We start from the raw sequence: 115,343 nt of genomic DNA on the forward strand, positions 1-115,343 counted from the left end.
CTTCTTGAATTCCTCTTCCTCAGTCTTCGCTGTACCAGTCATACCAGCCAGCTTGCGATACATCCGGAAATAGTTCTGGAAAGTAATTGTAGCGAGCGTCATGCTCTCATTTTGAACCTCGATGCCTTCCTTCGCTTCAATCGCCTGGTGCAATCCATCGCTATAACGACGGCCTTGCATAATCCGACCTGTGAATTCATCGACGATGAGCACTTCATCTTCGGTCACGACATAATCCACGTCACGACGCATAATGACATTCGCCTTCAGCGCTTGGGTAACATGGTGATTCAGCAAGATGTTACTATGATCATATAAATTCTCGATACCAAAAGCTTTTTCCGCCTTGGCAACCCCTTTTTCAGTAAGGGCTACGGCTTTTACTTTGATATCAACGGTGTAATCCTCTTCACGCTCCAGCTTCTTCACAAATCGATCAGCAAAATAGTAAAGCTCCGTCGACTTCTCAGCTTGTCCAGAAATGATCAGCGGAGTACGCGCCTCGTCAACTAAGATCGAGTCCACTTCGTCGATAATACAATAGTAAAGCGGACGTTGTACCATTTGCTCTTTGTAAAGGACCATATTGTCGCGCAAATAGTCAAAGCCGAACTCATTATTCGTACCATAAGTGATATCACAAGCGTAAGCAGCCTGTTTATCCTCATGCTCCATACCGTTCAGGTTAATGCCAACAGTCATACCAAGGAAGTTATAGATCTGCCCCATTTGCTCACTATCCCGTTGCGCCAAATAATCGTTGACCGTAACGACGTGCACGCCTTTACCTAGCAGTGCATTCAAATAAACCGGTAGGGTGCCGACCAGGGTCTTACCTTCACCGGTTTTCATCTCCGCGATTCTTCCTTCATGCAAAGCCATACCGCCGATCAACTGCACGTCATAGTGACGCAGGCCAAGCGTTCTCTTGGAAGCTTCTCTTACTGTAGCAAAAGCTTCTGGAAGCACTTCGTCCAGAGCCTCACCCTTCTCGATCCGTTCACGAAACTCTGCAGTCTTCCCTTGCAATTGCTCGTCAGATAAAGCTGCGAACTCGGGTTCCAATTTATTGATAATATCTACCGTCTTCATAAGACGTTTAACGTCACGTTCATTCGTGTCGCCAAAAATCTTCTTCACTAATCCCAGCATGATTTACCCCTTTCACGCATATACAGATGATTTGCCTAAATTGTAACAGTTTGTAATCAATGCCGCAACACACGACATCACCGTAGAACATCAGCAATTTGCTCCTATATGAATAAAGAGCCCTATCCGCTAAGCGGATAAAGGCTCGTTCCTTTTACTTCAATTGAAAGAATTACCATTTGCATTCCAACAATCGTCATGAATGGATACGAATTGCTAAAGCTACTCTTGCTCGATTAATCCATATTTGCCATCGTTCCGTCTGTATACCACATTGGTCTCATTCGTCTCAATGTTGGCAAATACGAAGAAATTGTGGCCTACCATATTCATTTGCAAAATAGCTTCTTCCACATCCATCGGTTTCAGATTGAACTTCTTCGTCCGGACGACTTCTAGCTCGTCTTCTTCTGCCTCACGAGCAGATCCGTTCACTGGACCTTCGACAAATAAATTCTTCAGACCGCTCTCCTGACGGAATTTACGGTTGATCTTCGTCTTATGCTTACGGATTTGGCGTTCCAGCTTGTCCACGACCCCATCGATCGATGCATACATATCATCGCTGCGATGTTCGGCACGGAGCACTACGCCGGTAAGAGGAATTGTGACTTCGACAACATGCAAGCCTCGTACAACACTCAGCGTTACACTACCACCCGTAGTCGGCGGTACATCGAAATACTTGTCAAGTCGGCTGAGCTTCTTATCTACGTATTCTCGCAAGGCTTCGGTCACTTCAATTTGTTGTCCTCGAATACTATAATTCATAGGGCACTCCTCCTTTGACTTTGCACCTTTATTATATCACACATATTAACCCAAAGTAAAAAATGTAAAAGGCAAGTTAATGGCGAATTCATGGACGGTTATGTATCGCAAGCCTCATTAATCTTCGCTCTGACCATCGCTTATATTCACGCGAGTTTACCCTATTAAGGACATTAAAAAAACCCTGGTTTCCCAGGGTCTGATTGCTAGCGAATCTTTAATTGTTAACCATCATACATTATATATGTAGGTCGGCTAGAATAATTGCCGGATGATTATAATTTGATTACGTTAGCCGCTTGTGGTCCACGAGCTCCGTCGACGATTTCGAATTCTACGGATTGGCCTTCTTCCAAAGTCTTGAAGCCTTCGGATTGAATAGCGGAGAAGTGTACGAATACATCTGTTCCTTCTTCAGTTTCGATGAAACCGTATCCCTTTTCTGCGTTAAACCATTTTACTTTACCTTGCATGCACTAACATTCCCTTCATTATCAAGTAAGAGTCGGTCCTTACGAACAAGCCCTCACTTTTGACTATACCACCCAAACTTAACCAGTGTCAATTACCAAAGAAAAGGTTTTACTGTAAATTAGTTGTAAAGGTTGACTATATTTTATTTTCAAAACACATTAAGTTATGAATCATTTCAAACTTATCTATCTAATACCGATATTATTATTATATTCAAAAATATGAGAAGGAGATTTTATTGGTGAATGACGAACTAGAAATCTATCAATTGATTGAACAAGAATTATTACTTATAGACGAATTTATAAATAACGGGTCCGGAGATGAAGCTTATCAAAAATATAAGAGTCTAGTAAACATCTTAGAAGGTACAGAACATAACAAAACCAATAACGAAACCAAAGCTAAGGTGTATATTTCATTTGCTTATTTTCTGTTTGCTGTAGCTGAATTTCAATCTTTCTTTGAGATGTTAATAAAAGCCCAAGAATATGGGCATTCAAGAGATGAGATAGAAAACTTTCTTATGGAAGCCTTTATTAAACCAAATTTAAGCGAGTTTAAAAAAATCTATGATGCTAACGTCAATTTCTTAATTTCAAATAAATATATTCACGTAGAGAATATTCCAAATTTCCAAGAGCTCCCCTTCTGGTTGCTCCCTACTGGAACTTTTAATGAATACTATATATACGACAAAAAACAAAAAGTAATACAAGAGAAAATATCATTATATAAATATCAACATATACCTTCCATTGCAACTGTAGATGCCTTTTCAGATTATTTGTTATACGAGGATTGGAATTGGTATAACGTTTTAACGTATACAAACGCCATCAGAAAAACTAATAAAAAAACCTATATCGTAATAAACACAATTGATAAATTTCTTTCATGCTTACAAGGTGCGTTATTAAATGACATTATAATATCTAACGTTATATTTTTCGATAATTGCACAGCACTACAAGATTATTTCATAAACACTAACATATATCTCCCAAGGAACTTTATTGACTTTGAAAATACAAACATAAGCAAGATACCTCAAAAAGTCATTAATGAAATCCATGAATTTCGGATCCACAAAGGGAATAGAAAAGGAGATCATGTATTACTTAGTATCTGTATTCCTAGTTATAATAGGGGAAACAGGGCATACCAAAATATTTTGCACCTTTTACAATCATATTATGATGAAGAAATAGAGTTTATTATTTCAAACAATGGAACACAAAATGATACAAAAGAGTACTATGATAAAATCAAGGAACTTAAAGATACAAGAGTAAAATATTTTGGGTTCGACACAAATGTGGGATTTTCAGTTAATTTATGTAAGGTTTGCGAGCTAGCAAGTGGCAAATTTATATTATTGTTAAGTGATGAAGACTTAGTAGATTTAACTGTATTACCTTCTATAATAAACAAATTAAACTCTTCAAAAACTGAGCTAGCTATATTGAAAACATCATCTACATCACAATATAGATTATCAGATATTCAAAGAAGCCGCGGGAAAGATGCTTTATTAGAATTCATGCTAACTTCAAATTATATGTCAGGACTTATATATAACAATAAAATACTTCAACAATTTGAAGGAGTTCAATACATCAAAGACAATCTAGATAATAGCGTATGTTTCTATTACCCTCATATGTATTGGGAGTTGTTATTATGTCAGTACGGAGATGTACAAACTACAAGCACTACTTTAATAATTGAAGGCAAGCCAGAAAAAACGGACATTGGAATTGATGAAAACGAAATGGATTGCCCAACCACAATACCTAATTATGCAAAAATTGAGAGTAGGATGGACCAACATAAAGACTTTACTTTCATTATTCGGGATCTCAAGGTCTGTTTACAGGATTCTAACCTCTTAAGACAAATGTATTTAAAACTTTGTTTCAAAACTCTATATTTGTCTACACTTTCTATTCAAGTATATTACAAAAAGGAGAATAGGGACTACAATCAACTAATGCAACTATTAGAGGAAGTGTGGGAATTGTGTTCAAATGAAAAATTCTATATACAAAATATAAGTAGTACAGATGCTAATTATAAGCACGATTCAAACATAATATCACAGTATTACCACCCTCTAAAAAATAATTTATAATATAGAGCCTAAATCAAATTGCACTTCCAATTCTTGGTTATATCTAAAAACTGGAGGTGCAATTCTAATTTCAACCTAGTTTTATTGATTCGGTAGTATCTGTAAATAAACTTACTCATCTACCTATCTTAAACTCATCAAAAGTAGTTCCAAGTTATCTATAATTTTACTGTATGATGAAAGTTAATCATCTACAAATTAAAGTCTCTTTTCTGTTTCCCGAGAGTTAATTTCAAATTAGTTAATTGTTTATAAGTTGAACAATTGTATTAATAGTACATTTCCTTGGACTGTCATACTTAACCCTATAAATGCTCTAAACGAGCAATTATTTATATGATGATTCCAGACAAATAGTAGTTTTTAGCCAAGATATAAACTTTATTACGAATGTCCTTCCATATTATCCCATCCTACTTCTTATTACAGATTTCAATCACATTGGTAAGAGAAAGTTGATGCTCTCTATCTTCAAGACATTTGATTAATTTATACAATTTCACATAATCATCCATTGTATCAATGGTTACGCTAACATCTGGTCTTCGTAACTCTAATTTATCTGGAATTATCTTTCCTAACTTGAATGTATCCTTATTATTTCGAATATAAGGTGTAACATGCTCCCGATCATACTCCTCAAAAGAAGACAAATATGCCTTTCCAAGAGCAGCATTCCTAATAATCTCTACTCCAGACCCGTAAGGTATTTGGTCGAAACATACATAATCTAAATCGTTCAATTTTAAATATTCAACACCACAGTCTATAAATAACGGTTCCGTGAAAGGATTGTCCGCGGTAACACGAACAATGATGTCCGCATTTGAAATCTGCATTGTATCGTAGTATCGCTTCAAAACATCTCCTAGGCTTCCTCTAAAAACCTTAACCCCCAGCTTATTACCCATAAGTTCAAGAAGATCATCCTCAGGCTCAGTTGATGTGGCAATCCATACTTCATCCACTACTTTTGAAAGTCTAACTTGATTTACAACTCTCTCGATTAGAGTCTTCCCATTAAGATCCTTCATAACTTTAGCTGGAAGACGTGTAGATGATAGTCTTGCTTGAATCACTGCCGCTACTTTTACCAAGCTGTCCACCCACCATCAACGCAAATATTTTGTCCAGTTATATAGCTTGAGGCATCTGAGGCTAGCATTACTAATATACCTTTAAGTTCATCGGCTTGTCCGATTCTGCCAAGTGCAGTTTTTCGACTAAGCTGTTTAATAAACTCATCGTTTTCTTGAACTTTTGGATTAGGGAATGGACCTGGTGATACTGAATTAGCACGTATTCCTCTTGTTCCATAATGACATGCCAAATATTTAGTAAATTGAATTATTGCAGCTTTACCAGCTCCATAATTGGCAGGGTTGTTTTGACCCGATGACCCATAAACTTCTGGGTTTGGTGAAACCACCCCATACATTGATCCAATATTTATAATGTTCCCTTGGCCATTTTCAAGCATATGAGGAAGAACTGCTTTAGTACATCGATGTACGGCGTTGATTGTACCATCTATCCCTTTAACCCATTCATCATCTGAGTACTCTTCAACTTCTCCCATCGAATAAAAATTTGCATTATTAATTAATACATCTACTATTTTATATGTTTTAATTATTTCCGAAATTGCCTTCTTTACTGATTCCGCATCAGATATATCTAGTTGGTAGCCCTGATGATTTCCTCCATATTTCTCAGACAATTTTTGAACAAGGTTGTTCACTTTATTGAGATCCCTGCTGGCAACAGCAATATTTGCCCCCATTGAAGCTAATCCTTCGCACATTGCAACTCCTAAATGCCCTGTTGCACCAGTTACTATAATCGTCTTATTACTAAGATCAAATAATGCATTCGTCACTTTTCATCGTCCCCATTTGCTCGGATTAATTATCTTTTCAGAAATACCGTCAAAAGATTGAAGAATTTCATCTATAATAGGTTGCTCGAGTGCTGGAAGCTTCATAGTTTCAATATTCTCAGCAAGTTGCTTCTTAGACTCACATCCAACTACTAAGCGACTAATTTCACGCAAATCTCTAACGAATAGAAGTCCTAATTGAGCAGGCAAAAGATTGACCTTTTTTGATAACTGTCCTAACAGTTTGAGTGGCTGTATAGCGCCACTTAAATGTTGAGGAAGTTCATCCGTAGTTAATGTAAATAATCCTTGCAAAAGAACGCTTCTCGCATGAACTTCTATTCCTTTATTATACAAAGCTTCTAGTAAGCCAGACTGTATTAACCTAAGATCAAATATATTAATAGGAACTTGAATTACATCAAGTTCCTCTATACTCAAAAATTGTACTACCTCTTCTGGAGTATAAACAGACACTCCAATTTTATTGACTAACTTTCGTTGTTTGAGTTCTTTTAAAGCCTCTATTGTCTTGCCATCATGTGACGTCATATTAATAGGAGCATGAAGCATGCAGTAATCCACTGAATTAAGGGATAATCTATTTAAAGATTCCTTAAGTTTGTTCTCAAGCACGTTATACATCTCATTTTGGCTATATACTTTATCTACTTCTATTTCACTAAGCTTAGTAGTTACTTGGAATGGTTTCCTTTCACAACTATCTTGTTCAGAGAGACTATCCTCTTTTAAGAAATCCCCAATGATAGCCTCACTTTCTCCATACCCAGCAGCAGTATCTAACATACTAATCCCGCTATTATTAGCTAGTTTAATTATTTCCAACGCTTCCTGTTTCATTGGCTTCCCAGATCGATTAGCAATTCCATATGCCATTCCAAGCTGAACAGTACCCAAGCTTAATTTCATAAGAAGACCCCATTCTTATTATTAACAGTCCGACAACAGGCTATAGAACAATGAGTTGTTCCATCTGCCACCAGACCAATGAGTATGACGGTGGCAACCATCCAGTTCAAATCCTAATCTAACAAAAAAATTCTGTTTCAAAATGTCGAAGTCATAAATTTCACTCCATAAACGATGTAAACCGAGCTCTTCAAAAGCATAAGAAATCATAATTCTAGCAGCATCATCCGCATACTTCTCATCAATATATAAATTGTCTTTACCAATGTATATTGAGAAATCCGCACTCTTGTTGATCCAGTCAATATAACAAAGTCCACTTGCCCCTAAAAGTTCTCCAGAGGATAGTTCTTCAATAGCAAACATGATTGTATTTTTATCCTTAAGGACAACCTTCTCAAACCAATCATTTTGGTTTGAAGTGCTCAACTCTCTATATTCACGAAAATAGCGTCTGAATTCCGGGATATTTCTCCAATTAAGGAGTTCACCCAAATCCTCTCTTTCAATTGCTCTTAGACCGGTATACAACCCTTTTAACATTTCAGTTCACCAAATCCGTTTCATATAAGGCATCGCCTTTTGATTTAGATTTACTTAACAGCTTGCCAATTACCTTGTGCGCATCGTAAGGTAGAATAGCCCCCACTGGTGCCGGACGTAAATATTCCAAATCTTCTTCGTTAATGACACTTCCTGATTCCATATGTTTATTAATACGAATGCACCTTCGTTGAATAATATACGTATCCTGTTCATTATCTTCTACGCGCTTCACACCATTGCCTAAAGCCGCTTCTAATTCGCGACTTCTCTCAACCATTTCACCCCATGTTTTTGGATTCATAGAGAAGGGATGATCCGGTCCCTTACGTGAATTATCATCTGTAAAATGCTTTTCTATAACTCTAGCTCCCAAAGCAATCGCCCCAAGAACTGTCGAATGGCCCGGTGTATGATCCGATAGTCCAAGCACCATTTGTGGATATCTAATTGCATATGTTTTAAGTACATTCAAATTAATATGTCTCAAATTTTCCAAACTTCCTGTATAGTTTGTATTACATTGCAGCAATACGAGTTGTTTATTAAAATTCAGTACGGCATCTACGGCACGTTCTACATCTACCATACTTGAAGCACCTGTGGCTAAAATAACTGGTTTTTCATTCTTGGCAATAAACTCAATGAAATCTGTCCAAGTAATATCTCCAGATCCAATCTTATAAGCAGGAATATACTGATCGAGCAATTTTACTGCCTCATAATCATAAGGGGTTGTCATAAAATCAATACCGGCCTCTTTAGCAGTCAAAGCCAGTTCTTCATTCCAATCCCTATTGCATTCAAAATACTTAAAAGTTTCAAACACACTTTTATCCCATGATGCCTGATGACTCATTTGACCCTGTAAATCTCGAAAACCATAATCACTAACTATTTGTTCTGCTTTAAAATGCTGGAATTTAGCAGCATCGGCTCCTCCTTCCTTAGCCAGCCATATCAGTTCTTTCGCTCTTGAAAGATCGCCATCATGATTTGCAGCTATATCTGCGATAAAATAAACGGGTTGGTCATGGGATATCTCTCTACCATTAATGACTACCTTATTTTCGTACTTCATGTTCCTGCCTCCTCAGATTCCAAATATAGTGCGTCTATAACTTGATCCATCTCAGGGAAATAATATCCGAGTAATTTTTCAGCTTTAGACACATCAAGTCCAAGACTGTCAGCTCTCTGAATGGTTGACATTTCATGAACACTACAATAAAGCGGGTTCTCTATTTGATATTCAAATCGATTCGCTAGGGCTTCAATAAAGTCCTTTTTGCTATGCACGCCTCGGCTAGCAATATTAAACACTCCATACACATTATTGAGATGAATAATATCAAATAATATCGTTGAAAATTGGCTTACCGCAATACTTGATGTATAAAAATCATAAAACAAACTCATCTGTTTCTTGTTTTTTAGACTATCAATAACCCATTCAATAAATGTAGGCGCCCCGAGTTTTCTTCTAAAACCTACAATATTCGTACGTACCACGAGGGCATATGGTGAAGTTAACGCAAACAATTCACCTGCATATTTACTTCTAGCATATTCATTAACAAGCTTTATTGTTGCAGTCTCTTGATGCAGATTATCTCCATCATTCGCATAATAATGATCTGTTGAAATCTGGATAAGATAAATCTTCCGTTCCAATGATATTCTGGATAAGATAGATGCCGGACGGGCATTAACGAGATACGCTTTTCCTGGATCATTTTCACATTCACTTAAATTAACTAGTGCCGCCGCGTTAATAATCACATCAGGAGAAACCTCATTGATGGCGGTTATAATATCGACAGGATTATTTACATCAACATTGATCTCTTCTCCATTTCTAGCAGCACCAAATAAAATATGTCCTCGTCGGATAGCCTCTTTCCTAATAGCCTGTCCTAACATGCCAGTAGCGCCAAATAAAAGGACCCTCATATTCCCTCCAAACTGTGCATCAGTTAAAAACAACTATATTAGTCCTGATGTTTCAATCCATTCTTTCGTTCTTCTCAAACCTTCATGCAATGATACTTTTGGCTCCCAATTCAACAATCTTTTTGCTTTTCTTGAATCACAAAGTAACTTCTGAATCTCACTCTGAGGATGGATATGTTTAATATGCTTGATTTTAGACTTGTCACCTACAATTTCAAATGCGAGATTATTTATAGATATATCTTGACCTAGACCAGCATTTACAATTTCACCGTCAACTGACGATGAGAATCCGGCAGCAACAACAAATCTGGCACAATCCTCGACATATAATAAATCACGGGTTTGAGTTCCTTCACCGTATATATTAAGAGCCTTTCCATTCAAGTGATTTTTCAGGAAAATTGCCACTACGCCGCCTTCTCCACCTGTCTTTTGAAAAGGACCATAAGTATTAAATGGACGGATAACAACTGTTGGCAAGCCATAAGCATGGTAGTAAGATAAAACCATATTTTCTGCTGCAATTTTAGCACCTGCATAAGGAGATGCTGGCTTAATTGGATGGTTTTCATTAATACCATTATTATCGTTACAACGGTCATATACCATACAGGTACTCATAAACACTACTTTTGTGTTATACCGACGACATTGTTCCAGTATATAAAAGGTACCTATAGTGTCATTATTGAATGTAGTTCTTGGATCATCTATAGAATCCTGTACATTAATTGAAGCAGCCAGGTGATAGCAAATGTCAAACTTATGCTCTTGAAACAAAACAGCTAAAATAGCCTCGTCGATTATCGATCCCTTAATAAACTGTATTAGTCCGGGATGGTCTTTAAATTCTTCTATGTTCACTTCTCTACCATTTGATAGATCGTCCAGTATCCATAATTGATGGCCATCCTCTAATAGTTGCTTAGCTACCCAACGACCAATAAAGCCAGCACCACCCGTTAATAAAATATTCATATTATCCTCCTTGATGAACTTATAGGTTATCGATTAAAGCTGACTTACTAATAACTTCAAATCAACCGCTTCCATTGGTTTATAACTATGTGAACTATAACTCTGTACTTTAGCAGGAACTGCATTCAAATAGTTTCTTTGTTCCATGAAGGAATTACGGATAATAAACATATTCTCTGTCTCCAAAGCACTTCTCGATTCTTCTTCCGTCATTAATTCCTCATACATTTTTTCACCTGGTCGCAAACCGATTTCTTCAATACAAATACTAGAAGGTTCTATACCTAACCTACTACATGATTGATCAATTACTATATTCGCAAGATCCATAAGTTGAATAATAGGCATCTTGAGCACAAAAATCTCTCCGCCCTGTGCTATTTGTATTGCTTTCAAAGTTAATTCCGTAGCCTGCTGTAAGCTCATCATAAAGCGAGTCATTTCTTTACTAGTAACTGTTATTTTTCTCTTCTCCTCAATTTGCCACTGGAACAAAGGTATGACAGAGCCTCTTGATCCCATTACATTACCAAACCGTACAGCAGCAAATCTTGTAGACTTAGAGCCTGCTTGATACTGCGCTGCAGCGATAAGTCGTTCTGCCATCAATTTCGATGCTCCATAAGTATTCGTCGGAGATATGGCCTTATCCGTACTCGTTAAGATAACTTTCTTAACATTACACGCCAGTGCAGCCTGAATCACATTCTGAGTACCTAACACATTTGTTTGTACCGCTTCAAAGGGATTATATTCACATGAAGGGACGTGCTTCATAGCTGCCGTATGGAATACATAGTCTATGTCTTGCATAGCTCGTTCCACCCGACGATAGTCACGTACGTCTCCTATTAAATAGCGAATATTTGTATATTCCTTGTACTCTTGCTGCAGCATAAATTGTTTATATTCATCTCTACTGAGAATTCTCACCACTTCAGGATTATCGAGCAAAATATATTTCAGTAAGCTCTGCCCAATTGTACCTGTTCCTCCTATTAAAAGGACCTTCTTCCCACGAAACCAGCCATTCATTCAAAAGCCTCCGAATTCAATCTACAAAATCCTATAGACGATAATTTAGTAAAAGTTTTATTTGAAATTATTTTCAAAGCTATCTAATCGATTAACAGCCTGAATCATAATCTCTCTTAATTCAGGACTAAAGCTTATCATTTCACCTACAAGATCTCCTAAATGTTGAACAATGAGTTCCGCTTTATTCATTGGATTATTAGCTTCCACAATCTGGGGTACAAGTTTTATGTAATGATTTATATGGTGAGATAATCCAAAAGAATAAAATACACTGAAAATATCCGTTGAAGTTATCCGTTGCCATAAATCATTGGTTTCTGACAAAAATTGATTAACTCGTTTGGTGTTGCGAAGTTTACAACTTTTGTTCAAATCATTTAATTTCCTAGTAAGTTCCCCCAGCTTTTTATCTAAATCATCTAACAGTCTAATAATATTATTTAACTTACCCTTTGTTCTTCTATATGCATCCATTTTATCAGGTAGTATTATATCTGAAAATTTATTGCTAATATTGAAGTCAGTATCGGGTTTTAATTCTATCTCAGGTAAAATATCTTCAATAGCAACCCATTCTGACCCTTCAATAACTGCTCCGCCTTTTGACGTATTAATTACCTTAACCCCAATTAAAATCAATATATTTATGATTTCCTCAATACTTCTAAGGGTCACCATCATCTTCTTTGAAGTTAAATTCAACCCACCATTTACATTTTTGACCTGCTGATCCGCATGGCTAATAGATTGCTGCCTAGAATCTTCAGTTATATGATTTACCCCAGGGCAATAAAATTTATTATTTGGATAGGACAGATCCTGTCCCATGAGTATAATTTCTTCGATGCCCATATAAGCTGCTGCTTGTAATGCAGTCCCTGTTACAGAAGCCGTGGAGAAAAAACTAGGTACTTGTGATGTTGGTAACACATATTCACTTACTTGATCATTAGACAGTATAGCGTAAATCATATTATTCTTGTATATATCTAGAATCTGATGATGGGTCTGAGTAATAAAAAGGAGTGGTGAGCAACTAGTATCAATATTTTCAAAAACATGGTAATTGGCAATGCCACCATCCATTGTAATTACTAAGTCCGGATCAATTCCATAATGCTGTAATGCTTGAACACTTGAACCTGCACAAATAATCAAACATTTATTCTTCAATTTGGTTAAATAATGCACATCCTCTTGTAATGAAGGGCCCGAACCAACAATAATGGCTTTTTCCCCTTTCCATATATCCTTAAAAGAACTAAAAGAAGGTGCTGTTATAGTATAAGGTAAATTAAACAAAATGTTCTGTATCCACTGCTTGTTAAAAGTGCTATGAGTTTGCTGATTTGAAGCCTCATTCAGCACTGCATTATAAATTTGTGTTTTTAATTCGGTTAATGTATTCGCATGTATTCTATGATATATCGGAGGTGCGATAACTGATATATTACCTAATAATTTTGTAGTTATATAATGAGCTAACTCTTTCAGTATTAATCTATCACTGCCTACGGCAACCATTTTGATCCGAGTATCCGAAAACATTGCTTTAATATCTTTAGAACGAATCATTTGGTTAAATATATTAATATCCGGTTCATATACAATGATCTGCTGCGCATCAGAGTGAGCTAATACTGCCTCCAAAAAATAACCCATACCGATTCCGAATACTAACACTTGCCCCGTTTTGAAATTATCACCTATAGTTGATAACCAATTAATTGCTTCCGACTTTGCGTTATATTTACTATGAAGATAAAATAAATTTTCTTCATCATATTTGATGTGTAAATTAACCTCATTATTCCTTGTATTTACTACTGTGTAATCCCCATTATCTATCTCACTAGAAACGATGTTTACAAGTTCTGGGTATCTTTCATTTAAATAACTTAAATTTTTTTCTAACAGACTCATGAAAGTTCACTCTTTTTCATTTTTTTTTGAATTTCTTGCATTAATGGTACTATCTCATATTGAATAATATCACCTATGGCAATATAGTCATCTCGTTGAACATTTTCATAAATTCCACTAATTATTTCATCCAACGAATCCATAGTGGTTAAATACTCAGGTTGAGAAATTCCGACTTCTTTATATAATATTCGATTAAATTCTAGTGCACTAACAATCCAGCTTAACCCATCTATAAATTGTGCGAATATATTATGTTGTTCTGCTTTAATTTCTCCAAAAAACTGAATGCTAGCATCTTGTCCAGCAGGTATGAATCGATCCAGATACTCAACTATAGATCGCTCAGTATCTTGGATACTTTCCCATTTAGACAGAGTGCATATATTTATCTCTTTTATTCGGTTAACATTTTCAATAATATACTGTTCATAACCATCATAATAAAGATTCCCATCCAATTCCACATATTGAATCAATTGCCGCTGTTGATAAATAGCCTCTGTTGCTTGTTTCCACCAGCCATCTAATTTTTCAATTGTATTATCTATAAATTGCTCTTGCTCCTGATTAATAGATACCTTCATAATTGATTCACACCCTTAATTAATATACCTAATATATCGGTATAATCCCTTGGTAATTGTATAGAAGCAAAGTAAAAAGGCCCCCGATTGGGAGCCTTTGAATAATGTTTTAATTAAATTATCCGAGTAATTTAAGAACGGATTGTGGAGCAGAGTTAGCTTGAGCCAACATTGCTGTACCTGCTTGCACCAAGATTTGGTTCTTCGTGAATGCAGTCATTTCTGTTGCCATGTCAGCGTCACGAATACGTGATTCGGAAGCGGACAGATTCTCTACCATTACGCCCAAGTTGTTAACTGTGTGCTCCAAACGGTTTTGGACCGCACCAAATGTAGCGCGTTGTTCGGAAACAGTTTCGATTGCCGCTTTAATTGCAGCAATTGCAGCATTTGCATTAGTAGCACCTGAACCCTCAACTGTAAGATCGCTCAACTTAAGACCAGCAATAGCAGAAGCACCACTAGTAGCAGCAGTATCAGCCGCACCAAGGTCACTAGGCGTCAAGGATTTTAAGCTAATAGAAATAGTAGTGTTAGCATCAGATCCAATTTGGAAATCAACCGATGCAGAATTATTAAGAAGATTAATGCCATTGAAGTTAACAGTACCTGCAATATTACTGATCTCTCCAACCAGCTCATTAACTTCCAATTGGATCTTAGCGCGGTCAGTCTTGTCATAAGTACCGTTCGCAGCTTGGTTAGCCAATGTGTTCAAGCGTTGCAGCATGGAGTGAACTTCTGTGAGCGCACCTTCAGCTGTTTGAATCAAGGAAATACCGTCTTGAGCGTTGCGTTGTGCTTGAGTCAAGCCGTTGATTTGGAAACGCATTTTCTCGGAGATTGCCAAACCAGCAGCGTCGTCAGCAGCGCGGTTGATACGGAAACCGGAAGACAATTTCTCCATTGTCTTACCCATTTGTGTGTTGTTGAAGTTCAGGTTGCGGTTAGCGTTCAACGCGCCAACGTTCGTGTTAATAAACATTCCCATTCTAATCATCCTCCATGATTGGTTTGTACTAGGCTACATCCTTGTGGCCTAATTATTATATCGGCAGAGAATGGTACAACTTTATACCTAAAACCCAAAAAAATTATTTTTTTTCGTCGAAGTATAAAGAGTTATGTCCTCTGCGATCGAAGCCATAATAAGCATTCATTAATAGCTTCTGTTCTTTAACATTCTTTAAGTTCCCACCGGCTTCACTGACTGAATCGTTTAATTCTCTCTCTGTCATCGATAGAACCATAGCAATTTGCTCCATTTTTTCTACTAGAGCTGCATCAGTATGATCAGGTATTCCGTACTCTTGGTTTGCCTGCTCAATTTGGGCACAGAGTACATCCCATTCTGCAGATAGACGATTAAAATCTTTCTCATGTTCTTCTGAATCAGTATTCGTAAACAGAGAGTACTGTTCTCTAGCACAAACCAGCAATTTGCTATAAAGCTCATGATGATTCATCGCATATAAAGAATTACCCAAGGCTAACTTCCTTTCCGATCTGCTCCCAGGCAGATTGTAATTCTCTCAATAGAACAATGACTTCTGTAACATTACTCTTTTCCTTATGCATATTGGCCTGCACCAGCCGGTCTATGATATAGAGATAAATATTCTTAAGATTCTGCGCCAGTTCCCCGCCTTCCCGTTCGTTCAAAGAAGTCATTAACTCATAGACAATATCCTGTGTCTTCTGAATATATTTGTTCGTATCTGCTACGTTTCCTTCTTCAATTGATTGTTCTGCCCGGATAGCAAATTGTACAGCACCGTTATAAAGCATTAGTGTAAGACGATGGGGAGAAGCGGTCTCATATTTATTCTTCTGATAGCTTTGATAAGCAGACATATTCTGTAAAGCCATGATCCTTCATCTCCCATTAAGATTTGGATTTTGTAAGGGAATTGAGCTGAGATGTCATCCAATTCTGTTCATTCTGTAATTTCGTTAAAGCCACTTCCATCGCTGTGAATTTCTTGTTCAGGGCTTCTTCCTTAAGAATTAATCTTGCATTCATATTTTCCATTTGATCATTAATAAAACTAATTTCGCTCTCGTAACCGTCCATTTTCATCTTTATTAAGCCGTTTACACTTGTCCAATCCTTCAGACGTTCCTTGGCAATTGTACCTAAGCCATTATCACCACGAAACAGTTCTTCAACTGCAGCAGAGTTTTCCGCCATTTTTTCTTTAAACAGCTCTTTATCGAAAGTAATTTTACCTGTCATAGTAGCAGCCGTAGTGGCGCCTTTATCAATTTCAATTCCGATTTGACTTAACAATTGGAAGCCTTCACCATTGTTCTTCGCCCCTACACCGCTAACAATGCCATATAATTCATTTTTCAAGTCTCTAAGAAGGGAATCGCCCTGTAAATTAGTCTTAAAGTCTTTATAATTCCCATCGGAGTCTTTTTCGTTCGTTATTTTTTTAGTGTTCTCTTTAATAATATCTATAATTTCATTATAAGCCTTAACAAAGGCATCGATTTTGGAAGCAATTTTATCAACGTCCTGCTTAACTTCTACATTTACTGTGGAGTCCTCTGCAAGCAATTGAAAGGTCATACCAGGAACTGCATCCTTAATTGTATTACTGGAACTGGTTATTTTCACTCCATTAATAGTTAACTCAGCATTTTGAGCGGATTGGCCTGCGTTCCCGTCTATTGTAAAGAGAGCAGAGCCTGCCCCTGTAACTGATGTTGTTATCTTATGATCCTCACCGGACTCTTTTGCAGTTAATACTAAGCTTTTCTTCCCCGGTTCCGTTTGAATCACAGAAGCTTGTACACCCGCGTCAGATTTGTTAATGGCCTTGGCAATTTCAGCCAGCGCCTCGTTGGTTGTTTTATCTTTAAGATCCAAGTCAGAGAACTTGATCTCTTTGCCGTTTACATCGATAATTGTATCCTTGTAAGTGTCAGTATCAAAGGAAGCATCTTTCCCATCGCTTCCAAGAACAGATATCGCATTCATCGCAACTACATGAGGCTTAGCCAACTTTGATACTTTAATCGTGTAGTTCCCACTAATGGCATTATCGCCTACAGTTACTGCCACTTTGGAAGGATCGGAACTTGTACCCCCGTTTATTTTAAAGGAGTCCAGATCCGACAAACTGGTAGCTGCATCTCTCAATGTCTTCAGCTTCAAATTGATATTGTTAAAGACTGATTTATTATTATCAATATTTGTTTTCTTGACTTGAAGGTTGTTATACGGGATTTTCTCGATGCTCATCAGTTTAGCAATTAGCGTATCCGTCTGCAAACCCGAAGCCAAACCAGGTATACTTACTCCCATCATTATCACTTGCCTTTCATTAAATTTTCTTATCCATGAACATTCCTATCATTTCTTTCATTTTCAAGGAGAGATCAATCAGAAACTCGGGTGGCAAACTCGAGACGACTTCCTTAGTCTCCATATCGATAATTTCCACATACAGCTGCGCTGCCTCATCATTGTATTTGAATTGCAACTGCTTGCCGGATGCAGCAATAGAATGATTCAGCTTTTTAACTTGTTCCTCGAGATCCTGTCTCTCCACATCCGTGAGTGCGTTGTGATCCAATTTCTGAGTTTGCATTCCTGTTGTCAGGGAATTCGAGCCCATACTTTCTTTTAATTTGGACTCACTTAAGCTCTTTACCATTGAATCATTTCCACGAATTTGGCTAATACTCATTTCAACCCCACCTAAACTTAAAATATCTTACAATTTAAAGTTTTTAAGCAAGCTAAGAATCTGCTCTGGTTGAATGACACTCGATTGCTCCTTCGCTGCTATATTCTCTGCGGCTATTCCCGCATAGAGCTCCTGTCTTAAAATCTGAATGTCCTTTGGCGCCACAAACCCTAACTTAATTTGGTCTCCCTCAATCCCCAGAATCTGAACCTGGATTTGGTCTCCAATCATGACGGATTCGCCAATCTTCCGTTTTAGAACAAGCATGCGCTACTCTCCTTTCCGTTGAAGGAGATGACGTATCGGAAGATCTTGATCATGTATGATGAACTGACAAGCTTGTCTTGAGGTCGGAGCCAGCAAAATTGGCGCCTTAAGATTCAAATAGAGCTGATCTTCTTGTATGTTAACGATCAATAATACCAATATTTCCTCTGGATTCTGTACTTGCAGTAGTTCAACAACTTCGTCGTTAATTTCAAAATGATAATCCTTTACTGTCTCATAAGCAGATATGGTGATAAAGCTGACATCCTCATTAAGAGCATGCAAGAGATGAAATGGTGTGTCCTCAAGTGGAATCAATGCATACTCATGAATCGAAGAAACGCCGATAACTCCTAGTTCTAAATGATAAATCTGGTTGTCTGTAACCTCCAGGGCACCGTAAGACTTGCTCTCGATCAATCTAGTTCCAATATCATTCCCTTGATGACTCATTTCGGAAGGGCTCCTCTCGCTTCAATGTGAATCTCCGGAGGGTAAATGCGAAAATCTATATAAACTCCCTGCCTCGGAAGAGCCTCAACGGTAACTTCCTTCTGACCTTTTCGCATGTATCTCTCATGTGCAATACGCCCGAACACGTTCTTCTCTCCAGAAGAAATGTTAGCGATTCTATCGCCTTCCTGTGCCTTGGCAGCAATATTCTGCAATGTGATCATTTTCGTCTCGCTAGTGATTTCCTTCATTAGTGAGCCAGGCCTCTTCAGCCCCAGATCATCGAACACGCTTGTCCAATCCGTTACTAGCTCCGGTGATGTAAGGCGGACAGTAAGCTCGGCAGGTCTATACTTCCCCCAGTCGCTAGATAAAATCGGTCCAATCTCCGGCATTCCTGTCCCTCCTTATAAATACGATGCAAATAAAAATTATCTCATAAAATCAATCAATGAGGTCTGCATAATCCGGGCTCCTGTCGATAGAGCCGCTTGCAGAACATTCTCCTTCATCTTCAGATCCATAATTGCCTGCGAGAAGTCTACATCTGCTACATTGGCTCTTTGTCCATTCAGGTTTACCTGCTCATTAGCAATCCGGTTCTGCATTAATTCAAAACGATTCATCCGTGCTCCGATTTCGGACCAGCTGATATTTAACCGATCTGCAGAAGCATCAATTTTCTCAACGCTCGCTGAGATGCCCGACACGTTATTGTTCTCAAGCGCATTAATGAGATCATCCAGCGCCTTGAACGTGTTATCAGATCCCGCTTGGCCAAATACAACTTCACCAGTTAAGCTTACTGGTACTTTTACAGCAGGACTGACATTCAAGTAAAACTGACCAGGATCAGTCGGCTCATTTGCCGCTCCATCTACCGTATAAGGAGTCTGATCTGTCTTCTGTCCATTAAACAGATACTTTCCGTTATACGTACTGTTGCCGATCGTCACTAATTGCTCCTTAAGCTGTCTTATCTCGGATGCAATCGTCTTTCTTTGCTCCGCATCGTAAGTGCCGTTGCTCGCCTGAAGTCCAAGTGTACGTACCCGTTTTAGAACATCTGAGCTTTGCTGCAACAGCGAGTCCATTGTAGAGAGAATCTCGTAGCCTGTATTAGCATTGGACATGAAGACATCACTTCTGGCTAAGTCTGTGTCGTAACGCATTTGGTAGGTTACGCCGACGGGATTGTCGCTAGGCTTGCTGATTCTTTCTCCTGTCGCCAGTTGCTGCTGGCCTTGCGTCATTGCTGTATTAATATTTCGTAGGTTTTTCAGCAGTTGCAGATTCTGCATTGATCCTGTTACGCGCATCTTAGTATATCCCTCCTAATTACCGGCCTACTACGCCCATTTGGTTAATAACTCGGTCAAGCATTTCATCTACGGTCGTCATATTGCGGGCAGCTGCGTTATAAGCTTGCTGGAAGCGAATCATGTCCGCGAACTCCTCGTCGAGCGATACCCCGCTTACCGATTGTCTCTGAATTTGCAAATTATCAGCCAGACCCTGCTGATTGTCGAAATTACGCTCTGTGTTGCTCGCCCGGATTCCCAGATCTCCGACAAGAGCACGGAAGTAATCGTCTGTTGAGCCTTTGGACAATGAAGTCAGATCAGAAGGGAATGTGAACAAAGCGTCACGTAAACTTGTTAAGGTATTAGCAATATCACTGTTACCGCGTATCGCTACATTTATACCGTTCTTACTTTCAAATTTAGACGAAGCCGCTATTTTATTCGTATCCTTAAGAATCTCCGGATTTACCTTGATATCATCAATCGTAAAGCTGCCGCTATTGGATACAAAGAACGGAATACCTGAAGTAGTTGGTTCTGTCAGTGTATACCCGAGCTCATGCAGACCATTGAAGCCCTTAACCATGATCTCCATAGGCGAAGCAATTTGTGAACCGGCCGGAATATTCTGTCCAGCCGTTACAACTGTACCATCCGACAAAGTAACATCATTCAATGCAGTCATGACATTCGAAGTCACATACCCATTGCTTAAAGTGACTTTCACATCACCTGTTGCAAGTGTGCTGACCATAGCGTTTAACTGATCCCGGATTAATTGTGTCTCTTGCAGGGATGCATTATATCCGTTCAATTGTCCGGCTGTTGCAGTAGCCGCATTAGCTGCCGTAAGATACGCAGCCGGTTCGTCCCCTCCATCCAGCAACTGCACCCCTGCAGCTGTGATGCTGACGACGCCTACTTCGTTCTCGGTATACTGAACATCAACAATCGTAGATAGCTTATCGATCAACAAATCCCGCTGGTCCCGGTAATCATTCGCGTGATCGCCGAAGCTCTCATTGTCGCGAATGAGTACGTTCAGGCGAGCGATGTTATCGATAATGTTGTTCGCCTCTTGCACTTTCTTATCTATACTTGCATTGATGTCGTTCGTTAGATTCGTCAGCGATTCACCGACATGCTGTAGTGTATCCACGAGATTACTAGCCGCCCCTGCGACAGCAACACGGGCACTCAGCAAAGAAGGATCACTGTTCAATGTCTCCCATGAATTCCAAAAATCGTCCATGACTTTACTGAGTCCGCTGCCTGAAGGCTCATTCAAAATATTCTGAATGGACACCATGGTCGAATTCAACACTTCCCAAGAGCCCAAGTACTGATTCTCACGACGGAACTGCGTGTCCAGGAAACTGTCCCGAATACGTGTAATGCTTCCGTACTCTACACCAGTACCGATTTGTCCAGGTTGCTGACTCTTGGTCATTCCCATCGCCCAGATCGGTCTGGCTTCTGTCTGGTTAACCCTTTGGCGGCTATAGCCATCTGTGCCTGCATTCGCAATATTATGTCCCAGCGTTTGCATGGAGGTTGTATTTACGAACAATGCGCGCTTGCTTGTCTCTATTCCGTGAAAAGTGGAGGTCATGATCATTCTCCTTTAATTAAAGCTTGATTTGTTATGTTCTGATATCGAAATTGCTACGAGATGAAGTTTTTTTCTCCTGACTTTGCGGGGGTGCATAGGTACTCTCCTCATCGAATCCGCCAGACATCAAATTCAGAGAAAATTCGATAAATTGGAGTGATTGTCCAATCAGCTCTTGATTCAATTCATTGGCTCGTTTGAGCTTCTCAAGTTGTCCGCCGATCCGCTGCTGGCTGGAAGAGAGTCTCTGCTTCTCTTCAGGATCAAACACTAAGCGGAGAATATCCGTAATTGTAAGCTCCAGCCTTGATTTGATTCCCTTGGACTGCAAAAACTGCTGTGCGGAGGTTTGAATCTGTTCTTCTCTGGACTGAATTCCTTTGACTAATTTTGACTCTCTCGACAAGACCTGCACCAAATCATCGTAATTATTCGCAATAATGGCTGCTTTCTTCTGCTGCATGATATCGAGTAAAACATCGTACTGCTCACTTAGATCGTCCAACGAACCAATCAACGCTTCGATCTCTGACATAGCTGCCCCCTAGTTCTCGGTGTAAGACTTAAAGTATGGAAGTAGCTTCTCAGCAAGCTTGCCGGCGTCGACGTGATAAGTTCCTGTGGAGACCTGCTCCTTCAGTTCCTCGATCCGCTTCATACGTTCCGGCGACTGAGCGCTCTCCTGGGCTTTCAATAACTCCATACCTTCTGTGGAGATGGATAATTCGTCTTTGCGCCGCGATTTATGATCTAATCCTTTGCGTTGGGCCTCGTACTGACGTTGATAGTTATTTATGGCGCCTACCCGTCCGGTATCATTGATTTTCATGGGCTTCACCTTTCTTTCCAAATAAAAAAACCGATAATCTTTAATAAGTTTATCGGCGTAAGTTCATACTTATTTTATAGCGAACCATTGGTTTATAAAGAATATTATGCCATAATATCAGGGTTTTCAGCGTTCTGGCGCCCGAAATTTGTCGACGACCCCATATGCGCCTCCATTACGACGATCCTCCTGATTAGCGGCCTTGGCCTCTTCTCCTCTGGCCGCCGCGCTTATGTCACGGGCTAGACGGTTCCGGCAGCTATCACACATATTGCCTTCATAGATCAAGACTCCGCACACTTCACACGGATACATCATATTCGGGTTATTCGCAATCGAGATGCGCCCCTCTTTAATGAATTTCGTAATTTGCTTGGTTGTGACACCAGTAGCCTCGGATAACTCAATCATCGTGGCTGACTTATGTTCACGCAAATATTCGAGACATTTTTCGTATTCCGCCTCAATATCTTTCATGCAAGAAGGACAGAGGTCTCTGAAATTTTTGGCAAACAACCTTCCACAACGCGGACAATTCCCAAGATTCATATCCATCTCTTTCTCTTCCCTTCAGAAATCATCATCTGATGTTAGATTACATGATCTGACACGTTTCGTCTATCACTTTCTCGTAATTATCTTCCAAAAAATAACACTACCGCGTCCTGATCAACTTCCTATGATCGTGCCCAAGTCAAACTATAAATCTCAGCAGGACGCCCTAACTCTCGGCAAATATTGTGCAGAACCAACGCGCAAGTATCCATGGTACTTCCTGTGGTATACACGTCATCAATTAACAGTAGACGGACGGGACGCTGAGTCAGATGCTTGGACAGCAGATGCTCCTCTAGCTTATCTACTGCATCGGGCAGCGGTTCGAATACTCCATTCAGATCCATCAGCCTTTGCCTTCTGTTCCTGGAGCTTTGTTTCTCAGTATGCCGGGAACGTCTAAGCAGATCTAATACCGGAGCTCTAGCTCCCCTTGCCGCTCCATAAGCTAAAGTTCTAGATTGATTGAAGCCCCGCTCCAGCATACGTTCCTCACTCACAGGAACAAATGTGATTATATCGAAGGGATGCTTCGGAGCTGCAGATTTCACTCTTAACTCCTCGATCATAGCCCTCATCGCATAATTCATCATCTGGGCCAGCAGCGGCCCCAGCGATTCATTTCCTCTGAACTTATATTGCGCCAGCCATTCGCGCATCACTGCATTATATTGAACTGCGCTCCGGTTCAATAGAAAATTCCTCGCCCCCTGACCAGTTCTGCTGCAATCTGGGCATCCGACTGCTCTTCCACAGACAGGACAACGGGGTGCAGTAATCCAGGGAATCAGCTTATAGCATGCAGTACAAATTTGTGAAAAGCCATTGACCCCACAGCCTCCAGCACGAATCATTTTCCCACAGGTCAGGCAGCTTCCAACGGTGGGAGCCAACCATTGATGCACCGGAGTGATTAAAATGTCCTTCCAAGACATATCTTCACCTCATTTTGTGAAAATAAATAATATTTCTTATGTAGTTATAAACATGCGAGGCACCCACATTTTCAGAAGGCTGGCTGTCTTGTCCTTCGAGATAACTGCAAATCATACAACTAAATTCGGCCTTTCTCCACTTAAGGGGAAAATAGTTGGAAAAAGTGCATTTAAACCTGCAATAACCCCTACGTTCGCTCAAATGCAGGAAATCTAGCTGTATAAAATCCAACTATTCTCCTGCCTCCCTCTCTTATTCGAAATATAAGTGTACTTAATACAACTATTCCTAGATTCTGGTTCTCTTCCGTCAATAATCGACTTGGTGGTCAATTTGATATCTCCTCCATCAGACGGAGTAGGATGATCAAGTTCTGTAACACGGCCAATGGGGCATTAGGATCCAACATGCTGAAGCTATGTGTGAATCGCTGCTATGCATGTAGGAAACCTTTTTTGTGGGCTATGGTATTCATAGAACGGATTTGGCGCACCGCTCCACGCTGCGACCGGGTCCATTCCGGTGAGGCGAACCAGACCCTTCCTGCCGGATCATCCTTGGATCTGCCAGCCCGACCTGCCATCTGAACGAGCGAGGCTTCATCGAATAGATCGCTGTCCGCATCCAAAATAAAGACATCACTTTTCGGTACAGTAACCCCCCGTTCCAAAATCGTAGTAGTGACTAACACACGTGTCTTAGTTGCCCGGAAGTCTAGCACCTTCTCCGCACGTAATTCATCCTGTGATGACGTACCTTCAACCGATATGCTCGAGAAACGTCTTCTTAGAAGTCCAGTCAAAGGCTCAATATGCCGGATCCGGGACACGAATATGAAAATCTGTGCCCCCCGTTGAATCGATTGTTCTAGTGAAGCAGCTAGAGAAGAGGGAAGAGATCGTCGGCGAAGACAGCCCTCTACCGATTCGATTCGGATCCGGCGCGGCACGGGCAGCGGATGGCCATGGAACCGTGCTGGAACTTTGGCATGCTCCAATTTTCCTTGACGAACCTCCCGCTGCATTTGTGCTGGTGGAGTGGCCGATAAGAAGATGAAACGTCCTGTGCCTTTGCACGATTCCTTTGCGGCAAAGGCAAGCATCGGATCATTGTGATAAGGGAATGCATCCAGTTCATCGATGATGACGAGATCAAATGCATGGTAGAAGCGCATGAGCTGATGCGTTGTAGCTAGAATGAGTCTGGCCTCTTCCCACCGCTGCGTGCTTCCACCGTAGAGAACGGCGATCTTCTCCTCTGGAAAGGCTTTGCTAATTCGCGGAGCCAGTTCCAATACGACGTCCCGTCGCGGTGTAGCTACAAGCACTTTGCCGCCAGTGCTCAGTGTGTAGTGAATGAGCGGGAATATCATCTCGGTCTTGCCCGCTCCGGTCACGGCCCAGAGCAGGAAGCGAGGAAGCGAGCGTTCCCTGCTCTGTAACAGGCGGCCTGGACGCTGTGCATAGCGAGGGGCCGGTTCGGCTGGCGCCACCTGCGGCTGCGCCAGGAACTGCAGCGCGGCGGAGGCCGCATCGCGCTGCGCAGGGCTCAGCCCCCACCGGTCCAGCAGGGACCCGGTGAGGGGCGCTCCCGTGCCGCCCGCCGGAGGCGGCACGGCTTCAGCGCTGCCGCGCAGCAGCAGCGCACAAGACCGGCTGCGCCCCAAAGCGAGGCAGGCCTCGCAATAGGCGCAGCCGCTGGACCCGCACGACCCACAGGGCGTGCGGGAATGTACTTCGCTGCCGCAGCGCCGGCAGCGATACCGGGCCCGCAGCCGTGCCAGCGGGCCCCACAAGCCGCGGGCGGCGACAGCCGCCACGCCCGCGGTGAGCAGCACGAGCCCTTGCAGGTGCGCGTGCTGAACGGCGGAGCGCCATGCCGGGACAAGCTCCGGCAAGCGCTCCGCCAGAAGCTGCTGCAGCTCCGCCTCCAGCAGCGAACGCCCCTCCAGCGCGGCTGTAATGCGCCGCGCCATCACATCTACCGCCTCCCTCCACATCGCTTCCGAACCATGCATCTCCTCGTATCTTTCCCTTTGATACTGCTCCAGTACCATCTCGCCATATAAGGTCAGGCCTTCCCGTCTCGTCCACAGCACACCGCCAGACCTTAACCCTAACAAATTCTCCTCAGCGTGATATCCACTCACTCCCCCTTGTCTTTCCTGCTCAAGCTCCCTTTTAAGAGCTCCACGTATGTACTCATGCCATCCCTTCAACTTCCAACCATCCATCTCCAGCTTTGCCTGGAATGAATCGCGAAGCTGCACTGCCCAGCCAAGGGGCATCACCGCAGATAAGAGGACCATCGTAGAGCATCTCTCGACCTGATGTCCCTCTCTAAAACCATTCCTGCCAGTCTTCTCTATAAGCCATCCCCTCTCTTCCAGACACCAGCCTAGATCCGTACCAATATCGAGACTAATCATTAACTTCCATACCTGTTCTAGCCTAACCGCATATACAGCGACCTTCATCGCCTGTCCCTCCTTCAAAAGTTTACTTTTCTACCTAGCCCTTTTTGCTCCAGATCTCACAAGGCAAAGATAAATAGTTTCCGTTGTATGCATAAATACACCTATTCGAAGACATTTGTGCTAAACCGAAAATTTAGCTGCATACGCGCAACTATTTCCTCACTTTTCTCTTACTAGCGGCCCAAATCCAGCAAATAACTGTATATTGGCATCTATCCGCCTAAAATCCAGATAAGCCTAAAATAGCTGCAACTAAGCACTTATATGGCCGGCAGCCATCCAAGCATGCCCCAGGTGCACAGGGAGAAATGCGCACGATGCACAAACACGGCCTCTAACAATTGCAATAACACCTCCCTCCATTAATCAACACAAAAAAGCACACTCTCCCGGCTTAAGCCATGAAAGAGTGTGCTTCACACTTTAAAAACGTTATATTCCGTTATTATGCGAAAACCGCCGGAATCATGATTTCTGACGGATGTCATCTGGTCACACCTGAACATATGGTATTTTATTCGCCTCCCCAGGCGAACGAAGATCGATATAGAATCGATGCTCTGCCTCGTCCTGCTGCTCTTCCGCAGACAGCATATACAGCTTCATATCCTCTTCACTCACTGCTGCGAGGCGGGTAAGCTTCAGCTCCATCCCATTCTGATGGCCGAGCCGCTCTGCGATCGCTAGCGTATTGTCCTCCGATTCCTCGTCTAGGACAGTCACCTTCACCACATTACCGCGCCACTGTCCATACCAAGACAGAGCCCTTAAATACCACTCCATTTGCTGTTCATGATTGTGGGTCACCAGAACATAATGCATCCGCTTATGAGTCCCGGGCTGCATACGTAAATATTGTCCGTGTACCAAATGCACCATCGCCGCCGCAAAACCGTAACTGAACAGAATCCAACCCATATATGGAAACATGGACTCACCTCCCTGTTGAGGTCGCTCAGACCGCTCACCCTCATCGGGAGGACGGTTCGAACTCTCGCTTATACCGACAATATATGCCGCTTTCAGGAGGTCGGTTACTGGGCTCATGTGAAATGGACAGATTATACAAAATAGAAATCTATCACGCAATGATATGTACCCAACTTTACCTATGCAAAATATCCAAAAGGCTATGAACTCGCCTCTCTTTTCAATTTAATGAATATAATGGAAGGCTAGGGCAACAAAAAAAGCCAGTCGCTCCCATCACTGCCAATGCTCATACATCAGCAGTAATTAAAGAGTAACCCATCCGAACTTGATCGCATTAATAACCGCTTGTGTACGATCATCAACATCCATTTTTTGCAGAATGCTGCTCACATGGTTCTTTACCGTTTTCTCACTAATGAACAAATGCTCGCCAATCGTCTTATTGCTACGGCCCTCAGCCATTAGCCTCAGTACCTCGGCTTCTCTGCGTGTCAAAGGATTGTTATCACCGGCAACGAACTTAACTCCGGCCTCTCGTATCGCATTATCCTCCGAGATCGCACCTGTCTCGCTCAAATATTCCATCCGTCGTAGCTGTTGAATCAGCTTGCCTGTTACCTTTGGATGAATAAAGGCGTTGCCTTCGGCAACAGTACGAATCGCATTGATCAGCGACTCTGCCTCCATATCCTTCAACAAATAACCTGTCGCACCTTTGCGCAGGGTCTCAAATACGTAGCTCTCGTCATCATGAATCGATAGTATAATAACCTTCACTTCCGGTAAAGCCTCACGAAGCTCAGCTGTCGCATCGACTCCATTTAATATCGGCATGTTAATATCCATAAGCACGATTTCCGGTTCATAAAGACGACAGCTCTCTAGCACCTGAGAACCGTCACTGCACTCACCAATTACTTCGATATCCTCTTCCATATTTAATATCCGTTTCAATCCCTCACGAAACAATTGGTGATCATCAGCTAAGAGGACCTTTATTGCCTGCCCATCAGTTACATTGTGATTATCCATCTAGGTTCTCCTTTCCCTTATCTGTGTTTGTCGGAATGTGGATAATAATTTTCGTTCCCATATTTTCCGTTGATTCAATGTCCATTCTGCCTTCCAAGAGTTCTACCCGTTCCCTCATGCCAATCAGCCCGAAGTGGGTATGTCCCTTCGTCTCTTGCTCCAGTTGATCTACTCTGAAACCGAGACCATTGTCTTGTACAACGATTTTGACGAGCTGCGCTTGGTAAGTAATCTCCACGCCGACGAAGGTCGGACATGCATGCTTAGCCGCATTGGTCAGAGCCTCCTGGATCAGTCGGAAAATCGCCGCCTCCATAGGAGAGGTCATCCGCTGTTCCTTGCCCTTCGTCTCAAAGGTAGCTCTGATCTTCGTTCTCTCTTCAAAATCATGTACATACTTCCGCACAGCCGGTATTAATCCCAGATCATCCAGGGCCATCGGACGTAAATTGAAAATGACCTTCCGCATCTCTTCCAAGCTAAAGCGGACTTGTCTTTTCAAATCTATTATTTCGTCCTGTACCATCTTAAATTCCTGCTTTGCGAGCATTCTTTCTACAATTTCCGTCCTAAGAACTAAATTGGCAAGTAGTTGCGCAGGCCCATCATGAATTTCTCGGGAGATGCGTTTGCGCTCTTCTTCCTGTGCCAAAATGATCTTAAGGCCTAACATCTGGCGGTTTTTGGCCGATTCAAGGATTCTTGTCACTTGACCAAGCTCACCGGACAGGTACTCAAGAACTACGCCCATTTGCGCACTTACTGTTTCTGCGCGCTCTACTGATTTCTCTACACCGCGCACTCTTTTTTGCAGCTCATCGCGACGGGCCTTGAGATACATTTCTTTTTCCCGGTAGATTAATAGGTCCAGTTGAAGCTGTGTAGCCTTCTCATAGGCCTGCTTGATATCCTCTTCATTATACCGCACAAAATCCCGGCTGACTTCCGTCAGCCGGATGCGGGATCTGCGATAATTAATCTCGAGCTGGTCCACCTTCTCCACGGTCTCCGCGGTTTCCTTCATGACCTGTTGTAGCTCATTGTTCAGCGTCCTTAGCTCATCACGCGCAGATTCTAGTATTTCCAGGATTTGAATTTTACTATTCTCCATAACGCCCACGGCGTTCTTAATAACGCGATCAATCGCATCAGCCTGATCTTGATAATCCGCCACTTAGACCTACTCCATTTCCAAAAAACCGTCTATTACCAATCATCATATCATGATTCTAGGGTGATGGATTTGGTTTTCTTGTCCCATTTTACTATGATCCCTAGCTGTTCTGATACTAGACGAAGAGGGACCAGAGTCCTACTATCCACGATAATAGGTGATACATCTGCCTGTTTCTTGGAGCCGTTAAGAATGAATTCCTTCTTGTTTACAGTAAGCTCAAGTACTGTCGTTTCCCGAGTTACGGTAATTTTCTTAGCGGTATTATTCCAGGTCGCGCTGCCGCCAAAAGAGTCAAGCACATATTTAACCGGAATATATGTCGTATTATTCTTCAGCAATGGAGCAACATCCATATTCTTCTTCTGTCCATTGACGAGCATCGTCTTCTGACCAATGGTCATCACTGCATTGGCGCTAGGCAAACTTGTGCCGCCTCCATCCGTAGCCGGAGCAGTGAAACGAATATTGTCAAAGGATACGCTGCCCGTAAGCGCACGCTCATCCTGGCCCTCTTCAAGATTCACAACATAGAGCCGTTTGAGCTTGGCCGGATATTTCATGGCGCTTGCCGTCAGATCAACCGTAAGCGTTCTCCAGCCTGTGAAATCAATCTGCTTGGTCAAATCGACATAGACGCTCTTGCCGTCCGCATCTACGAACTCAGCGCGCAGCCAATTCAAGCTGGAATCACCCAGGACGTCGATCGTCATCTTAGTTGAATCCTTCGGAATTTCTTTGCCCGTTGTACCATTCAGCTGGGCGTAGCCAAATTTATTGCCTACCCCGCCAGTCAGGTCATAGTCAAGCTTCAGGACCTTCGAATTTGCTCGATCGTCCGTCCCTTGCACCACTGCCACAGTTCCTTTCACTTCAGCTGGCAAGCCTGTGAATGATACCGGATAAGAGGTATTCTCAAAATTCTCCCAGATTTGCTCGGATGATGTAGTAAATACGATTGGCGTTCCACTGAAGCCATCATATTTAGGAGTCGCATAGCCCACCTTCGTACCCGCATTTACGGATTGCACGGAAAGTACGCCATCCTTCACGCTGGCCTTCATGCCGGTCATTTCCCATTTCACCGCTTCTGCCGGAACCGTTACAGTACTGCCGTTCTTCAGCGTAGCCGTTACCGCCACACTAACCGAAGTTCCCGCCTCAAGCGGTGCAGAGGAGATTCCTGCACTCAAGCTATCCAGATCGCTGCCGCCAAGAACGGTAACATTCATGCTATTCTTGGCATCTCCGCTTACAGCGGTAATTTGCGATTTGCCGGATTTAACGGCTTTGAAGCCATCACCCGTCCAGGTTACATTCCCGTTATCCGACTTCCAGCTCGCTTGAATTCCTGAAGCATCGACCGGGTTGTAGTAAGTATCGTAGCCTTTCAAGCTATAGGAAGCAGTCTGCCCAATCAATAAAGTGGACGGGCCGCTAACCTTCAGTCCCTTCAGCGTTCCTTGTGGAGCCGTCGAGAATACGCCAAGGCCATTCGCTACGGCACGTTGTCCCGCCGATCCATTCGAGGTTGTAAAGGTCAGTGTAGTCGAAGTCTCCGCAAGCGGACGTGTCGCCATCGTTGTCGAACCACCGCCGTCAAGATTCAGACCTTTCCAGACACCAATGCTGGTCATGAACTTCTGCAGTTCTGACAGCGTCAAGCCGCTGCTGTTATTGTTCTTCTCCGCCGTAATGATGTACGCTGTTTTTCCATCCTTCGAGTAGCCCACTGCAGTTCTCGCTACTGCACTGCTGCCGCTAATCGAAGTCGTCGGGCGGGTAAACTGTGAAGCCTTCCCTTGATCGACCAGCAAAGTATGACCACCGATCATCATTTTAAGATTAGCCGGGTTGATCTCTTGACCACTAGCCAGAGAACGAAGCTCGTAATTGGTATCAATCTGCTGCCCAACGGATAGGTGACTGGCAATATAATCCGCTGCTTGTCCATGAGCACGCAAAATATACCCATCCGCAGGCACGGGTCCTGGAATCGCTGATTTCACAGAAATCTGTTGAACGATACCGTTTAGAACCAATACCTCTGTAGGTGTCGTAGAACTATCTGCAGGACGCGTCTCTGACTTCCACGCGCTGGTGTAGATATACATTTTATTCACATGGCTGTAACCTTTATCCGGTTCCGTCCGATAAGCCTCCTGATTGATACCGGAAAGCGGGAAGGTCGATCCATCTGCAGCAAACACCGTTCCATTAAACTCGAATCTATCAATCATTGGTGTCCCGTCATTCGTTACAGCAAACGCATACATCCCCTCCAGCTGAGAAGGGCTCGTTACTACTGTTCCCTGAGACACCGCTCCGCCCATTGCCACGCCTTGTCCGCTCATTGGGAAGAAGTCGCCATTAACCCCAGCCACGGCACCCGTGTCATTCGTCATGCCTTGGACCGTCTGTCTAGTCGTTAATTGCCCCCCCTTGCCCGTCATAACATCTAGTTGTACATATGGATTGGTTAGATCGACTTCAATCACATCGGTCAACACTTTGACTTGCTTGCCCGAGCGTGTCGTCGTATATTGATATTTTACGAGTCTGGCACCCGATGTAATAATGTCATCACTCAACTTAACTGTCTGTTCCGCCGCCGCATGAGCGGTTGAAGCATTCCCGCTAAATGGTCCCAAGCTTACTACAGGCTGGATCCATATCAGTCCGGCCATCGTTACCAGCATCAGCTTTTTCCCATGATTCGCTGCCATGCGTACCCACTTGTTCTCTTTTTCCGCCGTCCCTTGTCCAGTTACCTCTCTTCTGACTACCATGAAATTTGCTACTCTCCCATCTTTTATACAATAATCATTTCATCTATCTCTCTCACAACAATCTATTACACTATTAATAGACTACATTTCTCCAGAAAAGTTACGAAAAAGTAGTAATTTTGTTGGGAAAGAGGAGTCTTGGGGTGGAGTTAAAGAGAATTTGGGGAGAAGACCCCTTTTTCTAACTAATCGCTAGCCTACTTTGGAGAGTAAATAGAAAAGTTACACCTAATTTGCGGGGGACTCGCATTTAAAGAGAATTAGTTGTAAAAAGTACAATTAAATTTGTTGGTTTGCCTCAAACCCGATTGTTCGGATAATTTAGCTGTAGAAAACACACCTATTCCATACCTTTTCTGATTAATGAGAATCTAGTTGTACAAAATACAATTAATGAGCATTCTTCTTCTCATCTTGTCCTCTCACCTAGAGTTTGTTCCCATTCCAAACACTTCTCTCATTTGGAAAAGAATTCATAAGCTAATAGAATAGGAGTAAATTTACATAACTAATGTGACGTAGAACGTCCCTCCATTTTCTTATGATGGTTGGGACGTTTTTTGGTTCCGGGCTAATTCTCAGCAATAATAAGGAGGTAATTAGAATGAAATTCGAAGCAGCACATCAAGCTTTCATCAATAAGCATGCAGAACAACGCACTGGTGAGCGTCGAGGCAGGCTTCTTCGCGGACATGGGCATGGGGAAACTCTATTTCTCAAAAATATCTGGTGGCCTCTTTATGGTCACTTCGAAAATTTGCACCCGGAATATGAAGTCCTTGATTGGCGTAGGAGGTCCTACTTTGGTGATTTTGTATATTTACCCAAAGGCCTGAAGTTAATTATAGAGATTAAAGGTTACGGGCCCCATGTACAAGATATGGATAGGCAAAAATATTGTGATGAACTCAACCGCGAGCTCTTCCTACAAATCGCAGGGTTTCGGGTAATCTCTTTTGCGTATGATGATATCGCCCATCGCCCTGAGCAGTGTATCTGGCTGCTGCGTATGCTGCTCAGTAGATACCATCCTTCACATAAAAGTACCAATCTGTTATCACTTTCAGAACAGGAAATCATTCAATTTGCTATTTCAAGAACAAAGCCTATTCGTCCAGCAGACGTTATCCAACACTTGGACATTAATTACCGTACCGCTATCAATGTCCTGAGATCTCTTGTCGATCAAGGTAAGCTTCAGGCTGTCTATTCAGGTAATGGAACAAGAATCCGCTATTATAAGTTAAGTGAACGGTTGGAATTCTACGAATTATGAAATGAAGACCTATATATGCTTCCTCATCACTAGACCATAGGGTCATAGAGCAAACCATCAACTATCTTTAGAAATAAATGCTTAAATACAACTATTTACCTCCAAACAGCTCATAACGAGTGATTTAAGTGCGCATACGCAACTATTTTCTATATTTCCGTTCTACACCCCACGAATTCGCAGAGATAAGTGCATATATGCAACTATCCAATAGAAATCTTGGCATTAGCCCAAAATAGGTGTATATAAGCACTTATTTATCCATCGGGTTACTTACGTGTCATTGCGATGCCACTCATTCGCTCGCAAATATAGAGTTACTTACATAATAAAAAGGTTCAACCCGCCTATATAGTGGATTGAACCTTCCTAAAACTTAACTATTCAACTTATCCAGCACCCGCTTCAGCATCACAGCCGCCTGGGCACGAGTAGCATTGCCTTGCGGCTGGAAGGTGGTCTGCGTCATCCCTTGGATGATGCCTTCCTGTACAGCCTTGGCGACGGTCTGTTTGTTCTGGATCTTCGTCGCGTCCTTGAACTTCACTAGCGCCTGCGTTCCAGTATTAGCAACCTCATACCCAGCATACTCCATTGCCCGCACCATCATCAGTGCCATTTGCTCACGAGTAATATTGTTATTCGGCTTGAACGTTCCATCAGAGTTCCCGTTGATAATCCCAGCCTTAGCTGCTGCCCCAATGTAAGCTCCTGCCTCCGAGCCCGCGATGACATCCGGGAAGCGGCGGGCACTCGATTCATCCTTGGTAAGCCCCAGTCCCTTGGCAATGAACATAGCGAATTCCGCACGTGTAATGCTCTTGTCCGGTTCGAAAATAGCGCTGTTATTCGATCGCGGTCCAACGATTAATTTCCCAGCCAATTCTGAAATATCATTCTTAGCCCAATGCTTGTTAATATCGCTAAAGTAGCTGTAACCCACTATAGGCATAACGACAGAATTTCCAGTAACTTTTCCGGAAATAACCATGCCGGCTCCTTTATTCATTGCCTTCGATGGGGTATAAACAACCGCTTGCGTATTTGTATCGTATTTGACCAGTGATGCTGTACTTAATGGAACTTGTCTTGTAATTTTATAATATAACTTCCCAGTATGAGAAACCTCAGCCACTGTCGTACTTCCCGTCATTCCAGCCGAAACATACACCTCAACCGGGTTATTTAATTTAGATACGCTTACTCCACTGCTAGAACTTAATGGGGTATTAGTAGTTGAAGTAAGAGCCTCAAGTTGAATCGTAAGGTTCACCGAGCCAAAATATCCCGTATTTAGAGTCCTGGAAATATCCGTGAATGGTATTTCCTTCAGTGGCACCTCATACAACACATCCCCAAATTTTACACCTAACGAAGTAGTGTTCCCCGAGGTGTATGATTCCATTAAAGGATTTAGTGGTATTGAAACCTTAGCGGCCTTCTGCGTATTTGGAATCTCAAACACTAGAATCTTCTGGGGCTCATTAATGCCTGACAAGAAGCTTAACGAGCTCTTTAACTTTGCACTATCTAAAGTATACAAAGAGATGGATTGTCCATTCTTCGACTTGTCTGAAGAGGTCTGAGCAGCGTTAACAGGGAGCGTATAGCCATTGACTCCAAAGTCATTATTCGCCCACTTCGTAAGATAACTTGGCTGTCCGCTATCACCAGGCGAAGTTGTGCCATCGGATAAATTCGTTACCGGTAAGTTGGTGTAGCCTTTCATCACATTATTATCATTATCGTATAACAACGTTCCACTGGATGTATATGTCACTACCACGTTCTGACCAGACTTCACTGAATTATATAACTTGATGGTGACAGCATCACCGCTCACGCTCACAGACTGTATGCTTTGGCTCAGACCGTCCACCCCGACGTAGAACTGATTTATCGGAAATACTGTGACTGATCTCAAAGTCTTATTATAACTAATCGTGATCGTATCCCCACGAACTACAGCGGAACGGATCCCTTCAACCACCACATTGTACTGTACAGGTTCCAAATTGATGTATCCAGCCAGATTACCGTTCAAGTCAGCAATCCCGCCAATACCAGACACATAGGATACTGTCACATTCTGCCCCTGATTAAAAGAAGAAGCCAAGGTCAGAATCACCTGATTAGACACAATTTCTACATTGGTTACATATACAGGCGAGTTGTTAACAAGTACAGAGAACTGACTTTTCATTGGGATATTCGTTGTTTTCAAAGCTTCGTTATAGGACAGAACAATCTTATTGCTTGAACCTTCTGCACTTGTAAACTCCGGCGGCTTCGTATCATACGTATTGCGAACAAAATAATCCTCAAAGGATGGGATATTCTGTCCACGATAATCTTGAAGCGGATAAGAACCAGGGTAGTAGGAGACTTTTACATTATCTCCGTTAGATACAGAACTAGTTAGGTAGAGCGTAACCGAAGAACCGCTTTGATTAATGCGATCTATCCCTCTGGAATACCCATCTACTGTTACACGGAACTGCTCGTAGGCATAGGTTGAGACGCTCTTCAAGGTATCGCTAAAATAAAGAGTCAGCGTACTTCCTGATACAGAGCCCTCTCTTGGTTTCGGCAGTACAGAGTCAATTCCATTCGTTACATCCTTACCAGAAAAAGATGCAGCTACATTCCTGGATAAATCCTGAATCGGTCTTACTCCGTTGGAGGTGTATCCGACCCGTACATTTTGCCCTACGGCAACCCCCGTCTCCAAAGTAACATATACACTCTCTCCAGAAATATAAGCATTGCTGATGCGACGCGTCTCTCCGTTTACGGTTACTGAAAAACTGGAAGTCAGTAGGTTTATGGATGAATCGAGCGTTTTATTGTATAACAGCCGAATCATCGAATTCGTATACATCGTTGCACTTTGCAATACTGGCGCAGTCTTATCTTTTGTCCCCGTTTGGAATGTCCAGCTTGATGAGCCGTTTATCCCATTGAAAACTGCCCCCGTAACGGCATCCGCTACAGCACCTGAGGCAATATCGATATAATAGGTTGCACCATCTCTTAAATTAGCGTTTGGAGTAATGTACAGCTTATTACTAGATGGTGTTACCTTTGCAGCTACAGATGTATTTGAGCCTTGCATTTTCAAAGTTACCTTTGACGCATCTAGTAATGTAATATTGCGGTTAAATGTAGCTGTCATATTGCTTGAGACCGATACATTCGTGCTGCGATCGCTTGGACTTAAACTGTTTATAGATAAAGTACCTGATGCAGCCGTTGCAGTCGTAAAGGACCACGATGACAAGGGAGGTGTATCGTTGCCATCAGCATCTTTAAAGGCTCCCTGTGGTACGTTCACCGTGTAACTCGTATTGTAGCTTAATTCTGGCCAATTAATCGCTATATTCGTTGTCCCTCCGCCCGTTACATTAGAAGAGGTGACATCGATCTCTGTCTTTCCAATCTTGGACTCAATCGTTATCTTTCCAGTATTTGGATATACTGGACGAGTGAAATTCAATTGCCCCTTCGTCTTAATATCAACTCCGCCAACGCCATTCTTCGGCACCATAGCATTAGAGTCCCACCCTACTACTGAACCCTTTACATTGAAGTACCAGTCCTGTGCATTGTCAATTCCGGCGAAATATTGATCATCGCTATCTTTATACGCATTCTTATCGATCAATATATAATAACGTTCTCCTGGAATGAGCCGATCTACTGTCCAGGATTCCTTTGTATCACCTGCAGCTTTAGGAGTAAATTTAACAGATTCATTCGTGGATGCCCGAACCAACGACACATTGCCGCCGCCAGCCCAGACAGGCTTATTAAACGTCAAACTGATTTCCTGTGAGGTCCCTGGTATCGTAGTACCCTTTGCAGGAATTAATTGATCATTAATACTAACGGGTGGTTTACTGTTTGGATCACTTATTGTTGTGAAAGTCAGATTAATCGCTTCTGATTTCACGCTTTCTTTTGCAGCATCTACAAAAGCACCTTCATTTCCAACCACGCTATAAGTAGTGTTGTATTCTAAATCAGAAGGAAGACTTACTTCCATCGATCTAATGACATACCCCTGGGAAATAATCTTCTTCTCTGCAACCAAATTCCCATTATTGAATACTTGGATCGAGCCATCCCCCTCTCGGACATCACGATCAAAGGACAGCTTGATGGATTTAACTCCAACTGGAACCCCTTTTTCCCCATTAGCAGGAGTCACCGCTACTTTAAACGAAGTTTCTTCCGCTGCCGATGCAATCATCCCAAGCACCATATTCAGTACCAGAATAGCAGCTAGCATTACTGATAATCTTTTTCTCACTCTAGCAACCTTCCTCTCTCTATCTTTATGTAAAAAATGCCACACGGCAATGATACGCATACTTACTATTATTAACGGCAAAAAGCAATGCCGAGTTTAGAAAATATGCAAAATAAAACGGATACCCACTCCCTAATAGAAATGAATATCCGCATATTATGTGATGTACAAAAATATAAATTAAAACCCAGCTTGCTCTTTCAGAACCACTGCCTTATCGAGACGCTCCCAAGGCAAGTCCACATCTGTACGGCCAAAATGTCCGTAAGCAGCTGTCTGACGATAAATCGGACGGCGTAGATCCAGCATGCGAATAATACCAGCTGGACGAAGATCAAAATTGTTGCGTACAAGCTCAACCAGCTTCTCTTCTGGAACTCTGCCTGTACCGTAAGTATCCACATTAATGGATACCGGACTAGCAACGCCGATTGCATAAGCTAGTTGAATTTCTACCTTATCAGCCAAACCTGCAGCTACGAGGTTCTTCGCTACATAACGTGCTGCATACGCGGCAGAACGGTCAACCTTCGTCGGATCCTTACCGGAGAAGGCACCGCCGCCATGACGAGCATATCCGCCATAGGTATCAACGATAATCTTACGTCCTGTAAGACCTGCGTCCCCTTGCGGCCCACCAATAACAAAGCGGCCAGTCGGGTTAATATAGTACTTAGTCTCTCCATCAAGCAATTCTGCAGGAACTACTGGAAGAATAACTTGTTCTTTAATATCATGTTGAATCTGTTCCAATGTAATATCTTCAGCATGCTGAGTGGATACTACAATCGTATCGACGCGCTTCGGCTTGCCATCGACGTATTCGATCGTAACCTGAGTCTTGCCGTCAGGGCGAAGATAATCCAGTGTACCATCTTTACGAACCTCGGAGAGACGGCGGGCAATACGATGGGAAAGTGCAATCGGAAGCGGCATTAATTCAGGCGTCTCATTCGTCGCAAAACCGAACATTAAGCCTTGGTCGCCTGCACCAATGTTTTCCGTCTCCTTATCCATTTGTGTCGGATCACGATGCTCCAGCGCCGCGTTGACCCCTTGAGCGATATCCGCAGATTGCTCATTCAAGGATGTCAGCACCGCACAGGTATTATAGTCAAAGCCGTACTTGGCCCGTGTATAACCAATTTCTTTAATCGTATTGCGTACGATTGAAGGGATATCTACATATTCCGATTTCGTGCTGATCTCACCGATTACAAGTACAAGACCTGTAGCAACGGATACTTCACAGGCTACCCGTGCATTTGGATCATTCGCCAGGAATGCATCAAGAACCGCATCGGATATCTGGTCACAAATTTTATCCGGATGCCCTTCGGTTACGGACTCGGATGTGAATAAATGTCGCCCTTGAATGGACATTAAATCAACCTCCCCATATGGATAGTATGGCATTCAGTACTATATATTAGTACCGAAAAACGAGGAGTCAGGCACAGACAGAACCTAAAAATCAAAAAATGAACCTTTTCCTGAGCGGAAAAGGTTGATTTGACAATCCTCAAATGTCATATTAGCGTATTTAGAAGTTCATGTCAAAATAAAATGGGACAATTCCTAATGGATCTTATAAGGAAAAGTTCCGTTCTGCCTGGGCTACAAGCCGCTTGGTGATCTCTCCACCTACGGATCCGGCTTCACGTGAAGTCAAATGTCCCCAGTAGCTTCCATTTGACGAGCCGCCTAAAGCTCCCAGCTCACCGGCAAATTCAGTATCTGCGCCTCCTGCACCGCCTGAGCTACCCACAGGTAACCCAAACTCTGCAGCGATTTCATATTTCCATTGGTTCAACACTTCCCGGCTCTCCGGTACGATCTTACGGTTGCTTCTTGCCATAATTTTACACACCTCCTGATTATTGTGGATCAGGAATAGTATGTGTCCGGCACCTTACGCTAACCGTATTAATGTTTGTTACTTATGGAAGTATTACTTAATTTGATATCCTCCACGAACCATTACCGTTAAATTATGTGTATTCCCTTCTTGTACCTGAATACCTCGGCCTGCTTTAGGAAATGATAACAAATGATTATTTGTAACTGCGCCGCCGTTAGAAATATCTATTCCATCCGTCAAATCGGCAACACCATTTTTATCTTCACTATAAATCGCTGCTTTACCAGCACGAACGACGAATTCCGTCCCTGCCGAAGCGATCAGAACTTGTCCGGGCTTCACATCGACAATCTTCACCTCATCCGCGGAAGATGAAGAAGAGCCACTATTTCCACCTTCCGCTGGCGTAGACGGCTTAGAAGGCTCTGTAGGCGTTGTAGGAGCCGTTGGCGTAGTCGAGCCTCCACCTCCACCTTTCAGAGCTTGCTGTATAGCTTGATCCACATAACTTTTTGTCACAACTGGGTCATCCGAGGTGCCTGGTTGATTCGTCACACCTGCCCCCTCTGCCTGTGAATTCATCAACGACCCTGCCCATACACTTCCGCCAATCAATACAACCGCGGCAGTCACTTTCCATGCTGTCTTCATCATGTTCCTCCTCTATAAATCTATTACTTCTAATGATAGTGGTTTTGATAGATTGGAACAAGCAAAAATCCCCGAGATGGGGATTTTATGCTTGTTTCAATTTAATTAATTATTAAGATCAGTATTTACATAATAAGCTGCTTGTGATGCGATTTTGGTCTTTTCTCCTCCATAGGAATCATAAATCGAGAATTGGAATCCACCTGTCCTAGAAGTAGCAAATATCGGATCGTTAATCACATAAGAGAAACTTTGATAACTACCAACCACAATGTCTTTCTCAATTGTTATTTCCTTCTCAAATCTAGCCCCACTGGAATCCACAACCTCAAATATGAATTTATGTTGGAATTCACCTATATCAAAGGTTAGATCACGTTTCAAGTCATATTTCATTTTAATTTCAAGCCCTGAGGAATTCGTACGTCCTTCTATAGAAGGAATATTAATAGTATAAGGGAATAATTCAACATCTTTTAAAGTACTCTTAATATCCCGGCTATCCAGGTTCAATTCCATAGCGGATGCATTAACATATCCTGTAGGTTTCCCTTCAGGCTCAGTAAATTTATTTTCCGTAATACTCTCACCCACAACCAGATTCCAATTAGAAACCGTTGTTCCTTTTGGTACCTTAGATGAGAATGTAACAATACTTGCTCCTTGAGGACCAACAGCAGTCTTCACCTGATTTACATCAGCCTTATAGTATTGGCCATCTTCGGTTTGGAAATAGCCAGTAAGTTGTGAGAGATTATTCTGCTTATTCTCTAAGTTTCTCATAATGACCTCTGAATAAATTATGTCATTCGTCGTGCCCTTATAGAGGTATGTTTTACGAGTCTGAAGATCGGCCTTTTTACCTACTGTATTCAAATTATTGTAGGTTCCTTCAGGTACCTTATTGATTTCAGTTGTTTTACCAAAATTCGAGAACATGATCCAATTACTTGTCTTATCTGTTCCTGTTTTCTGAAGTAACTGTATCTGCAATTGCGAATATTTTAAACTTGATGGAACATTTGATACGACATATACACTTGTTTTCTCACCAACACCGAGAATTTGTGTAGTGTTACTGTTTACTAATTGAACTGTGTTACTTAGTGTCGTCTGATCCATCTTATAAGCCCCTACGAAGTCAGGAAGTTTAGCTGCCTTTGTGCCTTTATTAACTATAGTAATTTTAGTCGACAGTATGTTTCCGTCACCCCATGGAAGTTTTTGTATACTATCCAATGTTACACCGTATGTCCCATCATTATTTTTTACAACTCGCTCTTTACCTAATGAATAGTGCATATCAGTGTATTCAGGCAAGCTATAAGCAGCAATTGGGTAACTAATGCTAGCCGCTGGTGGTGTTTGTCCACCTTCTGATCCAGAAGAGCCTGTTGCTGTTTTTAGAATAAGATCAATATCTTCAGCATTTACTATTACCGGAATCACTCCGTCAATAGAAATAATTTGTTCTTCATCTGGCTCTAATGACATCCCGTCCAGACCACTCGCAGTTAATGGATATAACTTATTCCCAACCTGAATATCAAATCCATAATTTGGGACTGTGACTGTTTTGTCTCCTTTATTTTTTATAGCAAACTGAACGGATAACTCACTGCTTCCGAAACCTTGATTTCTGGAAATGCTATCGATTCTAGTTGTTATGCTATTATTATCTACCTTGAGGATTCTTTCTTTATTCACAGCAGTCTTGGATGACTGTCCTTGCTTAGTTCCTAAACTTAATGACGCTACTGGCATTTCGCCTTTAACTGCTTCATCATTTTGAACCATAATAAGCGTTAAATTATTTAGGTTTACTTTTTTGGGTATTTTCGCTATAAGATTTAGAGTTTTGCTTTCCTGAGGTAAAATTTGGTAATTTGAGCTTGCAGAATCTGCGGTCAATGCAAAGGCTGTTCCACTACTCGTTTGGACCACGTATTTAAAGTTCGGGTTTTCTAAGGTCTTTGCTCCAGAATTCTGTAAATATAGAGATACATTCACATAATTATAATCCCCTAAACCTAATACGTTAACTGAGTTTACCTTCGCTTTAAGTACATAATCATTCAGAAGTAGCTTCTGCGTTGTATTCACAGGTGTAGCTACTGAATAATTCGATGGGATATTAATGCTTCCCAAAATTTTCTCATAACCCGATACACCAAAATCCCATTTGATGATTTGGAAGTTTAGATCACTATATTTCAGATTCTTAGCAATCTTAGTCGTATATGTAACGCTAACAGAAGATCCAGGAACTACTTTTTTCTTGTCTTTATCTGCCCCTACAGCGGTTACACTATACACTGTTCCAGACTTGGTCTTTACCTTAGTCCAGTAATCGATCAAAGACAATGTCTTACTATCATTATTATTGTAGGTCAACGTATATGTTAATACGCTTCCATCATCTTGAGATAGAATATTAACATTGCTCAACTTCACCGTACTCTTATTAGTTATCTTTACGGCCTTTAAATCATTCAATGTCTTCACAGTTTGCTTCTGCGTCTTTGTCGTCGTGGGTTGGTTTTTAACTGCTGCTGCGTCAACATCACCTACAAATCCTTGACCAAGCAAAGTAGCCACAGCTATCGACGCGACAATCGTTTTAGCTTTACTCAAGTTTAAACCTCCTATATAAAAAATGTCGTATATATTATATACGCATGAAAATAGAAAAAGTTCAAAAAGATTATGAATTAAGAATGAATTACATGTTTTTCTTCAATATAGGTAACATCTTAAATCGACTTAAATATATTTCTAGTTCATAGTCCATTAAAAAAAGCGAGCCCTTAGGCTCGCTTTCCTTAGAAAATTAATTAGTTAAGGCTTTTTGCATATTGGTAAAGCAAAGTAGCATCGAAGCCGCCAAGATCTTTACCAGCAGTATCTTGGATTGCTTTAGTGTAGTTAGCATTGTATTTAACAAATACAACATCGCTATCTACGAAAGGAACAGCACGAGTGAATTCTACAACCAACACAGATTTATTAAGTGGATCAACATCAGCACCAGTAATAACAATACCTGTGTCACTGTTATTCACTTTAACTTCGAACAACTTATCAGCTGTGAACGATCCAAAGTGAGTATCAACTTCTTCAGTCAAATTAATTCTAATTTGATAAGTTGAACTAGTAGCAGAAAGTGATTTCACTCTGAAATCATTGTCATTAGCTAACTTAGGAGCAACGTCATCCTTGATCAACCCATTAGGATCATTTTCAGCAATTACAAGTTTGTTTCCAAGAGAATCCTGAGAGTAAGATGATACAGTATAAACTCGAAGTGGATTTTTTGGATTTTCTGGATCAACTGGCAAATTGTTATTCGATGTAAATTTCAAGGTAAGAGTTGTTTGGTCAGAGCTTAAGGAATAACCATTTGGCGTGTAGTTTCCACCATTAGGACCAGCAACTCTAAAGTCATTGATGTTTACAGTTGAAATTTTACCTTTAAACTCCAACTTCAGTTCTTCTTTGCTTGTAATAGTGGCTTTTTTCAGCGCAATTACATTCGCAGCAACTATCTCACTTAGCTCATATCCATTTTGTGTTAAGTAAGTGCCATCTGAAGCTGCAATGTAATAAGCTTGAACAGTTTGGCCATCTAGAACATTTTCTTTTGTAGCAATACGAACTGTGTCAGAAGAAACCAATTCAACATCATCATTATCATTGGTCAATTTAACTTTAGCACCAGCTGCATTTGTATAAGTGTACTTGGCCGCTTCAAGAGCATTACCTTCTCCACTTGTTTTTAATGTTTTATTGAATTCAATATAAACATATTTAACGGTGCTGGAGGTTGTTCTATCTACCCATACACGGTTAATCTTGCCTTGTTGTACTGTTCCTGCATCCAGGTTAACTGTGTAAGGAAGAATTTTGTTTGCAACATATGCATTATCTTCCAGGTCGGAAACAGTCAATGTGTAGCTGGAGCTACCCAAGTTCTTACCAAGGTTAACTTCTACAATGTTGTTTGCATAAGTTGGGTTAACAAGTGGGTTACCTTTGGAATCAGTACCATCTTTGTCAGCAACTTTACCATCTGAGTTCTTCAATACATAGTTTTTACGATCGGTAGCAGTACTGCTCTTCAACGATTTGCTGAATCTTAATTTAACAATGAAATCACCATTCGATTCAGTTCTGTACTCGCTGCTAATTACAGTTGGACGAGTAGTATCAAGCGTTGGAGTTACTTTTCCTTCACGATCTGCAGAGTTATCACTATAATCGCGAACACCTTTCAGGAAGATCGTGTTCTCAGCATAATTCAGTGGTTTAGACTGGCTGAATTCAAGGATAACTTTAGTATCTTCAACCTTGATAATGTCAGGAGTATTACCACTCACATTAGCATAAGCACTGTCAACACGTTTGATTGGTTCATTAAACTCAACTGTAACTTTCTTCAAGTCATTAGTTTTAATGGACACAATTTCCGGTGCAGCAGTATCTACAGCGGCTTTAAACTCGTTTTCAACTGGTACTACTTTCAGACCAGAGAAATCAGATACATTGCTTACTGAAAGTTTATGTTCGCCTTCTGTAAGATCAGTTGTAAGAATTACAGTATCAGGATAGGTATATGCTACAGAAGCACCAATCAATTTACCATCAATTTTGTAATTGGTAGATTTGGATGCATCAGCACTTTGTACAGGCTCACTAAATTTAACTTTAATAGCCTTGGTTCCCAATGCAGTCACTTCTTTAACTGTTGGAGTCGTAACATCGACTGGAGTAAATTTAACTTTTTGATTAAATGTCTTGGTTCCATCTTCGTTTTTAACAGCGTTAACTGACAATTCCACTTCTTTTTGGTTTGTCAAAACGCCTGCTTCGTTAAGAAGCAATTTTACGCTAGTTTTGTCTTCAGACAAAGTCGCGCTTTTGAAGATTTTCCCGGAAATGGAGTAGCTGTTTGGATCTTCAGCAGTAACTGCATCAACAGTACCGTCAAACTCAACAACTACTTGTTTCAAATCAGCTGCAGAAACAGATTTAACCGATTGAGCAACTGTTGTTTGGTAAGTTACTTTATGAGTGTAATCATGACCGTTGTGAGTGAATTTCACTTCAGTTTCTTTGTTAGGCTCAAGAGCTTTTTCCAAAGTCACTTTCACAACTTCTTTGTTGGAGAGTGTGAACTCAACAACTTTACCAGCTTCGGAAACTGTGTAAGAAGCTACAGTTGGAACTTGAGCTGCTTCATAAATTGCATATGCAGCAACGATTGCTTGGGAACGGCTAGCGTTAGCTTGGTAGTTGATACCAGCATCCATGTATCCGCCCTTAACAGCTGCTTCTACATAGCCTTTAGCCCATTCAGTAGCAGTGTTGTTAGTTTCAGTTGGAACTTCAAGTTTCAAAGCGCGAACCAAAACTGCAGCGAGTTCTTGAACGGAAAGGTTGCCACTTGGGTCGAACAATTTCTTCTCAAGGTTCTTACCTTCCATGATGTTCGCTTGAGTTACAGCTTCGATATAAGTACGTGCCCAGTGTTTAGCGTAGTTCTTATCGTTGTAAGAAGTAGCGTCTACTGGAGTAAGATCAGTTGCTTTAACGATGATCTTAGCCAATTCAGCACGAGTCAGGCTTCTGTCCAAGTGGGACAATCCATCTGGGAAACCTTCTACGATACCAGCGTCTTTCAATGTGTTAAATTGTTGCTCTGGTGTCAACTTAGCGTCAGCACCGAATGCTACAGTAGCAAACATGGAGAATGCCATTGCTGTAGACAAAGCTACGGATAAAATTTTCTTCATAACCTTTTTTTCTCCTCCTTGATTAACTATCACATAAGAGTTTTCTTTAAATGAGTTTTCTTTAAATGAATAGCTCTTGTTACTCATTAGCCATTGCACCCCCTTTCCAGAGTCTGAGCAGGATTCCTATAAATTAGGTCTGCGACAGAGCCGCAGAAACTTATAAACTACGAGCAAGTTAATAGAATGTAGAAATAGACTAGTTTCCTAATCCTACCTAAACATTATACAATGAGTCCCAGGTGCCGTAAAGATAAATTTTCTAAAAGATAGACAAGTTTCCCCATGAGGAACATGTTGGGATGTCTAAATTTGGTCGTCATCGTCATGCTCATCATCTTAAACGCAGCAGAACAAAAAAAGTTGCGCCTATTTTAAAAAAAATTGCAAGATTGTTACTTTTTCTAGTCTTCTCCTGCATTTCATCATTATGCCACGCGTTCCTGCTGACGGAAATTAGTATAACACCCCTGAATCTCCCAAGTCATCGTACAAGTTTTTCCAGACCAATATTCTAAATATATGTACGATAAGCACAAATAAGACGTCCAATTTTGGACGCCTTATTAGGCAAATAGATAGCTTATAATTGCAATTTATTATTATCTAACTCTCATCGCCAGTTGAATAATCCGGCTGCGCATCTTAGGATCGGAGTTCAGCTTCAGATACATATCATCGATTGCCTGCTTGTTATCCTTGTATTCCTTCTCATGCTTCATTGTATTATGCGACCATTCAATTAATTCATTCTCGGCATTACGCAGATCATTGAACGCTTCGTGGAAGCCTGACTCTACAACAAGACCTTCCATAATCTCTTGAGTTACTTCTTGTTCCTTAGCAATCTCTTCGATTCTCTTCTCCAATACCTTGGATCTATCCTCAAACTTTCTTTTTGCCTTCGAATATCCTAGTTGCGCTTTTGACAATATCGGTTTCATCAGTTCAATTTCACCCTTTTTGCAAAAAATGTTCTACTGAGTATTCTGCTTGATCTTTATTACTCTGCCTATTGTAACTTAAACCCCAACAAATTACAAAAAGATGTAATTGGAAAAAAACGAATCCTGCCCAGAAACAGATTCTGGACAGGATTAAAACATGCTTCTAACTTAAATTTTTAGGGAAAACATTTGTACTCTTCTTCAATAGCTCCACTGCAATTTTCCCCGCTTCTGCCCGAGTCATATTCGACTTAGGATTAAAGTTATAGGCCGCCTTCTTGCTTCCAGTTGGCGTAGATGGAGTGCCTGACATAATCTTAGCTTTGTATACAGCCTGGACTGCCGGCTGTGCATAAACTTCAATTTGCCCTGAATCCAAGAATGTCTTAGCAAGCGCGTCTTTCAACTTCTGATCATTGGCTGGCAACTTCAATTTTAGCGCTCTGGCGATCATTACTGCTGCTTGCTCTCGAGTGATCGGCTGATCGGCCCCGAAAATCCCTTCACTCAATCCAGTAACGATCCCCGCCCGTGCAGCGGTCTCAATATGCTTATAATCCCATGTAGCTGAGCTGGAGCCAGGTACTAACTCGCTAAATGTTGGATTATTATCATAATTCAACGGAAGATTTAATCCCTTAACCAGTAAAGTGGCGAACTCGCCTCTGGTTGTCTGATCATCCGTACCGAATTGTTCAAATCGGATGTTATTCATAATTCCTTTTGAATAGAGAGCATTCAAAATATTTCTCGCCCAGGAATGGTTAGTAATATCGCTATAACCGCGGCTCATCTTCATAACCATATAATAACCGAACTCATCGAACGGAACCGTAATCGTGTGGTTCTTCGTATTTACTTCTCCGCCGATATTCTCCCAACGGCGATTCTCATTATATCGGAATACTGTAACCATTGTGCCTGCTTCGTCTACGACACTCTTGTCGAAGGCAATCGTCAATTTGCCACGACTGGAAGGAGTAATTTTACGTTCAGAAGGCGTCTCGGGATCGCCAAACAGCCCTTCAACTGAATATGGAACCAATCCATTGGTTGCTGCTTTATAATTGGCTGTTCCTCTCTCCCCTGATTCTCCAAGACCACCGCTAACCCAGTAAACATTAGAAATCCTTACGAAATTCCGGCGATCAAAATTCGAACTGAAGTAACCCAAATATTCATCCGGAAGAATCCAAGACGGATAGCCGCTTTCAACTCCAGTTCCTGTAAATCCAATCACATTACCATAGTCATTTCGACGTTCTACGATACCTGTATTAGGATCCGCGATACCAAACAACAGCTTCGTATCAGGATACGATTTCGTAATGCCTCTTGTATCCGTACTTTGCATAATGGATCCCTTATCAAAAGTTAACTCAAGGGATTTGTTAAACGCACTATACTTGTTGGATACCTTTGGAGCCATATACTGCGAATCGACTCCTATAGCTCCGGTATAAAATACTTCGATTGTATCATTCGTCTTCGTATTGCCTCTAGTAATCTGAATCTTGATTTTATTCGACTTGTCCTGCTTCAATCCGACGTAATCAAGAACAAATCGGTTCTCTCCAAGATCCGTTCGTCTCTCAGCAACTTCTTTATCGATAATTACCTCAGTCGCACCCTCAGCTTCAATATCAAAATGAACAAAGTTCTTGGTCACAACGATTTGATTCCCCACTGTTGGCTGCGGAGACAATATGCGATAGGCCCCTACTTCTCTAACGATCTCTAACTTCTGAGTCGTCTTGGCGCCAGTATCGTTAATTAATTCCAAAGTATAAATGTATGTGCCCGGTTTATCCGAGATAAAATCTTGGATACGCATGATGAAATCGCCTTGATTACCTGCGAAATCATAATTGTATCTATCGCTTGCAAAGGTTACATCCGCACCGTCCTGAGAGTTGGCTGGAATGCTCGCAGATAAAATATTTTTGGTTCCCATGTTCAAGTTCATTTTGACTGCTCCGGAACCTCTTAGAACGATATCGAATTCTCGTAGACTTGTTGTATAAACTTTATCTTTGTAAATAAACTCCGGCGTCAAGTTAAAGATCTTCGCCAGTTGAGGATCATCAGAACCAAAATCCCGCGCCGGGAAATCAGGTCTATCTCTACCTACTGCAGGCTGAAAATTCGCAATTGTCGACACGTTGTTGTCTACGATATAAATCCGCAAAACTTTTGTGACTTCCCTAGCCTGTCCTTTCTCATCAACACCTGTTCCCGTGAAGACAATTCTGTTCTCTCCGAAAACTAACGGTCCGTTGTCGATCGAAATATCTAGATTAATGTCAAATTTCCCGGTATTTTTCAACCAACCCGAATCCAGATTTTCTGAAGGGACATTTGATTTTACCTTAATCCCGTTAGCGAACACTTCGGCAAGGAAATATTGGCTGTCCAAAGTGTCAAAATCAACATACTCACCTTTAATGTTCAATGATCTTCCGTTGGCGGTTACATCATAAGTCTGACCGTCCAGCAGATTTTCAATGTATATATAGTTTTTAGATGCAAATGAAACTTTCGCATCTTTGTAAGCATTGGAAAGTGCATATTGGAATCTTACAGTCTGATTCCCATTCTTGAATCCTGTAATCTTATAAATATGTTGTGTATCCGATGGCGACGATACATAAGAATAAGTAATTGGCTGTGATGCCAATGGCAAATAATTAATCTCTAGACCCGTTGCAGAGTCAGGTTTGCTATTTGTAACGACCATTACGTAAAAATCACTGGAGTCAACCTTGGCACCATTCAAGGACGTACCCGGAGGGATATTTGTACCACCATCATACCCCTCTAAATACTTCAGATCAGTAATGACAGTATGACCCGGCATATACTGGAAGTCGACACTTTTGTTAATCGTCTTCGTTCCGTAAGTGACGGACAGATTATGCCTCTGATCCTTCAGAACACTTGGCGGATTCTGAGTATCTTCATTCAGTAAAAGCGAAGTCAACTCAAAAGTAACCAGACGATATGCTGGCGTATTAATCTTCACGCTTGGAATAAATATTTCGCTTCCTTGTTCGGCGTTGATCTTCCCATCACTACTAACTTTGAAGCCTTTATAATATTTAACCTCCGAACCGACAACTTCTTTGCCATCTAACTTTAATTCAGCAGATGCATTGAAATCCGTATTATTATAATCCGGAATCAAGAGCTGGGCAAAAACCCTGGCTGTTGTTGTACTTTCTGTAAAAACAGGCTGATTGCTATCAAGCAAGCTTTGTGCATTTCCGTTAGAATCAACGAGATACAAACCTACAAAAGGCGTCTTCTCATCATAGAAATAGAGTGAATACTTGAACGTTAACGTATCCGACCCATTGGCTACAACGACTACCAAATCGTTAACCCCCGGGTTCAACTTCATTTGCTGCGAATAAAAAGTACCATCCTGCAGCAATGTAGTGGCAAGTGCAGATCCTCCATTGATTGACGTGGTAATCTTCGTGGCATTCTGAGCGTTGCCCTCTAATGTAATAATATCTTTAGCTACGACAATTTGTGCTCCCTCATTCAGATCCAGCTTATCAGCCCCACCTAGAACCTGCAGCTTCTCCAAATAAGGTACATTATCGTACAATACATAGAACGACTCCGAACGTTGAACCAAGCCTTGAGTTCCTGTAAAAGTAAGCCGGTTCATGCCGGAATGCAGGGTGATCGTCGCTTCAAAGCGATTGTCCGGACTGTCCAGATCCGGTTGAATCACGCCGGGGTTAATCCGGGTCGCATCTTCTACCCACTTGCTATTCAGTTGTTCCCAGTTCAACTGCTGGGCTTGTATGGACAACGTAGAATTGGTCACCTTGGAGAATGTACCTTTAATTTTAATTTGCGGTACAGTTACTTTATATACATTTTCCCGGGTCAACTGGTTGCTGCCCTTATCCAAAGTCAAATCTACAGTATTCCGCAAGTCTTTGTTATCAGGTGTGAAATAACTGGTTGGTTTGTCCCCTGCCGCGTTCGCAACTGGTATTGCAGCATTTGGGATTAATGAAGCAATCAAAGTAAATAAAAGCAACCAAATTAATGGCTTCTTGCATCGTTGCATTACAAGTCTCCCCCTCACATTCTTAATATATTGTTTATCGGTCAATTAGCAATAATTTTGAAGAAAACCGTAAAAAAATACGGCAAAAAACCTATTCGATCCTTAAGAAGGAATAGGTTTAATAATAAATTTATTCTATTCAAGCTATTTCGCTCTCCGCAAGGCTGAAATGTCTGTCTCCTGCTCGATCGAACGAAGAGAGAGTTTCTCGAGGATTCTCTCATGGCGTTCTTGGCCTTCTTTGAGGTGGGTGAGTTCACCATGCAGCTTATGAACATCCATGCTTAGAGCATCAAGCTTGGCGTCTGTCTCTTCCTGACGATCCCGGATGGCCCGGACAATGGCATTTGTCTCACTCAGCTGCGACTGCATCAGGGCTTGTGTCTCTTTCAGTGATCCTAATTCAGATTTCATTGATCCTAGTTCGGATTTCATTGATCCTAGTTCAGATTTCATAGAACCCATATCTGATTTCATCGCTTGCTGCTCATTTTCAATTCTGTCGAGCTTCTGTATGATCTGTTGAAGCAATTGCTCGCTCATAGACAATCCCTCCCTTGAGCTTATTCAAAGAAAATGCATGTCCTTAGTATAACAAATGCCATGAAATTTAGTAAGCAGCCTAATCTAACCACACTTCAGTGTTCAACTACATAGTATAAAAAAACAACCCCTTTCAGCGCCCAAGCACCGATAGAGGTTGTCCCCATTAACATTTTATATAAACATATAATTTCTGTAATCTATAGTTCCAATCTTGCTAAATCTAAAAATCAAAGTTCTGAGCTACTTTATTTCGATCCTCGTTCTTCGCCGACCTTCATGCGCAAGCGCGCCAGGAAGTTCAGTAGTGGCCGTTTGGTCTTGCCGATCAGGCCGATGACCTCCGCTCCAATTTGCAGGAAGAAGACCATGACGCAGATGACTACAAAGGTAACCCAGTTGGCATTATACATAGCTGCCGAGGACTGGATCACCGCCAGCACTCCGAAGAAAGCGGCGATGCCGTAAATGATCAGCACCGTCTGACGGTGGCTGAATCCAAGCTCGCGTAAGCAATGATGCAGATGTCCTTTGTCCGGTGAGAAGATTGGCTTCTTCTGCATCCAGCGACGGATGATTGCAAACATTGTATCCGAGAGCGGTACACCGATCAGAATTATCGGCGTCAAGAACGATACGATTGCGACTTGCTTAAACCCAAGCAATGACAACAAGGCTAGACAGAAGCCAAGGAATAGCGACCCCGAGTCACCCATGAATATCTTCGCCGGATGGAAATTGAAATGCAGGAAGCCAAGGATGCTTCCGAGCAACAGCAAGCTCATCAAACCAACGACCTCATTACCCATAATGAACGCCATTACAGCAATCGTCGCAATTGCAATACCGGAAACCCCGGCTGCCAGTCCATCCAGACCATCAATCAGGTTGATAGCATTGGTTACTCCAACAATCCATAGAATCGTGAACGGAATAGCAATCCAGCTCTCTACTGAAGCATAGGTGTGGAACGGAATATTCGCGAACTCCAACCGCACGTCAAACCCGAAGACGACGATACAGGCTGTCGCAATCTGCACGACAAATTTCAGTTTAGCCGGCAAGTCGAAGCGGTCGTCCAGTGCTCCAAGTAGAACTGTTATCGTACCGCCTACAAGAAATGCCTTAATAAAATTCATCTCACGTACTGAGAAAGATTCCGGAACAAACCATACGATTATCAAAAAAGCTACTATAAAAGATAAATAAATGCCCAATCCACCGAGTCTCGGCATAATCTTAGTATGCACTTTACGTGCGTTAGGCACGTCCACAGCGCCGACCTTAAAAGCGAACTTCTTAACGAGCGGCGTCAGAGCAAGCGCCAAACCAAGCGCGACGATAAACCCGATGGTATAGATCATCCACATGTGTATTAACCCCCAATTGTTCTGCCGGAATGATTATACTCCGTTTCAAATGAAACACCAACCCCGTATTTAAGCAATAATACGCTGTTTTCCGTAATATTTCAATTAATTATCGTATTTTGGTCAGGTTTTCTCCTTCGCGCATAACCCTTACGGTAAATTTCGGCAGCGCTAGCATTCTAGGCAACCGGGATGGTTGTCTTAGTAAACGGTATAACCATTCAAGCCGAAGCTTCTGGAATACAAGCGGAGCCCGCTTGGTCTTGCCGGATATGACATCGAAACTGCCCCCGACGCCCATCATAATGGGTACGCCTAGGGACTGCTTATATTTTGCGATCCAAGGCTCCTGTGTATCCGCACCTCTAGCAACAAATAACAGATGCGGCGCAGCTTCCTTAATCGCCTGGACAACTTCCTCATCTTGTTCTGGGCCAAAATATCCGTCCCGATGGCCTGCAATGATGAGGCCAGGATACTGCCGGGATAATCGCCCAGCCGTCTCTTCAATAACTTCTGGTGTTGAACCTAGCAAATAGACTCTCCATTGTTCCTTCACACCTTGCAATAGTAGCTCATGCATCAGATCGATGCCTGCCACTCGCTCCGCTACAGGATCGCCGCCTTTCTGCGCGGCCCAGACCACACCGCTTCCATCGGGTACGATCAATTCAGCAGCCTGCATCAACTGCTTGTATTCCGGGCTCTCCAGAGCGGACATAATCATAATTGGATTCGCGGTAATAATCTGATGTGGTGTCCCGGAAGCGACCACCTGAGACAAGTACTCTACGGTGTCCTTCATTCCCCATTTACATACAGGAATCCCAAACACGGATACCGTCGGTACTGCTGTATCATGTGTTAACGTCATTTTCGGATCACCCCTTGCTCCGTAGAAATTGTGCGATGTTCTGCGCTGGCAATCGTGCCGCATCCTTCATCGTGTTGATCTTCGCTGAATGTGCTCTGCGCCAAACTTCACCTTCGGTGAGCAGGCGCTCGGCCTGCGCGGCAACAATCTGCGGATCGAGCTCATTCGTCGTGCCGACCGGAACGCTGCCGACACGGCCGAGGAAATGATCGATCTTCGGATCATACGAGATGCCGAGCAGCGGAACTTCCCGCGAGGCCGCGTAGATCAAGCTGTGCAGCCGCATGCCTATCAGCAGGCTGCACTGGCTGACTTCCCGGAGCATATCCTGCGGATGCTCCGTCTCCGCCGCAATACTCACGGTGCTGCCGCTGTCTGCCACATTTCCCATCTGCTCCATGACGAAGCGCGAGGCTTCGTCATCGCCTGGGGAATGAAACGGCAGAAAGCGGATATGCACCGGCTTGCGGCGGCTCAGCGAAGCCAGGCCTTCGGCCAGCTTCGCCAGTTCGGTCCGCGCTTCTGTCCAGAAGCGGACCGACACCCCCACCACCGGCAGCCCGGCTGCATTGGCGCCGGCGCCGGTGGTGGCAGCGGACTCGCCCGCTTGCGAGTCCAGCTGCGAATCTGCTGAAGTTGCCACCCCATCTTCCGGCAGCTTCAGCCCCATCACCGGATCGGGGACAACCTCGATGTCCCCGCCCGGAATACCCATGCTGCGCAGCAGCTCCGCCGACTCCGCATCCCGCACCGAGATATAATCGCAGCGCCGAAATACAGACGCTATAAACGGGCGGAATAGCTTGCGATTTACGGGGCCGACGCCCTGTGCGTATACAAAAGTTGGCTTCCCGAGCCATTGCGCCAGCTTGATCACGCCGAGATAGTACGGGATCGATTTGAGTCCCGTTGCATCCTGCAGCAGGCTGCCCCCGCCGCTGATCAAGCCGTCGCTGTTCTTAATAGCGTTCCTTACTTCCGCAAATTTCATCCGATGTACAGCTTTTACTCCATAGGTACGGCTCGTCCATTCGGGATCGATCGACAACACCACCGGATCAATCTGAATCCCGGATGCCCGGCCTTCCTCTTCCAGCGCTGTAAGAATTGCTTGCAGCACTGCTTCATCCCCACTGTTGCGAAAGCCGTAATATCCCGATAGAACTATGGTTTGAGGAGACGCGGCGACCATTTATCCCAGCACCTTTCGATAATATGCCAAATTACAATCGCGATTAAGCCAACGATCAATCCCAATCCCAGACCAAGCAAGCCGCGAATCAGCGACAGAACCGCCGGGGTATGGATATGAGCGAAGGTATCTACCATAGACAACTGTCCCATAACTGCGATAACCATCGCATAGAGCGCCCAACGGTAACGGAACGCAGCGAAGATACCTACCAGGAACAGTGGATGCGCAAGCAGGAATTCCTTATTCCTTGGTCTTACGCCAAATGTATTCTCGAGCACAGATCTAAATGTGGCTTCACCAGGCAGTAGCGAGCCGGCGTTCCCTGTCCGAGACAGATAATACAGACCAACCGCACCCAGAACCGCAGCTACAACTACCCACAGGAGCGTAATCCGCATCTTCAGCCAACGGTTTAGTTCCTTCCAAACGGATTCGCCTTGGTACAGGAAGACATAAATAGCAATCAGCAGAATGGGTCCCAAGTGTAACAGGCTTACGCCGCGGAACTGATTCAGCACGAGACTATACGTAATATTGTTAAGCAATGCGATTACAAAAGGAACGGCCGACAGTGAGATTACAGCTGTCTTCACATACAGAACGAGTGTATGCACCAATCTTTTGCTATTTGGAAGCGTCGTCTTGGCATCACTGACTTCATTTACTTTGCGTATGGCCAGCACTACCGCAATTGTCGGCGCACTAATCGCCACGAATAACGCAAGAGCTTGTTCCATTAAAGTTGGTTTAAGCACATATAGCCCTGCGGAACCGATTAACCCGAGAACAAATACTGCTAAGGTAATAGGCGCAATGAAGTACGAGATGAGCCATGCGATCATCGCCACGCCGCCAAGTACGACTAACGCCTTCAAATATTTTTGCCAGGAAGCATCATACACGTGGAAGGCCTCTGCCTGACCCAGCTCGAAGCCATTATCCTGGATACGCTGGATCGCATTTCCCGGTTCCTGCAGCGAATGGACCAGATTGTCAATCGGATTCGTAATTGCTGCTTTCCCGGCATCCTTAGCTGGAGAAGCATTCAAGTAAATCATCCGAATATTACGGTCCTTCGTCGCCAGAGCGAACCGATCAGCCAAGGTCTCCGTATCCTGAGTTGCTTCTGCATCAGCGAGCGGATGAAGACGAACCACATTATAATCCGTCAGATATGCCAGTTTGTTGAAGCCTTTTTGTGGAGCCTTCAAATTCTCAATCGCGGCGGTGCCGATATTATATTTGTTCAGCAGATCGGCAAAGCCCTGTAAACTATTCATTTCCTCATTGTCCTGGAACCCTTTGACGGCTTCACCCTCGAACAGAATGCGATTCACACCATGATCTGCAAAATATTTGAGTTCTTCATCCATCGCCGCTTGATCATAAGGGATATTGTCAGACAACCGCGGCAATATAATAAAGCCTTTATCTTGTAGCATAGAGAACGCCATTTTATCAATCGGCATCGGCTTCAGCAGCGCTTCATCTGGAGACATCTCCACGACCAGACCTGGACGCCCCTCATATTCCCAAGGCAGTACTGAAACGCCTAATCCGCTAAAAGCTCCTTCAATCACAGGACGAAGCTGCTTCTCGCTGTCATCAGTCGTAAATGCAATATAAGTAAAGTTGCTGTTCGGGGTCACCAATGACTTATTGAACTTGGCGATATCAGCCTCACTAAAGACCATAATCCGTCTTGTCTTCTGATATTCATCAAGCGAGCCCTCGAACATAGCCATCGTTGTAACTCCGGCTTCCTTCAATCGATCCAATTGTTCATTCATATAGGCCGCCGGATTAGCTTGATAATTCGATATCTCGACCAATCCGCGATAATTGAATACAATTTCCACTTTATTTGCCGAGGACTCCGTCTCCACCCGTTGATAAATTACAGGTATAGAGGCGACAATCCCCACTATCACCAAAATCCATAGCCATTTGCGGGAAGCTTGATTCCACCGCTGCCAACTTTGTACCACAAAGCTACCTCCTCAACTTAAGAAAAAATACAAATACTACTTCATCCCTCTTCGTTATCGTCTTATTGCTTACCCATCCTATTATCTTACAATCTAACCGCACTAATAATCAAAACTGGAATATTTTTTAAAATGTCGGTGAATGCACGCGCATAGCTGTAAAAGTGCAGTTTTCTATCAAGCCTTCCCTCGCGAAAAAACTGTACTTTTACAGGAATCTCCTGCTCATGAAGTGTAAACTTGATAAACTGCAGGAATTCCCCATCTTTAGGATGCCTTATTATGCCTGTCCAGATTTATACGTCCTGCAGGCACAGACGATAACAACTTCATCTCTAACATCAAGACTACTAAGTTCTTGCTTCCGAGTCAAAATTCTTAAATGGTCCGTCTAATCATTAAGGAAAATGTAGGAATTCTGGCAAGCACAATCCAATAATACTTCAATTTTATCGCTAAATCTTATCAAATTGTCACTTTTTGAGCAGTAGTCGACACAAGCGTTCCCGTAATTGCTTCCTGAAATGCAAAAAGTACAGCTAAAACGCGGCTCATACATTCTAACGTAATATAACTGCAGAAAGTACACTTAGATGTAAATTTCCCGTGAAATTACAGGGATAAGCTATTTCTAAGGACTCCTTGCCATTCGGATTTCTGAGCTACTGCGGTCTGTTTTGCCTTATACACAGCATTTAAGTCGACTTGATCAAGTCGACTTAAATGTACGGCTTATTCATTTCAAACAGGCAATGCGTCTTCCAGTAATATTGCGAAAAGAGCTGATGCTTTAAGCGTCTATACGCGCTAATACTTCCTCTTCCAGACGTTTCAATCTAGCCTTAGCATCCTCGTTGGACTCGCCACAAACGGCGAAATAGCATTTAATTTTCGGCTCCGTTCCGGATGGACGCAGGCAGAACCAGGAACCATCCGCGAGCATGAATTTCAATACATTTTCCTTCGGAAGGCCATCCAATCCAAGCGAGTAGTCAAGCACTTCCTTCACCTCAGAGCCAGCGATTTGCTGCGGCGGGTTGCTACGGAAGTCTTCCATCAGTGCGCCAATCTTGGCCACACCGTCTTTGCCCTTCAATGTACGAGAAGCGAGCGACTCGCGATAATATCCAAACTGAGCATATAGCTCCTCCAACACATCAATCAGTGTCTTGCCTTGACGCTTATAATAAGCGGCCGCTTCACAGATCAGGCTTGCGGCCACAATAGCATCCTTATCGCGGGCATAGTTGCCGGCCAGGTAACCATAGCTCTCTTCATATCCGAATAGATAAGTATGCTCACCAGTCTCATCGAACTGGTTCATTTTCTCGCCGATATATTTGAACCCGGTCAGGGTATTAAATACCGTAGCACCGTAGTGACGAGCAATGGTCGCACCCATCTCACTCGTTACGATCGTCTTCACCACTGCACCATTCTCAGGGAATTTACCTGCTTCCTTCAATTGACCCAGCACGTAGTGAACCAGGATCACACCCGATTGATTCCCAGTCAAAATCTCATATTCCCCGTTCGTCGCTCTAACGACCGCTCCCATACGGTCAGCATCCGGGTCCGTTCCAATCAGAATGTCCGCTCCGACCTGCTTGCCAAGCTCAATCGCCATCGTGAACGCCTCGCGCTCCTCGGGGTTTGGAGATTTAACCGTGCTGAAATTACCATCCGGCAACTCTTGCTCCTTCACGATATGAACCTGAGTGAAGCCGATCTTATCCAACACACGGCGCACCGGAAGATTCCCTGTACCATGGAGAGGAGTGAATACGACGACCAGATCCTTGGCCGTACCAGCAGCCATCAGCTCACGATTCACACTGGTTGCCGCCACCGTCTCAGCAAAGGCTTCGTCTTCCGCCTCACCGAGCCAGACGAGCATTCCTTGCTGCTCAGCCTCTTCACGGCTCAGGCGCTTGATCCCGCCGAATGAAGTAACCTCACGAATATTGGCGATGACCTGCTCCGCTTCATGTGGCACCAATTGCCCTCCAAAGGCATTATAAACTTTATATCCATTATATTCAGGCGGATTATGGCTCGCTGTTACGACAATCCCACCGGTTGCCGCTAATTCACGCACGGTGTAAGATAGCTGCGGCGTTGGACGCAGCGACGGGAACAGCTTGGCTACGATTCCATTGCCGGCGAGTACCTGCGCAGCCTCCAGAGCGAACTCCGGCGAGAAATGACGGCAATCATGAGCGATAACGACAGAAGGCTTCCCTTCCTGTCCGCCATGGGATTGCAAAATATACTCAGCAAAGCCTTGTGTCGCTCGAGCCACCGTATAACGATTCATCCGGTTGCTGCCTGCACCGATAACACCGCGCAATCCACCTGTACCAAATTCAAGATCACGATAGAAGCGGTCTTCCAGCTCCACCGGATTATTCTCAAGCTGCTTAAGCTCCTGCTTCGTCGCTTCATCAATGGCAGGATCCTGGAGCCAACCGTCCAGTCTTTCTCTTACATTCGTGCTAAGTTCGGCCATGATTACAAACTCCTCCTAACTATTTCTACGTCCATCCCCCAAATTTAATGGATAGACAGGTCTCCAACTACTAACCAATCTATGAGCTGTGAGAGGAAGCCATTCGTCGGCATCCTAAAACTCCACATTTATGACAAGGCAAACATAATTACGCCTTCAGCGACGACCTTGTCGTCCACCTTGGCAACGGCTTTGCCTTTACCGATGGAGCCCTTCAAGCGGATAATCTCTACTTCGAGACGCAGCGTATCGCCCGGCACAACTTGGCCGCGGAAGCGGAACTCATCGAGTCCAGCTAGAAAGCCAATTTTGCCTCGATTACTCTCTAAGTTCAAGATAGCTACAGCACCTACCTGAGCCAATGCTTCAGTAATTAACACCCCCGGCATCACCGGATACTCTGGAAAGTGACCCGTAAAGAACGGTTCGTTCACAGTAACATTCTTGATTCCGACGGCCCGCTTGCCTTCCTCCAGTTCTACAATACGATCCACCAGTAGGAACGGAGGGCGGTGCGGTATGATCTCTTGAATCTGCTTTATATCCAGCATATGTAAATCCCCTTTCTTAAATTAAATTACTTTTACTTTGTGTGAGTTGAAAAAGTTCGGTTTTCAGCACCGAGAAGGTTGGATGAAGCTAGGGCATGAGGAGCGCAGCGTACGTAGTGTGTACGTGAGCACCGGAAGGCCCGGCTGAATTCAAGATTCGATGCCGAGTTAGCTTCATGATTCGCTTCGTGATCAAAAGAGGACTTTTTGAACTACCTCTCTTAGTATAAAAAAGGCTAAAGTCGGTCACACTTTAATTATCCTTCGCCGCTGCAGAAGCGAGGGTTGAGATAAGGGGCTAATCCGGTACAGCTAGCGCTGTATAGGATTTAGCCCTTTCATTTTCGGCTGAAAAGTCAAGCGCTTAGTCCCCCATCATTATACATTCTACCTACGCAAAAAGAAAACTCCCGTATTCGGGAGTTCTCCAACCATTATTCTCATCCAGACAAGCGACTCTAAAACTCAACATCTAGATGCACCTATCGCTCCCGCTAAGGAGCAAAGACCAGATCAAACACATGACGCCAGGTGCTCCAGTCTAATACATCGTGAATATCCTGCTTGCCGAGTACAACGTACCCGGCAATCGCCCCACCGATCAAAGCGGCTGCGAAGAAGAGCAGTATAAGCACGATTCGCAGCGGGACAATCCACCATGCGCGGTGCTTAACTTCCGGGCTATTCTTCTCTGTCATGAAGCGCTCCACCTACCCGCGTAAGTTATTAGCCAAATTCATCATTGTATCGCTAGAAGTCAAGGCACGGGCCGAGAGCTGGTAAGCTCTTTGAACCTGCATTAATTCTGCCATCTCATCGGTTAGATTCACGTTGGAGGACTCCAGCGCTCCCTGACGGAGGCGAGCTTGCTGATCCTGAGGAAGAGCAAAGGTGTTCGCCAGTACATCCGCTTCTTGCGCGCCCGGAGCTATGACGAATAAGTTGCCATCTCTCTTCTGCAGCGCATCTGTACGAATCGGCGTATACAACTGAATCTGCCCAATCTGTTCGGCAGCTCCAGACCCAGCAACCGCTGTAATCCAGCCATGCTCATCAATCTGCAGCTTGGAATTAGCAGGGACAACGATCCGTTCCCCATCCGTATTCAACAAGTGGTGACCATCATTCGTAACGAGCCAAGCAGATTCCGCATCATTCGGATCCGGTTGAATCATGAAGTTGCCCGCCCTTGTATAGGCCTTAATATTACCAGCTGTCATCACTGAAAACAAGGCATTTCCTTCAATCGCCAGATCTGTCGGAATATCCGTCTGCTTGATAGGGCCTTGTTCAAAGTTAACCTCTGCTCCCGCCATCATAGAGCCAAATCCCAGATTGAAGCCACGCGGAGAGACCCGGCCAGACAGTTCCATCCCTTTGGCTTGCTGTTGAACACGAGTAAGCGTATCTTCAAAAGTTGCTTCCTTGCGCTTGAATCCAACTGTATTTAGATTGGCCATATTGTCGGCAAGCAAATCCAGACGCTGCTGGATACCGCTCATGGATACCATGGCACTGATCATGGAGTTATTCATGTAGCACCTCCTATATTACTTATACAATGCTATACCTTACCAACCTCATTAACCGCTTTGTCCAAGCTCTTGTCATAGTACTGAACGATCTTCTGGTTGGACTCATAGGCGCGCTGAGCAGCCATTAAGTCAACCATGGATTGAGCAGGGTCGACATTGGATACTTCAAGATAGCCCTGGCGGACTTCTGCCCCTTCCCGATTCGTCAATTGCCTAACATTAGGACCTAATCCGGCTACTTCACGATATACTCCGTTGCCATCGCGAATCAATTCCTGCGGACGGTCAGCGACCGAGATGCCCAGATTACCTACATCCTCACGAATTCCCGCATCATTATAATAGAAGAGTCTTCCGACACTATCGCTTTGTAAGGAATCAATCGATACGCCGGCAGGCAGCACGACAGGATTGTGGTCCATATCAAGCACCCGATACCCTTGCGATGTCAACAGAGCTCCATCAGGAGCTACTGTGAAGTTCCCATCTCTCGTATACCGCAATTGGTTGTCCTTATCCATCACAGTAAAGAAAGCTTCCGGACGATAAAATACTTCTCCATTATCATCCACATATTTGCCCGAGGCATCGAACGGAATCAACTCCCCGGTTGCAGGATGATTCATACCGATACTCGAGAGTAGCGCGAAGTCCGACCTCTTGCCCGTCTCCTTCAGATCTCCTTGGGCATAAGATGCCAAGCTCTCTTCCGCAAAGACCCCCGTAGCTAACTTCCCGATTCTGCGACTATTACCAGACTGCTTATCCCCAATAATCGAGATTAGCGTCTCCGGGAAAGAATGAGCAACTGAGCTTACCTGCTTATATCCTGGAGTATTGATGTTCGCAATATTTTGCGTGATCGTATCATGACGCCGTTGTTCGGTTATCATTCCTGATGCAGCAGTATAAAGTCCCCTGATCATGGACATGCCTCCAAATTCAAACTTGCTGCTTCGACTGCGGTTCCCCCGTCTTACGTCGATGCAGCACCGATGATTTCATTTGATATACAGAATATATCGGTCGATTAGAATCTTTTCTTAATGGCCTTGTCCAAATTGTCGAGCATAATGCCCGTTCCTTTCACTACGCAATGCATCGGATCCTCGGCGATCAACACCGGAACATGCAATTCCTCAGCCAATAGCTCGTCCAATCCATGCAGCAGCGCGCCGCCACCCGTCAGAATAACCCCGCGGTCGATGATATCCGCTGACAGCTCCGGTGGAGTCCGCTCAAGCACGGACTTGGCACCGGCCACAATTGTGGCAACGGAGTCGAACAAAGCTTCCTGAATCTCCTTCGATGTAATCGTTACCGTTAGTGGAAGTCCTGACACCATGTCTCTGCCGCGAATGTCCATCTCTGCGATACGGCCAGAAGGATGCACCGTACCTACGCCGATCTTGATGTCCTCTGCCGTACGTTCTCCGATCAAGAGCTTGTACTTTCCTTTAATATATTTAATAATGGCGGAATCAAACTTGTCACCGGCGATCTTGATAGACGAGGAAGTAACGATATCCCCCATCGAGATTACCGCTACATCCGTCGTCCCACCGCCAATATCGACAACCATATTGCCGCTCGGTTCAAAAATATCCATACCCGCCCCGATTGCCGCAGCCTTCGGTTCTTCTTCCATAAAGACTTCCTTAGCGCCGCTTCGCTCGGCGGCTTCACGAATCGACTTCTGCTCCACCGACGTAATATTCGTAGGAGCGCAGATCAAAATCCGGGGATGGCTGTACCAACTCTTGCCCCCCACGCGATCGATGAAATACTTCATCATGGTCTCAGTAACATCAAAGTCGGCAATTACGCCGTCACGCAAAGGTCTGATCGCAACGATATTTCCTGGCGTACGTCCAACCATTCGCCTTGCATCCTCACCTACGGCGAGCACACGCTTGGCATCATTATCAATGGCGACTACAGCCGGTTCGTCAAGAACCACTCCTTTTCCTTTAACATGAATCAGTACATTCGCTGTACCCAAATCAATACCAATATCCTTGCTCATCATTACGATGCTCCCCCAAAGGTTTTTTGTTGACATTTAAAGGGACGGTCTATATGTAACGTGACACCGTTCTCTAATGTCGGCGAACTACTAGTTCAATATAGACTGCCCCAGTCGGCAATTAAGATCATCTTCTTCAAGCCGATGCGAAAGGCAATCCAAGATACAAAACATGGTAAATGCGTCCCAATTTCCTGGTGCAGTCAATCGACAGAACGGTGCCTAAATCCGTGAAAATTCGGGTCCAATGGATAAAAATCCACTTTGTTATACCATATTTAAAAATACCATACTTTGGGGGATGTGTTCAATGATAATCCTAAAGTCCCATTGCAACTCACGATAAGTACCTGGAAATCAGCGTGCTGAGCTAATTACCTCCCGTTTGTTCTGTCCCTTCTTCTTATACTTGATTTTTGTCGCTTCTCCTCCGCGAAGATGTCTGATCGACTTATGGTATTCGAGAATGTGCTTCACCTGATCTGCTAGATCCGGATTGATCTCCGGCAGACGCTCGGTTAAATCCTTATGCACCGTGCTTTTCGATACGCCGAATTCCTTGGCTATAGTCCGTACCGTGTGCCGAGTTTCCACGATGCAGCGACCAATTTTAATCGTCCGTTCTTTGATGTAATCGTGCACGCTCCCGCCTCCCTACTCGAGATAGTTTGGTACATTATATGAGGGGCGTGCCCATATATTCTTTGTTTCCAAGCCTGACAAGCCTAAGCGAGGCCAAATATTTTAAATAAGCTGTAAAAAACAACAACAAAAGAAGCAAAGAGCCCTGCTCCTTGCTTCCTGTCATTGCCTCACGGGACGTACATTTCACGCTACTTGCGACTATAATTCTGCACGTCGTAAGACGTATTTATTATTTGTTCTCATTCTTAGGCAATACATTGGCCGGGTTCACCAACTCGTCATTCTCATACACTGCAAAATGAACGTGGTTGCCAAGATCTTTCTCAAGCTCATTGCGTCCAGAGCTGGCGATTACGTCGCCTCGCTTCACTTCAGCGTTCATCTCTACCTTAACATCGGACAAGCTCTCATACACAGTCTTCAAGTTGTTAGCATGAGTAATCTCTACAACATACCCGATCAGCGGAACTTCCTCTGCCCGGGTAACCTTGCCGCTCATCGCCGCCTTCACTTCAAACGGCTGATCATCCTTGCGGGCCAGATCAATACCTGTGTTCGCCCTGAACGTATCATTGTATTGAACGAGCGCCGCTTGATGGTCCTCAGCACTTCCGTCCTTATCATAGAACGGTTTGACAACGGTAACGTCGGCTACGTTAGCAACAGGCCATGCCAGATCCTCAGCAGAAGCTATCGTCTCAGCAGCTTCTTCTCCCTGCTTCCCGTCCACTTTCCCTGTTGTCCCCTGACTGTCTTCAATAGATTGCGAGACACTGGCAGGGGCGTCTTTTGGCTTTTGGCTGGCATCCTGATAGACCCACACTAACGTTAGTATAATTGCCACCGCCGCCACGTAAACCGCCGGGAATACCCATCTTTTCGCGAATACTCTCTTCCACGCGGACACCGGTGCTACCGGTTCTCCCATTGTAATTTTAGGAGATTCCTCATGGTTCTTCTTTTTACTATTTTGTTCATTCATTACCTCATCACCTCAATAACCATTGTTACCGAGGCTATTGCTTTTATACTTAGCTATACTAATTTTTTTTGGAAATTGGGAGAGGCCCGAGATTACACTCTATTGAACATAGCTATCTTAAGAACAAAGGCAAAACTCGTTGTATGTTATACACTCATTTTTACTTGGCTTCTAGTAATCGATCTATGAGTCGAGAACGTCGGATACTTGGTTGAAGGAAACCCCGGTATAATAGTGTTTGAGAATCTGTGTGGTCGTATAGCCCTGCTTGGCCATCCCGTTCGCTCCCCACTGGCTCATGCCTACACCATGGCCGGAGCCATAGGTTGTGATCTTCACCTGAGAGCCATCCAGTTCCATGGTGAACTGACTAGAGCGAAGCTCAAGCTTCTCACGGACTTCCCGCCCGCTATAAGTCTTGTCACCGATCTGAATGTTCTTCACCCGCCCTCCGGCCGTTACGGACAATACTTTGAACAGGTTAGAGATACCCTTCGAACCGCTGCTTCCAAGCGCTGATATGGCTGGAGCCTGCTGCCCCAGCTTTGCGAATACCTCATCAACGCTCTGTTCCACTGTGACTTCATTCTGCGGATTAAGCTGAAGCTCCCACGGACTGGAGACACTGCGAAGATAGGGCACTGGTTCGGACCAGTAATCCTCCGAATTCTCAGTATGCCCACCACTGGAGGAGAAGAAGGAGGCCGTAATAGGGCGACCTTGGTAGGTCATAATAATGCCACGCGTCAGTTCAACAGCCTGCTGCAGCTTCTGCAAATCCTTGCCGCGCCCCTCTCTCTTCCATGCATGCAGCGAGTCGCTGGATACATAGGCTTGATGTTGCACCGTGTCATTTACATCGGCGTTGCCGCCAGGCACGCCGCTCGTGTCGCCGGCAGCAAGCCGGCGAACGATAAAGGTGCGGGCGGCAATCGCCTGCGCCTTCAGGGCCGCGAGCTCGAAGTCAGTCGGCATTTCGGCGGCCAGCACGCCGGTGACGTACTCCTCGAGCGGCAGCGTCTCCACCTGGCCCGTGCGCGTCAGATATACGCGCACGGGCGTCTGATCGGGATCGGCCGCCTCACGGCCCGATCCCGCTATCTTACCGCCGGCCTGGCCTTCGGCCGGCGAATGCACCGCCGCCGCAACGTCAGCGGCGTCCTGCGCCTGCGGCGCCCCGCGCTGTACGAGCAGCGCCGGGAGCAGCACGGCCAGCGCGCCCACGGCCGCAAGCGCAGCCAGCCCGCCGAACCTTCTTCCCCCGCTGCCAAAGCGGAAGAAGGTTCGGCCCGCAGAAGGCGGCTTCTGTGCCGCCAGGCCTCTATGAACCGGCCTGTCTATTACCGCGCCTTCTTCTATATCATTTGCCGGAGTCTGAATCTCCGGCTCCCGGTCCCGGCAGGTCCGATTGGTTTGAACGGACACCGCTTTACTATAAGCCTTGGCTCCATTGATCTTTCGGTCAGATACTTTAGTTACTGGCCATCCTTGCTGACCGCTGCCTTCGCTTTCTCTATTAATGCTCTGTCCCCCTCTATCGGATGTTCTTATTCTTAAGGTGCTCCGTCCTTCATTCATCAAGTCTATAACCTCCATCCAAATGCTTACCTGTCTCTAAATTCTCTATTACTTATGGAGAGTTCTCATATGTTCCGCGCAAGCATTATCCTTATGGCAACCCTCTCTACTACTTTTTATGCAAAAAGTAGGCCGCACATACCTCCAAAAATAAGCGATTGGATTCGGACAAGGCGATGTTTCTCGAACTCTATAAATGAGAAAAAGGCTGGAAGAGTCGGAAATCGCGAGAAAAAACGAGAAACATGAGCCTTTAAAGCAATAAAAAATCTGCTAGAAACCAGAAGCATAAATCAGACTAGAAGCTTTTGCAGGGAAGCACATACGATTTTGACTTGGAATGAAGTCTCTAACCACCAAAAAAGCCTCCCAATATGGCGCATAACCACATCGAAAGGCTTGAATTTTACATTTCCTTGGCACGGTAGTCGAAAGGATCGATTTGCCTTAACATGCTTATCTCACGCTCCGTAGGCAAGGGGGTATAACGGATCTCATCGTATCGCAGCTGGAAGCCCGTGTTCGCGGCAACCTCTTCAAGCGAGGAGGTCGGATGGATGGAATCGAGGTACAGGCTGCCATTCTTGAATTCGAAGACGCATAGATTCGTAACGATCTTCCATAGATTGCCCCGGGTCGTCACAAAATCAACCTTCTCCACAAAGGTACGCTTGTCATGCTTCGTACGCCAGATAATGGCCCGCTTCGCCGTCGGAATCAGCACCGCGCTGCCTGCACCGCCTGGCAGACGAACCTTCGGCTTATGATAATCGCCGATCACCGAGGCATTGACATTGCCAGCAACATCGAACTGGACACCGCCGAGGAAAGCCACATCAAGCCCGCCGCGCATGGACAGATCAAATACATATTCTAGCGGAAAATAAGCTTCTCCAGTCGCCAGCAGCTCAGAACCAGCTGAAGAATAGGACGGCTTCTTGATTGAAGCGGGATTAACGCCGCCGGGAATGTTTAGATGAACAAGGTTGGGCGCATGTATATGTCTTGCCAGCGCCATTGCCACCATCGGCATTTGCGAGGATACCCCGTGAAATACACGGTCCTCGTCCTGCAGCAATCTTGCCATGGCGCAGACCATAATATCGCACACTCTTGGCCCGATGCTTTTATTCATTAGGTTTGTATTCATCTCAATCCACCTACCTTAAAACCTCTATCCTTCATCTCGTATTCGTTCAAATAGATATCTATTTCTTCGGCCTTGAGCTTCTTGAAACGCTCGATCGCCTTGGTATCGGCATCATAAGCCTTCTCCACCGAGCATGGCGCCGCGCCTCTCGGGGCATGCACGACCGCGCTGACCAGAAAGCCGGGAATATCAACCTGGTCGGGCCGCATGCGAATTTTACTGCGAGGCACAATCTTCTCCGCTGTGACGATCACTTTGCTCGCCGCACGGCTGATTAGCGCATCCTCGAATTTCGGCCCATGAATGACAGCATTGCCTAGATCATCCGCCTCTTGGACATGAACAACGGCAATATCCGGTACGATTGCCTTAACGACCGTTACAGGCTCGCCGCCGAATGGATCCTGAATCACGCGGAAATAATCGGCGACCTGCAGAAGATCGCCCGCTTTAAGACCGGCGACAGGCATAAACGGTGCGCCCGACGCCGCTGCTCTTAAGGAGCAAATGACGGTGTAACAGGCATGCTCATTGCCGATCACTTGACCGCCTTCCACCGCTTTGCGGTAATGCATCGCCAGGCCGAACTCCGTCTCATAGCTGACAAAGCCCGCATCGACGGATGCAACGCTGCCGGCGGCGCACAGCAGGTCGATATCATGAGCGCCCGCAGTCTTAATAATGCGAAGATTCCTTCGTCGCTGGCGGGCTATTTCCCGTACCATCGCCATTGGGGCACGATGGAGGACATTCCCCCCGAAGGAAATTCGGTCGCCGTCGCGGACTAGCCCTGCCGCTTCTTCCAAACTCATTATTTTCGAACTCATCGGTTTCTCCCTCCCTGGCTACTTCGCTGCATTACAAGCAATATGAACGGCATCCCATACCCCGGCAAAAGGCGGCGCATAGCACAGATCGACCATGCCAAGCTCGCGGGTCGTCATTCCGGCATGAACCGCGACGGCAAAAATATCGATCCGCAGAACGACCCCTTTCTTGCCAATGCCCTGGGCTCCCAACAAGACCTGTGTCCGCTTGTCATAGATCAGCTTGAACTGGATTGGCGTCGGATCAGGATAATATCTCGGGTGATCCCCGGAGGTCACGAATACAGTGGCGTAATCGATACCAAGCCTTTTTGCGTCCGCTTCCGACATTCCCGTCCGGCCAAGCTCCAGTTCCAATACTTTAATCGCTGCGCTTCCCAGTGTGCCGATGAACTTCTCATGCTTGCCGAGCATATTGCTGCCAGCGATCCGGCCGCATTTATTCGCCGTCGTACCAAGCGGAATGAATGTATTCTCCTCCATCACCCGGCTGAATACTTCGGCGCAGTCGCCTGCGGAGTAGATATCCTCAACGCTGGTCCGCATCTCGCGGTCAATGATGACGGCCCCGTTGCGCGCTAGTGCAACACCTGAGCCCTGCAGGAAATCGGTATTCGGCCTGACACCGATGGACAGGATAACCAGATCAGCTGGATAGCTGCCTTTATCCGTCTGCACGCCTTGTACTTTACCGTCTCCCGTGATCGCCTGCACCATCTCTCCCAGATTTAGCTGGACACCACGCTGAAGCAGTTCCTCTGTTGCCACATCGGTAATCTCTTGATCAAAAGTCTTCAGAATGCGTTCGCCAAGCTCGATCACCCGCACACGCTTACCCAGTTCGACCATCGCCTCTGCGACCTCGATTCCGATATAACCCGCCCCCACAATGACGACATCCTGGACACCCGGCTGTGTAACGAACTGCTGCATGGCAATGCCATCCTCCAGCGTCTTTAGCACCTGAACCCCATCCAACTCCTTACCCGGCAGGTTCGGGACGATGGGCCTCGTCCCCGTAGCAATCATCAGTTTATCGTAGGATTGCATGAATACCCGGTTACGCTCCAAGTCCTTGACCATAATTTGCTTGCTGCCAGGAATGACCTTAAGCACCTCATGTCTCAGATGCGTCTCAATACCGGATTCCTCGAATTTCTCACGCGGACGGGCGATCATTTTCGTATAATCATCATTTACACCGGACACATAGTAGGGCAAACCGCAAGCCCCATAAGACAGAAAGCTCCCTTTTTCATATACGACTACTTCCGTATTCTGATCGATTCGTTTGAGCTTAGAAGCCGCAGACATGCCGGCTGCAACCCCTCCAATCACAACTACCTTCACGATGACTTCACCTCTTTCTGCATGGAAAGGATTTCCGCTTCCGCTTGTTGAAGCGCCTCCTCGACCGTCAATTCTGCTTGAAAAGCTTTGCTTATTTTACCGTACAACACGCCCAGCACCTCGCCGGCATGATCCATCATCGGCAGAGGCCGCGCACAGTTCTCTATCATATGAAGATGGGCAGAGTACCAACCATATCGTTCCGCATCCTTATTATAGGTAGAACGTCTTACCGGTGAACCTGCGCTGCGGCCGATGATTCGATCCACCTGTGGTGATGTCAAATACTTAAGCAGTGCATTGGCTTCTTTCTTCTTATATGATCTCGAATTGATAGCGAAGCTCCAGGTTACATTCCAGGCTGTTCTTAACGCCGCGAAGCCGATATCCTCGGGCTGCTCGCAGCGCTCATCCAGCACGACACCAAGCTGTCCGCCCCAAGTCACGGCAAATACAGAACGCAAATGCTGAAATTCCTCCCGCACCTCATCATTGCCATACGTGTGAGTATTCTGTGGAGCGTACTGCCGAAGGTGTATATATTTCCGCAGCGCTGTCCGGCCTTGATCATTATTGAAGGTTGGTACATGCGTCTTCGAATCAAAAGCGTCTATCCCTTCATTGCGCAGGTAAGGCAAAAAATCGAGAAGAATCTCACTAGGGTGCGCCTTCAGCACGATTCCGCACATCTCTGTCTGCTTATGGCATTTGGCTGCCATCTCCAGCAATTCGTCCGTTGTAATAACGTCACGAGGAAGCGAGCCCAGGCAGCGGGCAACGACCGACTTGCGATACAGCACCATGTGCCCATCACAGAATGAAGGATATAAATAAGGAATCCCGTCTACCTCCAGCTCCCGCCTTACAACGGGCACAATGTCCTGTAGATTCCAATCGGCGCCCTGCGGATAATCCGCTGCGGCCAAGTAGCCTTGATCTACAAAATCCTTGAGCCAGAGATGTCCGGCAACCATTACGACGTCATAATCCTGCTCCCCCTGAAATGCGGCTATCATTCTGCCGTAGTACTGTTCAAACGGTATGATGTCAAAATAAACCTTCACCTGATGTCTCTGCTCATAGGCAGAAATCAGCCCCCATGCCTCATCCGCATAAGCTTCCACAGCAGGATCACCTACGGCCAGCACCCGGATCGTCTCTGTCACTTAAGCTCCCTCCCTCGCTACGGCTGTTCGGACAAGTCGAGGACCGGCTCGTTATCGACAATTCCTACGACAAGCGCATCGATGGGAGCATTCTTGGTTAACGCATGCTGGTTGCTCTCCCCGAATGACACGATAACCTGCTGGCCTACACCGGCCCCCATGACATCGGCAGCCACAATAACCTCGGATTTATCTGTATATTGCGGGCGGATGAGCAGCAGCTTATAGCCCTGTAGCGAGTCATATTTGCGAGAAGATACCACATTGCCTATTACTCTCCCAATAATCATCCCATTGTCCTCACTTTACGATTTAATAATCTCTACTATATCTCCCGTCTTCAGTCCAAAGGCATTGCCATCGTCAGTATCAATATGCATATCGAGCGCAAAATCATCTCTGACGCGAATCATGACCTCGTCCATTAAACCGCCCCTTGAACCGCCGATCTTCACTTGAACCTTCTGTCCATTCCAGACGCCGAAGGCTTCCGCATCGGCAAGCGTCATATGAATATGTCGCTCGGCTATGATACAGCCTTGATCGATAACGACAGTTCCCTTCGGGCCGACCAGGGTGATACCAGGTGTTCCGTGATGCACGCCGGATTGGCTTACCGGCGGATTAACGCCAAGCCTTCTGGCATCGCTGGGGGCTACTTCCGTTTGAGTGTCTTTGCGCAGCGGACCTAGAATACGGACCTTTTCAATCTTGCCTTTCGGACCGATCAAGGTGACTTGCTCATTCGCTGCGAACTGGCCGGGCTGGGATATATCCTTGAACTTGCTCAGTTCATACCCCTGCCCGAACAAAACATCCAGATGTGCGCGGTTCACATGTACATGCCTGGCGGATATGCCTACCAGCACATATTTCTGAGGCTCCCCGGAGGGAGCCAATCCGACTTTGCTGAGTTCTTCCAGCACCAGCTTCGTAATCGTCTCTGCTAATTCAGCCGTTATTGGTTGTGTCATAGGATCACCACTACTAGTTCATGCTTGGGAGAAGCTTAACGACATCCCCATGCGGTCTCGGTATAACGTGTACAGCGATAAGCTCACCGATTCGCTGCACTGCTTCGGCTCCGACTTCAACCGCCGCCTTGACTGCACCAACCTCGCCCTTAACCATAACACTTACCAACCCGGAGCCGATCTTCTCCGTCCCTACAATCTCTACATTCGCTGCCTTCAACATAGCGTCGGCTGCTTCAATCGCTGCCGTTAAACCTCTGGTTTCAATGACGCCTAAAGATTCGTTCATGCTGTAACCTCCATATTCCATGTTTTTTATGTGCCACTTAGCACTTTCACAGCAACTATTTCAGCATCGGAAGCAGCTTGGCTACATCGCTATGCGGTCTTGGAATAACATGTACCGCTACCAACTCGCCTACTCGCTGCGCCGCTTCGAAACCCACTTCCGCCGCCGCTTTCACGGCGCCTACATCACCACGGACGATAACCGTTACTAATCCGGAACCGATCTTCTCTGTGCCTGCGATTTCCACATTCGCTGCCTTCAGCATAGCGTCGGCTGCTTCAATCGCTGCCGTTAAACCTCTCGTCTCGATAATTGCGATAGATTCGTTCATGGATATGCCTCCTCGATTTTTTATACATTTAATCCTGTCACAGGAACGATTACTTTAGCATTGGAAGAAGCTTGGCCACATCGTTATGCGGTCTTGGAATAACATGCACCGCCACCAGTTCACCGATTCTTTGCGCTGCTTCAGAGCCTACTTCGGCCGCCGCTTTTACGGCACCTACATCACCGCGGACAATAACTGTTACTAATCCGGAACCGATTTTCTCTGTGCCTACGATTTCCACATTTGCTGCTTTCAACATAGCGTCGGCTGCTTCAATCGCTGCCGTTAAACCTCTCGTCTCGATAATTGCGATAGATTCGTTCATAGGATTGATACCTCCTGGTCATATTGTGTATTATTTGCCTTACGATCCAGCTCCGTTATTTTTTGTTCTTTGTCCCTTTGCTGGTACTGGAAGTCTTTATCTGATCCTGCGACTTTTGCCTCTGGACTGCAGCTGCCTGCTTTTCAACCGGTTGTTTGCTGTTCTCTGCCTTCTGCTGTCCAGTGTTTGTTTCTACCTGTTCTTCTACCGTCTCCTGTTGTTCTGGCTGTCGTATCTCTGCCGCTGCCTCCACCGCTTCCGCCTCTAGCTGTGCTGGAATAATGAACTTCATGATTTCAGCATGAGGCTTTGGAATTACCAGGCTCATTTTGAGCGGATTACGCGGCTTCTTGGCGCATACTTCTCTGGCAGCTTCGACGGCTGCCGTGACACTAGCGATGCTGCCTCCGACTATCAGCGTGACAAGCCTTCCCCCCAGATACTTCTCGGCACCGAGCAGTTGAACATGAGACGTCTTGCACATCTCATCGACCAGTTCCAGTGCAGTTGCAAAATGCTGGGCTTCTACAACGCCAATCGCCTCATAGCTCTTCATCTTCATTCTCCATTCTGTCCACCGGGATTAAGGAACGGATTCCTTCATAGGGGTTATTGATCGCGTGAACAGCGATGATTTGCCCCGTACGGCCCGCCTCTTCCTCTCCAATCTCTAAAGCAGCCTGCACAGATGCGGTGGAACCCTTGATCAGAACCGTTACATATCCCGCACCTGATTTCTCAAATCCGGCCACTTCAATGTAGGCGCATTTGATCATCATATCCGCGGCACGGATTGCAGCAGTCATTCCGATCGTCTCGACCATTCCTAGGGCTTCTCTCAAATTCATCCCCCCTGTTGGCAATCTGGCTACTTGCGTTTCACCTTCCCGATCGGGAGCAAGGCATGCAATTCACTGGAGCTTGAAGGGATGCAGCGGATCATCACTTCATTGGGAGTTACATGCTCACAGGCCGTCTCATACGCAACTTCAAGCGCAATCCTCACATCGCTGATAGGACCGGTGAACTTCACCTGTACCATCACCGGGATGACGGCATTATTCTCATCCGGCGGGTTGTTGCAATCCATGCCGTGAACTGTAATATTGGCAGCCTTGCACGCCTTGTCTGCCGCTGCGAGCGCTACACTGTAGCCTTGAACTTCTAGGAAACCAACCGCGTAACGACCCATCTCTCATCACCTCTTGATAGCTGCAAATTATATGATCCGGAATGCGCCCTCAGCCAACACGCAGCGTCTTTGTCTCGTGAAGGTTCTCGCGGAGGTTATGCCCTCGCCCGTCGGTCCTGCAATGGTCATCGTTGTATGCCCCTCTCCGCCAAAGCCGACGCCGGCCAAAGAAGATGCGTTCTTCACAAAAATTGTCGTCCCAATAGCACGGGCAAACCGCGTTAAATGGTCAACATTGCGCGAATGCATCATTGCCGTATGGCGGTTTCCATGCTCCGCTTTAACCGCCATGTCTATCGCCTCATCCAGGTTCTTCACCCGTACGATCGGCAGAATCGGCATCATTTGCTCTAATTGGACAAACGGATGATCGAAATCCACCTCACAAATCAGCAGTTCCACCTCTCTGCCCGGATTCACGCCCAACTTGTCCAGGAAGGCCGACGCATCCTTGCCGATCCAGTCCTTCACTGTGTGGTACACTCGCTTCGTATCAAGGGAGCAGCCTCGGGCAACCTGCTGTTCGTTCGCCTCTAGTGCAAAGGCCATGACCTGCTCAAGCTCGTGTTGATCGAGGCGGTATGCCCCGTTGTTCATCATGTGATATATAAGATCGTCGGCTGCGGAATCGACGACGAACACTTCCTTCTCAGCAATACAGAGAATGTTGTTATCGAACGATGCCCCTTTAATAATCTCCTTGGCTGCATGCTCCAAATCGGCCGTCTCATCTACAATGACTGGCGGATTCCCGGCGCCTGCGCCGATCGCTTTTTTGCCTGAGCTCAACAGCGCTTTGACAAGGCCCGGTCCGCCGGTGCCGACCAGTAATTTCGTCTCCGGAGCAGCTACGATCTGATCAAGTGTATCCTTCGTAGGCTCTTTCACCATCGTCACAAGGTTCTCTGGACCGCCGGCGGAAATGATCGCTTGATTGATCATTTGCACTGCGTAAGCACTGCATTTCTTGGAGGAAGGATGCACATTAAAGACGACCGCATTCCCCGAAGCAATCATCCCGATTGAGTTGTTAATAATCGTCTCTACGGGATTCGTTACAGGAGTCACGGCTCCTATGACGCCGAACGGCCCTTGCTCTACAATCGTCAGACCGCCATCTCCGGAAAATGCTAGCGTTTTCAAATCTTCGGTGCCCGGAGTTTTGATCGCTGTCAATTCTAGCTTGTCCAGCTTATGCGCCAGCTTGCCGAGCTTCGTCTCGGTCACAATCATCTGCGCAAGTTCTTGCTTGTTCGCAAGCGTCGTTTGGCGAATCGCCTCAATCATGGCTTCGCGGTCTTCCAGCTTGTGGTTCTTCAACAAATCGGCCTGCGCTTGATATGCCGCCTTCACGGCATCCTCAACCTGATTGAACACTCCGCGATCTCCGGCAGTAGCACCAGCTTCAGCTTGCCTTATCGGTTCGGCCTGCGGAGCTGCGGCAGGTGTAACTGTATCCGTCAGCTTCTTCTCGATGTTGGTAATAACACTGTTAACAATTTTCTGAACGTCCGCTTCCGTTAAATTCATCGATGCTTCACCTCTCTGATCTTTAACTTTTTCGCTTGCTCTAATGTCCCAGAGGAAGTCTTCTCATCACTTCTTCCGTCACCTTGGCTACGATCGTCTGAATCAAATCCTGCTTGTCTGCTTCTTGCACCGCCTGCCCAGGCGTCTGTCCATCTGGCCGTTCCGGCGAATCCGTACGGCAGGTCAACGTACCGCCCGTCTTGATCCCCATGTTCTCCCTGATCTTAATCAGCTCGGTTAATTGCTCGCAGGTCAGCTCCTGTACCTGATTTGTAATTTTCTTGGTAAGAATGACCGTCATGGCATAATGCTCCAGAGACTCCATACGGAAGTAAGCCTCCATGATGTCCCTGCCCCAAGTCAAGGCGCCGTGATTAGCCAGCAATACTGCGTTATAGTCCTTACAGTAAGGAGCGATTGAATCCGGCACCTCCTGCGTGCTTGGTGTTGCATAAGGAGCAACAGGCACATTTCCCAGCAAAATGACACCCTCCGGTGAATAAGCCTGATCCAGTCCGATCCCGGCAATAGCGAACGCCGTCGCCGCCTGCGGATGCGCATGGACTACTGCATTGACATTCGGATTCTCCTTGTAGACTCTCAGATGCATCTTGATCTCTGAAGAAGGCTTCAGCTTGCCAGCCAACACCTTGCCGTTCAGATCCACCTTCACTAACATATCTGGTGTCATGAAGCCTTTGCTGACACCCGTAGGTGTCGCCCAAATCGCATTCGGTCCGGTTTTCACCGATATATTTCCATCATTCGCCGCTACAAAGCCCTTCGCATAAACTCGTCTGCCAATTTCACATATCATCTTCTTCGCTTCGAAATCACTTAAATATTTCTGATTATCCAGCATGTAGTCACCTCCTGAATTCTCTTGCAAGCAAAAAGCATAACTTCATACATCGATTTTCCTACTTTATACGCTTATTGTCAATTGTTTATTTCCGATTATGTGTTATTTTGTTGTTTTCATAGTCTCAAATTCAGAACTGTATGGGATGATATTTGGAAAATGACAAAATAAGCCCTGTCTTTTTTAAAATATCAAACGATGAATCCCACAAACATAGTAAATTCCCTCCACAAATATGCTATAATAGCTACAAACGATTACTATATAAGGAAGTGTTGGTCACTTTATGCTACCTATCGCCCGTAAGGCCAAAATTAAAGATTTAATCATAGAGAAGAAAAATGTGACCGTTGCCGAGCTAACAGAAATCTTCAATGTTACCGAAGAGACAATTCGCAGAGACCTTAAGCAGCTGGAGGATGAAGGGATTCTGATTCGAATTTACGGCGGCGCCTACATATCAGACGGAGTGCAAAATGATGTGAATGTAAATCTGCGCGAACATATCCATGTAGAAGGCAAGAAACGGATCGCCAGCAAATGTGTGGACTTTATCAAAAACGGCGACTCCATCTTTCTGGATGCATCCACGACCTCTTTGTATATAGCTAACATGATTGGAAGCAGGCGGATTACCGTAGTAACCAATTCGATCAAAATCGTTAATACACTGGTAGATAGTCCGAATGTCCATCTGGTGATTGTCGGCGGCGTTGTGTCGAATAGCTCTATGTCGTCGCTTGGCCGCAATGCGGAACAGAATATGAACAGCTACTACTTTGACCTTGCCTTCATCTCCTGCCGCACCATAAGCATGCAGCATGGAATCACCGATTCCAATGAGCAGCAGGCCGAAGTAAGAAGGCTTGCCGTCGAACGCGCCAATACCGTGTATCTGGTTGCTGACCATACCAAATTTGACCGCACTTCTTTCGCCAGCATTTGCGGCTTTGAGCATATCCATAACATCGTCGTCGACGAACCACTGAGCCAGGAATGGCATGAGTTCCTCGAGGCTAATAATATAGCTCTAACGGAATGTGAGGAATAAGGCTGGCAGATTATCCAGTCCTGTCTGTAGAACATCTGCAGGCAGGACGTTTTTTTACGTTCATAGCTGCATAACAAGAACATCCCAAAGCCTTAGATGGCTGAGGGATGCCCTAATTTGAAATCCATTTACTTGTCATGCTTGAACATTACTGGCAGACTTTCCTCAAACGGCGCGTACGCAATCCCGTTCTCCGTTATGATCGCGGTGATCAGGCTGTGATCGGTTACGTCGAAGCACGGATTGTACGTCTGGACGCCCTCCGGTGCTTGCGGTTTGGCATAGAACTTCGTCGTAATCTCCTCGGACGGTCTCAGCTCGATATGAATATCATCACCATGCTTGCAGTTCAAGTCGATAGTGGACAGCGGCGCGCATACATAGAACGGGATTCCATAGTGCTTGGCCAGAATCGCCACACCTGAAGTACCGATTTTGTTCGCAGTATCCCCATTCTTGGCGACGCGGTCGCAGCCGACAAGGACAGCCTGAATCTTTCCTTCCTTCATGACGATGGAAGCCATATTGTCACAGATCAGCGTAACATCTACCCCAGCCTCCTTCAACTCCCATGCCGTAAGTCTGGCTCCCTGGAGCAGCGGACGCGTCTCATCCGCATATACTTTGAAGTCATATCCCCGCTCCTGGCCTAAGTACATCGGCGCAAGCGCTGTGCCATATTTAGCGGTTGCTATCGTACCTGCATTACAGTGCGTCAACAGGCCCATGCCTGGCTTAAGCAGAGAGAGTGCAAATTCGCCGATACTTTTGCAGATTTGCTCGTCTTCGGAGCGGATCATCTCGGATTCTTCAAGCAGGGCCGCCTTCACTTCGTCCACCGGCTTGCCGGTCTCCCGCTTCAAACGGCTCTCCATGCGGTCCAATGCCCAGAACAGGTTCACCGCCGTCGGTCTTGAAGAAGCCAAATATTCCTTCACCTTGAGGAAATCAGCATACAGATCATCGTAAGTTTCCGCCCGGGACTGTTTGGTTCCAAGATATACACCATAACCCGCCGCGATTCCAATGGCAGGAGCGCCGCGGACACGCAAATGATAAATTGCGTCCCATATATCCTTCATCTCCTGTAACGCTAGGAACACCTTCTCATTCGGAAGCAAGGTCTGATCAAGTATGATTAGCGTGTCATTGGCGTCGTCCAGTCTGACAGATTGAATTACAGATGATAGAATATCCTGTTGATTAGACATGCTGCACCCCCGCTTTCAAAATCTCCAAGTATTTGGCACCCGTCGTCAACTGCTCTCGCTCCATAATGAACCGCTTACCCACGATCAGGCAGAACTTCTCAGCTTGCGCCCGTCTGGACTCATCAGCGATAGACGTCACATCCTTCACATGGGCCAGGCCAAGAGTTCTGCGAATCATCTCAAGACCAGATACAGCCGCTGTATCTTTAAGTACATTGCCCAGATAGAAGGATTTGAAGCCTTGGTATCGCGCTACCCGATCCGCCGCCTTCTCGTCCCACAGCTTGTTCCATTTGTCCTGGAACAGATCTATAACAGACTGGATCGTCTCCAGCAACCAAGCGATATGCTTGTCCTTGACAGGACCCGCCCCCATCGTCATTTCTGCGTTAATGTATGCAAAGATCAGGTTAGCGATCACATTGCCGATATCGTAGCCTGCCGGGCCATAGAAAGCAAATTCAGGGTCGAAAATCTTCGTAGAATCTTCCTTAACGAAGATGGAGCCTGTATGCAGATCGCCATGAATCAGCGACTGCGCATGGGTCATAAATTCAAATTTCAGCTTGGCCGTCTCCAGCAGCAATGCCTCGTCATTCCATATATGCTCTTCAGCAAACGCACGGGTCAGCCCGAACACATCGTTGCGAGAGCAATCATAGAACGGCTCCGTATACACGAGATCCTCTGTAATCTCACATAAATCCTGATTGATGAAGCGCTTGACCAGATCTTTCTTTTCCTTATGATTCATAACTACATCCGAGGTTAGCAGCAATGTGCTGACCAGAAAAGTCGTAATATGATCGGCAAAAAGAGGGAACTGCTTATGCTCCATAAGCGCTTTTCTCATAATGACATGATCGGATAAATCCTCCATCACACAGCAATTCATGACGCTGTCAAATTTATAAATTTGCGGCACTGAACCTGGCGCAAGCTCATATTGAATAGCAAGAATCTCGCTCTCAATCCGGTTGCGGTCGGTAGAAACTGCTATATCGCTTGATATCCTAGCCACCGGACCAGCCTGCTTCACAATAATCGATTTACCCGATTTCTGATCCCGAACCCGGAAGACGAAGTTCAGGTTCCCATCCCCGATCTCCGTACATGCCAGCTCTGCGGCTTGATCAAAAATGTCCAGTTGTGTTGCACTATAGTCAATTGCGTCCGATTCCTTCATTGTAAAATAAGTGCTGAAATCTCTCATTTTCCCCCATGCCTCCTGTAAAAAATGAATAGCCATATTGCGAGAAACGATAGTTATCCTTGCGAGATGAGCGAAGTTATCCCTTGTTTCTGTAATAAGTCAGGGCCAGCGCCAGCGCTAGGACAGTTCCTTTGACAATGTCCATCGCATAATATGGAACAGACATCATAACAAGGCCGTTCTGCAGCACGCCGATCAGGATCGCCCCAACAAAAGTACCAATCGCGTTCGGTTTGCCCGAACCAAGAACGGACAAGCCGATAAAGGCAGCGGCTACGGCATCCATCAGATATGGCGCGCCTGCGTTAACTTCAGCCGTCATCACCCGCGATGCAAGAATAATTCCGCCGATCGCTGCGAACAGAGCAGACAAAAGGTAAGCGGCAACGCGATATTTATTCACGGCGATCCCGGACAGCTTGGCAGCCTCCGGATTGCCGCCGATAACGTACATATAGCGGCCATGCTTCGTATAGTTCAGGAAAATATGAACGATTAACACAACGACGATCATAATAATAATGATCCAAGGAACCTGCCCCAGCTTGGCGAAGATCGGGCTGATTGTACCTGTTGCAAAGCTGCCGTCCGGCATGACCATATTCTCGGATACAGTCGCACCTCTTGTATAAGTCAAGGCAATCCCCTGAACAATGAACATCATGGCGAGTGTCATCAGCATATCCGGAATCCGCAGCTTAACGATTGCGAAGGAATTAAGGACCCCGACAATCAAGCTGACAGCGATCGCTACAATAATGCCCAGAACGATGTTCTGGCCGTACCAGACAAACATGGAAATGACGACTGCATTCGCGAGTGATGCAACGGAGCCGACAGACAGATCAAAACCGTCTACAGACAGGGAGATCGTAATCCCGATCGCAATAATTGTTACGATAGAGATCGACCTTAAAATATTGATAATGTTGGAGCCTTGCAGGAAGCCATCGGACATGATTCCGAAAAATGCGATCAGAACCACGATAGTGATCAACGTTCCGTACTTGTATAGAACATCAAAGAAATCAAATTTCCGGGCTGTTTGTGCCGAATTCCCTTTGCTCATGCTACTTGCCTCCAGTCGAGTAGAACAGTATCTCTTCTTCGTTCGTTTTGCTTGTTTCCAGCTCTTTGACGACCTGCCCGTCATAGAGTACGTACATACGGTCTGTGATTCCCAATAGCTCCGACATTTCGCAGGAGGCGTAAATGACGCATTTCCCTTTCGCCGCAAGCCCAGAGATCAGCTCGAAAATGTCCCGCTTGGCGCCGACATCGACGCCTTTGGTCGGCTCATCAAAGATATAAACCTCTGCATCGCCGACGAGCCATTTACCGATAGCGATTTTCTGCTGGTTGCCGCCTGAGAGATTTTTTACCTTCGCTTGTTCATTTGGGGTCTTTACGCCCAGGCTGGCGATCATTTGCCTGGAGATCTCCTTCTCCTTCTTGAAGTTAAGGAAGGTTCTCAAGCTGGTGAACTTACTCAAGCTAACCGCCGTCAAGTTCACAGACACAGATTCGGAGACGAGAATGCCTTCTTTGCGGCGTTCCTCCGGCACAAGGGCAATCCCTTCCTTCACGGCGGCATGCGGCGTTCTATAGGCCAGCTTCTTGCCGTTCAGCACCAGTTCTCCCGTTCTCGTCTTGCTTAGGCCGAACAACGCTTTGCACAGTTCCGTCTTCCCGGCGCCAACCAGACCGCCGAGGCCAACAACCTCGCCTCTGCGTACATACATATTAATTCCATGCACGCTCGCTCCATCGCCGAAGCCCTTGATTTCGAAGCATTTCTCACCAAGTGTAATATTATGTTTTGGGAACTGCTGGTCCATTTTCTTGCCGAGCATGTATTCAACAACTTGGTTCTGAACCAGATTTCCTATCTTCTCTTTAATGACAAACTTGCCGTCCCGCATGATCGTAATATCATCACAAATTTCAAACAGCTCAGGCAGGCGGTGAGAGATGAAGATCACGCCTACATTCGCTTGCTTCAAATCTCTGACTATTCGAAACAGTTCTTCCGTTTCGGCATGACTTAATGGAGCTGTAGGCTCATCAAGAATCAAATATTTGCATTCCTTGGAGATCGCTCTTGCAATAAGCACCATTTGCTTCTCAGCCAAGGTTAACTCACTGGCAAGCTTCTTGGTGGAGACAGGAACATTTAGTCTGGCCAGCACTTCCTTCGATTTACGATGAATCTCCTTCCAGTCCACGAATTGCCTGCCGCCCATATCATTCACAGTCTCATCCAGCATGATATTCTCGCCGACGGTAAGATAAGGGATTAAGGCTGTATCGACCTCCTGATATACGATCTGAATGCCGAGATCCTTGGCATCCTTCGGAGAACGAATATTAACCAGCTTGCCATCCATTAAGATTTCACCTGTATAGTGGTTATAAGCGCCGGACAGCACCTTCATCAGCGTTGATTTGCCAGCGCCGTTGGCACCGATCAAAGCGTGGCTCACCCCCGACTCTGTAGCAAAATCAACTTCCTTTAACGCCTTCACCCCAGGGAACTCAATTGAGATCTTCTTCATTTCGATTTTGGATCTTTTTATATCGCCCATTCTTGCCACCCTCTAGCCCGCATCGTTGTAAGGAAGCGCCCTCTATAGGGAGAGCGCTTACAATCGGGGTATTAGTAACTCTACTTCTTATAAGCATCCTTAAGCGCTTTCATCCAGTCTGTCAAGAATGCATCTGTCTCGCCCCAGCCTGGAACAATCTTCGACAGGTTGACCATATTAACCGGCTCTGTGGACTCCTTAAGCTTCTCTTGTGTAATAAGATTTGCTTCCATGTCATAGGTTTGCGGCGTTTCTTCGCCGGCAATTTTATTAAGTAGAATACGGACGTTAACGGCACCAATCATTTTAGGATCAACTGCAGCCGTGGACACCCATGGACTTCCATCCATTTGCAGTAGCTGAAGGTCACTGTTCGATACGTCGATGCCATAGATTTGAACCTCATCACGCCCAGCTTCCTTAATAGCTCTGGTTGCACCGATTGCGAATGCGTCCCAAGCTGCAAATACAGCGTCAACTTCGCCCTTCTTATGTTTAGTGAGCATCGCGGAGACCGCGTTTTGCGTTTGCACGGAAGTATCGCCAGCCGCTACGCCAAAGCGTTCAACTTCTACGATGCCAGGGTATTTCTTCAAGTACTCCTGATACACATTGTTACGTCTCACCATTGGAGGGAAGCCGTCAACCCACAGGTAAATAATCTTCGCGTTTTCGCCCTTTTCCTTGATCAGGTTATCAAGCGTCAGCCTAGCCAGCGCCTCGTCATCCTGTGACGTCAAGGTAACACCGGGAATATTCTGCAAGTCGGGATTCGAGTCAAAGGTTACTACAGGAATCCCCTTGTCGACGATCGACTTCACTTCATCCACTGTAGCCGCGTCATCACCATGAGAAATAATAATTCCGTCATATTTTTTGTCTACAGCCTGCAAAATCGCATCATGGAATTTGGCCGTATCTCCATTGGCTGTGAAAGTATCCACTGTAACCCCCATCGATTCGCCTTCTTGCTTAGCGCCGGCCAGGTATTGTGCAGTATGATCATCCCCTCCGATTTTACGGACCACCATAAGTTTGATGTTATCCTTGTTCTTGATAGCATCCGGCAGCCCTTCGACGGTGACTTTCTTCTCAGCAGTATTTTTGGAGGAATTGGAGCCCTCATTCGTCCCTTTTTTAGTTCCTCCTCCAGCTGAGCAGCCAGTAACCACCAAAACGATGGCCAGCAAACTAATGATAAGCGTTTTCATAAATTTGTATTTCACATTTCCAGCCCCTTTGTTTTGATATAGATTTCTAAAGGATTACATCCAACAAATTTCCAATTTCATGAGACTAAATCATTGTAATTTGCTGTTTGTAATCAAATATTATCATGTTCATCCCAACATTGCAATCAGTATTTATTGTTTTGTGTTGTATTTATTCTTGTTTTATTCATTGTTTTTATTGTTTTTGTTTTCTAATAAAGACGAATTCCATATTTTGCTAGTGATGTGTTGGATAGCAGATTAGAAATATGGGGACATTACTTCTATTCATTAGGGACAAAAAAAAGAGGCACTCCCTTATCTCATCCGTAGATGACATAAGAGATTGCCTCTCTTAGGTTATATTCGATTACCTTTTTTGAATTAAGCCCAGGTTGGCTGAATCTTCAATGAAGACAATTCATTCTGTACGGTATGAGCCGCTTTCTCTGGCTCTACAGCTGTCTCCTCTTGGCTAATACGCCAGATGTCAGCACCAAGACCCGCCAGCTTCTCAGTCAGATTGACGTACCCACGGTCGATATGATGCGTACCGCTCACTTCCGTCGTGCCCTCAGCTACGAGACCTGCGATAATAAGCGCAGCTCCCGCTCGCAAATCTGTCGCACACACTTTAGCACCGCTAAGCTTGGAACCGCCTGAGACAATAGCACTTCTTCCTTCCACCTTGATCTCAGCGTTCATCAGACGGAATTGGTCGACATGCATGAAGCGATTCTCGAACACGGTCTCTGTTACTACGCTTGTGCCTTCCGATACGAGCAGCAGAGCCATCATTTGTGACTGCATATCTGTTGGGAAGCCTGGATAGGGCAATGTCTTCATATCTACCGCTTTGAGTGGCTTATCCGCAATGACACGCACACCGTTCTCTTCCGCTTCGATCGTTACGCCCATCTCTTCAAGCTTGGAGATAATCGGACCTAAATGATCGGCGATAGCACCTTCTACAAATACATTGCCGCCGGTAATCGCAGCCGCTACCATAAATGTTCCAGCCTCGACCCGGTCAGGAATTACTGTATGTTCAACGCCATGCAGCTTCTCTACGCCTTCAATGCGAATTACACCAGTGCCTGCGCCACGAACGACCGCACCCATGCTATTTAAATAGTTGGCCAAATCGACGATTTCCGGCTCTTTAGCCGCATTCTCGATCACCGTTGTGCCTTCTGCCAAAGTGGCCGCCATCATAATATTTTCCGTTGCACCTACGCTTGCCACATCCAGATATACCTTCGTACCATGCAATCTGCCGGTGGATCTAGCCTCAATAAAACCTTGTCCCAAATTAATCTCTGCACCCATTGCTTCAAAGCCCTTCAGATGCTGATCAATGGGTCTAGTGCCAATCGCACAGCCCCCAGGCAGTGAGATTCGCGCATATCCGGTTCGGGTTAGCAATGGCCCCATTACGAGAAAAGACGCCCGCATTTTACGTACCAAATCGTACGGTGCTTCACAGGAGGCGATAGTTCGTGCATCGACCGTGATAACCTCACGTTCATATGTAACGCTCGCTCCTAACGATTCCAATACTTTATTAATCGTCATCACATCATCCAGAGGCGGTGCATCACGAATGATGCTCACGCTATCCTCTCCCAATAAAGACGCTGCGATGATCGGCAGCACTGAATTTTTAGCTCCGCTCACTTTTACGTTCCCGGCCAAGACATTGCCACCGCGGACGATAAATTTACTCATCTCGGTTCCCTCCGCGTGTTCATTTTCACTATTTTCCCCGACATAAAAAATAGTATCCCGCTTAATTTCCCTAAATTTCATCATATCAAATTTCATTCAGACCATACAAGAACTATTTGTGTCAATAAGAATTATCATAACAATAAACCTACGTCCAATCAACGAATCAATTGATATTCTTATCCACATTGTTGACACAAAATTTTGATGTTATTCGACAAATTCATACCCCATCATATTCTAACACAATTAAGGCGTGTTTGCCTTCCTGTTAGAACATATAACGCAACATCTGCGTATATCCCCAATAGTCCAGGACAAAGGCAGCTACAAAACGACCCAACACTACAGCAAGCAGTAATTGGAGCAGCTTCCCTTGCGGTCCTTTCGGATTGCGGATGATCAGATCCAACTTGAGATTTTGTAGCGCCCACCAGGATATAGCTATACAGACTAGCGATACAATAATCCCCGTTAGCCCACCGACCCCGACCGATGTAGACACTGACTCGACCGGATTCACATGATTTTCCCCCTGTCACGTTATATTTATGCTGTAGGCCCCTAATCGGTTAATAAGTAACCAAATAAAAGTGCTGTTTAAAAATATAGACCTTCTATATCATACTTGGCAACGAGACAATAATCCAGCACTACTTTTCATTGTAAAGGCTTCCAGTAGAATCTATTTTGTAATCTTTACCTCTGAATTATGCAGCAATGTATTTACCCTCGCCTTAAGAAAAATAATATAATGATCTTAACTACCTATGGAAAGGGAGAATTCTACTATGATCATAGAAGTTATTGCCTACACGCTGTCAGATGCCCTGATCGCAGCCAGGAACGGAGCGGACCGCTTGGAGGTTATTACTGCCCCTGCGGAAGGAGGTCTCACCCCAAGTCTCGGGCTCGTCCAATCAATCCTGGATCAAGTCGATATAGACATCCGGGTTATGATTCGCCCGCACAGCCGCAGCTTCGTCTATTCCAAGGAAGATATCGAAGTCATGGAACGTGATATCGCCAACCTTCGATCACTCGGAGTATCCGGTCTTGTAACCGGCGCCTTAACGCCGCAAGGAGACGTTGATACCAGCGCGCTTGAAAGACTTCTCGCCGCAGCGAATGACCTGCCAATCACATTCCACCGGGCCATAGATGAGGCCGCAGATCTGGAGCAAGCTATCTACACGCTAGGCCAATATTCACAAATCACTCATATTCTTACTTCCGGCGGCCGCCCTTCCGTACTTGAGGCCACCGACATCATAGAGCAATTAACTCCTGTCGCGAAACAGCAAGGCATCACCCTACTACCAGGCGCTGGACTCCACATCGATGCCCTTGAATCATTTCTACGCCAGACATCGGTTCAAGAGTTTCACATTGGCTCAGCATCAAGGCAGAACGGCAGCATCATGAATCCTATCGATGTGGACAAACTCTCTGCAATACGTCGCATCGCGGATCAGTTCTCGCATTGATATCGATAAGGCTATCGGAACTATTTTCATAGCTAGTAGGACCTCAGATTCTCATATAGAAACAATATAGGCACATCATCCCGGTCCAATGGTCTTTCAAATTGAATTAATTTCACTATAAGATGAAAAAAAGACCGAGCATCGAGAAGAGATGTTCGGTCTTTTTCTATTTTATTTGGAGCTGCTAGCGACACTAATCCGCGTTACCGCTCTTTGCAAAGAAAGCTCGGCACGGCGTTGGTCAATCCGATCCTGGCCTCCGCGCGCCAATCGACGCTCAGCACGTTCACGGGCAGCAATAGCCCGCTCCAGGTCGATATCCTTAGGCATCTCTGCACTTTCGGCAAGAATGATCGTCTTATCCCCTTGCACCTCAGCGAAGCCCCCATGTACAGCGATCGCAAACTTTTTCCCATTGATTTTCGCCTCAATCGGCGCAACCTTTAGTGGAGTCACGAACGGAATATGTCCGGGCAAGATACCAAGTTCCCCTTCAATTCCGCGGATGGTCAGACTGTCCACCTCTTCCGTGAACACAACATGCTCCGGTGTAACGATTTCCAGTGTAAAGGTACTCACTTTTCATCCCTCCTGTTCGTGGGACGTTCATTTCTGAAGCATCCGACGTAAGCGGTGCGATTACAACGTCTTCGCTTTTTCTACAGCCTCTTCAATAGTACCGACAAACAGGAAGGCCGCTTCCGGAAGATCGTCATGCTTGCCTTCAAGGATTTCCTTGAAGCTGCGAACCGTCTCAGTAACCGGAACATACTTCCCTTTCAAGCCTGTGAACTGTTCAGCAACGTTAAACGGCTGCGACAAGAAACGTTCCACCTTACGCGCACGAGCAACGATCACCTTGTCATCTTCAGACAATTCGTCCATACCAAGGATTGCGATAATATCTTGAAGCTCTTTATAACGAGCCAATAATTGCTTAACCCCTTGAGCTACGTTGTAATGTTCTTCCCCCACTACTTCAGGAGAGAGCATACGAGAGCTGGATGCGAGCGGGTCCACGGCCGGGAAAATACCCTTCTCGGAAATTTTACGGTCAAGGTTCGTCGTCGCATCAAGGTGAGCAAATGTTGTTGCTGGAGCTGGGTCAGTATAGTCATCCGCAGGAACGTAGATCGCTTGGATCGAAGTAACCGAACCTTTCTTCGTCGAAGTAATCCGTTCTTGCAATTGACCCATTTCCGTAGCCAGTGTAGGCTGATAACCTACTGCAGAAGGCATCCGTCCGAGCAGGGCAGATACTTCTGAGCCCGCTTGTGTAAAACGGAAGATGTTATCGATAAAGAGAAGCACGTCGCGGCCTTCTTGGTCACGGAAATATTCAGCCATTGTCAGACCTGTCAGGGCCACGCGAAGACGCGCACCTGGTGGCTCATTCATCTGACCGAATACCATCGCTGTCTTATTAATAACGCCAGACTCAGACATTTCCATGTACAAGTCATTACCTTCACGGGTACGTTCACCAACGCCCGCAAATACCGAAATACCGCCATGTTCTTGAGCGATATTGTGAATCAATTCCTGAATCGCAACCGTCTTACCTACACCCGCACCGCCGAACAGACCGATTTTACCGCCTTTGGCATAAGGAGCGAGCAAGTCTATAACCTTAATTCCCGTCTCCAGGATCTCAGATTGCGTGGACAAGTCTTCAAATGCAGGAGGATCACGGTGAATCGGGTTTCTCACTTCAGTTTCCGCTTGACCTTTATTGTCGATGGTCTCGCCAAGAACGTTAAATACCCGGCCCAGCGTAGCCGAACCTACTGGGACAGAGATCGGGGCACCCAGATCAAGTGCATCCATTCCACGTACAAGACCGTCTGTTGAAGCCATAGCGATACAACGTACCAGGTTGTCACCCAAATGACTGGATGTCTCCAGCATCAGGTCGCCTTGGTCGCCTTGCTTCATAATTTTAATAGCGTTATAAATTTCCGGTAGCTGGCCGCGTTCGAATTCGATATCAACGACCGCACCCATTACGCTAACAACGCGTCCTTTGTTCATCCTTTTTGTTCCCTCCTAATAAGTTTTGCGGGAAGCCCTGACACAAGCCTTCTAGCATAATGCATAGCAACGCTTCGTAGAGGGCCGACTATTACCGCAAACTATCATCGTAACCGTAACAGGCCGCCTTCATGAGTTATCCTTGCGCATTTGCTCCGGCAACGATTTCTGTAATTTCCTGAGTAATCGCCGCTTGACGAGCGCGGTTGTATGTCAGGGTAAGTTCATTAATCATCTTCGTAGCATTCTTCGTCGCGCTGCCCATTGCAGTCATCTTCGCGCCAAGCTCACTTGCTTTGCCTTCCAAAAGTGCAGCAAAGATAAGCGTCTCCGCATATTTCGGCAGCAGCACCTCAAGCACACGTTCTGGTGAAGGCTCATATTCATAAGCTGCTGTTACCCCATCATGTTCTACACTTTCAAAAGGAAGCAAACGGTCGATCGTCGGTTTTTGAGTGATTGCGTTGATGAATTTGCTGTAGCATAGATAAACCTCATCGTACTCCTCCAGTTCAAAGCCTTGAACCGCTTGGTAGGCGAGAGATTTAATGTCAGCAAAACTCGGGGTATCGGATAAATCTGTCACGTCGAACACTACAGGATACTGGCGACGATTAAGATAATCACGGCCTTTACGGCCAATCACGAACAGACCATACTCTTCCTTGGAAGCATGCTTATTCTTAATAAAATCAGTCAACGAACGCAACATATTAGCATTATAACCGCCAACAAGCCCGCCATCGGAAGTAATAACAATATAAGCGGTGCGTTTTACAGGACGAGTGACAAGCATCGGATGAGAGATTCCGTCTGCACCGTTCGCGATACTAGACACTACTTCACGCAGCTTCTCAACATAAGGACGGGAGGATTGTGCTTTCTCCTGGGCTCTTCTGAGCTTAGCGGAAGCAACCATCTCCATCGCTTTCGTAATCTGCCGGGTATTCTGAACGCTCTTGATCTGGCGTTTTATTTCGCGCATCCCTTTTGCCATGATTTCACCACCTTAAAGTTTTGGCAGAAGGCCAAAACTGACATCGTAAGCATAAGCTTAACTTTGGCGAAGCCAAAGTTACTTCGAAAGCACAAATCTACATAATCACAAACCGGCGATCCGGCAAGAGGCCAGGGCCGGTTCGTGAATCAATGAATCAACTATATGAGATTACTCAAAAAGTCCGCTTCGTGAACTCGTATTACACGGAACCGGCAAAGCCTCTCTTGAACTTCTCGATGATTTCCTTCAGCTTCTCTTCGTTATCCGCAGTTAAGTCCTTCGTATCGCGAATCGACTGCAGCACTTCATCATGCTGGCTCTTCACGAAGCTAAGGAATTCGGACTCGAAGCGGCGCACATCGGCAAGCTCGATATCATCAAGATAGCCTTTGACTGCCGTGTACAAGCTGATAACTTGCTCTTCTACAGCGAGTGGCTGGTGAATACCTTGCTTCAGAATCTCCATCATGCGCGAACCGCGTGTCAAGCGCGCTTGCGTTGATTTATCCAGATCGGAACCAAACTGGGAGAAAGCTTGAAGCTCGCGGTATTGCGCCAGATCCAGACGTAATGTACCCGCAACCTTCTTCATTGCCTTGATTTGTGCGGAACCGCCTACCCGGGATACAGAGATACCGACATTGATCGCCGGACGTTGACCGGAATAGAACAGATCGGATTCAAGGAATATTTGACCGTCCGTAATCGAGATTACGTTCGTCGGGATATATGCGGATACGTCTGAAGCTTGCGTCTCAATGAAAGGAAGCGCAGTAATCGATCCGCCGCCAAGCTCGTCGCTCAGCTTAGCTGCACGTTCCAACAGGCGGGAGTGCAGATAGAATACGTCACCTGGGAATGCTTCACGACCCGGAGGACGGCGAAGCAGCAAGGACAATTCGCGGTAAGCCGCAGCTTGCTTCGACAAGTCATCATAGATAATGAGGACATGCTCGCCTTTGTACATGAAGTACTCAGCCATAGCAACGCCCGCGTAAGGAGCGATATACAAGAGCGGTGAAGGTTCCGAAGCGGAAGCCGTTACCACGATGGTGTAATCGAGGGCTCCATAACGGCGCAAAGTCTCAACTACGTTAACAACCGTAGATTGCTTCTGGCCGATAGCAACGTAGATACATTTTACGCCACTGCCCTTCTGGTTAATGATCGCATCGATCGCCAGAGCCGTCTTACCCGTCTGACGGTCACCAATGATCAATTCCCGTTGGCCGCGGCCAATCGGAACCATCGAGTCAATCGCCTTGATCCCGGTTTGCATCGGTTCATGAACGGATTTCCGGTCAATAACGCCTGGTGCGTTATTCTCTACCGGACGGAATTCGGTATTCTCAATCGGACCTTTGCCGTCTACTGGCTGTCCCAGAGGATTTACAACGCGTCCAAGCAATGCATCGCCAACCGGAACCTGCATGATCTGCCCGGTACGTTTTACTTGATCCCCTTCGCGAATTTCGCTGTATGGTCCCAAGATGACAACCCCGACATTGCTTTCTTCAAGATTGAGTGCTAGACCATACACACCATTTTTAAATTCCAACAATTCGTTGGACATGACGTTCTCGAGCCCATATACACGGGCAATACCGTCACCAACTTGAATGACTGTGCCGACTTCGGCAACTTCGATTTCCGATTTATATTGTTCGATCTGACTTTTAATCAGTGTACTGATCTCTTCAGGTCTGATACTCAAGACTTTCACCCCTATCTACAGTGCTTGTCTTCGAAAAGACTTTTCAAGCCGTTCCAGCTTGCCGGATAAACTGCCGTCATAAATCACATCGCCGATTCTGACTTTGATTCCACCAAGCAATTCCTTATCGATATGGCTCTGAACGCGAATCTTCTTATTCAGCATAACGCCAAATTCGGACTCTATAGCGCGCTGCTCCTCATCGGTTAGAGGATGGGCGGTATAGACGATTGCATCAGCCAATCCAAGGGCTTCACCGGTTATTTTGACGTAAGCATCCAAAATTTCCGGTAAAACATCGGTTCTTTCACGTTCCACCAGCAGTCTGGCCATAGAAACGACAGGCTTCGACAACTTGCCTTCAAGCACACCTTCAAGCACATTCCACTTCGCTGTCCTGGAAATGTTTGGACTTAACAGGAATTTCTGAACGCTTTCATCATAATTCAGAGCGGACACCAATGTCTGCAGCTCTTGTTCAACTTCAACTGTACGTCCATCCTGAAGGGCAATCTCATATAGTGCCTTGGCATATCTGCGCGCTACGACTAGTGCACGGCTCATGACTTTCTACCTACTTCTTGCAAGTATTGATTCACAAGCTTCTCTTGATCCTCCGGATTGCTCTCAACCTCACGTTCGATCAGTTTGGATGCGATATTTACGGAGTAAGAACCAATCTCGCCACGCAAAGCCTCCATGGCCTTGTTTCTTTCGCTCTCGATATCACGAACGGCTTCATCCTTCAGACGGATCGCATCAGTTTTCGCTTGTTCCAGCAAATCGCGCGCTTGTTTGCTGCTGCTCTGCTTCGATTGTTCAATAATTTCGAAGGCCTCTTGCCGAGCTTGCTTAAGAGCTTCCTTCTGCTCTTCAACATAGGCCGTGGCCTGTTCTCTGGTTTGCCGAGCTTCTTCCAATTGGCCCTGTACCAGCTCACGGCGTTTCTCCATGACCGCGAACAATTTGCCAAAAGCGTATTTGTTAAGCAGCCAGTAAAGAATCGAAAACGCAACCATGGTAAGCACAATGTTTTCCCACAAGACTTTCACCAATGTCACTCCTTCCATCAACAAAACTAGCACTGCATTTCAGTAAATTTTCACAAAAACGAAGGCGCGGATGGCATCGGCCCTCCCCGCCAAACCGTAGCTATTTATTAAGCGAACATGATCAAGAATGCGATAACTGTTGCCGCAAGAGGCACAACTTCGACGATACCAACACCGATAAACATTGTTGTTTGAAGCTTGTTAGCTGCTTCTGGCTGACGAGCGATGGACTCAACTGTACTCTTTACGATCATCCCGTTACCAAGACCTGCGCCAAGCGCACCCAAACCAACTGCAATAGCTGCTGCCAAAAAATTCATTTAATTATCCTCCTTAGTATCAGTTCATTTTAATGTGCTTATAATAGATCTCTGACGGATGCTCCTTAATCGGAAATTACCGACAGAGCCTTATTAATGCTCTTCCTCGTGAATCGTTGTCTGTGCAATATAAACCATCGTCAATATTGTAAAGATATAGGCTTGCAGTGCACCGACAAAAATACTGAATCCTTGCCATACTCCCAGAAACGGGATGCCGAGCACTCCCATTTTGAGAATAACCGTGATCAACACCTCGCCTGCAAAAATATTCGCGAACAACCGAAGCGCTAAAGCGATCGGTTTTGCAAGGTTTTCAATGATATTAAGCGGCAGGAAAATCGGGAATGGTTCAATATAGTGCCTAAGATAATGCTTCCGATTGTATCGTAGACCTAGATAGTTCATCAGTATGAACACGACAATCGCAAGTCCAGCTGTCACGGAGACATCTGCGGTCGGAGACTTCCACCACAGAAGCTCGGCATGTTCGCCATCAGCCAGGCCACGTGTTGCTTCAATAACATGCCCAAAGATCATTTCCGGCTTATGAGCTTCTGTAATAATGCCAAGTGGCAATCCTAGAAGGTTGGATACAAAGATAAAAAGAATTAGCGTTAGCCCCAAGGAGAGGTAATGCCTTCCTTTCTTAAGATCCATAGTGCTTCCAATAATCCCTTGAACGAATTCGACAATCCATTCCATAAAGTTCTGGAATTTCGACGGATTCTCTACAGACAAATTAGCCACTGACAGTCTGCAAACAAGAAATACGATCGCCATACTCACCAGAAGCATGAATACTGCGGATAAATCAAGCTGAAATCCTCCGAGCATAATAACGGGCGCATCATGCATTTGTATTATTCACCCCTTTCCCCTAGGTAGCTGTTAAGACTTATTTCTGGCCCCGATCACAATGCTGATCGGAATCGTCAAAAGTTGAGGAACGAAAAGTCCAATCACAACACCTAAGACCGATACCTGTTCAACCTTGACCGCAACCATAATAACAAGTAAAACAAGACATATCCTTGTTAGAAACCCGAAGCTGAAGCGTCCCTCCTGCTGGCTGACAACATACTCAGCCAGGCCACGCACCTTCATGGAGAGAAAGCGGGTATAGACCAACCCAACAGCAAGACCAAGGATTAAGCCAGAGATGTCTGACCTGTAATCCGGAAAGAAAGCCCACCCAAAAAACAACGCGGATAGGATGAGGAAGGTCGTTCTGGTCACAGCTGACACAATCGAGTTCAAGTCATCCATCCTGCTCCCCCATAAACTTATAGATTAAGATAAATATGTTGGCGATTCCAAGGATCAGACCGACGATCGATCCGATAGCAATCCAGTAATTCGGACCATCGAACCTTTCGGCCAACCATCTTGAAACAAAAAAGCCAGCGACGATATAAAAAGCTAGCAAAATACCCGCGCCGCTAATATAAGCAGCGATCATCCAAGGATTTGCATTTTTATCATGATTCTCCATATTGTCAATTCCCAATTCATTTTACTGAATTTTAAGACTTTTTGTCAAACAAGAGAACATCTTATCGACGGCCAACATATAAGCAAACCATACAGTAATACTGTATGCTATCTTGCAAAAAAACACAATTATTGATCTTTCTAAATTGTGAACTTTTTGTGAAATTCTTCTGGTCGTTCATTAATAACACCGAAATGGTGAAGAATCGCATTGACAATTCTTTGAGATGCCTGCCCATCTCCATAAGGATTAGCCGCTTTACTCATCGAATCATATAGTTCACTATCTGTCAGTAACGCCCTCGTCCGTTCATAGACCATCTCCTCATCTGTGCCGACAAGCTCCAGCGTCCCCGCTTCAATCCCTTCCGGACGCTCGGTTGTGTCGCGAAGCACAAGTACAGGAACGCCAAAAGACGGCGCTTCTTCCTGTAAACCGCCGGAGTCCGTAAGGATTAGATGTGTATGTGGATAGAAATTATGCAGATCTACCACATCCAAAGGATCAATAAGTTTAATACGAGGATGGCTGCCCAAAGTTTCATACGCCGGTTCTCTTACCGCTGGGCTCAGATGGACAGGATACACGATCGCTACGTCTTCAAATTCATCAGCGATACGTCTCACAGCACGGAAGATGTTCATGTGAGGCTGCCCCTGTGACTCGCGGCGATGAGCCGTCATCAGAATAAGCCGCTTACCGGCGGCCCATTCCAGCACAGAATTGCTATAATTCTGCTGTACTGTATATTGAAACACATCCGTTACCGTGTTGCCTGTGATATATATGGTTGACTCTGATTTATTCTCTTTGCGCAAATTGCTTGCAGACCAGCCTGTTGGAGCAAAGTGTAAGTCTGCAATTACGCCGGTTAATTGGCGGTTCATCTCCTCCGGATAAGGCGATAATTTATTCCAAGTACGAAGTCCAGCCTCTACATGGCCCACCTTGATTTGCTGCAAAAATGCAGCATAGCTTGCCAGGAATGTCGTGAGGGTATCCCCGTGAACGAGCACGATATCCGGTTTTGCCTCACGTAACACACCCTCCAGACCCTCAAGCACCCGAATCGTAACCTCATTCAGACTCTGATTCGGTTTCATTACATTCAGATCATAATCAGGAACAATTTTGAACACATCCAGCACCTGATCAAGCATTTCGCGATGCTGGGCAGTTACACAAACCACAGACTCAATGTCCTCAGGATGCTTGTTCAGCTCCAGGATAAGCGGAGCCATCTTGATTGCTTCAGGTCTGACTCCGAAGATCGTCATTACTTTAATTTTAGACATGTTCGTTTCCTTTCTCATGATCAAATCATGATCTATTTTGTTCCGTACAAGCGGTCTCCTGCGTCGCCAAGTCCAGGAATAATATACCCATGATCATTCAGACGCTCGTCCAGTGCAGCTACGTAAATATCTACATCAGGATGGACATCATGAACTGCCTTGACTCCTTCTGGAGCAGCGATCAGGTTCATCATCTTAATCTGTGTGCAGCCGCGTTTCTTCAGCGCATCGATCGCAGCAATAGCCGAGCCGCCCGTTGCCAGCATCGGGTCAATGACAATCAACTCACGCTCCTGTACATCGGTAGGAAGCTTAATGTAATATTCCACAGGCTGCAGTGTCTCAGGATCGCGGAAAAGACCAACATGTCCTACCTTCGCTGCCGGAAGCAGTTTCAATACGCCATCAAGCATACCGAGACCTGCACGTAAAATAGGAATCAGACCGAGCATACGCCCAGAGATAACCTTGGCTTCTGTCTCGGTCACAGGAGTCTGAACTTTAATTGTCTCAAGCGGAATTTCCCTCGTAATCTCATAGGCCATCAATGTAGCTACTTCGTCAACCAATTCACGAAAATCCTTCGTATTCGTGTTCATGTCTCGAATGAACGTTAATTTGTGCTGAATTAAGGGGTGATCACATACTATTAATTTTCCCATTATATCCCTCCGGTGGTTGTGTATAACAAAGAATTCTGGTTGCGGCGACATACTCCGAGTTGAATGCTCCACAAATCTCGTATATTATATCACTTTCGCCAATGCATTTTCACCCAAACTTATTCATGTTGCAAATCTTTCAGAAATTAACTATCTTCTATAGTCCCCTGATATATCTGCTTGCATTCAACTTTTCATAACCTCTAGGAGAATATTAAGCATTAAAAAAATGATATCCAAGCGCTTCATATCTATATAAATAGCCGAGAAGCATTGCTTCCCGGCTGGGCAATTCCAAATGAATCTTCTAATTAATAAGTAAGTTCTGAATATAATGGGTAGCGGTCCGTCAAATTGGACACACGGCTACGGCATTCGGCAAGTACTGCTTCATCTTGAGAAGACTTCAAGGTTGTAGCAATAATACGGCCAATCTCCTTCATTGCTTCCTCGTCCATGCCTCTGGAGGTGGCTGCCGGAGTTCCGATGCGAATACCGCTCGTTACAAAAGGACTCGTTGGATCGAAAGGAATCGCATTCTTGTTCACAGTAATCCCGATAGAATCAAGTACATGCTCCGCATCTTTACCCGTGATGTTCAAATTGCGAGTATCAATCAACATCAAGTGATTATCCGTTCCACCGGAGACGAGATTCAACCCTTCAGAAACCAGCGTCTCGGCTAACACCTTCGCATTCTTCACCACATTCTCGGCATATACTTTGAACGAAGGTTGCAGCGCTTCACCCAAAGCGACAGCTTTAGAAGCAATAACATGCATCAACGGCCCGCCTTGTGTACCTGGGAATACCGCCTTGTCGATAGCAGCAGCCCAAGGCTTGCGGCATAGGATCATCCCGCCGCGTGGTCCGCGCAATGTCTTGTGAGTGGTTGTCGTCACAAAATGAGCATGAGGCACTGGGCTTGGATGCAAACCAGCAGCTACCAATCCGGCGATATGCGCCATATCGACCATGAATAATGCGCCTACATCATTAGCGATCTGTGCAATTTTCTCGAAATCAATAATGCGTGGATAAGCGCTCGCTCCAGCAACGATCAGACGAGGGCGATGCTTGAAGGCCGCTTTACGGACTTCATCATAATCGATCAGGAAGCTATCTTCTTGCACACCATAGGCTACGAAGTTATAGAGCAAGCCAGATGCGTTAACAGGACTTCCGTGCGTCAAATGGCCACCATGGGCCAGATTCATACCAAGCACCGTATCGCCAGGCTTCAAAGCGGCAAGATAGACGGCCATGTTCGCTTGAGCTCCAGAGTGCGGCTGCACATTGGCGTGCTCAGCACCAAACAGTTCCTTGGCCCGATCGCGAGCAATGTCCTCAACAATGTCAACATGCTCACAGCCCCCGTAGTAGCGTTTGCCTGGATAACCTTCTGCATATTTGTTCGTCAGAACCGAACCCATCGCTTCCATAACCGCCTCACTAACGATGTTCTCCGATGCAATCAATTCAATGTTGCTCTGTTGACGCTTCAGTTCCAGGTTCATCGCTTCCAGTACAGCCGGGTCTTGCTTTCTCAATTGATCCATAGGTAAATTGCCTCCTTATAATATAAAGAATAATTTTCTTAATTCCTATTAATCACATACGTTTGAGTCTGTTGCTGCTGGTAACTGATATACTGCCCGCTCGCCACCGATCAGCTTAGGACGAGTCCATGCAGCTGTGACACGGGCTTCACCAACGTAACGTCTTGTAGAACGGAAAGGAATGGCAACACGACGCAGATGCATGCCGATAAGCGTCTCGCCAATATCAATTCCGCCATGAGCCTCTATGCTCTCCACCAGACAAGGAGCTTGCAACTGCCTGTAAGCGAAGGCTGCCATGGAACCTCCCGCTTTCCTCACCGGAACCGCCGATACTTCAGTCAACCGTAGACGATCAAGTACTGCACGTTCTACGACCAGAGCCCGGTTCAAATGCTCACAGCATTGGAATGCAACATCAAATCCGTACTTGCTTCGAACCTGCTCGATCCCGGCATACAAGTCGGCTGCGACCGCCTCCGCCCCGGCCGTGCCGATCCGCTGACCGGCTACCTCGCTGGTGCTGGCGCCAACAACGAGCAGATGGCTCGGGCCGAACTTCGCCGTAGCGCATAGCTCTTCCAGTATCTCCACGACCTGCTGTCCAATCTCTGCAATATGTTTCGTTTCCATGATGTTCTGGCACCCCTTCTCTGATTTGAAGTTCGAAATTCCTTGATAGCGCATGTCCTTATTATATACCTAAACCCGGCAAAAATCGTGGCGACAATCTACTATGCAGAACAGCCTCTTATAGTTAGACTATCTTGGCGGATACAACTGCCTGTGCCGGGTTTATGGTTCTTGAACTTGCATGGAATTGGATAACTAGAGAACTTCGGTTCCCAGAGAGAAGTGTGTCATGCCAAAACAACGAAAAAAGAGCATGACAATCACAAGTGACGTCGTGCTCTTTGCCCAGGCGACCGGCCGTATATTCCGATGCTCCATTGTGGTTTGGTCCACTATCGTCGCCAGTTACATCGGATCTTCGTAAAGGTAGTTCAAAAAGTCCGCTTTTGATCACGAAGTGAATCAAGAAGTGGCTCGGCATCGAATCTTGAATTCACCCGGGCCTTCCGGTGCTCACGTACCAACTACGTACGCTCCGCTCCTCACGCCCTAGCTTCATCCAACCTTCTCGGTGCTGAAAACCGGCCTTTTTGAACACGCACTTTTATGACTTTAGAATAAAGCATCCCTTGAATAAATGCAACTGATTATTATGATCTATATCACTATGCCTCGCCGGAGTTCTTGAAGTCAGTCTTCTCTAGCTTGTCCAGCAGTTGCTCCAGTGCGGATCTAATCTCTAGCGCAGTCGCATTATATTCCATCCGGGAACCCCCGAATGGATCGGAAATGTCGTAAGCCGGCATCTGCCGAAGCAACTCCGCAAGCCTCCGTTGTCTTGCCGTATCCAGTTCCTTACCAAGCGCCCGGTCAAGCTCAAGCTCAGCGACCAGTTGATGCAGCTCATCTTGGGCCTCAAGCACTTGTAGATCATTCTCTACATACTCTTTTAACGTATATATTTTATCAGCTGCTACAGGAAAATATTGAATGACATGCCGTCTATGTCCACCAGTCAGAGTAAGAATCAAATCAGCCCAATCAACCAATCCCTCACTTAGCGGTGTTGAAGTAATACGATCCTCAATCCCCTGGTCCCTAAGTACAGCTGCGGCGTGTGCAGACATCGAGGTTCCTTCGGAAGCGGCTACCCCGGCCGAGCGTACATCCAGCGACATCCCACGATCCTTGGCCAGCTTGCGAAGCATTCCTTCCGCCATAGGGCTGCGGCAAGTATTGCCCGTGCATATAAATAATATTCGCATCCTCATGCACCTCCGTTAAAGCCTGACTTCATAGGTTCCTATGAAGTGTTCGTGTTCATTGTATCAAAAGATAAACATCAGTCCAAATGCAAATAGAATCGATCCGCCAACAGCTTCTCCGTAATCCCCCAGACTGCGGCTGACCCCCCGACCGAGCGCCAGCCCGAACAGGGACATCAACCCACCGAACAAACCAAACGTAAGCACCGTTAATAGCAGCTCGCTATGGAACATTCCCAACGAGACGCCAACAGAGAAGGAGTCCACGCTGACGCTTAGGGAGAACAGAAATATGCCTGGCCAGGAACGGTAGTTAATGAACTGATTCGCCCCACTCTTGAGCGAGCTATATATCATATGTCCCCCTAGCAGCAGGAGCAGACCGCCCGACACAAATTTGGTCAAATAGCCTAACAGTTCGCCTACATAATGACCCGTCAGAATACCCAACACCGGCATCAGAATATGAAAGAAGGACACCGTCATAACGATTCGCAGCACATCCCTGCGTCGTACACCATTCACTCCGACACCGATTCCTAGAGAAAAAGCATCCATTCCTAAGGCAATTGCCATGAACAGGATCGTCAGTAACTCTCCGATCCGCTCCAAGGCCTCGTTCATGCAGGTCACCACCTATCGCCGTTGTCCAAAATCACTTGTACAACCATATGCGACAAGCCGTGAATTCATGACACAAGCTGAACCAAGCCTCTGTAATTATTCCTCTCCAACGGTCAAAATTCCCGCCTCGGAGTAATTGATATACTGCCGCAGTTTGCTGGCAGATGTCCAATTAATTTCCCCATTCTCGAACATCGATTGAACTTCATTCCGCTGTGCCTGAATTCCTCGGATTCGAAGCTCATTTTTGTATTGATCCAACAGCTCCTCGTCTTCAATATCTACGGTAACGCCCTTCATACGCTGCTGTACTTCATCGTATTGGGCTAGAAGAGTCCGAGCAGCCTGGCGGTTGTCATCATTCATCGATTCCTGAATTGCCTGGATCGCCGCCTTGGACGTACGTGCCCGAAGTGCGCGAATCTGATCCAGATTCCCGGCTGGAATACGCTTCTTATTGCTCTTCAGGAACAGCTTCGATAATAAGCGACGGAGCCGATATACCGAGATCAGCATGACGACCTTGAACTTGTTGGACATGAGCATCTCCATCTGCTTCATACCCTCTTCGATCTTCGTAGCCATCTCGCCTGCGATCTCTCCGCGATCGAGCATATTCTGGATTTCCCGGCGCTCCGCCTGAAGGGCAGTCATCCGCAACTTCATTAACTGCTTATCCCACTTGCTATCCATCCAATCCATATCCTCATCATTATGCAAAGTAAGCAACTGACGACGGTAATCCGCAACAATATAGCTTGCCGCTGTCCGATTCTCATCGGTCGTCGCTTCTTTGACGGCCTGAATCGCCGCTTTAATAATACGTGCTCGCGCTTCCCTCTCTCTGCCCTCCTCATTCTCTAGCGCATCTTCATCGGTTTTGGACAATATAGGCAACATGATACTGGCGATAATTAGCGAACAGAGGATTACCCCTGCTGCGAGGAAAATAATTAAATCCCGTTCCGGAAAATAACTACCGTCCTGTAAAAAGTAAGGAATAGAGAATGCCGCGGCTAAAGTCACCGCTCCTCTAACCCCAGATAAGGAGAGAAGCACAGATGAATTTAGCTTCGGTCTCTCTAGCGTATCTCCGCTGCCTAACAGCCAGGAGCCTTCCCAGAATAGATACACCCAGATGAACCGGAGAAGAATCAAGCCTATCGATATGATTCCAATGAAGCCAAGTACCTGAAGATTGCTATAATGTGGGCTGTGCAGAATGGTCTCTGTCGCCCCAGGGATCTGTAGTCCAAGAACTACGAATACAAGTCCGTTAAGGATATACAGAATAACCGACCAGGTATTTTGCGATACCACTTGAAGCTCCGCCTGCATCGATTCCGTACGGTCCTTCTCAATGGCGTGCACAATTCCCCCGGCAACAACGGCCAAAATTCCAGAGAGTCCGAATCCCTCCGTAATCAAGTAGATGGCGAACGGAGTCAGAATCTGAATGAGCATATGGATTGTGACATCCTCCATGCCTAGACGTCTTATGAACATTCGAAGCCATACGATCAAGAAAGCAACAATCGTTCCGCAGACAAGTCCCCCAATAGAAATCAGCAAGAAGCTGCCAGCGGCTTCCGTAATTGAGAAAACTCCCGTAACTGTGGCCGCTATAGCGAATTTAAATGCGACCAAGCCAGAGGCGTCATTCATCAGCGACTCTCCCTCTAGCAAACGGAGAATACCTTTCGGCAGATTGATCCGCCCCGCCAGGGAAGAGACCGCTACAGCATCGGTCGGAGATAATATGGCTGCCAAGGCAAACGCTGCAGGCAGCGGTATGCTAGGAATCAACCAATGAATGAAGTAACCTCCGGCAAATACCGTAACAAATACAAGCCCTAGCGCGAGCAGCAGAATTGGGGCTCTTAACTCCCATAGCTCTTCTCTCGGTGTCCGCTTCCCATCGTTATATAACAGCGGTGCGATGAATAGAACCAGGAACAGCTCCGTATCCAGCTCCAAATGTAATCCTAGAGGAAGCAGCGCAGCGGCTGTCCCCAAAATAATCTGCAGCAGAGGAACCGGAACGAACGGGATGAAGCGATTAATTACATTCGATACTCCAATCAAACACAGCATAATTAGTACAAGTTCTAATATTTCCATAGATTGTCCTCCCATAAAAAAATCTCTAACGAGGCCACTTCTGGATAAGCGACCGTGATCTCTCCCAACTAATCTGAGCCGTTATTATGAGTCACCCTCTGCGAACAAATCCATCTGTCGTGGTGGTAGTTCAGCCGTATCTAGCCCAAGAATAGACATCATCTCTCTGGCATTCATCGCTGCATCTCCACCGGAATTGTTATTGAAGATCATGCAGACCTCCTTGGTGCCCAAGGCTTGAATTTCGGCCAGCTTGCCCTGCCATTCCAGCAACTCTTCTCTACTATAGCGATATAAATTGCGTACCTCCCGCCAATTCTCGGCCCCGCTCTGGGCCCAGCCCTCATCGTTGCGTCCGTGCAGTCTGATAAATGTCAAATCGGGATCGGTTGGGACGAGCACCGCAGGTACGGAACCTTGTCCCACCTGAGGCTCGTCACATATGGTGTGAATCCAGCCCTGCTCACGCATGATGGCCAGCGTCCCTTCCTGATGCTCTGGAGAATACCAGCTCTGATGGCGGAATTCGAGGGCGAGGGGCAAACTCCCCATCCATTTGCGGATCGCCCGCAATTGTCGCACATGCTCCTGACAGCAATCAAACCATGGCGGGAATTGAAACAATATTGCCTTCAAGCGTCCCGCTTCTACGACTGGACTGATCGAATCCAAATAGGCCTGGAACATTTCCCCGGGGCTGTTATAGTTCGTTCTGCCGCGGGAATGCCCGGTCATCCCCTGAAATGCTTTGAGAAAAAAGGAAAAAGGAGTAGGAGTCTCGGCCAGCCAACGACGATATGTATCTGGGTTAAGGATTGCATAAAAGGAGCTATCCACTTCCACAACAGAAAAATGCCGTGCATACATACTGAGTCTCCGACTCGCCGGTGTCCCGGCAGGGTATAGATCCTCTTGATCTCCCCAGCCCACAAGACCAATTGTAATCATCGCTACTGACCTCCCTCCTCTTTCGTCCATCTATTTTATACCCATTCTATAAACAAAATTTAAACATGAATTACTTGATGGCCGGCGGCCTTCAAGAGCCGATTCATCACGGCGGAGCCGAGTCCTTCCTCTGAACAGGACTCGGCCATGATGTAAGTGACGCCGCGAGCATCGAAGCGGCGCAGCGCCGCGTACAGACGGTGCGCCGCCGTCTCCAGCGCAGCCAGGCTGCCGAGCGAGAGGACCAGGTCAGCGCGGTATTGATCGATGTGCTCGTCAAAAGCGAGCACACCGGTCACTTCCCCGCGCTGGGCCGCTGCGTCGAGCTCGGCCTGGATCTTGGCCGCCACCGCTTCCGGGGCGGCCCCGCTCACGATGCGCATTGCGCCCTGCGGCGCATAATGCGCATACTTCATTCCCGGCGCGCGCGGCGCTGCCGGGATGTCTGTGCCGCTGCCCGCCTGCTGCAGGGCGGCGTCCAGACGCACGCCCGCCGTGTAGCGGGCGAGCTGTTCGATCGTGATCCCGCCGGGGCGGAGCACGGTTACAACCCCGTCACGGCCGACTTCCGCAACCGTCGACTCCAGGCCCACGCCCGTGGGCCCGCCGTCGACGATGCCATCGATACGGCCGTCCAGATCCTCGCCGACGTGGCTCGCCAGCGTCGGGCTCGGCCGCCCGGACCGGTTGGCGCTCGGCGCCGCAACCGGGCAACCCGCTGCGGCGATGAGCCGCAGCGCAATATCGTGGGCGGGCATGCGCACGCCCACGGTGGACAACCCCGCCGTCACGCGCGGCGAGACGGCGCCCCGGGCCACGGGCAGCACCAAGGTTAGCGGCCCGGGCCAAAATGCCTCCATCAGCCGTCTTGCGGTCTCGTTGACCTCTGTCACTAATCCGTCTAACTGTTCCATATCGGCAATATGAACGATCAGCGGATTGTCAGACGGTCGGCCCTTGGCGGCAAATACCGCTTCAACCGCCGCCGTATTTCGCGCGTCAGCACCAAGACCATAGACCGTCTCGGTCGGGAAGGCAACGACGCCACCCTCAGCCAGCAGCCTGCCTGCTTCCTCGATCTGCTCCCCGGCACGCTTCCGTTCATACTCAGCCGATACCGCTCCGCTTAGAACGTTGGCCCGACCATAACTTTGTCCCTGATCTTGTCCATTGTCGATTCCCTCGCTTTGGCTTTTGCTCTCGCCATCAAGACCGACTACCAGCGATTGTACATCCCACCAACGCGTGATCTTTACTTCAGCTGAATCTTCCTCAGCAGCCCTATTTTCCGATACTTTATGATCCGGATTTCCCATACTCGCAGCAGTTGCTTCCTCTGAACTCACTTCCCCTGTTCCCTGCTTCTCTCCGCTAGGCTCGGAATAGGAGATATCCTTGTCCACTTCTTGATTATGATCTGACTGATTCATCTTATTATCATCCCAAACTTTTAATATAGAATATGCCACCTATGAATAATGACCATGCAATACATCGCACTCATTTTTTGCCTACCCTCTATTATAACCAATCCGAAATACGATCTCACCCCGTAATTAATCTACCACCGTTACCTCGACCTAATGACTGTACATTCATCTCATAAGTAACGTCTTGAGCAATAAATGAATGCAACAATACACTTATTAAATCGAGATTCTCCCAAACGAAAAAAATAGCTGCGTATAGGCAACTATTTTCTAATTTTGGCGGTAATCACGGCGAAAATCTATCCAATAAGTGTTTATAAGAAATTATATTTTATATTTGGCTTCGAAAGAGTCCAGTCGGTTATAAATAATCTATTCACTGCGATCCGCTCAGAGATTTTAGTTGTAATTTTTACAATCACTTGGGGTTCGCATTACGGAACTGTATAAGAGCTAAGAGTTTGCCACCTTAAAATAAATTCACGATTCCCTTCCACAAACTTACCAGCGCGTCCCATAAGAAAAAACGTACCTCTGTCTCTTCAGGCTGTACCTGCCTCGGCTCGTCAGAAGCATCGACGGTATCAGAAACTGTCTTTGCTTTTGCCTTTGCCTTTGACTTCTTGACGGTATCCGACGGAGCGGAAGCATCCTTCACCTTTTCCTCTTCCTTCGCCTTTTCCGTCTCCTTGCCCTTATCCTTAGCTAGCGCATCCCCACTGCCTGCATCCACGAAGCATAGCGGTGGAAAAAGCACGCACCACCAATTCTTCCCTTTGCCTTCTCCCAACGTAATGCGCAGTGCCTCATAGTCACCTGCCGGGTATACAGCGCCTCCGTACATTTTAGTCGGGAACGGAACAACCCCCAGCTCGACTTGATAACTGTACTCTTTACCATTATCAGCTAGCGTCTGCTGGACCTTATCACCGATTTCCGGCAAATGGTCCCGGATAATACCTCTAGCTGCCTCCAGACTCTGCGGATCCTCCAGCTCGCCAACCCAAGCATTCATCTGTTCAACTACAGCGTCGCGGACCTTCCGCTTAACCGCTTGATCACCCACTCCATCGGAATTGGCCAATATCCTTAACCGGATCGACTCTTGAGGAATCAGTCCCTCGGCAGCAGCCGTATCCACCTTCTGCCCTTCCCAAGACATAAATAGAATAAGAACACTAAAAAATATGAGTGCAATAGATTTCCGGTTCATCCCCATACCGTTTCTCTCCCCTTTTTGTATCCCTGATGTTTATTAGTATGGGCAGGTCAGAAGGTACATAAACCTAGCAAACTACTAAAATAGCAAATCCATCAAAAAATAATAGGACCGCTTCAAGAGAGAAGCGATCCTGTGAGATATTTCTATATTATAATCGGCAAGCTTACTTTAGCTTGGTTCTCCAAGCGTACTTGTATTGCCGAGGGGACAACCTATTTTCTAACGAAACGTGGTATCGCTATTTCCACCAAAAAGGGCTTCAAAGTATTCTAACGAAACAGGGTATCGCTATTGCAATAAAAAAGCAGCCTAAAACGGATATTTAACCCAAATAAGGCTCCCCAGTTTCGTTAGATTCTCAAACCCCTTGTTTTCGCGATAATAACGATCTGTAGTTTCGTTAGAGATTTCCCACTGCGGAAACATTGCGCTTGGCACCACGGTCGCCCGCACCAGCGGACTCCGCCCGTCAAAGCTTGGTGGCCTTCCTGCCTCTCGGGCCGCAGAGTTCACCTTCAGAGAGAAGGTTGCCCAGCAGCCGTTGCTTAAGCTTCGTTAGAGATATAGCCCGGGAATCACTGCGACTTCACAGCCGGCTTCCGCGTTGCAGCAGAAGTCGTCTGCTGTTCTTCTTCCACTTCATGTCCATGGATTCGGATGCTCATCGCGACGCCGATACTTGCCATATTGATGACCAACGAGGTCCCGCCGTAGCTTATGAATGGCAGCGTAATTCCGGTCAGCGGCATCAGGCCGATGAACATGCCGATATTCTCGAAGATCTGGTAGAGGAACAAGGCGACAATCCCGACGATAATCAGCGGCCCACTTCGGTCCTTGCATTCCAGTGAGATCAGAATCAAGCGATGAATCAGTACAAAATAGAGCAGCAGCAGCACCGAGCTCCCCAAGAAACCGAACTCTTCAGCGATAACGACAAAGATCGAGTCCGAATACGTTAGTGGAACCCGCTCCGATTGCACGGTTGCCCCTTGCATATAGCCTTCTCCTGTCATTCCGCCAGAAGCAATCGCGAGCTTGGCGTTCCTCGTATGATAGATCGCCTTCTCCGTTGCTTTATCCGGCACAAGCCAAGGGTCAATCCGCTCAATCCAGTGCTCACGGCCAATATCAGCAAAAAATTTATGAACTTCATCATAATAAATTTTATAGGCGCTTATGCCCCCGATGACCGATCCGGCGAAGATCGCCAGTGCAATCAGAGCATGGGAATACTTCATGCCACCGATCCACAGCATTCCGGTCAGGATGACCAGATAGCTGAGCGCATTACCAAGGTCATTCTGCGCCATTACTATCATGAATGGTACGAAGGTAAGAAGACAAATCGGGATGACATCTCTCCAGAAAGCTAGCTGGGTCTTACGCTTCCGATATAGAACATGAGCTAGGAATACAACAAGCAGGAGCTTGAAAAACTCAGCTGGCTGGAAGCTTAGACCACCCGGGAGCGTCATCCAGCCTGTCGCATTGTAATAGGTATTCCCGATGAACATAACGACGATCAATAATCCAACCCCAAGCAAATAAATGTAGAGGCCGTACTTCACAAGCAAGCGAAAGTCTACCAAAGACAACGCGAAGAAAACTACAAATCCTATAGCATAATACATGGCCATCCGCAGATGGTACCCATGATACTGCGTATTCGAGGTAGCGCTATACAGCACAGCAATGCTGATGCCCATCAGGAGCAATAGGATGAACACGATCGTGTAATCTATTTTTTTAAATTTATTAAGCATGGATCCTGTCCCCCGTCCGCTGGATCAATCTTGTTGGCTGTTACCGCAGGTAACAACAATATTGCACACAAAAATAGGCCTATTCTTCACATTGTAAAAAAAACTTCGCTCAAAGTCCATTCGTCAAAGGACACCATATTTCGCCATACTTCACATCTCAATCCAAAAACGTATAAATAACTTAATAAGTTACATCTCTAGTTTTGTATAGCAGAAGGTCCTAAACTCCTGAACACTCGGCAACTCATTATGCCATGCCGATCACATGACGGTCGATGCCAGCCAAGTCCGTAATCGTCAATATCTCGCGCCAATGTCCTGCGGTACGCAGCATATCAGCCACATCTGCCGCTTGGCCCATACCAAGTTCGAAGCCGATCAGCTTCGGTGGCTCGGGCAGCAGAGCGAGCTGCTGCATCATGACGCGATAAGGGTACAGCCCGTCTGGACCGCCGTCCAGCGCGCCGCGCGGCTCATAATCGCGTACCTCCGGCTGCAGCTCAGCGATCGTATCCGCCGGTATATACGGCGGATTAGACACCACGATGTCCAGCGGCTCGCCAGCGAACGGTCCAAGCAGATTCCCCTGCTTGAACTTGACACCCAGGCCAAGCCGCCGGACATTGTCCTGCGCCACTGCTAGCGCTTCCGGCGAGATGTCACTCGCCGTGATGCTCCAGGCTGGGCGCAGATGGGCCAACGCGGCAGCAATCGCGCCGCTGCCGGTACCGATATCGGCGGCCTGCGGAGCGCCGCCAGGCCACAACAAATCGCCAAGCTCAGCGATTTGCTCCACCAGCAGCTCCGTTTCCGGGCGAGGGATCAGCACCGCCGGCGTGACCTTGAAGGTCAGGCCGTAGAATTCCTGCTCCCCGATAATATACTGCGCTGGCTCACCTGCGGCCTTACGGTTAATGGCCGCCTCCCAGGCCTCCTTGCTCTCTATCGGGAACGGATCGCGAAGGCCAAGCAAATACTTCGCCCCCTCAAGCCCGAGTACGTGGCGAAGTAACAGTTCCGCATTGGAGTCCGGCTCGTTTACACCAACATCCGCTAAAAAAGAAGAAGCCTCTTTACGGGCTTCCAGAATAGTGAGCGCTCCAGATAGTTGATATCCGTTACGTTTCAAGGCATTATTCTCCTTTGTCCATGAGCTCCGCTTGCTCAGCAATGGTCAGGGCAGACACAATCTCTTCGATCTCCCCGTTCATTACTTGATCAAGTTTGTGCAGAGTCAAACCGATACGATGGTCGGTCACCCGGCTCTGAGGGAAATTATAGGTCCGAATCCGTTCGCTCCGGTCTCCGGTTCCTACCTTGCTCTTACGCTCGCCAGCATACTTCGCTTCCTCTTCCTGACGCATCATGTCCATGATCCGCGTCCGGAGTACTTGCAATGCCTTATCTTTGTTAGAGTTCTGCGATTTGCCATCTTGGCAGGTCGCTACGATCCCCGTTGGGATATGAGTTACACGCACCGCAGATTTCGTCGTATTAACAGACTGTCCGCCAGCACCGCTGGAGCAGAAAGTATCCACGCGGATATCCTTATCGAGAATCTCCACATCTACTTCCTCAGCTTCCGGCATAACAGCTACCGTCGAGGTTGAAGTGTGGATACGCCCGCCAGACTCTGTTGCCGGAATCCGTTGTACACGGTGAGCTCCGCTCTCATACTTCATTCTGCTGTACGCACCGCGACCGTTAATCATGAAAATAACCTCTTTGAAGCCGCCAAGGTCACTTTCGTTCACATCCATAACCTCTACGCGCCAGCCCTGAGAATCGGCAAACCGGGTATACATCCGATATAAATCAGCCGCGAACAGCGCAGCCTCATCACCACCGGCGGCACCACGAATTTCTACGATTACGTTTTTATCATCATTAGGGTCCTTCGGCAGAAGCAAGATGCGGATTTCTTCTTCCAGCTCATGCATACGTGCAGAAAGCTCCTCGATTTCCATTTTGACCATTTCACGCATTTCATCATCCAGCTTCTCCGCTTGCATCGCTTTAGCGGCATCAAGCTCCTCGATTACGCGCTTATATTCGGTGTAAGCCTCATAAGCCGGCTGTAAATCCGATTGTTCCTTAGAGTAATCACGAAGTTTCTTCGTATCATTGGCTACATCCGGATCACAGAGCAACTCACTAAGCTTCTCGTAACGATCAGCCAGGGATTGAAGTCGGTCCAACAAGGAAATTCACCTCTTTCAAATGACAATGTCCTTAAAATTCATATATAATGCGTGTTTAAAAAGTCTGACTTTCAGCACCGAGAAGGTTGGATGAAGCTAGGGACTGAGGAGCGCAGCGTACGTAGTTTGTACGTGAGCACCGGAAGGCCCAGCTGAATTCAAGATTCGATGCCGATTTAGCTTCCTGATTCACTTCGTGATCAAAGGGGGACTTTTTAAACAACCTCATATACAAACAGAATTCAGCTATTCAGCTGACATTTCATTATACCATAATGGATATGCTCTTGCATAGATGACGCTGTTGAGGTATTTAGCCCAAACTACAGATCATCTGTATACGATTTACAGCAAATATATAAAAAAATAACCGTGAACTCAACTGTTAAGTCAAGTTACACGGCTATACGGACCACCTCTTAGTTGTACTGACCTGTACCCGGATGATTCATGGGATCTCCTACCGGTCTAAGCGCAACAATCTGGGCTATCAGCGTTTGCTCCAGGTTGCTGTTCCAACTCCTGACGATTCCCGGCAGAAGGCAGGCATCAACAATAACCCAGATCGTCAACGCAATGAAACCGACCAATGCAATACCCGCGGCGATAAAGCCCGGTATGTATAAACTCGAATCCGCAAGAGTATCATCAATACCAACCAACACAATAAATAGGATGTAAGAAATAAACATAACTAGAAATAAGGCCAGTTGGATAATGCCGGAGACCGTTCTTTTCAAATACAAGCGATGTATGCCCAGATGCCCCATGAGAAGCATGAGATAGGCGAATACAAGCGATTTCTCGCGCTTGCGCATTTCTGAACTGAGGACGATCAACTCATTCGTTGTCAGATTCTGTTTACCAAACTGCATTAGATCGGGTACCTTTCAGAGATACCTCTGTTGGCCAAAATGTTGTCAATAATGCGATTCTCAACAATGGCATTATGTTCCTTCACCCAAGTATGAACGAGGAAAGCATCTACAATCCACCAGATAAAGGTAGCAATCATACCAAATACAGTAATCGAGAGAATTAATTGTGCAACCGCAGAACCGGTCTTGCCAAAATAAAAACGGTGTCCGCCAAACAGACCGAGGAAATACCAGAGCACATAGGCAATGACCATATTTTTCCCCTGATTCTTCACTTCGGATTCGAGCAGCAGTAATTCTCTGGAATCAAGTTGACTCTTTCTTGCTACTGAGTAATCCATCCCCATAAAAAAATCCCTCCTAAAAGTAAAAAAATAATAGGTAGTTCAAAAAGTCCGCTCCAACCTTCTTCATGCTAAAAACCGACCTTTTTTGAACACACGTAAAAATATCTTTTTCAGTATACTAAAGTGTTACATTTCCCCTCAACACAAATTTTGGATATTCGCCCTAATAATCACGAAAATTTAAATGAATTATTAAAAAATAAGAAGTCCACCAATAAATGGCGGGCTTCTTGATCCAATTACAGTATATTTTTTCAATTAACACATGTTATTACACATTAAAGCGGAAGTGCATAACATCTCCATCTTGTACTACATACTCTTTACCTTCAAGACGAAGCTGACCACGTTCTTTCGCTACGTTCATCGAACTTGCAGCGACGAGATCTTCATAGGATACAACCTCTGCACGAATGAAGCCGCGTTCGAAGTCAGAGTGAATTACTCCTGCTGCCTGCGGAGCCTTCATGCCTTTGCGGATGGTCCAAGCGCGAACCTCTTGTACCCCAGCAGTGAAGTACGTATACAGGCCAAGCAGACGATACGCCGCTTTGATCAATCGATTAAGTCCCGATTCCGCCAGACCTAGCTCTTCTAGGAACATAGCCTTGTCCTCGCCTTCCAGTTCAGCAATCTCTGACTCAACCTTCGCGCTGATCGGCACAACCTCTGCATTCTCGGCAGCCGCGAATTCAATCACCTGCTGTACGAACGGATTATTATCCGTATCAGTAACTCCGTCTTCGCTAACGTTAGCTGCGTAGAGTACTGGCTTCAAGGTCAACAGATGCAGGTCGCGGATGATCAGCTTCTCATCATCAGTCAACTCCACGCTGCGCGCTGGCATATCATTATAGAGCGCCTCCTTGATACGTTCAAGCAGGGCTACTTCTTGTTCATACTGCTTATTGCCGCCCTTCATATTCTTGCGAGCACGTTCAATTCGCTTATCTACGCTCTCCAAGTCAGCGAGAATCAATTCCAGATTGATCGTCTGAATATCGCTGATCGGATTAATTTTCCCGTCTACATGGGTAATATTCTCATCTTCGAAGCAGCGAACGACATGAACGATCGCATCCACTTCACGAATGTGAGCCAAAAATTTATTACCAAGGCCTTCGCCTTTACTTGCCCCGCGCACCAAGCCTGCGATGTCTACGAATTCAAAGGCAGTCGGAACCGTCTTGTTCGGGGTAACGAGCTCAGTAAGCTTGTCCAAGCGCTCATCCGGTACCTCTACAACGCCGACGTTCGGGTCGATCGTACAGAAAGGATAGTTCGCGGATTCTGCACCTGCTTGGGTAATTGCGTTAAACAATGTGGATTTTCCAACGTTCGGAAGGCCCACGATACCTGCTTTTAAAGCCATATCTATGACAACTCCTCAGTATTTAATAACTTTGTTCACCTTCAACCATAGTACATATCCGCAGCATATATTTCAAGAATATCATTTACCAATGAACATTCATCCTCAGAACAGATACCGGAAATGCTGGATCACTTCTGCTTCAACAGGATCGATAACGTCAACAGAACTGCGCAGAGAACCAGCACCGGCTTATCGCTTCGCGAAGTAGGAGTCCCCATATACCAGGTACGCTCGCGCTTCGTGAGCAGGATAAAATACGGTTAATAATGAGGAAGATCATCATCAGCCCGAATAATATCGCCATTCTTTTGAAGGGAATCCTCTGCAATAATTCGGCCTCCTGCCATCACAACTGTACGGTCCGCATATTCCAAAGCCAGGTGCTTGTCATGTGTAATGAATAAGAATGCTCGGATTTATCGGATATTCCGGGAAATTAGCTTCTACGGACCAGTCGGGACGTACTTCTCAGCTCATCGATATTGGCTGCGCCAATCCCGAACATGACGGTGCGCAGCTCCAGTTCGACCCGTTCCAGCAGCTCATCGAGCCGCCGCTCTGAATTAACGGCTGGCTCCAGTACCGCTCGTCCGAACCCGGCCAGATTGGCCCCAAGCGCCAGCGCCTTGGCCGCATCAACCCCTGTATTCAACCCACCACTGCCGATGATCGCTGCGCCAGGAACATTATCTCGTACATCAACGATACATTCAGCTGTCGGGTTGCCCCAATCCGCGAAAGCCTCGGCGACTGCGCGGCGTATATGATCTTTATTGCGGAACTTCTCAACCTGGCTCCAGGACGTGCCCCCTGAACCAGCGACGTCGATAAAGGCCGCACCGGCTTCGTGGAGCCGGAGGGCTGTCTCGCCGTCGATTCCCCAGCCTACTTCCTTGACCCCCACTGGAATCGGCAGAGCTCGACATACCGCTTCGATTCGTGACAATAAACCAGCGAAGGCGGTATCTCCTTCTGGTTGGAACACCTCTTGCAAGCTGTTCAGATGTAGAACAAGCATGTTCGCACCGGCAATCTCAGCTACCCGCATGCATTCCTCTACACCGAAGCCGTAATTCAACTGCACCGCTCCTACATTGGCGATGATTGGAATGGTCGGAGCATAGCGACGAACGGCGAAGGTTGAAGCCAGTTCCTGCTTCTCCACCGCAGCCCGACCCGAACCAACCCCCATCGCCCAGCCTCTTCGCTCCGCGGCCTCGGCAAGACGTTCATTGATCGTTCCCGCCAGTTCACTGCCTCCAGTCATCGAGCTGATGAGCAGCGGTGTCCTAACCGTGATATTTAGAAATTCCGCATCAAGGCGAATATCATGAAAATTCAGTTCTGGGAGAGCTTTATGCCGGAACGCATACTTCTCCAAGCCGGTAGTGATTCCAGTTCCGTTCACCTGTTCTTCCAAGCAGAGCCTGATATGCTCCGTCTTGCGTTCGGATGTAGCGCCCATATTTATTCCCCCTTCTTATATATATCAACTATATTTACCTAAATAATGCTTGCAAATCCACTCATCAGCCCATCTCATGCGCAATATACCCGGCGACCAAATGGCCTGACAGAGCCACATAAGGTACTCCCCCTCCGGGATAGGTGGAACCTCCAACATACCACAGTCCTCCTACATCATTACTACGATTGCTTGGCCTGCGAAGGATCTGCCGCAGACTGTGCGTAGCGAGTCCATACATCCCACCGCGGTAGGCTCCAGTATTGCGGGCTAGCTGGTCAGGCGCATATGTCTGGAGTACATGGCTTTTGTGAATCCCCTGCAAACCATATCCCCGCAAAGTAGATAGCACATTCTCTGCGTATTTGTCTCG

The 115,343-nt window shown here is 45.8% G+C and carries 108 protein-coding genes and 1 riboswitch (2 of these 109 only partly in view); of the genes, 5 read left to right on the top strand and 103 right to left on the bottom strand.

Features of this window, described 5'->3' with window-relative positions; all coding sequences use genetic code 11:
* From secA to EI981_RS26195, 3 genes are all read right to left on the bottom strand, one after another.
* Positions 1–1,152 carry the 5' end (the start) of a preprotein translocase subunit SecA gene (gene secA, locus EI981_RS26185; protein WP_127003242.1) on the bottom strand. Its footprint begins 1,356 nt before the window's first position, so the window shows 1,152 of its 2,508 coding nt (coding positions 1–1,152); it begins with the start codon at positions 1,150–1,152; its stop codon lies off the left edge, out of view.
* A 222-nt stretch (positions 1,153–1,374) separates the two neighbouring features.
* Positions 1,375–1,923, bottom strand: coding sequence for a ribosome hibernation-promoting factor, HPF/YfiA family (hpf, locus tag EI981_RS26190; RefSeq protein WP_068778982.1), 549 nt, complete (start codon positions 1,921–1,923; stop codon positions 1,375–1,377).
* Positions 1,924–2,198: 275 nt separating this feature from the next.
* Positions 2,199–2,396 carry a cold shock domain-containing protein gene (locus EI981_RS26195; RefSeq protein ID WP_068778981.1) on the bottom strand — a complete coding sequence of 66 codons (198 nt, stop codon included), beginning with the start codon at positions 2,394–2,396 and terminating at the stop codon, positions 2,199–2,201.
* Between the two features lie 242 nt (positions 2,397–2,638).
* Between EI981_RS26195 and EI981_RS26200 the strand changes: the two genes are divergently transcribed.
* Entirely contained in the window at positions 2,639–4,531 is a 1,893-nt protein-coding gene (locus tag EI981_RS26200; RefSeq protein WP_127003244.1) for a glycosyltransferase, read from the top strand.
* 413 nt (positions 4,532–4,944) lie between these two features.
* On the opposite strand, the gene EI981_RS26205 is transcribed toward EI981_RS26200, so the two are convergent.
* From EI981_RS26205 to EI981_RS26345, 29 genes are all read right to left on the bottom strand, one after another.
* Complete coding sequence (locus EI981_RS26205) at positions 4,945–5,628, bottom strand: cytidylyltransferase domain-containing protein (RefSeq protein ID WP_162616278.1); 684 nt, start codon at positions 5,626–5,628, stop codon at positions 4,945–4,947.
* Positions 5,622–6,410: an SDR family oxidoreductase gene (locus EI981_RS26210; protein WP_127003248.1), complete on the bottom strand. Its 789-nt coding sequence runs from the start codon at positions 6,408–6,410 to the stop codon at positions 5,622–5,624. Before EI981_RS26210 ends, EI981_RS26205 begins: the two co-directional genes overlap by 7 nt.
* A 3-nt stretch (positions 6,411–6,413) precedes the next feature.
* Complete coding sequence (locus tag EI981_RS26215; RefSeq protein WP_127003250.1) at positions 6,414–7,340, bottom strand: aldo/keto reductase; 927 nt, start codon at positions 7,338–7,340, stop codon at positions 6,414–6,416.
* Between the two features lie 21 nt (positions 7,341–7,361).
* The gene (locus EI981_RS26220; protein ID WP_127003252.1) at positions 7,362–7,883 is read right to left on the bottom strand and encodes a GNAT family N-acetyltransferase; all 522 of its coding nucleotides are present in this window, start codon (positions 7,881–7,883) and stop codon (positions 7,362–7,364) included.
* 1 nt (position 7,884) lies between these two features.
* On the bottom strand, positions 7,885–8,964 hold the full coding sequence (locus tag EI981_RS26225; RefSeq protein ID WP_127003254.1) for an N-acetylneuraminate synthase family protein: 1,080 nt from the start codon (positions 8,962–8,964) through the stop codon (positions 7,885–7,887).
* Complete coding sequence (locus EI981_RS26230) at positions 8,961–9,869, bottom strand: sugar nucleotide-binding protein (RefSeq protein ID WP_127003255.1); 909 nt, start codon at positions 9,867–9,869, stop codon at positions 8,961–8,963. Before EI981_RS26230 ends, EI981_RS26225 begins: the two co-directional genes overlap by 4 nt.
* Positions 9,870–10,817 carry a dTDP-glucose 4,6-dehydratase gene (locus EI981_RS26235; RefSeq protein WP_127003257.1) on the bottom strand — a complete coding sequence of 316 codons (948 nt, stop codon included), beginning with the start codon at positions 10,815–10,817 and terminating at the stop codon, positions 9,870–9,872.
* 33 nt (positions 10,818–10,850) lie between these two features.
* On the bottom strand, positions 10,851–11,852 hold the full coding sequence (locus tag EI981_RS26240; protein WP_127003259.1) for a UDP-N-acetylglucosamine 4,6-dehydratase family protein: 1,002 nt from the start codon (positions 11,850–11,852) through the stop codon (positions 10,851–10,853).
* A gap of 57 nt (positions 11,853–11,909) precedes the next feature.
* Complete coding sequence (locus EI981_RS26245) at positions 11,910–13,778, bottom strand: motility associated factor glycosyltransferase family protein (protein ID WP_127003261.1); 1,869 nt, start codon at positions 13,776–13,778, stop codon at positions 11,910–11,912.
* Positions 13,775–14,365 (bottom strand): hypothetical protein, encoded by a 591-nt coding sequence (locus EI981_RS26250; RefSeq protein WP_127003263.1) that lies wholly within the window; start codon positions 14,363–14,365, stop codon positions 13,775–13,777. Before EI981_RS26250 ends, EI981_RS26245 begins: the two co-directional genes overlap by 4 nt.
* A 118-nt stretch (positions 14,366–14,483) precedes the next feature.
* Positions 14,484–15,356 (bottom strand): flagellin N-terminal helical domain-containing protein, encoded by an 873-nt coding sequence (locus EI981_RS26255; RefSeq protein ID WP_127003265.1) that lies wholly within the window; start codon positions 15,354–15,356, stop codon positions 14,484–14,486.
* Positions 15,357–15,459: 103 nt separating this feature from the next.
* Positions 15,460–15,852 (bottom strand): hypothetical protein, encoded by a 393-nt coding sequence (locus EI981_RS26260; protein ID WP_127003267.1) that lies wholly within the window; start codon positions 15,850–15,852, stop codon positions 15,460–15,462.
* The gene (gene fliS, locus EI981_RS26265; RefSeq protein ID WP_127003269.1) at positions 15,845–16,234 is read right to left on the bottom strand and encodes a flagellar export chaperone FliS; all 390 of its coding nucleotides are present in this window, start codon (positions 16,232–16,234) and stop codon (positions 15,845–15,847) included. The genes EI981_RS26260 and fliS overlap by 8 nt, the downstream gene beginning before the upstream one ends.
* 16 nt (positions 16,235–16,250) lie before the next feature.
* Positions 16,251–17,681 (bottom strand): flagellar filament capping protein FliD, encoded by a 1,431-nt coding sequence (gene fliD, locus EI981_RS26270; RefSeq protein WP_127003271.1) that lies wholly within the window; start codon positions 17,679–17,681, stop codon positions 16,251–16,253.
* Positions 17,682–17,697: 16 nt separating this feature from the next.
* Positions 17,698–18,063, bottom strand: a complete 366-nt coding sequence (locus tag EI981_RS26275; RefSeq protein ID WP_127003273.1) for a flagellar protein FlaG — start codon at positions 18,061–18,063, stop codon at positions 17,698–17,700.
* A 27-nt stretch (positions 18,064–18,090) separates the two neighbouring features.
* Complete coding sequence (gene csrA / locus EI981_RS26280; RefSeq protein ID WP_127003275.1) at positions 18,091–18,330, bottom strand: carbon storage regulator CsrA; 240 nt, start codon at positions 18,328–18,330, stop codon at positions 18,091–18,093.
* A 3-nt stretch (positions 18,331–18,333) separates the two neighbouring features.
* A complete protein-coding gene (gene fliW / locus EI981_RS26285) occupies positions 18,334–18,783 on the bottom strand; it encodes a flagellar assembly protein FliW (protein WP_127003277.1) in 450 nt (149 codons plus the stop codon).
* Positions 18,780–19,178 carry a DUF6470 family protein gene (locus EI981_RS26290; protein ID WP_127003279.1) on the bottom strand — a complete coding sequence of 133 codons (399 nt, stop codon included), beginning with the start codon at positions 19,176–19,178 and terminating at the stop codon, positions 18,780–18,782. Before EI981_RS26290 ends, fliW begins: the two co-directional genes overlap by 4 nt.
* A 36-nt stretch (positions 19,179–19,214) precedes the next feature.
* Positions 19,215–20,102 (bottom strand): flagellar hook-associated protein FlgL, encoded by an 888-nt coding sequence (gene flgL / locus EI981_RS26295; RefSeq protein WP_127003281.1) that lies wholly within the window; start codon positions 20,100–20,102, stop codon positions 19,215–19,217.
* Positions 20,103–20,121: 19 nt separating this feature from the next.
* The gene (gene flgK, locus EI981_RS26300; RefSeq protein ID WP_127003283.1) at positions 20,122–21,699 is read right to left on the bottom strand and encodes a flagellar hook-associated protein FlgK; all 1,578 of its coding nucleotides are present in this window, start codon (positions 21,697–21,699) and stop codon (positions 20,122–20,124) included.
* A 31-nt stretch (positions 21,700–21,730) separates the two neighbouring features.
* Positions 21,731–22,234, bottom strand: coding sequence for a flagellar protein FlgN (locus EI981_RS26305; RefSeq protein WP_127003285.1), 504 nt, complete (start codon positions 22,232–22,234; stop codon positions 21,731–21,733).
* A gap of 9 nt (positions 22,235–22,243) precedes the next feature.
* Positions 22,244–22,528, bottom strand: coding sequence for a flagellar biosynthesis anti-sigma factor FlgM (flgM, locus tag EI981_RS26310; RefSeq protein WP_127003287.1), 285 nt, complete (start codon positions 22,526–22,528; stop codon positions 22,244–22,246).
* A 126-nt stretch (positions 22,529–22,654) separates the two neighbouring features.
* A complete protein-coding gene (locus tag EI981_RS26315) occupies positions 22,655–23,077 on the bottom strand; it encodes a TIGR03826 family flagellar region protein (RefSeq protein WP_127005023.1) in 423 nt (140 codons plus the stop codon).
* A 128-nt stretch (positions 23,078–23,205) separates the two neighbouring features.
* Positions 23,206–24,018, bottom strand: coding sequence for a ComFC family protein (locus EI981_RS26320; RefSeq protein WP_127003289.1), 813 nt, complete (start codon positions 24,016–24,018; stop codon positions 23,206–23,208).
* Positions 24,019–24,452: 434 nt separating this feature from the next.
* Positions 24,453–26,495: an ATP-dependent helicase ComFA gene (locus EI981_RS26325; RefSeq protein ID WP_127003291.1), complete on the bottom strand. Its 2,043-nt coding sequence runs from the start codon at positions 26,493–26,495 to the stop codon at positions 24,453–24,455.
* A 492-nt stretch (positions 26,496–26,987) separates the two neighbouring features.
* Entirely contained in the window at positions 26,988–27,425 is a 438-nt protein-coding gene (locus EI981_RS26330; protein WP_127003293.1) for a hypothetical protein, read from the bottom strand.
* 306 nt (positions 27,426–27,731) lie between these two features.
* Complete coding sequence (locus tag EI981_RS26335) at positions 27,732–28,460, bottom strand: response regulator (RefSeq protein WP_127003295.1); 729 nt, start codon at positions 28,458–28,460, stop codon at positions 27,732–27,734.
* Entirely contained in the window at positions 28,453–29,571 is a 1,119-nt protein-coding gene (locus EI981_RS26340; protein ID WP_127005025.1) for a sensor histidine kinase, read from the bottom strand. Before EI981_RS26340 ends, EI981_RS26335 begins: the two co-directional genes overlap by 8 nt.
* Positions 29,572–29,681: 110 nt before the next feature.
* Complete coding sequence (locus EI981_RS26345) at positions 29,682–32,423, bottom strand: stalk domain-containing protein (RefSeq protein ID WP_193556409.1); 2,742 nt, start codon at positions 32,421–32,423, stop codon at positions 29,682–29,684.
* Between the two features lie 604 nt (positions 32,424–33,027).
* Here EI981_RS26345 and EI981_RS26350 point away from each other — a divergent pair.
* Positions 33,028–33,699, top strand: a complete 672-nt coding sequence (locus EI981_RS26350) for a PDDEXK family nuclease (protein WP_127003297.1) — start codon at positions 33,028–33,030, stop codon at positions 33,697–33,699.
* A gap of 376 nt (positions 33,700–34,075) precedes the next feature.
* Here the strand turns inward: EI981_RS26350 and EI981_RS26355 are convergent, their stop codons facing one another.
* The 36 genes from EI981_RS26355 to EI981_RS26530 form a co-directional block, all read right to left on the bottom strand.
* Positions 34,076–38,011, bottom strand: a complete 3,936-nt coding sequence (locus EI981_RS26355) for a SwmB domain-containing protein (protein WP_227011598.1) — start codon at positions 38,009–38,011, stop codon at positions 34,076–34,078.
* Between the two features lie 180 nt (positions 38,012–38,191).
* A complete protein-coding gene (gene metK, locus EI981_RS26360) occupies positions 38,192–39,394 on the bottom strand; it encodes a methionine adenosyltransferase (RefSeq protein ID WP_127003299.1) in 1,203 nt (400 codons plus the stop codon).
* Between the two features lie 205 nt (positions 39,395–39,599).
* Entirely contained in the window at positions 39,600–39,869 is a 270-nt protein-coding gene (locus EI981_RS26365; RefSeq protein WP_127003301.1) for an alpha/beta-type small acid-soluble spore protein, read from the bottom strand.
* 93 nt (positions 39,870–39,962) lie between these two features.
* Positions 39,963–40,523 carry a hypothetical protein gene (locus EI981_RS26370; RefSeq protein WP_127003303.1) on the bottom strand — a complete coding sequence of 187 codons (561 nt, stop codon included), beginning with the start codon at positions 40,521–40,523 and terminating at the stop codon, positions 39,963–39,965.
* A gap of 105 nt (positions 40,524–40,628) precedes the next feature.
* Positions 40,629–43,157: a hypothetical protein gene (locus tag EI981_RS26375; protein ID WP_127003305.1), complete on the bottom strand. Its 2,529-nt coding sequence runs from the start codon at positions 43,155–43,157 to the stop codon at positions 40,629–40,631.
* A gap of 200 nt (positions 43,158–43,357) precedes the next feature.
* Positions 43,358–46,402, bottom strand: coding sequence for an S-layer homology domain-containing protein (locus EI981_RS26380; RefSeq protein ID WP_127003307.1), 3,045 nt, complete (start codon positions 46,400–46,402; stop codon positions 43,358–43,360).
* 515 nt (positions 46,403–46,917) lie between these two features.
* Positions 46,918–47,259, bottom strand: a complete 342-nt coding sequence (locus tag EI981_RS26385; RefSeq protein ID WP_127003309.1) for a hypothetical protein — start codon at positions 47,257–47,259, stop codon at positions 46,918–46,920.
* A 166-nt stretch (positions 47,260–47,425) separates the two neighbouring features.
* Entirely contained in the window at positions 47,426–51,349 is a 3,924-nt protein-coding gene (locus EI981_RS26390) for an S-layer homology domain-containing protein (protein ID WP_127003311.1), read from the bottom strand.
* 144 nt (positions 51,350–51,493) lie between these two features.
* Positions 51,494–51,892 (bottom strand): hypothetical protein, encoded by a 399-nt coding sequence (locus EI981_RS26395; protein WP_227011599.1) that lies wholly within the window; start codon positions 51,890–51,892, stop codon positions 51,494–51,496.
* Positions 51,893–52,140: 248 nt separating this feature from the next.
* Entirely contained in the window at positions 52,141–53,262 is a 1,122-nt protein-coding gene (locus EI981_RS26400) for a glycosyltransferase family 4 protein (protein WP_127003313.1), read from the bottom strand.
* Positions 53,263–53,371: 109 nt separating this feature from the next.
* Positions 53,372–54,136 (bottom strand): WecB/TagA/CpsF family glycosyltransferase, encoded by a 765-nt coding sequence (locus EI981_RS26405; protein WP_127003315.1) that lies wholly within the window; start codon positions 54,134–54,136, stop codon positions 53,372–53,374.
* 7 nt (positions 54,137–54,143) lie between these two features.
* A complete protein-coding gene (gene csaB / locus EI981_RS26410) occupies positions 54,144–55,328 on the bottom strand; it encodes a polysaccharide pyruvyl transferase CsaB (RefSeq protein ID WP_127003317.1) in 1,185 nt (394 codons plus the stop codon).
* Positions 55,301–57,319 (bottom strand): DUF5693 family protein, encoded by a 2,019-nt coding sequence (locus tag EI981_RS26415; RefSeq protein WP_127003319.1) that lies wholly within the window; start codon positions 57,317–57,319, stop codon positions 55,301–55,303. Before EI981_RS26415 ends, csaB begins: the two co-directional genes overlap by 28 nt.
* Positions 57,320–58,109: 790 nt before the next feature.
* Positions 58,110–59,828, bottom strand: coding sequence for a phospho-sugar mutase (locus EI981_RS26420; protein WP_127003321.1), 1,719 nt, complete (start codon positions 59,826–59,828; stop codon positions 58,110–58,112).
* A gap of 128 nt (positions 59,829–59,956) precedes the next feature.
* Positions 59,957–60,379: a 3-hydroxyacyl-ACP dehydratase FabZ gene (fabZ, locus tag EI981_RS26425; RefSeq protein WP_127003323.1), complete on the bottom strand. Its 423-nt coding sequence runs from the start codon at positions 60,377–60,379 to the stop codon at positions 59,957–59,959.
* A 494-nt stretch (positions 60,380–60,873) separates the two neighbouring features.
* Positions 60,874–61,077, bottom strand: a complete 204-nt coding sequence (locus EI981_RS26430; RefSeq protein WP_127003325.1) for a DNA-directed RNA polymerase subunit beta — start codon at positions 61,075–61,077, stop codon at positions 60,874–60,876.
* A 12-nt stretch (positions 61,078–61,089) separates the two neighbouring features.
* Positions 61,090–61,914 carry a flagellar hook-basal body protein gene (locus tag EI981_RS26435; protein WP_127003327.1) on the bottom strand — a complete coding sequence of 275 codons (825 nt, stop codon included), beginning with the start codon at positions 61,912–61,914 and terminating at the stop codon, positions 61,090–61,092.
* A 29-nt stretch (positions 61,915–61,943) separates the two neighbouring features.
* Positions 61,944–62,840 carry a flagellar hook-basal body protein gene (locus EI981_RS26440; RefSeq protein ID WP_127003329.1) on the bottom strand — a complete coding sequence of 299 codons (897 nt, stop codon included), beginning with the start codon at positions 62,838–62,840 and terminating at the stop codon, positions 61,944–61,946.
* Positions 62,841–62,944: 104 nt separating this feature from the next.
* Positions 62,945–63,943 (bottom strand): rod shape-determining protein, encoded by a 999-nt coding sequence (gene mreB, locus EI981_RS26445; protein ID WP_127003331.1) that lies wholly within the window; start codon positions 63,941–63,943, stop codon positions 62,945–62,947.
* Between the two features lie 354 nt (positions 63,944–64,297).
* Positions 64,298–64,582 carry a sporulation transcriptional regulator SpoIIID gene (gene spoIIID / locus EI981_RS26450; RefSeq protein ID WP_068778933.1) on the bottom strand — a complete coding sequence of 95 codons (285 nt, stop codon included), beginning with the start codon at positions 64,580–64,582 and terminating at the stop codon, positions 64,298–64,300.
* 232 nt (positions 64,583–64,814) lie between these two features.
* The gene (locus EI981_RS26455) at positions 64,815–65,567 is read right to left on the bottom strand and encodes a M23 family metallopeptidase (RefSeq protein ID WP_127003333.1); all 753 of its coding nucleotides are present in this window, start codon (positions 65,565–65,567) and stop codon (positions 64,815–64,817) included.
* A gap of 183 nt (positions 65,568–65,750) precedes the next feature.
* Positions 65,751–67,145, bottom strand: a complete 1,395-nt coding sequence (gene spoIID / locus EI981_RS26460) for a stage II sporulation protein D (protein WP_127003335.1) — start codon at positions 67,143–67,145, stop codon at positions 65,751–65,753.
* A gap of 406 nt (positions 67,146–67,551) precedes the next feature.
* On the bottom strand, positions 67,552–68,295 hold the full coding sequence (locus EI981_RS26465; RefSeq protein ID WP_227011600.1) for a CoA-transferase subunit beta: 744 nt from the start codon (positions 68,293–68,295) through the stop codon (positions 67,552–67,554).
* A complete protein-coding gene (locus EI981_RS26470) occupies positions 68,292–69,122 on the bottom strand; it encodes a CoA transferase subunit A (RefSeq protein WP_127003337.1) in 831 nt (276 codons plus the stop codon). Before EI981_RS26470 ends, EI981_RS26465 begins: the two co-directional genes overlap by 4 nt.
* A gap of 18 nt (positions 69,123–69,140) precedes the next feature.
* Positions 69,141–70,472: a CoA-disulfide reductase gene (locus EI981_RS26475; protein ID WP_127003339.1), complete on the bottom strand. Its 1,332-nt coding sequence runs from the start codon at positions 70,470–70,472 to the stop codon at positions 69,141–69,143.
* Positions 70,469–71,638, bottom strand: a complete 1,170-nt coding sequence (locus EI981_RS26480) for an extracellular solute-binding protein (RefSeq protein ID WP_127003341.1) — start codon at positions 71,636–71,638, stop codon at positions 70,469–70,471. Before EI981_RS26480 ends, EI981_RS26475 begins: the two co-directional genes overlap by 4 nt.
* Before the next feature lie 17 nt (positions 71,639–71,655).
* A complete protein-coding gene (locus EI981_RS26485) occupies positions 71,656–71,928 on the bottom strand; it encodes a EutN/CcmL family microcompartment protein (RefSeq protein WP_127003343.1) in 273 nt (90 codons plus the stop codon).
* A 15-nt stretch (positions 71,929–71,943) separates the two neighbouring features.
* Positions 71,944–72,612 carry a phosphate propanoyltransferase gene (gene pduL, locus EI981_RS26490; RefSeq protein ID WP_127003345.1) on the bottom strand — a complete coding sequence of 223 codons (669 nt, stop codon included), beginning with the start codon at positions 72,610–72,612 and terminating at the stop codon, positions 71,944–71,946.
* A 13-nt stretch (positions 72,613–72,625) separates the two neighbouring features.
* Positions 72,626–72,901, bottom strand: coding sequence for a BMC domain-containing protein (locus EI981_RS26495; RefSeq protein ID WP_127003347.1), 276 nt, complete (start codon positions 72,899–72,901; stop codon positions 72,626–72,628).
* Between the two features lie 55 nt (positions 72,902–72,956).
* A complete protein-coding gene (locus EI981_RS26500; RefSeq protein ID WP_127003349.1) occupies positions 72,957–73,232 on the bottom strand; it encodes a BMC domain-containing protein in 276 nt (91 codons plus the stop codon).
* A gap of 49 nt (positions 73,233–73,281) precedes the next feature.
* A complete protein-coding gene (locus tag EI981_RS26505; protein WP_127003351.1) occupies positions 73,282–73,557 on the bottom strand; it encodes a BMC domain-containing protein in 276 nt (91 codons plus the stop codon).
* A 55-nt stretch (positions 73,558–73,612) separates the two neighbouring features.
* Entirely contained in the window at positions 73,613–74,113 is a 501-nt protein-coding gene (locus EI981_RS26510) for a BMC domain-containing protein (protein WP_127003353.1), read from the bottom strand.
* Positions 74,100–74,399: a BMC domain-containing protein gene (locus tag EI981_RS26515; protein ID WP_127003355.1), complete on the bottom strand. Its 300-nt coding sequence runs from the start codon at positions 74,397–74,399 to the stop codon at positions 74,100–74,102. The genes EI981_RS26510 and EI981_RS26515 overlap by 14 nt, the downstream gene beginning before the upstream one ends.
* 26 nt (positions 74,400–74,425) lie before the next feature.
* Complete coding sequence (locus EI981_RS26520; protein WP_127003357.1) at positions 74,426–74,749, bottom strand: BMC domain-containing protein; 324 nt, start codon at positions 74,747–74,749, stop codon at positions 74,426–74,428.
* A 27-nt stretch (positions 74,750–74,776) separates the two neighbouring features.
* On the bottom strand, positions 74,777–76,279 hold the full coding sequence (locus tag EI981_RS26525) for an aldehyde dehydrogenase family protein (protein WP_127003359.1): 1,503 nt from the start codon (positions 76,277–76,279) through the stop codon (positions 74,777–74,779).
* Between the two features lie 40 nt (positions 76,280–76,319).
* Positions 76,320–77,141 carry a class II aldolase/adducin family protein gene (locus EI981_RS26530; protein WP_127003362.1) on the bottom strand — a complete coding sequence of 274 codons (822 nt, stop codon included), beginning with the start codon at positions 77,139–77,141 and terminating at the stop codon, positions 76,320–76,322.
* Between the two features lie 286 nt (positions 77,142–77,427).
* Here EI981_RS26530 and EI981_RS26535 point away from each other — a divergent pair, with 286 nt between their 5' ends.
* A complete protein-coding gene (locus EI981_RS26535) occupies positions 77,428–78,192 on the top strand; it encodes a DeoR/GlpR family DNA-binding transcription regulator (protein ID WP_127003364.1) in 765 nt (254 codons plus the stop codon).
* Between the two features lie 128 nt (positions 78,193–78,320).
* On the opposite strand, the gene mtnA is transcribed toward EI981_RS26535, so the two are convergent.
* The 7 genes from mtnA to EI981_RS26570 all read right to left on the bottom strand — a co-directional run bounded on the left by mtnA (position 78,321) and on the right by EI981_RS26570 (position 86,663).
* Complete coding sequence (mtnA, locus tag EI981_RS26540; protein ID WP_127003366.1) at positions 78,321–79,403, bottom strand: S-methyl-5-thioribose-1-phosphate isomerase; 1,083 nt, start codon at positions 79,401–79,403, stop codon at positions 78,321–78,323.
* Positions 79,396–80,616, bottom strand: coding sequence for an S-methyl-5-thioribose kinase (mtnK, locus tag EI981_RS26545; RefSeq protein WP_127003368.1), 1,221 nt, complete (start codon positions 80,614–80,616; stop codon positions 79,396–79,398). Before mtnK ends, mtnA begins: the two co-directional genes overlap by 8 nt.
* 76 nt (positions 80,617–80,692) lie before the next feature.
* Positions 80,693–81,685: an ABC transporter permease gene (locus EI981_RS26550; protein ID WP_127003370.1), complete on the bottom strand. Its 993-nt coding sequence runs from the start codon at positions 81,683–81,685 to the stop codon at positions 80,693–80,695.
* Position 81,686: 1 nt separating this feature from the next.
* A complete protein-coding gene (locus EI981_RS26555; RefSeq protein ID WP_127003372.1) occupies positions 81,687–83,201 on the bottom strand; it encodes a sugar ABC transporter ATP-binding protein in 1,515 nt (504 codons plus the stop codon).
* A gap of 80 nt (positions 83,202–83,281) precedes the next feature.
* Positions 83,282–84,412, bottom strand: coding sequence for a sugar ABC transporter substrate-binding protein (locus EI981_RS26560; protein ID WP_127005035.1), 1,131 nt, complete (start codon positions 84,410–84,412; stop codon positions 83,282–83,284).
* Between the two features lie 384 nt (positions 84,413–84,796).
* Positions 84,797–86,140 (bottom strand): UDP-N-acetylglucosamine 1-carboxyvinyltransferase, encoded by a 1,344-nt coding sequence (gene murA / locus EI981_RS26565; protein WP_127003374.1) that lies wholly within the window; start codon positions 86,138–86,140, stop codon positions 84,797–84,799.
* A 271-nt stretch (positions 86,141–86,411) separates the two neighbouring features.
* Positions 86,412–86,663, bottom strand: a complete 252-nt coding sequence (locus EI981_RS26570) for a DUF1146 family protein (RefSeq protein ID WP_127003376.1) — start codon at positions 86,661–86,663, stop codon at positions 86,412–86,414.
* 268 nt (positions 86,664–86,931) lie between these two features.
* On the opposite strand from EI981_RS26570, the gene EI981_RS26575 reads away from it, so the two are divergent.
* A complete protein-coding gene (locus tag EI981_RS26575; protein ID WP_162616280.1) occupies positions 86,932–87,627 on the top strand; it encodes a copper homeostasis protein CutC in 696 nt (231 codons plus the stop codon).
* A 171-nt stretch (positions 87,628–87,798) separates the two neighbouring features.
* Here the strand turns inward: EI981_RS26575 and EI981_RS26580 are convergent, their stop codons facing one another.
* From EI981_RS26580 to spoIIR, 20 genes are all read right to left on the bottom strand, one after another.
* Positions 87,799–88,206, bottom strand: a complete 408-nt coding sequence (locus EI981_RS26580) for a F0F1 ATP synthase subunit epsilon (RefSeq protein ID WP_127003380.1) — start codon at positions 88,204–88,206, stop codon at positions 87,799–87,801.
* Between the two features lie 60 nt (positions 88,207–88,266).
* Entirely contained in the window at positions 88,267–89,658 is a 1,392-nt protein-coding gene (atpD, locus tag EI981_RS26585) for a F0F1 ATP synthase subunit beta (RefSeq protein ID WP_127003382.1), read from the bottom strand.
* Between the two features lie 136 nt (positions 89,659–89,794).
* The gene (gene atpG / locus EI981_RS26590; RefSeq protein WP_127003384.1) at positions 89,795–90,655 is read right to left on the bottom strand and encodes an ATP synthase F1 subunit gamma; all 861 of its coding nucleotides are present in this window, start codon (positions 90,653–90,655) and stop codon (positions 89,795–89,797) included.
* A 202-nt stretch (positions 90,656–90,857) separates the two neighbouring features.
* Entirely contained in the window at positions 90,858–92,372 is a 1,515-nt protein-coding gene (gene atpA / locus EI981_RS26595; RefSeq protein WP_127003386.1) for a F0F1 ATP synthase subunit alpha, read from the bottom strand.
* 15 nt (positions 92,373–92,387) lie between these two features.
* Complete coding sequence (locus EI981_RS26600; protein WP_127003388.1) at positions 92,388–92,936, bottom strand: F0F1 ATP synthase subunit delta; 549 nt, start codon at positions 92,934–92,936, stop codon at positions 92,388–92,390.
* Positions 92,933–93,424, bottom strand: coding sequence for a F0F1 ATP synthase subunit B (atpF, locus tag EI981_RS26605; RefSeq protein ID WP_127003390.1), 492 nt, complete (start codon positions 93,422–93,424; stop codon positions 92,933–92,935). Before atpF ends, EI981_RS26600 begins: the two co-directional genes overlap by 4 nt.
* Positions 93,425–93,531: 107 nt before the next feature.
* Positions 93,532–93,744: a F0F1 ATP synthase subunit C gene (atpE, locus tag EI981_RS26610; protein WP_127003392.1), complete on the bottom strand. Its 213-nt coding sequence runs from the start codon at positions 93,742–93,744 to the stop codon at positions 93,532–93,534.
* A gap of 93 nt (positions 93,745–93,837) precedes the next feature.
* Positions 93,838–94,602 (bottom strand): F0F1 ATP synthase subunit A, encoded by a 765-nt coding sequence (atpB, locus tag EI981_RS26615; protein ID WP_127003394.1) that lies wholly within the window; start codon positions 94,600–94,602, stop codon positions 93,838–93,840.
* A gap of 33 nt (positions 94,603–94,635) precedes the next feature.
* The gene (locus EI981_RS26620) at positions 94,636–95,013 is read right to left on the bottom strand and encodes an ATP synthase subunit I (RefSeq protein ID WP_127003396.1); all 378 of its coding nucleotides are present in this window, start codon (positions 95,011–95,013) and stop codon (positions 94,636–94,638) included.
* Positions 95,006–95,239, bottom strand: a complete 234-nt coding sequence (locus EI981_RS26625; RefSeq protein WP_127003398.1) for an AtpZ/AtpI family protein — start codon at positions 95,237–95,239, stop codon at positions 95,006–95,008. Before EI981_RS26625 ends, EI981_RS26620 begins: the two co-directional genes overlap by 8 nt.
* A 140-nt stretch (positions 95,240–95,379) precedes the next feature.
* Complete coding sequence (gene wecB, locus EI981_RS26630) at positions 95,380–96,534, bottom strand: non-hydrolyzing UDP-N-acetylglucosamine 2-epimerase (RefSeq protein WP_127003400.1); 1,155 nt, start codon at positions 96,532–96,534, stop codon at positions 95,380–95,382.
* Positions 96,535–96,566: 32 nt separating this feature from the next.
* On the bottom strand, positions 96,567–97,196 hold the full coding sequence (gene upp / locus EI981_RS26635) for a uracil phosphoribosyltransferase (RefSeq protein WP_127003402.1): 630 nt from the start codon (positions 97,194–97,196) through the stop codon (positions 96,567–96,569).
* Positions 97,197–97,507: 311 nt separating this feature from the next.
* Positions 97,508–98,755 (bottom strand): serine hydroxymethyltransferase, encoded by a 1,248-nt coding sequence (glyA, locus tag EI981_RS26640; RefSeq protein WP_127003404.1) that lies wholly within the window; start codon positions 98,753–98,755, stop codon positions 97,508–97,510.
* Positions 98,756–98,803: 48 nt separating this feature from the next.
* Entirely contained in the window at positions 98,804–99,388 is a 585-nt protein-coding gene (locus EI981_RS26645) for a TIGR01440 family protein (RefSeq protein WP_127003406.1), read from the bottom strand.
* 276 nt (positions 99,389–99,664) lie between these two features.
* Positions 99,665–99,747: riboswitch (ZMP/ZTP riboswitch) on the bottom strand.
* Between the two features lie 246 nt (positions 99,748–99,993).
* The gene (locus EI981_RS26650) at positions 99,994–100,593 is read right to left on the bottom strand and encodes a low molecular weight protein arginine phosphatase (RefSeq protein ID WP_127003408.1); all 600 of its coding nucleotides are present in this window, start codon (positions 100,591–100,593) and stop codon (positions 99,994–99,996) included.
* Between the two features lie 63 nt (positions 100,594–100,656).
* On the bottom strand, positions 100,657–101,217 hold the full coding sequence (locus EI981_RS26655) for a manganese efflux pump MntP (RefSeq protein WP_127003410.1): 561 nt from the start codon (positions 101,215–101,217) through the stop codon (positions 100,657–100,659).
* 96 nt (positions 101,218–101,313) lie between these two features.
* On the bottom strand, positions 101,314–103,338 hold the full coding sequence (locus EI981_RS26660; RefSeq protein ID WP_127003412.1) for a Na+/H+ antiporter: 2,025 nt from the start codon (positions 103,336–103,338) through the stop codon (positions 101,314–101,316).
* Positions 103,339–103,422: 84 nt separating this feature from the next.
* A complete protein-coding gene (locus EI981_RS26665; RefSeq protein ID WP_127003414.1) occupies positions 103,423–104,286 on the bottom strand; it encodes a DUF72 domain-containing protein in 864 nt (287 codons plus the stop codon).
* A 59-nt stretch (positions 104,287–104,345) separates the two neighbouring features.
* A complete protein-coding gene (locus EI981_RS26670; RefSeq protein WP_418789084.1) occupies positions 104,346–105,602 on the bottom strand; it encodes an L-threonylcarbamoyladenylate synthase in 1,257 nt (418 codons plus the stop codon).
* A 583-nt stretch (positions 105,603–106,185) separates the two neighbouring features.
* Positions 106,186–106,935 carry a stage II sporulation protein R gene (spoIIR, locus tag EI981_RS26675; protein WP_127003416.1) on the bottom strand — a complete coding sequence of 250 codons (750 nt, stop codon included), beginning with the start codon at positions 106,933–106,935 and terminating at the stop codon, positions 106,186–106,188.
* Between the two features lie 135 nt (positions 106,936–107,070).
* On the opposite strand from spoIIR, the gene EI981_RS29140 reads away from it, so the two are divergent.
* Positions 107,071–107,211 (top strand): hypothetical protein, encoded by a 141-nt coding sequence (locus EI981_RS29140; RefSeq protein ID WP_162616281.1) that lies wholly within the window; start codon positions 107,071–107,073, stop codon positions 107,209–107,211.
* A gap of 302 nt (positions 107,212–107,513) precedes the next feature.
* On the opposite strand, the gene EI981_RS26680 is transcribed toward EI981_RS29140, so the two are convergent.
* The 8 genes from EI981_RS26680 to EI981_RS26715 form a co-directional block, all read right to left on the bottom strand.
* Positions 107,514–108,704: an FtsW/RodA/SpoVE family cell cycle protein gene (locus tag EI981_RS26680; RefSeq protein WP_127003418.1), complete on the bottom strand. Its 1,191-nt coding sequence runs from the start codon at positions 108,702–108,704 to the stop codon at positions 107,514–107,516.
* A gap of 247 nt (positions 108,705–108,951) precedes the next feature.
* The gene (gene prmC / locus EI981_RS26685; protein ID WP_418789025.1) at positions 108,952–109,875 is read right to left on the bottom strand and encodes a peptide chain release factor N(5)-glutamine methyltransferase; all 924 of its coding nucleotides are present in this window, start codon (positions 109,873–109,875) and stop codon (positions 108,952–108,954) included.
* Entirely contained in the window at positions 109,838–110,905 is a 1,068-nt protein-coding gene (gene prfA / locus EI981_RS26690; protein ID WP_127003422.1) for a peptide chain release factor 1, read from the bottom strand. Before prfA ends, prmC begins: the two co-directional genes overlap by 38 nt.
* Before the next feature lie 419 nt (positions 110,906–111,324).
* Entirely contained in the window at positions 111,325–111,780 is a 456-nt protein-coding gene (locus EI981_RS26695; RefSeq protein ID WP_127003424.1) for an NINE protein, read from the bottom strand.
* Complete coding sequence (locus EI981_RS26700) at positions 111,780–112,124, bottom strand: TM2 domain-containing protein (protein WP_127005039.1); 345 nt, start codon at positions 112,122–112,124, stop codon at positions 111,780–111,782. The genes EI981_RS26695 and EI981_RS26700 overlap by 1 nt, the downstream gene beginning before the upstream one ends.
* Before the next feature lie 277 nt (positions 112,125–112,401).
* Positions 112,402–113,502, bottom strand: coding sequence for a redox-regulated ATPase YchF (gene ychF, locus EI981_RS26705; protein WP_127003426.1), 1,101 nt, complete (start codon positions 113,500–113,502; stop codon positions 112,402–112,404).
* Between the two features lie 439 nt (positions 113,503–113,941).
* Positions 113,942–114,970 (bottom strand): type 2 isopentenyl-diphosphate Delta-isomerase, encoded by a 1,029-nt coding sequence (fni, locus tag EI981_RS26710; RefSeq protein ID WP_127003428.1) that lies wholly within the window; start codon positions 114,968–114,970, stop codon positions 113,942–113,944.
* A 64-nt stretch (positions 114,971–115,034) separates the two neighbouring features.
* Positions 115,035–115,343, bottom strand: partial view of a phytoene desaturase family protein gene (locus EI981_RS26715; protein WP_127005041.1) — the final stretch only. Its footprint extends 1,182 nt past the window's final position; only the last 309 of its 1,491 coding nucleotides appear in the window; its start codon lies beyond the right edge, outside the window; the stop codon is at positions 115,035–115,037.

This window comes from Paenibacillus lutimineralis, assembly GCF_003991425.1.
GTDB classification, from domain to species: Bacteria; Bacillota; Bacilli; order Paenibacillales; family Paenibacillaceae; genus Fontibacillus; species Fontibacillus lutimineralis.

Bases quoted from the DNA above. Each gene is read 5' to 3' on its own strand.
- hpf (WP_068778982.1), bottom strand. From the start codon at position 1,923: ATGAATTATAGTATTCGAGGACAACAAATTGAAGTGACCGAAGCCTTG.
- EI981_RS26195 (WP_068778981.1), bottom strand. From the start codon at position 2,396: ATGCAAGGTAAAGTAAAATGGTTTAACGCAGAAAAGGGATACGGTTTC.
- EI981_RS26215 (WP_127003250.1), bottom strand. From the start codon at position 7,340: ATGAAATTAAGCTTGGGTACTGTTCAGCTTGGAATGGCATATGGAATT.
- EI981_RS26220 (WP_127003252.1), bottom strand. From the start codon at position 7,883: ATGTTAAAAGGGTTGTATACCGGTCTAAGAGCAATTGAAAGAGAGGAT.
- EI981_RS26225 (WP_127003254.1), bottom strand. From the start codon at position 8,964: ATGAAGTACGAAAATAAGGTAGTCATTAATGGTAGAGAGATATCCCAT.
- EI981_RS26235 (WP_127003257.1), bottom strand. From the start codon at position 10,817: ATGAATATTTTATTAACGGGTGGTGCTGGCTTTATTGGTCGTTGGGTA.
- EI981_RS26240 (WP_127003259.1), bottom strand. From the start codon at position 11,852: ATGAATGGCTGGTTTCGTGGGAAGAAGGTCCTTTTAATAGGAGGAACA.
- EI981_RS26245 (WP_127003261.1), bottom strand. From the start codon at position 13,778: ATGAGTCTGTTAGAAAAAAATTTAAGTTATTTAAATGAAAGATACCCA.
- EI981_RS26250 (WP_127003263.1), bottom strand. From the start codon at position 14,365: ATGAAGGTATCTATTAATCAGGAGCAAGAGCAATTTATAGATAATACA.
- EI981_RS26255 (WP_127003265.1), bottom strand. From the start codon at position 15,356: ATGGGAATGTTTATTAACACGAACGTTGGCGCGTTGAACGCTAACCGC.
- fliS (WP_127003269.1), bottom strand. From the start codon at position 16,234: ATGGCTTTACAGAATATGTCTGCTTATCAAAGCTATCAGAAGAATAAA.
- fliD (WP_127003271.1), bottom strand. From the start codon at position 17,681: ATGATGGGAGTAAGTATACCTGGTTTGGCTTCGGGTTTGCAGACGGAT.
- EI981_RS26275 (WP_127003273.1), bottom strand. From the start codon at position 18,063: ATGAGTATTAGCCAAATTCGTGGAAATGATTCAATGGTAAAGAGCTTA.
- csrA (WP_127003275.1), bottom strand. From the start codon at position 18,330: ATGCTTGTTCTAAAACGGAAGATTGGCGAATCCGTCATGATTGGAGAC.
- fliW (WP_127003277.1), bottom strand. From the start codon at position 18,783: ATGAGTCATCAAGGGAATGATATTGGAACTAGATTGATCGAGAGCAAG.
- EI981_RS26290 (WP_127003279.1), bottom strand. From the start codon at position 19,178: ATGCCGGAGATTGGACCGATTTTATCTAGCGACTGGGGGAAGTATAGA.
- flgL (WP_127003281.1), bottom strand. From the start codon at position 20,102: ATGCGCGTAACAGGATCAATGCAGAATCTGCAACTGCTGAAAAACCTA.
- flgK (WP_127003283.1), bottom strand. From the start codon at position 21,699: ATGACCTCCACTTTTCACGGAATAGAGACAAGCAAGCGCGCATTGTTC.
- EI981_RS26305 (WP_127003285.1), bottom strand. From the start codon at position 22,234: ATGTCAGAGATCGAAGCGTTGATTGGTTCGTTGGACGATCTAAGTGAG.
- flgM (WP_127003287.1), bottom strand. From the start codon at position 22,528: ATGAAAATCAATGATACCGGACGGGTAGGCGCCATAAATAACTATCAA.
- EI981_RS26315 (WP_127005023.1), bottom strand. From the start codon at position 23,077: ATGAATCTTGGGAATTGTCCGCGTTGTGGAAGGTTGTTTGCCAAAAAT.
- EI981_RS26320 (WP_127003289.1), bottom strand. From the start codon at position 24,018: ATGTCTTGGAAGGACATTTTAATCACTCCGGTGCATCAATGGTTGGCT.
- EI981_RS26325 (WP_127003291.1), bottom strand. From the start codon at position 26,495: ATGAAGGTCGCTGTATATGCGGTTAGGCTAGAACAGGTATGGAAGTTA.
- EI981_RS26330 (WP_127003293.1), bottom strand. From the start codon at position 27,425: ATGTTTCCATATATGGGTTGGATTCTGTTCAGTTACGGTTTTGCGGCG.
- EI981_RS26335 (WP_127003295.1), bottom strand. From the start codon at position 28,460: ATGGATAATCACAATGTAACTGATGGGCAGGCAATAAAGGTCCTCTTA.
- EI981_RS26340 (WP_127005025.1), bottom strand. From the start codon at position 29,571: ATGGAGAATAGTAAAATTCAAATCCTGGAAATACTAGAATCTGCGCGT.
- EI981_RS26345 (WP_193556409.1), bottom strand. From the start codon at position 32,423: ATGGTAGTCAGAAGAGAGGTAACTGGACAAGGGACGGCGGAAAAAGAG.
- EI981_RS26350 (WP_127003297.1), top strand. From the start codon at position 33,028: ATGAAATTCGAAGCAGCACATCAAGCTTTCATCAATAAGCATGCAGAA.
- metK (WP_127003299.1), bottom strand. From the start codon at position 39,394: ATGTCCATTCAAGGGCGACATTTATTCACATCCGAGTCCGTAACCGAA.
- EI981_RS26365 (WP_127003301.1), bottom strand. From the start codon at position 39,869: ATGGCAAGAAGCAACCGTAAGATCGTACCGGAGAGCCGGGAAGTGTTG.
- EI981_RS26370 (WP_127003303.1), bottom strand. From the start codon at position 40,523: ATGAAGACAGCATGGAAAGTGACTGCCGCGGTTGTATTGATTGGCGGA.
- EI981_RS26380 (WP_127003307.1), bottom strand. From the start codon at position 46,402: ATGAGTAACAAGAGCTATTCATTTAAAGAAAACTCATTTAAAGAAAAC.
- EI981_RS26385 (WP_127003309.1), bottom strand. From the start codon at position 47,259: ATGAAACCGATATTGTCAAAAGCGCAACTAGGATATTCGAAGGCAAAA.
- EI981_RS26390 (WP_127003311.1), bottom strand. From the start codon at position 51,349: ATGCAACGATGCAAGAAGCCATTAATTTGGTTGCTTTTATTTACTTTG.
- EI981_RS26395 (WP_227011599.1), bottom strand. From the start codon at position 51,892: ATGAGCGAGCAATTGCTTCAACAGATCATACAGAAGCTCGACAGAATT.
- EI981_RS26400 (WP_127003313.1), bottom strand. From the start codon at position 53,262: ATGTGGATGATCTATACCATCGGGTTTATCGTCGCGCTTGGTTTGGCG.
- EI981_RS26405 (WP_127003315.1), bottom strand. From the start codon at position 54,136: ATGACGTTAACACATGATACAGCAGTACCGACGGTATCCGTGTTTGGG.
- csaB (WP_127003317.1), bottom strand. From the start codon at position 55,328: ATGGTCGCCGCGTCTCCTCAAACCATAGTTCTATCGGGATATTACGGC.
- EI981_RS26420 (WP_127003321.1), bottom strand. From the start codon at position 59,828: ATGGCCGAACTTAGCACGAATGTAAGAGAAAGACTGGACGGTTGGCTC.
- fabZ (WP_127003323.1), bottom strand. From the start codon at position 60,379: ATGCTGGATATAAAGCAGATTCAAGAGATCATACCGCACCGCCCTCCG.
- EI981_RS26430 (WP_127003325.1), bottom strand. From the start codon at position 61,077: ATGACAGAGAAGAATAGCCCGGAAGTTAAGCACCGCGCATGGTGGATT.
- EI981_RS26435 (WP_127003327.1), bottom strand. From the start codon at position 61,914: ATGAATAACTCCATGATCAGTGCCATGGTATCCATGAGCGGTATCCAG.
- EI981_RS26440 (WP_127003329.1), bottom strand. From the start codon at position 62,840: ATGATCAGGGGACTTTATACTGCTGCATCAGGAATGATAACCGAACAA.
- mreB (WP_127003331.1), bottom strand. From the start codon at position 63,943: ATGATGAGCAAGGATATTGGTATTGATTTGGGTACAGCGAATGTACTG.
- EI981_RS26455 (WP_127003333.1), bottom strand. From the start codon at position 65,567: ATGAATGAACAAAATAGTAAAAAGAAGAACCATGAGGAATCTCCTAAA.
- spoIID (WP_127003335.1), bottom strand. From the start codon at position 67,145: ATGAATGAAGGACGGAGCACCTTAAGAATAAGAACATCCGATAGAGGG.
- EI981_RS26465 (WP_227011600.1), bottom strand. From the start codon at position 68,295: ATGAATACAAACCTAATGAATAAAAGCATCGGGCCAAGAGTGTGCGAT.
- EI981_RS26470 (WP_127003337.1), bottom strand. From the start codon at position 69,122: ATGAGTTCGAAAATAATGAGTTTGGAAGAAGCGGCAGGGCTAGTCCGC.
- EI981_RS26485 (WP_127003343.1), bottom strand. From the start codon at position 71,928: ATGATTATTGGGAGAGTAATAGGCAATGTGGTATCTTCTCGCAAATAT.
- pduL (WP_127003345.1), bottom strand. From the start codon at position 72,612: ATGACACAACCAATAACGGCTGAATTAGCAGAGACGATTACGAAGCTG.
- EI981_RS26495 (WP_127003347.1), bottom strand. From the start codon at position 72,901: ATGAACGAATCTTTAGGCGTCATTGAAACCAGAGGTTTAACGGCAGCG.
- EI981_RS26500 (WP_127003349.1), bottom strand. From the start codon at position 73,232: ATGAACGAATCTATCGCAATTATCGAGACGAGAGGTTTAACGGCAGCG.
- EI981_RS26505 (WP_127003351.1), bottom strand. From the start codon at position 73,557: ATGAACGAATCTATCGCAATTATCGAGACGAGAGGTTTAACGGCAGCG.
- EI981_RS26510 (WP_127003353.1), bottom strand. From the start codon at position 74,113: ATGAAGAGCTATGAGGCGATTGGCGTTGTAGAAGCCCAGCATTTTGCA.
- EI981_RS26520 (WP_127003357.1), bottom strand. From the start codon at position 74,749: ATGGGTCGTTACGCGGTTGGTTTCCTAGAAGTTCAAGGCTACAGTGTA.
- EI981_RS26525 (WP_127003359.1), bottom strand. From the start codon at position 76,279: ATGAATTTAACGGAAGCGGACGTTCAGAAAATTGTTAACAGTGTTATT.
- EI981_RS26530 (WP_127003362.1), bottom strand. From the start codon at position 77,141: ATGCTGGATAATCAGAAATATTTAAGTGATTTCGAAGCGAAGAAGATG.
- EI981_RS26535 (WP_127003364.1), top strand. From the start codon at position 77,428: ATGCTACCTATCGCCCGTAAGGCCAAAATTAAAGATTTAATCATAGAG.
- mtnA (WP_127003366.1), bottom strand. From the start codon at position 79,403: ATGTCTAATCAACAGGATATTCTATCATCTGTAATTCAATCTGTCAGA.
- mtnK (WP_127003368.1), bottom strand. From the start codon at position 80,616: ATGAGAGATTTCAGCACTTATTTTACAATGAAGGAATCGGACGCAATT.
- EI981_RS26550 (WP_127003370.1), bottom strand. From the start codon at position 81,685: ATGAGCAAAGGGAATTCGGCACAAACAGCCCGGAAATTTGATTTCTTT.
- EI981_RS26555 (WP_127003372.1), bottom strand. From the start codon at position 83,201: ATGGGCGATATAAAAAGATCCAAAATCGAAATGAAGAAGATCTCAATT.
- EI981_RS26560 (WP_127005035.1), bottom strand. From the start codon at position 84,412: ATGAAAACGCTTATCATTAGTTTGCTGGCCATCGTTTTGGTGGTTACT.
- murA (WP_127003374.1), bottom strand. From the start codon at position 86,140: ATGAGTAAATTTATCGTCCGCGGTGGCAATGTCTTGGCCGGGAACGTA.
- EI981_RS26575 (WP_162616280.1), top strand. From the start codon at position 86,932: ATGATCATAGAAGTTATTGCCTACACGCTGTCAGATGCCCTGATCGCA.
- atpD (WP_127003382.1), bottom strand. From the start codon at position 89,658: ATGAACAAAGGACGCGTTGTTAGCGTAATGGGTGCGGTCGTTGATATC.
- atpG (WP_127003384.1), bottom strand. From the start codon at position 90,655: ATGGCAAAAGGGATGCGCGAAATAAAACGCCAGATCAAGAGCGTTCAG.
- EI981_RS26600 (WP_127003388.1), bottom strand. From the start codon at position 92,936: ATGAGCCGTGCACTAGTCGTAGCGCGCAGATATGCCAAGGCACTATAT.
- atpE (WP_127003392.1), bottom strand. From the start codon at position 93,744: ATGAATTTTTTGGCAGCAGCTATTGCAGTTGGTTTGGGTGCGCTTGGC.
- atpB (WP_127003394.1), bottom strand. From the start codon at position 94,602: ATGCATGATGCGCCCGTTATTATGCTCGGAGGATTTCAGCTTGATTTA.
- EI981_RS26620 (WP_127003396.1), bottom strand. From the start codon at position 95,013: ATGGATGACTTGAACTCGATTGTGTCAGCTGTGACCAGAACGACCTTC.
- EI981_RS26625 (WP_127003398.1), bottom strand. From the start codon at position 95,239: ATGGAGAATCATGATAAAAATGCAAATCCTTGGATGATCGCTGCTTAT.
- wecB (WP_127003400.1), bottom strand. From the start codon at position 96,534: ATGTCTAAAATTAAAGTAATGACGATCTTCGGAGTCAGACCTGAAGCA.
- upp (WP_127003402.1), bottom strand. From the start codon at position 97,196: ATGGGAAAATTAATAGTATGTGATCACCCCTTAATTCAGCACAAATTA.
- glyA (WP_127003404.1), bottom strand. From the start codon at position 98,755: ATGGATCAATTGAGAAAGCAAGACCCGGCTGTACTGGAAGCGATGAAC.
- EI981_RS26645 (WP_127003406.1), bottom strand. From the start codon at position 99,388: ATGGAAACGAAACATATTGCAGAGATTGGACAGCAGGTCGTGGAGATA.
- EI981_RS26650 (WP_127003408.1), bottom strand. From the start codon at position 100,593: ATGCGAATATTATTTATATGCACGGGCAATACTTGCCGCAGCCCTATG.
- EI981_RS26655 (WP_127003410.1), bottom strand. From the start codon at position 101,217: ATGAACGAGGCCTTGGAGCGGATCGGAGAGTTACTGACGATCCTGTTC.
- EI981_RS26660 (WP_127003412.1), bottom strand. From the start codon at position 103,338: ATGGAAATATTAGAACTTGTACTAATTATGCTGTGTTTGATTGGAGTA.
- EI981_RS26665 (WP_127003414.1), bottom strand. From the start codon at position 104,286: ATGATTACAATTGGTCTTGTGGGCTGGGGAGATCAAGAGGATCTATAC.
- EI981_RS26670 (WP_418789084.1), bottom strand. From the start codon at position 105,602: ATGGGAAATCCGGATCATAAAGTATCGGAAAATAGGGCTGCTGAGGAA.
- spoIIR (WP_127003416.1), bottom strand. From the start codon at position 106,935: ATGGGGATGAACCGGAAATCTATTGCACTCATATTTTTTAGTGTTCTT.
- EI981_RS26680 (WP_127003418.1), bottom strand. From the start codon at position 108,704: ATGCTTAATAAATTTAAAAAAATAGATTACACGATCGTGTTCATCCTA.
- EI981_RS26695 (WP_127003424.1), bottom strand. From the start codon at position 111,780: ATGCAGTTTGGTAAACAGAATCTGACAACGAATGAGTTGATCGTCCTC.
- EI981_RS26700 (WP_127005039.1), bottom strand. From the start codon at position 112,124: ATGGATTACTCAGTAGCAAGAAAGAGTCAACTTGATTCCAGAGAATTA.
- ychF (WP_127003426.1), bottom strand. From the start codon at position 113,502: ATGGCTTTAAAAGCAGGTATCGTGGGCCTTCCGAACGTTGGAAAATCC.
- fni (WP_127003428.1), bottom strand. From the start codon at position 114,970: ATGGGCGCTACATCCGAACGCAAGACGGAGCATATCAGGCTCTGCTTG.